At 69.7% G+C, this 111,542-nt stretch carries 104 protein-coding genes and 1 pseudogene (2 of these 105 running past the window's edge); 62 read left to right on the forward strand and 43 right to left on the reverse strand.

Going from position 1 to position 111,542, the window contains the following annotated elements; genetic code table 11:
• The 4 genes from ACIO3S_RS08405 to ACIO3S_RS08420 all read left to right on the forward strand — a co-directional run.
• Nucleotides 1–113, forward strand: the end of a protein-coding gene (locus ACIO3S_RS08405; RefSeq protein ID WP_400461638.1) for an MFS transporter. 1,111 nt of this gene lie to the left of the window's left edge; the window shows 113 of its 1,224 coding nt (coding positions 1,112–1,224); its start codon lies beyond the left edge, outside the window; it ends in the stop codon at nt 111–113.
• Between the two features lie 73 nt (nt 114–186).
• On the forward strand, nt 187–573 hold the full coding sequence (locus tag ACIO3S_RS08410; protein WP_400461641.1) for an excisionase family DNA-binding protein: 387 nt from the start codon (nt 187–189) through the stop codon (nt 571–573).
• A complete protein-coding gene (locus ACIO3S_RS08415) occupies nt 570–809 on the forward strand; it encodes a hypothetical protein (RefSeq protein ID WP_400461644.1) in 240 nt (79 codons plus the stop codon). The genes ACIO3S_RS08410 and ACIO3S_RS08415 overlap by 4 nt, the downstream gene beginning before the upstream one ends.
• 75 nt (nt 810–884) lie before the next feature.
• Entirely contained in the window at nt 885–1,511 is a 627-nt protein-coding gene (locus ACIO3S_RS08420; protein ID WP_400461647.1) for a hypothetical protein, read from the forward strand.
• Nucleotides 1,512–1,514: 3 nt separating this feature from the next.
• Here ACIO3S_RS08420 and ACIO3S_RS08425 read toward each other — a convergent pair whose 3' ends face one another.
• Nucleotides 1,515–2,168 (reverse strand): TetR/AcrR family transcriptional regulator, encoded by a 654-nt coding sequence (locus tag ACIO3S_RS08425; RefSeq protein WP_400461650.1) that lies wholly within the window; start codon nt 2,166–2,168, stop codon nt 1,515–1,517.
• A 99-nt stretch (nt 2,169–2,267) separates the two neighbouring features.
• Between ACIO3S_RS08425 and ACIO3S_RS08430 the strand changes: the two genes are divergently transcribed.
• Genes ACIO3S_RS08430 through ACIO3S_RS08440 form a run of 3 tightly spaced genes read left to right on the forward strand, consistent with a single transcriptional unit; the run spans nt 2,268 to nt 7,344 of the window.
• A complete protein-coding gene (locus ACIO3S_RS08430) occupies nt 2,268–3,752 on the forward strand; it encodes an aldehyde dehydrogenase family protein (RefSeq protein WP_400461653.1) in 1,485 nt (494 codons plus the stop codon).
• Nucleotides 3,753–3,781: 29 nt separating this feature from the next.
• Nucleotides 3,782–5,296, forward strand: coding sequence for an APC family permease (locus ACIO3S_RS08435; RefSeq protein ID WP_400461656.1), 1,515 nt, complete (start codon nt 3,782–3,784; stop codon nt 5,294–5,296).
• Entirely contained in the window at nt 5,293–7,344 is a 2,052-nt protein-coding gene (locus tag ACIO3S_RS08440) for an FAD-dependent oxidoreductase (RefSeq protein WP_400461659.1), read from the forward strand. Before ACIO3S_RS08435 ends, ACIO3S_RS08440 begins: the two co-directional genes overlap by 4 nt.
• Before the next feature lie 266 nt (nt 7,345–7,610).
• On the opposite strand, the gene ACIO3S_RS08445 is transcribed toward ACIO3S_RS08440, so the two are convergent.
• A complete protein-coding gene (locus ACIO3S_RS08445; protein ID WP_400461661.1) occupies nt 7,611–8,870 on the reverse strand; it encodes a flavin-containing monooxygenase in 1,260 nt (419 codons plus the stop codon).
• 180 nt (nt 8,871–9,050) lie between these two features.
• Here ACIO3S_RS08445 and ACIO3S_RS08450 point away from each other — a divergent pair, with 180 nt between their 5' ends.
• From ACIO3S_RS08450 to ACIO3S_RS08470, 5 genes are read left to right on the forward strand one after another with little or no spacing between them, the layout of a single operon-like run.
• Nucleotides 9,051–9,503, forward strand: a complete 453-nt coding sequence (locus tag ACIO3S_RS08450) for a RidA family protein (protein ID WP_201451046.1) — start codon at nt 9,051–9,053, stop codon at nt 9,501–9,503.
• Nucleotides 9,500–10,168: a DUF1028 domain-containing protein gene (locus tag ACIO3S_RS08455; RefSeq protein WP_400461665.1), complete on the forward strand. Its 669-nt coding sequence runs from the start codon at nt 9,500–9,502 to the stop codon at nt 10,166–10,168. The genes ACIO3S_RS08450 and ACIO3S_RS08455 overlap by 4 nt, the downstream gene beginning before the upstream one ends.
• Nucleotides 10,168–11,307 carry a M20 family metallopeptidase gene (locus ACIO3S_RS08460; RefSeq protein ID WP_400461671.1) on the forward strand — a complete coding sequence of 380 codons (1,140 nt, stop codon included), beginning with the start codon at nt 10,168–10,170 and terminating at the stop codon, nt 11,305–11,307. Before ACIO3S_RS08455 ends, ACIO3S_RS08460 begins: the two co-directional genes overlap by 1 nt.
• Nucleotides 11,304–12,752 carry an aspartate ammonia-lyase gene (locus ACIO3S_RS08465; protein ID WP_400461674.1) on the forward strand — a complete coding sequence of 483 codons (1,449 nt, stop codon included), beginning with the start codon at nt 11,304–11,306 and terminating at the stop codon, nt 12,750–12,752. The genes ACIO3S_RS08460 and ACIO3S_RS08465 overlap by 4 nt, the downstream gene beginning before the upstream one ends.
• 20 nt (nt 12,753–12,772) lie before the next feature.
• A complete protein-coding gene (locus ACIO3S_RS08470) occupies nt 12,773–13,690 on the forward strand; it encodes a LysR family transcriptional regulator (RefSeq protein ID WP_160024103.1) in 918 nt (305 codons plus the stop codon).
• A 33-nt stretch (nt 13,691–13,723) separates the two neighbouring features.
• Here ACIO3S_RS08470 and ACIO3S_RS08475 read toward each other — a convergent pair whose 3' ends face one another.
• Nucleotides 13,724–15,115: a cytosine permease gene (locus tag ACIO3S_RS08475; RefSeq protein WP_350721157.1), complete on the reverse strand. Its 1,392-nt coding sequence runs from the start codon at nt 15,113–15,115 to the stop codon at nt 13,724–13,726.
• Between the two features lie 205 nt (nt 15,116–15,320).
• Here ACIO3S_RS08475 and ACIO3S_RS08480 point away from each other — a divergent pair, with 205 nt between their 5' ends.
• From ACIO3S_RS08480 to ACIO3S_RS08550, 15 genes and pseudogenes are all read left to right on the forward strand, one after another.
• Nucleotides 15,321–16,325 carry an iron ABC transporter substrate-binding protein gene (locus ACIO3S_RS08480; RefSeq protein ID WP_400461679.1) on the forward strand — a complete coding sequence of 335 codons (1,005 nt, stop codon included), beginning with the start codon at nt 15,321–15,323 and terminating at the stop codon, nt 16,323–16,325.
• Between the two features lie 50 nt (nt 16,326–16,375).
• Nucleotides 16,376–17,872, forward strand: a complete 1,497-nt coding sequence (locus tag ACIO3S_RS08485; protein ID WP_400461682.1) for an ABC transporter permease — start codon at nt 16,376–16,378, stop codon at nt 17,870–17,872.
• Nucleotides 17,869–18,906, forward strand: coding sequence for an ABC transporter ATP-binding protein (locus ACIO3S_RS08490; protein ID WP_400461685.1), 1,038 nt, complete (start codon nt 17,869–17,871; stop codon nt 18,904–18,906). Before ACIO3S_RS08485 ends, ACIO3S_RS08490 begins: the two co-directional genes overlap by 4 nt.
• Entirely contained in the window at nt 18,903–21,386 is a 2,484-nt protein-coding gene (locus ACIO3S_RS08495; protein ID WP_400461688.1) for a non-ribosomal peptide synthetase, read from the forward strand. The genes ACIO3S_RS08490 and ACIO3S_RS08495 overlap by 4 nt, the downstream gene beginning before the upstream one ends.
• Nucleotides 21,383–21,859: pseudogene (locus tag ACIO3S_RS08500) on the forward strand (O-acetyl-ADP-ribose deacetylase); the annotation flags it as partial. The gene ACIO3S_RS08495 and the pseudogene ACIO3S_RS08500, both read left to right, overlap by 4 nt.
• Nucleotides 21,839–22,315 (forward strand): DUF6508 domain-containing protein, encoded by a 477-nt coding sequence (locus ACIO3S_RS08505; RefSeq protein ID WP_400464582.1) that lies wholly within the window; start codon nt 21,839–21,841, stop codon nt 22,313–22,315. The pseudogene ACIO3S_RS08500 and the gene ACIO3S_RS08505, both read left to right, overlap by 21 nt.
• 38 nt (nt 22,316–22,353) lie before the next feature.
• Complete coding sequence (locus tag ACIO3S_RS08510; protein ID WP_400461694.1) at nt 22,354–23,658, forward strand: hypothetical protein; 1,305 nt, start codon at nt 22,354–22,356, stop codon at nt 23,656–23,658.
• A 371-nt stretch (nt 23,659–24,029) separates the two neighbouring features.
• Nucleotides 24,030–25,304 (forward strand): DUF222 domain-containing protein, encoded by a 1,275-nt coding sequence (locus tag ACIO3S_RS08515; RefSeq protein WP_400461697.1) that lies wholly within the window; start codon nt 24,030–24,032, stop codon nt 25,302–25,304.
• A gap of 55 nt (nt 25,305–25,359) precedes the next feature.
• The gene (locus tag ACIO3S_RS08520) at nt 25,360–25,983 is read left to right on the forward strand and encodes a flavin reductase family protein (RefSeq protein WP_400461699.1); all 624 of its coding nucleotides are present in this window, start codon (nt 25,360–25,362) and stop codon (nt 25,981–25,983) included.
• 129 nt (nt 25,984–26,112) lie between these two features.
• Nucleotides 26,113–27,372 carry an alpha/beta hydrolase family esterase gene (locus tag ACIO3S_RS08525; RefSeq protein WP_400461702.1) on the forward strand — a complete coding sequence of 420 codons (1,260 nt, stop codon included), beginning with the start codon at nt 26,113–26,115 and terminating at the stop codon, nt 27,370–27,372.
• 823 nt (nt 27,373–28,195) lie between these two features.
• Nucleotides 28,196–29,629: a sortase domain-bontaining protein gene (locus tag ACIO3S_RS08530; RefSeq protein WP_400461705.1), complete on the forward strand. Its 1,434-nt coding sequence runs from the start codon at nt 28,196–28,198 to the stop codon at nt 29,627–29,629.
• Nucleotides 29,630–29,770: 141 nt separating this feature from the next.
• Entirely contained in the window at nt 29,771–31,108 is a 1,338-nt protein-coding gene (gene nhaC, locus ACIO3S_RS08535; protein ID WP_400461708.1) for a Na+/H+ antiporter NhaC, read from the forward strand.
• On the forward strand, nt 31,105–32,553 hold the full coding sequence (locus ACIO3S_RS08540) for a basic amino acid/polyamine antiporter (RefSeq protein WP_400461711.1): 1,449 nt from the start codon (nt 31,105–31,107) through the stop codon (nt 32,551–32,553). The genes nhaC and ACIO3S_RS08540 overlap by 4 nt, the downstream gene beginning before the upstream one ends.
• Before the next feature lie 44 nt (nt 32,554–32,597).
• Nucleotides 32,598–33,863, forward strand: a complete 1,266-nt coding sequence (locus tag ACIO3S_RS08545; protein ID WP_400461714.1) for an arginine deiminase — start codon at nt 32,598–32,600, stop codon at nt 33,861–33,863.
• Nucleotides 33,863–34,699, forward strand: coding sequence for an META domain-containing protein (locus ACIO3S_RS08550; protein ID WP_400461717.1), 837 nt, complete (start codon nt 33,863–33,865; stop codon nt 34,697–34,699). Before ACIO3S_RS08545 ends, ACIO3S_RS08550 begins: the two co-directional genes overlap by 1 nt.
• Nucleotides 34,700–34,868: 169 nt before the next feature.
• Here ACIO3S_RS08550 and ACIO3S_RS08555 read toward each other — a convergent pair whose 3' ends face one another.
• Entirely contained in the window at nt 34,869–37,109 is a 2,241-nt protein-coding gene (locus ACIO3S_RS08555; RefSeq protein WP_400461720.1) for an MMPL family transporter, read from the reverse strand.
• Between the two features lie 86 nt (nt 37,110–37,195).
• On the opposite strand from ACIO3S_RS08555, the gene ACIO3S_RS08560 reads away from it, so the two are divergent.
• Together ACIO3S_RS08560 and ACIO3S_RS08565 are read left to right on the forward strand one after the other, a co-directional pair.
• Nucleotides 37,196–37,813, forward strand: coding sequence for a TetR/AcrR family transcriptional regulator (locus tag ACIO3S_RS08560; protein ID WP_400461723.1), 618 nt, complete (start codon nt 37,196–37,198; stop codon nt 37,811–37,813).
• 82 nt (nt 37,814–37,895) lie between these two features.
• Nucleotides 37,896–38,207, forward strand: coding sequence for a hypothetical protein (locus tag ACIO3S_RS08565; RefSeq protein WP_350720590.1), 312 nt, complete (start codon nt 37,896–37,898; stop codon nt 38,205–38,207).
• A 5-nt stretch (nt 38,208–38,212) separates the two neighbouring features.
• Here ACIO3S_RS08565 and ACIO3S_RS08570 read toward each other — a convergent pair whose 3' ends face one another.
• Together ACIO3S_RS08570 and ACIO3S_RS08575 are read right to left on the reverse strand one after the other, a co-directional pair.
• On the reverse strand, nt 38,213–38,599 hold the full coding sequence (locus ACIO3S_RS08570) for a nuclear transport factor 2 family protein (RefSeq protein WP_400461727.1): 387 nt from the start codon (nt 38,597–38,599) through the stop codon (nt 38,213–38,215).
• 45 nt (nt 38,600–38,644) lie between these two features.
• Entirely contained in the window at nt 38,645–39,061 is a 417-nt protein-coding gene (locus ACIO3S_RS08575; RefSeq protein ID WP_400461730.1) for a hypothetical protein, read from the reverse strand.
• Nucleotides 39,062–39,192: 131 nt separating this feature from the next.
• Between ACIO3S_RS08575 and ACIO3S_RS08580 the strand changes: the two genes are divergently transcribed.
• From ACIO3S_RS08580 to ACIO3S_RS08590, 3 genes are all read left to right on the forward strand, one after another.
• Nucleotides 39,193–39,915, forward strand: a complete 723-nt coding sequence (locus tag ACIO3S_RS08580; RefSeq protein ID WP_400461732.1) for a polysaccharide deacetylase family protein — start codon at nt 39,193–39,195, stop codon at nt 39,913–39,915.
• Nucleotides 39,916–40,011: 96 nt separating this feature from the next.
• Complete coding sequence (locus tag ACIO3S_RS08585; RefSeq protein WP_400461735.1) at nt 40,012–41,106, forward strand: FAD-dependent oxidoreductase; 1,095 nt, start codon at nt 40,012–40,014, stop codon at nt 41,104–41,106.
• 35 nt (nt 41,107–41,141) lie between these two features.
• Complete coding sequence (locus tag ACIO3S_RS08590; RefSeq protein ID WP_400461738.1) at nt 41,142–41,894, forward strand: DoxX family protein; 753 nt, start codon at nt 41,142–41,144, stop codon at nt 41,892–41,894.
• A gap of 6 nt (nt 41,895–41,900) precedes the next feature.
• Here the strand turns inward: ACIO3S_RS08590 and ACIO3S_RS08595 are convergent, their stop codons facing one another.
• Genes ACIO3S_RS08595 through ACIO3S_RS08605 form a run of 3 tightly spaced genes read right to left on the reverse strand, consistent with a single transcriptional unit; the run spans nt 41,901 to nt 44,049 of the window.
• Nucleotides 41,901–42,548, reverse strand: a complete 648-nt coding sequence (locus ACIO3S_RS08595; RefSeq protein WP_400461741.1) for a GNAT family N-acetyltransferase — start codon at nt 42,546–42,548, stop codon at nt 41,901–41,903.
• A 43-nt stretch (nt 42,549–42,591) separates the two neighbouring features.
• Complete coding sequence (locus ACIO3S_RS08600) at nt 42,592–42,777, reverse strand: hypothetical protein (RefSeq protein ID WP_400461744.1); 186 nt, start codon at nt 42,775–42,777, stop codon at nt 42,592–42,594.
• An 18-nt stretch (nt 42,778–42,795) separates the two neighbouring features.
• Nucleotides 42,796–44,049, reverse strand: coding sequence for an aspartate aminotransferase family protein (locus tag ACIO3S_RS08605; protein WP_400461747.1), 1,254 nt, complete (start codon nt 44,047–44,049; stop codon nt 42,796–42,798).
• A gap of 107 nt (nt 44,050–44,156) precedes the next feature.
• Between ACIO3S_RS08605 and ACIO3S_RS08610 the strand changes: the two genes are divergently transcribed.
• Nucleotides 44,157–45,623, forward strand: coding sequence for an NAD-dependent succinate-semialdehyde dehydrogenase (locus tag ACIO3S_RS08610; RefSeq protein ID WP_400461750.1), 1,467 nt, complete (start codon nt 44,157–44,159; stop codon nt 45,621–45,623).
• A 57-nt stretch (nt 45,624–45,680) separates the two neighbouring features.
• On the opposite strand, the gene ACIO3S_RS08615 is transcribed toward ACIO3S_RS08610, so the two are convergent.
• Nucleotides 45,681–47,108 carry an aldehyde dehydrogenase family protein gene (locus ACIO3S_RS08615; RefSeq protein ID WP_400461753.1) on the reverse strand — a complete coding sequence of 476 codons (1,428 nt, stop codon included), beginning with the start codon at nt 47,106–47,108 and terminating at the stop codon, nt 45,681–45,683.
• Nucleotides 47,109–47,202: 94 nt separating this feature from the next.
• Between ACIO3S_RS08615 and ACIO3S_RS08620 the strand changes: the two genes are divergently transcribed.
• The gene (locus tag ACIO3S_RS08620; RefSeq protein WP_400461756.1) at nt 47,203–48,018 is read left to right on the forward strand and encodes a helix-turn-helix transcriptional regulator; all 816 of its coding nucleotides are present in this window, start codon (nt 47,203–47,205) and stop codon (nt 48,016–48,018) included.
• On the opposite strand, the gene ACIO3S_RS08625 is transcribed toward ACIO3S_RS08620, so the two are convergent.
• The 4 genes from ACIO3S_RS08625 to ACIO3S_RS08640 form a co-directional block, all read right to left on the reverse strand.
• Nucleotides 48,015–48,692, reverse strand: a complete 678-nt coding sequence (locus ACIO3S_RS08625) for a GntR family transcriptional regulator (RefSeq protein WP_400464585.1) — start codon at nt 48,690–48,692, stop codon at nt 48,015–48,017. The two genes, ACIO3S_RS08620 and ACIO3S_RS08625, sit on opposite strands and share 4 nt — an antisense overlap.
• A gap of 141 nt (nt 48,693–48,833) precedes the next feature.
• The gene (locus ACIO3S_RS08630) at nt 48,834–50,207 is read right to left on the reverse strand and encodes an MFS transporter (RefSeq protein ID WP_400461759.1); all 1,374 of its coding nucleotides are present in this window, start codon (nt 50,205–50,207) and stop codon (nt 48,834–48,836) included.
• A gap of 170 nt (nt 50,208–50,377) precedes the next feature.
• Entirely contained in the window at nt 50,378–51,097 is a 720-nt protein-coding gene (locus ACIO3S_RS08635) for a maleate cis-trans isomerase (protein WP_400461762.1), read from the reverse strand.
• Nucleotides 51,094–51,804: an aspartate/glutamate racemase family protein gene (locus ACIO3S_RS08640; protein ID WP_400461765.1), complete on the reverse strand. Its 711-nt coding sequence runs from the start codon at nt 51,802–51,804 to the stop codon at nt 51,094–51,096. The genes ACIO3S_RS08635 and ACIO3S_RS08640 overlap by 4 nt, the downstream gene beginning before the upstream one ends.
• 94 nt (nt 51,805–51,898) lie before the next feature.
• Between ACIO3S_RS08640 and ACIO3S_RS08645 the strand changes: the two genes are divergently transcribed.
• From ACIO3S_RS08645 to ACIO3S_RS08655, 3 genes are read left to right on the forward strand one after another with little or no spacing between them, the layout of a single operon-like run.
• Nucleotides 51,899–52,894: a D-2-hydroxyacid dehydrogenase gene (locus ACIO3S_RS08645; RefSeq protein WP_400461768.1), complete on the forward strand. Its 996-nt coding sequence runs from the start codon at nt 51,899–51,901 to the stop codon at nt 52,892–52,894.
• Nucleotides 52,891–54,342, forward strand: a complete 1,452-nt coding sequence (locus ACIO3S_RS08650; RefSeq protein WP_400461771.1) for an amidase — start codon at nt 52,891–52,893, stop codon at nt 54,340–54,342. The genes ACIO3S_RS08645 and ACIO3S_RS08650 overlap by 4 nt, the downstream gene beginning before the upstream one ends.
• On the forward strand, nt 54,339–54,851 hold the full coding sequence (locus tag ACIO3S_RS08655; RefSeq protein WP_400461774.1) for a DUF3830 family protein: 513 nt from the start codon (nt 54,339–54,341) through the stop codon (nt 54,849–54,851). The genes ACIO3S_RS08650 and ACIO3S_RS08655 overlap by 4 nt, the downstream gene beginning before the upstream one ends.
• Nucleotides 54,852–54,880: 29 nt before the next feature.
• Here the strand turns inward: ACIO3S_RS08655 and ACIO3S_RS08660 are convergent, their stop codons facing one another.
• A complete protein-coding gene (locus ACIO3S_RS08660) occupies nt 54,881–55,492 on the reverse strand; it encodes a TetR/AcrR family transcriptional regulator (RefSeq protein WP_400461777.1) in 612 nt (203 codons plus the stop codon).
• Nucleotides 55,493–55,558: 66 nt separating this feature from the next.
• Here ACIO3S_RS08660 and ACIO3S_RS08665 point away from each other — a divergent pair, with 66 nt between their 5' ends.
• From ACIO3S_RS08665 to ACIO3S_RS08680, 4 genes are all read left to right on the forward strand, one after another.
• Nucleotides 55,559–56,269, forward strand: coding sequence for an SGNH/GDSL hydrolase family protein (locus ACIO3S_RS08665; protein ID WP_400461779.1), 711 nt, complete (start codon nt 55,559–55,561; stop codon nt 56,267–56,269).
• Between the two features lie 110 nt (nt 56,270–56,379).
• On the forward strand, nt 56,380–57,294 hold the full coding sequence (locus tag ACIO3S_RS08670) for a glucosyl-3-phosphoglycerate synthase (RefSeq protein WP_400461782.1): 915 nt from the start codon (nt 56,380–56,382) through the stop codon (nt 57,292–57,294).
• The gene (gene folP, locus ACIO3S_RS08675) at nt 57,294–58,154 is read left to right on the forward strand and encodes a dihydropteroate synthase (protein ID WP_400461785.1); all 861 of its coding nucleotides are present in this window, start codon (nt 57,294–57,296) and stop codon (nt 58,152–58,154) included. Before ACIO3S_RS08670 ends, folP begins: the two co-directional genes overlap by 1 nt.
• The gene (locus tag ACIO3S_RS08680; protein ID WP_400461788.1) at nt 58,151–58,645 is read left to right on the forward strand and encodes a hypothetical protein; all 495 of its coding nucleotides are present in this window, start codon (nt 58,151–58,153) and stop codon (nt 58,643–58,645) included. The genes folP and ACIO3S_RS08680 overlap by 4 nt, the downstream gene beginning before the upstream one ends.
• Here ACIO3S_RS08680 and ACIO3S_RS08685 read toward each other — a convergent pair.
• The gene (locus tag ACIO3S_RS08685; protein WP_400461791.1) at nt 58,621–59,247 is read right to left on the reverse strand and encodes a TetR/AcrR family transcriptional regulator; all 627 of its coding nucleotides are present in this window, start codon (nt 59,245–59,247) and stop codon (nt 58,621–58,623) included. The genes ACIO3S_RS08680 and ACIO3S_RS08685 overlap by 25 nt on opposite strands.
• Nucleotides 59,248–59,361: 114 nt before the next feature.
• On the opposite strand from ACIO3S_RS08685, the gene ACIO3S_RS08690 reads away from it, so the two are divergent.
• Together ACIO3S_RS08690 and ACIO3S_RS08695 are read left to right on the forward strand one after the other, a co-directional pair.
• A complete protein-coding gene (locus tag ACIO3S_RS08690; protein ID WP_400461794.1) occupies nt 59,362–60,357 on the forward strand; it encodes a hypothetical protein in 996 nt (331 codons plus the stop codon).
• Between the two features lie 10 nt (nt 60,358–60,367).
• Nucleotides 60,368–61,210 carry a CHAD domain-containing protein gene (locus ACIO3S_RS08695; RefSeq protein WP_400461797.1) on the forward strand — a complete coding sequence of 281 codons (843 nt, stop codon included), beginning with the start codon at nt 60,368–60,370 and terminating at the stop codon, nt 61,208–61,210.
• A 31-nt stretch (nt 61,211–61,241) separates the two neighbouring features.
• Here ACIO3S_RS08695 and vanX read toward each other — a convergent pair whose 3' ends face one another.
• From vanX to ACIO3S_RS08710, 3 genes are read right to left on the reverse strand one after another with little or no spacing between them, the layout of a single operon-like run.
• On the reverse strand, nt 61,242–61,856 hold the full coding sequence (gene vanX / locus ACIO3S_RS08700) for a D-Ala-D-Ala dipeptidase VanX (RefSeq protein WP_400461800.1): 615 nt from the start codon (nt 61,854–61,856) through the stop codon (nt 61,242–61,244).
• The gene (vanA, locus tag ACIO3S_RS08705; protein ID WP_400461803.1) at nt 61,853–62,908 is read right to left on the reverse strand and encodes a D-alanine--(R)-lactate ligase; all 1,056 of its coding nucleotides are present in this window, start codon (nt 62,906–62,908) and stop codon (nt 61,853–61,855) included. Before vanA ends, vanX begins: the two co-directional genes overlap by 4 nt.
• Nucleotides 62,901–63,938 carry a D-isomer specific 2-hydroxyacid dehydrogenase family protein gene (locus tag ACIO3S_RS08710; RefSeq protein WP_400461806.1) on the reverse strand — a complete coding sequence of 346 codons (1,038 nt, stop codon included), beginning with the start codon at nt 63,936–63,938 and terminating at the stop codon, nt 62,901–62,903. Before ACIO3S_RS08710 ends, vanA begins: the two co-directional genes overlap by 8 nt.
• Before the next feature lie 154 nt (nt 63,939–64,092).
• Between ACIO3S_RS08710 and murF the strand changes: the two genes are divergently transcribed.
• On the forward strand, nt 64,093–65,421 hold the full coding sequence (gene murF, locus ACIO3S_RS08715; RefSeq protein WP_400461809.1) for a UDP-N-acetylmuramoyl-tripeptide--D-alanyl-D-alanine ligase: 1,329 nt from the start codon (nt 64,093–64,095) through the stop codon (nt 65,419–65,421).
• Here the strand turns inward: murF and ACIO3S_RS08720 are convergent.
• Together ACIO3S_RS08720 and ACIO3S_RS08725 are read right to left on the reverse strand one after the other, a co-directional pair.
• Complete coding sequence (locus tag ACIO3S_RS08720; protein WP_400461812.1) at nt 65,377–65,958, reverse strand: VanZ family protein; 582 nt, start codon at nt 65,956–65,958, stop codon at nt 65,377–65,379. The two genes, murF and ACIO3S_RS08720, sit on opposite strands and share 45 nt — an antisense overlap.
• 37 nt (nt 65,959–65,995) lie before the next feature.
• Nucleotides 65,996–67,126, reverse strand: a complete 1,131-nt coding sequence (locus tag ACIO3S_RS08725) for a lipid II:glycine glycyltransferase FemX (RefSeq protein ID WP_400461814.1) — start codon at nt 67,124–67,126, stop codon at nt 65,996–65,998.
• 85 nt (nt 67,127–67,211) lie between these two features.
• Between ACIO3S_RS08725 and ACIO3S_RS08730 the strand changes: the two genes are divergently transcribed.
• Nucleotides 67,212–67,877 (forward strand): response regulator transcription factor, encoded by a 666-nt coding sequence (locus tag ACIO3S_RS08730; RefSeq protein ID WP_400461817.1) that lies wholly within the window; start codon nt 67,212–67,214, stop codon nt 67,875–67,877.
• A 10-nt stretch (nt 67,878–67,887) separates the two neighbouring features.
• Nucleotides 67,888–68,973, forward strand: coding sequence for a sensor histidine kinase (locus ACIO3S_RS08735; RefSeq protein ID WP_400461820.1), 1,086 nt, complete (start codon nt 67,888–67,890; stop codon nt 68,971–68,973).
• An 8-nt stretch (nt 68,974–68,981) separates the two neighbouring features.
• Here ACIO3S_RS08735 and ACIO3S_RS08740 read toward each other — a convergent pair whose 3' ends face one another.
• Nucleotides 68,982–69,452, reverse strand: a complete 471-nt coding sequence (locus tag ACIO3S_RS08740) for an Lrp/AsnC family transcriptional regulator (RefSeq protein ID WP_400461823.1) — start codon at nt 69,450–69,452, stop codon at nt 68,982–68,984.
• A gap of 119 nt (nt 69,453–69,571) precedes the next feature.
• Between ACIO3S_RS08740 and hppD the strand changes: the two genes are divergently transcribed.
• The gene (hppD, locus tag ACIO3S_RS08745) at nt 69,572–70,777 is read left to right on the forward strand and encodes a 4-hydroxyphenylpyruvate dioxygenase (RefSeq protein ID WP_400461825.1); all 1,206 of its coding nucleotides are present in this window, start codon (nt 69,572–69,574) and stop codon (nt 70,775–70,777) included.
• Nucleotides 70,778–70,916: 139 nt separating this feature from the next.
• Here the strand turns inward: hppD and ACIO3S_RS08750 are convergent, their stop codons facing one another.
• Nucleotides 70,917–72,701, reverse strand: a complete 1,785-nt coding sequence (locus tag ACIO3S_RS08750) for a bifunctional sugar phosphate isomerase/epimerase/4-hydroxyphenylpyruvate dioxygenase family protein (RefSeq protein WP_400461828.1) — start codon at nt 72,699–72,701, stop codon at nt 70,917–70,919.
• An 82-nt stretch (nt 72,702–72,783) separates the two neighbouring features.
• Between ACIO3S_RS08750 and ACIO3S_RS08755 the strand changes: the two genes are divergently transcribed.
• From ACIO3S_RS08755 to ACIO3S_RS08765, 3 genes are all read left to right on the forward strand, one after another.
• A complete protein-coding gene (locus tag ACIO3S_RS08755) occupies nt 72,784–73,407 on the forward strand; it encodes a TetR family transcriptional regulator (protein ID WP_160024052.1) in 624 nt (207 codons plus the stop codon).
• A gap of 133 nt (nt 73,408–73,540) precedes the next feature.
• On the forward strand, nt 73,541–74,401 hold the full coding sequence (locus tag ACIO3S_RS08760) for a shikimate dehydrogenase (protein ID WP_400461831.1): 861 nt from the start codon (nt 73,541–73,543) through the stop codon (nt 74,399–74,401).
• 85 nt (nt 74,402–74,486) lie between these two features.
• Complete coding sequence (locus ACIO3S_RS08765; RefSeq protein ID WP_400461833.1) at nt 74,487–75,818, forward strand: MFS transporter; 1,332 nt, start codon at nt 74,487–74,489, stop codon at nt 75,816–75,818.
• Between the two features lie 96 nt (nt 75,819–75,914).
• On the opposite strand, the gene ACIO3S_RS08770 is transcribed toward ACIO3S_RS08765, so the two are convergent.
• From ACIO3S_RS08770 to ACIO3S_RS08785, 4 genes are all read right to left on the reverse strand, one after another.
• Nucleotides 75,915–76,862, reverse strand: a complete 948-nt coding sequence (locus ACIO3S_RS08770; RefSeq protein ID WP_400461836.1) for an RNA polymerase sigma-70 factor — start codon at nt 76,860–76,862, stop codon at nt 75,915–75,917.
• 81 nt (nt 76,863–76,943) lie between these two features.
• A complete protein-coding gene (locus ACIO3S_RS08775; RefSeq protein WP_400461838.1) occupies nt 76,944–77,801 on the reverse strand; it encodes a phosphatidylinositol-specific phospholipase C/glycerophosphodiester phosphodiesterase family protein in 858 nt (285 codons plus the stop codon).
• 117 nt (nt 77,802–77,918) lie between these two features.
• Nucleotides 77,919–79,103 carry an NAD(P)/FAD-dependent oxidoreductase gene (locus tag ACIO3S_RS08780; RefSeq protein ID WP_400461841.1) on the reverse strand — a complete coding sequence of 395 codons (1,185 nt, stop codon included), beginning with the start codon at nt 79,101–79,103 and terminating at the stop codon, nt 77,919–77,921.
• Between the two features lie 93 nt (nt 79,104–79,196).
• Nucleotides 79,197–79,769: a TetR/AcrR family transcriptional regulator gene (locus ACIO3S_RS08785; RefSeq protein ID WP_400461844.1), complete on the reverse strand. Its 573-nt coding sequence runs from the start codon at nt 79,767–79,769 to the stop codon at nt 79,197–79,199.
• A 167-nt stretch (nt 79,770–79,936) separates the two neighbouring features.
• On the opposite strand from ACIO3S_RS08785, the gene ACIO3S_RS08790 reads away from it, so the two are divergent.
• The 3 genes from ACIO3S_RS08790 to betT all read left to right on the forward strand — a co-directional run bounded on the left by ACIO3S_RS08790 (nt 79,937) and on the right by betT (nt 85,400).
• Nucleotides 79,937–81,439 (forward strand): aldehyde dehydrogenase family protein, encoded by a 1,503-nt coding sequence (locus tag ACIO3S_RS08790; protein ID WP_350836984.1) that lies wholly within the window; start codon nt 79,937–79,939, stop codon nt 81,437–81,439.
• 5 nt (nt 81,440–81,444) lie between these two features.
• Nucleotides 81,445–83,181: a choline dehydrogenase gene (gene betA, locus ACIO3S_RS08795; RefSeq protein WP_400461846.1), complete on the forward strand. Its 1,737-nt coding sequence runs from the start codon at nt 81,445–81,447 to the stop codon at nt 83,179–83,181.
• A 71-nt stretch (nt 83,182–83,252) separates the two neighbouring features.
• On the forward strand, nt 83,253–85,400 hold the full coding sequence (gene betT / locus ACIO3S_RS08800) for a choline BCCT transporter BetT (RefSeq protein ID WP_400461849.1): 2,148 nt from the start codon (nt 83,253–83,255) through the stop codon (nt 85,398–85,400).
• Here the strand turns inward: betT and ACIO3S_RS08805 are convergent.
• From ACIO3S_RS08805 to ACIO3S_RS08815, 3 genes are all read right to left on the reverse strand, one after another.
• A complete protein-coding gene (locus ACIO3S_RS08805; protein ID WP_160024038.1) occupies nt 85,381–85,950 on the reverse strand; it encodes a Uma2 family endonuclease in 570 nt (189 codons plus the stop codon). The two genes, betT and ACIO3S_RS08805, sit on opposite strands and share 20 nt — an antisense overlap.
• A 670-nt stretch (nt 85,951–86,620) precedes the next feature.
• A complete protein-coding gene (locus tag ACIO3S_RS08810) occupies nt 86,621–87,895 on the reverse strand; it encodes an HNH endonuclease (protein ID WP_400461852.1) in 1,275 nt (424 codons plus the stop codon).
• Nucleotides 87,896–88,271: 376 nt separating this feature from the next.
• Entirely contained in the window at nt 88,272–88,667 is a 396-nt protein-coding gene (locus tag ACIO3S_RS08815) for a hypothetical protein (protein WP_160024036.1), read from the reverse strand.
• Between the two features lie 106 nt (nt 88,668–88,773).
• Between ACIO3S_RS08815 and ACIO3S_RS08820 the strand changes: the two genes are divergently transcribed.
• The 4 genes from ACIO3S_RS08820 (at nt 88,774) to ACIO3S_RS08835 (ending at nt 92,191) form a co-directional block, all read left to right on the forward strand.
• Nucleotides 88,774–89,973, forward strand: a complete 1,200-nt coding sequence (locus ACIO3S_RS08820; protein WP_400461856.1) for a homogentisate 1,2-dioxygenase — start codon at nt 88,774–88,776, stop codon at nt 89,971–89,973.
• Between the two features lie 79 nt (nt 89,974–90,052).
• Complete coding sequence (gene fahA, locus ACIO3S_RS08825) at nt 90,053–91,243, forward strand: fumarylacetoacetase (RefSeq protein WP_400461859.1); 1,191 nt, start codon at nt 90,053–90,055, stop codon at nt 91,241–91,243.
• A complete protein-coding gene (locus ACIO3S_RS08830; RefSeq protein ID WP_400461861.1) occupies nt 91,240–91,629 on the forward strand; it encodes an acyl-CoA thioesterase in 390 nt (129 codons plus the stop codon). Before fahA ends, ACIO3S_RS08830 begins: the two co-directional genes overlap by 4 nt.
• 52 nt (nt 91,630–91,681) lie before the next feature.
• On the forward strand, nt 91,682–92,191 hold the full coding sequence (locus tag ACIO3S_RS08835; RefSeq protein ID WP_400461863.1) for a pyridoxamine 5'-phosphate oxidase family protein: 510 nt from the start codon (nt 91,682–91,684) through the stop codon (nt 92,189–92,191).
• Between the two features lie 85 nt (nt 92,192–92,276).
• Here the strand turns inward: ACIO3S_RS08835 and ACIO3S_RS08840 are convergent, their stop codons facing one another.
• The 3 genes from ACIO3S_RS08840 to ACIO3S_RS08850 are packed head-to-tail and all read right to left on the reverse strand — an operon-like array spanning nt 92,277 to nt 95,753.
• A complete protein-coding gene (locus ACIO3S_RS08840) occupies nt 92,277–93,818 on the reverse strand; it encodes an AMP-binding protein (protein WP_400461865.1) in 1,542 nt (513 codons plus the stop codon).
• Between the two features lie 10 nt (nt 93,819–93,828).
• A complete protein-coding gene (locus ACIO3S_RS08845; protein WP_400461868.1) occupies nt 93,829–94,968 on the reverse strand; it encodes a DUF5938 domain-containing protein in 1,140 nt (379 codons plus the stop codon).
• A 2-nt stretch (nt 94,969–94,970) separates the two neighbouring features.
• Nucleotides 94,971–95,753, reverse strand: a complete 783-nt coding sequence (locus ACIO3S_RS08850; protein WP_400461871.1) for an SDR family NAD(P)-dependent oxidoreductase — start codon at nt 95,751–95,753, stop codon at nt 94,971–94,973.
• A gap of 139 nt (nt 95,754–95,892) precedes the next feature.
• Here ACIO3S_RS08850 and ACIO3S_RS08855 point away from each other — a divergent pair, with 139 nt between their 5' ends.
• Both ACIO3S_RS08855 and ACIO3S_RS08860 read left to right on the forward strand, forming a co-directional pair.
• Complete coding sequence (locus ACIO3S_RS08855; protein ID WP_400461874.1) at nt 95,893–96,561, forward strand: TetR/AcrR family transcriptional regulator; 669 nt, start codon at nt 95,893–95,895, stop codon at nt 96,559–96,561.
• Entirely contained in the window at nt 96,558–96,809 is a 252-nt protein-coding gene (locus ACIO3S_RS08860; RefSeq protein ID WP_160024024.1) for a hypothetical protein, read from the forward strand. Before ACIO3S_RS08855 ends, ACIO3S_RS08860 begins: the two co-directional genes overlap by 4 nt.
• Before the next feature lie 3 nt (nt 96,810–96,812).
• Here the strand turns inward: ACIO3S_RS08860 and ACIO3S_RS08865 are convergent, their stop codons facing one another.
• Nucleotides 96,813–97,679, reverse strand: coding sequence for a hypothetical protein (locus ACIO3S_RS08865; protein ID WP_400461878.1), 867 nt, complete (start codon nt 97,677–97,679; stop codon nt 96,813–96,815).
• Between the two features lie 91 nt (nt 97,680–97,770).
• Here ACIO3S_RS08865 and ACIO3S_RS08870 point away from each other — a divergent pair, with 91 nt between their 5' ends.
• Complete coding sequence (locus tag ACIO3S_RS08870) at nt 97,771–98,295, forward strand: DoxX family protein (protein WP_400461881.1); 525 nt, start codon at nt 97,771–97,773, stop codon at nt 98,293–98,295.
• Between the two features lie 144 nt (nt 98,296–98,439).
• Here ACIO3S_RS08870 and nhaA read toward each other — a convergent pair whose 3' ends face one another.
• Nucleotides 98,440–100,323 (reverse strand): Na+/H+ antiporter NhaA, encoded by a 1,884-nt coding sequence (gene nhaA, locus ACIO3S_RS08875; RefSeq protein ID WP_400461884.1) that lies wholly within the window; start codon nt 100,321–100,323, stop codon nt 98,440–98,442.
• 399 nt (nt 100,324–100,722) lie between these two features.
• Between nhaA and ACIO3S_RS08880 the strand changes: the two genes are divergently transcribed.
• Together ACIO3S_RS08880 and ACIO3S_RS08885 are read left to right on the forward strand one after the other, a co-directional pair.
• Nucleotides 100,723–101,436: a TetR/AcrR family transcriptional regulator gene (locus tag ACIO3S_RS08880; RefSeq protein ID WP_400461887.1), complete on the forward strand. Its 714-nt coding sequence runs from the start codon at nt 100,723–100,725 to the stop codon at nt 101,434–101,436.
• A gap of 49 nt (nt 101,437–101,485) precedes the next feature.
• The gene (locus ACIO3S_RS08885; protein WP_160024004.1) at nt 101,486–101,902 is read left to right on the forward strand and encodes a VOC family protein; all 417 of its coding nucleotides are present in this window, start codon (nt 101,486–101,488) and stop codon (nt 101,900–101,902) included.
• On the opposite strand, the gene ACIO3S_RS08890 is transcribed toward ACIO3S_RS08885, so the two are convergent.
• The 8 genes from ACIO3S_RS08890 to ACIO3S_RS08925 all read right to left on the reverse strand — a co-directional run.
• Nucleotides 101,891–102,766, reverse strand: coding sequence for an NAD(P)-dependent oxidoreductase (locus ACIO3S_RS08890; RefSeq protein WP_400461890.1), 876 nt, complete (start codon nt 102,764–102,766; stop codon nt 101,891–101,893). The two genes, ACIO3S_RS08885 and ACIO3S_RS08890, sit on opposite strands and share 12 nt — an antisense overlap.
• Nucleotides 102,767–102,844: 78 nt before the next feature.
• On the reverse strand, nt 102,845–103,663 hold the full coding sequence (locus ACIO3S_RS08895; RefSeq protein ID WP_400461893.1) for a sulfurtransferase: 819 nt from the start codon (nt 103,661–103,663) through the stop codon (nt 102,845–102,847).
• Between the two features lie 12 nt (nt 103,664–103,675).
• Nucleotides 103,676–105,970 carry a molybdopterin-dependent oxidoreductase gene (locus ACIO3S_RS08900; RefSeq protein WP_400461896.1) on the reverse strand — a complete coding sequence of 765 codons (2,295 nt, stop codon included), beginning with the start codon at nt 105,968–105,970 and terminating at the stop codon, nt 103,676–103,678.
• Nucleotides 105,967–107,625, reverse strand: coding sequence for a dipeptide ABC transporter ATP-binding protein (locus ACIO3S_RS08905; protein WP_400461898.1), 1,659 nt, complete (start codon nt 107,623–107,625; stop codon nt 105,967–105,969). The genes ACIO3S_RS08900 and ACIO3S_RS08905 overlap by 4 nt, the downstream gene beginning before the upstream one ends.
• Nucleotides 107,626–107,638: 13 nt before the next feature.
• Nucleotides 107,639–108,484 (reverse strand): ABC transporter permease, encoded by an 846-nt coding sequence (locus ACIO3S_RS08910; RefSeq protein ID WP_400461900.1) that lies wholly within the window; start codon nt 108,482–108,484, stop codon nt 107,639–107,641.
• Between the two features lies 1 nt (nt 108,485).
• Complete coding sequence (locus tag ACIO3S_RS08915; protein ID WP_400461903.1) at nt 108,486–109,514, reverse strand: ABC transporter permease; 1,029 nt, start codon at nt 109,512–109,514, stop codon at nt 108,486–108,488.
• Between the two features lie 5 nt (nt 109,515–109,519).
• On the reverse strand, nt 109,520–111,175 hold the full coding sequence (locus ACIO3S_RS08920; protein WP_400461906.1) for an ABC transporter substrate-binding protein: 1,656 nt from the start codon (nt 111,173–111,175) through the stop codon (nt 109,520–109,522).
• 46 nt (nt 111,176–111,221) lie between these two features.
• Nucleotides 111,222–111,542: the end of an acyl-CoA dehydrogenase family protein gene (locus tag ACIO3S_RS08925; protein WP_400461909.1), read on the reverse strand. 879 nt of this gene lie beyond the right edge of the window; only the last 321 of its 1,200 coding nucleotides appear in the window; the start codon falls outside the window, past its right edge; its stop codon occupies nt 111,222–111,224.

Here is a 111,542-nt window from a genome sequence, read left to right on the forward strand (position 1 = left end):
CCGGGTCGTGGTCGGTCCCGATCGCGCTGCTACTAGGGCTCGCGCTCGTCCAGATCTTCGCCGGGTACGTCGCCGGGCGCCCGGTCGTCATCGGAGACCCTGCCGACGACTGAAGCTCTCGGCGGCACGCGAGATCTGAGTTACACTTACAGCAGTTGGCTTCAGATATGCGGAGGAGATGCTGAGATGTCAGAGATGCTGAATGACGACGTGCGGATGCTCCGCGCAGCACTCGACGACGCGGACGAGACGGTCCGCGTCTCGTTGAGCATGCCGCGAGCCAGCGCTGAGAAGGTGCTCGCCCTCCTGGATGCGGAGCGTACGTCCGGCGCGGTCGTCGTGCCGATCAAGGAGGCGTTCACGACGACTGAAGCAGCCACCTTCCTCGGCGTCTCGCGTCCCACGCTGATGAAGATGATCGCGGCCGGCGACATCGAGCACATCATGGTCGGCTCCCACCATCGGATCCCCGCTGAGCCCTTGGTGGCGTTCGAGCGGGCGAGACGAGCCAGGCGGGCGAAGGCGGCAGAGGCGCTGGCAGATTTCTCGAACGAGATCGGCTTCGTCGATTGACTCTCAGCGTCGTTCTCGCGGACGCCAACATCCTCTTCTCCCGAACCCTGCGGGACTACTTCCTGTACGCCGCAGATGCGGGTGCCATCGAGCTTCACTGGTCACAGGAGATCCTGGATGAGATGTCGCGCAACCTGCGCGCGAACATCGGACTCGACACACCCCGATCGGCTCGGGCAACTGATGAACGCCTACCTGCTGCCGTGGCCGTCCGTCAGGCTCTTGCCGGGGACTAGAGCGGGCTGAGGCGGAGCCCGACACGTGGGTTCTTTACCCGCGCGTACGTCGCTTGACCGGCAATACTGCTGGGCATGGCGGAGATCTCGGAGCGGACGGATCGGGTCGGACTCTCGGTGGTGGCGGTGGTGATCGTCGCGGGGGCGGAGGCCCTGCGGCTGGTGCTGCTGAGCCGGCTCCAGTGGGAGCTCGGCCATCCCGAGATCTACGCGTTCCGGGGTGTGCTGTTCACGCTGGTCTACCTGACGTACGCAGCGGTATTGGTCTGGCGTGGACGAACGTTCGTCCGTCGGATCACTGCGCCGCTCCTCCTGCTCGTGCCGTGGATCTTCGACACTTTCTGGCTGATCGCGAGCTTCCTCATGGCGCGCGGCGCGATCGACTTGCCAGTCGGTGAGTGGTGGCTGTGGATGATCCGGCTCCAGATGGTGATCACCGTGCTGTGCCTGACGGCCGCGTGGGGGATCGCGCGGCGTCGTGGCCTCCTGTGGCTGGTCGGGCTGGTGGTGCCCGGAGTGCTGATGATCGGGTGGATCAGGTGGGCGGACAGGGCCTGGGAGACCCTGGGCGGCCCGCTGGTGGTGTCCGACCTCTTCATGATGGTGTCGACCGTCGCCATCCCGCTCGTCGGCTGCCTGGCCTGCTGGGGTGTCGAGGCGCTGTCGCGTACGGCGCGCCCGGCCCAGGTCGCGGCTGCCTGACCACTACCTCGCAGCCGGCGGATTCTTTGCCTTCTTGGGCAATTCGGGGTCGATCGGAGCGACTCGGACGCCGAGGGCGGAGTGAGCGTAGCTGGCCAGCTGCTGCTCGGCGCGCTCGAGGGTCAATGACGAGTTGTGGGCGAGCAGGTGGAGGCCGAAGGCGTCCTCGAGGGCCACGAAGTTGCGGGCGATGGCCTCGGCCGAGTCGGTCAGTGTGAAGGCGCCGGTGGCGCGCCCGACCTCGAGCACGGCGGTGTAGAGCGAGACCTCGCGGTCGAAGAGCAGCGTCATCAGGGTCGCGTGCATCGGGCTGCGGCTCGCATTGACCGAGATCTCGTCGAGGACCTGGCTCAGGAGAAGGTCCTCACCTCGGGGAAGACCGGAGTACATCAGACGGCCGAGCTTCTCGGCGGGGGAGAGGTCGCCCTCGATCGCCCGCTGCCGGGACCAGTAGTAGCGGTCGGTCGCGGCCTGGTGGGCGGCCTCGATGAGGCCGTCGAGCTCGGGGTAGTAGTAGGCGATCAGGCGCGGTGAGATCCCGGCCTCGGCGGCGATGTTCTTCATCGTGGCGCCGGCCAAGCCGTGGGCCGCGATCACGGTGAGTGTTGCCGCGGTCAGATGTTCGCGCCGAGCGGCCTGGTCCTTGCGTCGAGCCATGCTCAACCGTAACGCGTATGTGAAATCTGCGGGCGAATGATTGACACCTGGTGTGGCGAGGCTCATATTTGCGGTGAAGCGCAAAGAAAGGACTTGCTTGTGCACACCCACCAGGACTGGCGAGAGATCGCCGCCGAGGTCCGGCCCCGGACCCGACCGTTCATCGGCGGCCGTTCCGTCGACACCGCGGAGGGCTCCTTCGAGAACCGCAACCCCGCCACCGGAACGCTGCTGGCCGAGGTCGCCGACGCCGGTGCCGCCGGTGTCGACGCGGCGGTGCGCGCGGCGCGGGCGGCGTACGGCGACGGGGGCTGGTCGCGGGCGGGTGTCGCCTTCCGCCGGGAGCGGATGCTCCGCTTCGCCGACCTCCTCGCCGACCATGCCGCCGAGCTCGCGGTCCTGGACTCGCTCGACATGGGCAAGCGGGTGGTGGATGCGTACGACCTCGATCTGCCGTTCTCGGTGAACCTGTTCCGCTACTACGCCGAGGCCATCGACAAGATCAACGACGAGGTGGCGCCCACCCCGCCGGGCACCACGGCGCTGATCCGCCGCGTGCCGCTCGGCGTCGTCGGCGCGGTCGTCCCGTGGAACTACCCGGTCGACATGCTCGCCTGGAAGGTCGCCCCGGCGATGGCGGCCGGTAACAGCGTCGTGCTCAAGCCCGCCGAGCAGTCGCCGTCCTCGGCGCTGCGGATCGCCGAGCTCGCCGCCGAGGCCGGGATCCCCGACGGTGTCCTCAACGTCGTCCCCGGACTGGGGGAGACCACCGGCAAGGCGCTCGGCCTCCACCGAGACGTCGACGTGCTCGCGTTCACCGGCTCGACCGAGGTCGGCGCGTACTTCCTGCAGTACGCGGGCCAGTCCAACCTCAAGCAGGTCTGGCTCGAGTGCGGCGGCAAGAGCCCGCACGTCGTCTTCGCGGACGCCGAGGACCTCGCCACCACGGCCAAGCAGACCGCCTTCGGCATCTGGTTCAACCAGGGTGCGGTCTGCTCGGCACACTCCCGCGTCCTGGTCCAACGCGAGGTCCACGAGGAGTTCGTCGATCTCGTCGCGAAGGAGGCCGCGGCGTACGCCCCCGGCGACCCGCTCGACCCGGCCGCCGGGATGGGCGCGATCGTCTCGCCCGAGCAGACCGACCGGATCATGCAGTTCGTCGACGGCGCCAAGACCTCGACGGCGCGCCTGGTCACCGGCGGCGAGCGGGTCACCCGCGACGGCAGCGACTGCTACGTCCAGCCCACCGTCCTCGACGACGTCGACCCGGCCGCCGCGCTCGCCCGCGAGGAGGTCTTCGGGCCTGTCTTGGCGGTCACCGCCTTCGACACCGAGGACGAGGCGGTCGCGCTCGCCAACGACACCCCGTACGGCCTGGCCGCCTCGGTCGCGACCAGCAACCTGAGCCGCGCGCACCGGCTCGCCGAGCGGATCCACGCCGGCACCGTGACCGTGAACGGCGTCGACGCCTTCAGCGCCTGGACCCCGTTCGGCGGGTTCAAGGGCTCCGGCTTCGGGCGCGACCTCTCGCTGCACGCCCTCGACAAGTACGTCGGTCTCAAGACCGTCTGGATCAACCACTGACCGCCAGCCCGACCAGCCAGGGACACACCATGACGCAGACCAACCAGCCGACCGCCCTCGCGGCCGAGCAACAGTCACATCTCCGCAAGACCCTGCGACGCTTCGACATCGTCTTCCTGCTCATCGCGGCCGTCGTCGGCCTCGAGACCCTCGGGCAGGTCTCGCTCTACGGCGCCGAGGCGTTCACGTGGGCCCTCGTGCTCGCGGTCTTCTTCCTCGTGCCGTACGGCCTGATCTTCGCCGAGACCGGCGCCGCGTTCAGCGAGGAAGGCGGGGCCTACACCTGGGTCCGGGACGCCTTCGGGCGCCCGGCCGCCGCGGTGGCCGCGATCCTGACCTGGATCACCCAGCCGGTGTGGGTAGGTGGCTCGATGGCGTTCCTCGCCGCCGAGACGGTGAGCGTCTACATCACCCCGCTCGAGCACGGCTCGGTCGGCGACTACCTGTTCAAGATCGTCTTCATCTGGATCACCGTGGTCGCCGCGATCGCCAGCCTCGCCAAGGGCAAGTGGCTGCCGACCAGCGGCGCGATCCTCAAGGTCGGCCTGCTCGCGTTCTTCGTGCTGACCACGGTCATCTACGCCGCCAAGAACGGCGTCGTCGACCTCAGCGGGGGCGACTTCAGCCCGACCCTGCTCGGCCTGTTCGGCTCGGTCCCGATCCTGCTCTTCGCCTACCTCGGCTTCGAGTCCTCCAACAGCGCCGCCGGCGAGATGGAGAACCCGGCCCGCGACGTACCGGTCTCGATCTTCCGCTCCTGCGCCACCGCCGCGGTCTGCTACCTGGTGCCGATCTTCGCGATCCTGCTCGTCGTCCCGAGCGACGACATCACCGGCATCGGCGGCCTCCTCGACGCCGTCGGCACCGTCTACTCCGTCTACGGGGCCGCCGCCGAGCCGCTGCTCACGCTCACCGCCGTCGTCTTCGTCTACATCCTGATGAGCCAGGGCGCGGCGTGGATGATCATCTCCGACCGCATGCAGGCGATGACCGCCGCCGACGGCTCCTTTTTCGGCGGGTTCTTCGGCCGCTTCCACGAGGGCCTCGGTACGCCGGTGCGGGTCAACATGCTCTCCGGCGTCGTGGCGACCGTGTTCCTGCTCGTCGCCATGCAGGTGACCGGCGACGGCGCCTCGATCTTCGGTGTCGTCCTCACGATCTCGATCTCCACCTTCCTGCTCAGCTACCTGCTGGTGATCCCGGCCGCGATCCGGCTGCGCACCCGCTACCCCGACCGCCCGCGCCCGTTCCGGGTCCCGGTCTCCGACCGCGGCTTCGCGCTGCTCGGCTGGCTGGCCTTCGCCTGGGTCCTGCTCGGCTCGTGGGTCGCGGTGTTCCCGGGCACGCTCGAGCGGTTGTTCGGCGAGGCGTACCCGTTCAAGGAGATCTGGGGCGTGAGCCAGCTGACCTTCGAGGTCTTCACGCTCGGCACCCTCGGCTGCCTGCTTCTGCTGTGCGGCATCGGGTACGTCCGTGGTGCCCGCGTCCGCGCCGAGGTCGGCGCTCCCGTCCCGTCCGTTCCCAGCGAGGAGCCCACCCGATGACCGCTTACGACATCCTGTTCGAGCCCGTGCAGATCGGGCCGTTCACCACGAAGAACCGCTTCTACCAGGTGCCGCACTGCAACGGCATGGGCTACCGCGACCCCAGCGCCCAGGCGGCGATGCGCAAGATCAAGGCCGAGGGCGGCTGGTCGGTGGTGTGCACCGAGCAGGTGGAGATCCACGCGACCTCCGACATCGCGCCGTTCATCGAGCTGCGGATCTGGGACGACCAGGACCTGCCCGCGCTCAGGCGGATCGCCGACGCGATCCACGAGGGCGGCGGCCTGGCCGGCATCGAGCTCGCCCACAACGGCATGAACGCGCCGAACCAGCTCAGCCGCGAGACCCCGCTCGGGCCCGCGCACCTCCCGGTCGCCCCCGACACCATCGCGCCGGTCCAGGCCCGGGCGATGTCGCTGCAGGACATCGAGGACCTGCGGCGCTGGCACCGCAATGCCGTACGCCGCTCCCTCGAGGCCGGCTACGACGTCGTCTACGTCTACGGCGCCCACGGCTACGGCGCCCCGCACCACTTCCTCTCCCGGCGCTACAACAACCGCACCGACGCGTACGGCGGCTCGCTCGAGAACCGGATGCGACTGCTCCGCGAGCTCCTCGAGGACACCATCGACGAGGTCGCCGGCCGGGCCGCGGTGGCCTGCCGGATCACGGTCGAGGAGGAGATCGACGGCGGCATCACCCGCGAGGACATCGAGGGCGTGCTGCGCGAGCTCGGCGAGCTGCCGGACCTGTGGGACTTCGCGATGGGCAGCTGGGAGGGCGACTCGGTCACCTCGCGGTTCGCACCCGAGGGTCGCCAGGAGGAGTTCGTCGCCGGGCTGAAGAAGCTCACGTCCAAGCCCGTCGTCGGCGTCGGCCGGTTCACCTCGCCGGACGCGATGGTGCGCCAGGTCAAGGCCGGCATCCTCGACCTGATCGGCGCGGCCCGCCCGTCGATCGCGGACCCGTTCCTGCCGAACAAGATCCGTGACGGCCGGCTCAACCTGATCCGCGAGTGCATCGGCTGCAACATCTGCGTCTCCGGCGACCTCACCATGTCGCCGATCCGCTGCACCCAGAACCCGAGCATGGGGGAGGAGTGGCGCCGCGGCTGGCACCCGGAGCGGATCCGCGCCAAGGAGAGCGACTCGCGCATCCTCGTCGTCGGCGCCGGTCCCTCCGGTTTGGAGGCGGCCCGGGCGCTCGGCGTACGCGGGTACGACGTCGTGCTGGCCGAGGCCGGCCGCGACCTCGGCGGCCGGGTCACGGCGGAGTCGAAGCTGCCCGGGCTCTCGGCGTGGGGCCGGGTCAAGGAGTACCGCGAGGCCGTCCTCGCCGAGCTCCCCAACGTCGAGATCTACCGCGAGAGCCCGATGGCCGCCGAGGACATCGTCGAGTTCGGCTTCGAGCACGTCATCACCGCGACCGGTGCCACCTGGCGTACCGATGGCGTCGCCCGCTTCCACACCACCGCGATGCCGATCGCCGAGGGCGCCCAGGTTCTCGGGCCCGACGACCTCTTCGCGGGCCGGCTGCCCGACGGCAAGAAGGTGGTCGTCTACGACGACGACCACTACTACCTGGGCGGTGTCGTCGCCGAACTGCTCACGCAGAAGGGCTACGACGTCTCGATCGTCACCACCGGCGCGCAGGTGTCGTCGTGGACCAACAACACCTTCGAGATCAACCGGATCCAGCGACGGCTCATCGAGAACGGCATCACCCGGGTGACCGACCACGCGGTCACGTCCGTCGGGACCGGCGGTGTCCGGGTTCAGGACGTCTACGCCGGTATCGAGCGTGACCTCGACTGCGACGCCGTCGTCATGGTGACCGCCCGCCTTCCGCGCGAGGAGCTCTACCTCGACCTGCTCGCCCGTCGCGACGCCGGCGAGATCGCCTCCGTACGCGGCATCGGCGACTCCTGGGGCCCCGGCACCATCGCGGCCGCCGTCTGGTCCGGCCGCCGCGCGGCCGAGGAGTTCGACGCCGTCCTGCCCTCCAACGACGAGGTGCCGTTCCGGCGCGAGGTGACCCAGCTGGCCTGAGGCGCAACCCGCCAGCTGGGCAGAGAACCGCGCCCCGGCCTCCTCGCGAGGCCGGGGCGCGGTGCTTGTCGTCCGCAGACCCGATGCCGAGTCGGCTCATCTTGACCGGATCCGGTGCCGAGTCGGCTCGTTCTGACCGAATCGGACGTCGAGCCGGCGCGTCATGACGAGCCGACTCGGCGGGGGTTGGGTCGGGAAAGAAAGACGATGGCCCGGATCCCTTTCGGGATCCGGGCCATCGGTGTGACGCGGCTGTGCGCCGTTGATCAGCCGCGCGCCTGTCGGTCGTACGCCGCGTAGCTCCGCTGCGTCGCGAGGTGGCCGGCGACGTGCTTGGCGTCGTGCCAGACACCCCAGATGAAGCTCGAGCCACGGCGGGAGAGCCAGGGGAGGCCGACGAAGTAGATGCCGGGCTCGGTGGAGACGCCGCGGCGGTGGGCCGGGCGACCGTTCTCGTCGAGCGCGTCGACCTGGAGCCAGCCGTAGTCGGTCGCGAAGCCGGTCGCCCAGATCACCGTGGTGATGCCGGCCTCGGCCAGGTCGAGGGAGAGCAGAGGGGTGGTCGCGGCCGTCGGGGCGGGGCCGAGGTCGCGGGCCGAGGGCTCCTCGGGCAGGTCGATGCCGTTGCGGGTGACGTACTCGTCGGCGGCGTCGAGAAGGGCGAGGTAGTTGGCGTCGCCCTGGGCGATGTTCTCGGCCAGGTCGTCGCGGAAGGTGAGCGTGCCGGCGTCGAAACGGTCGGTCATGCCGACGAGCCGGATCCCGCTCGCCTCGAGGGCGCGGAAGTCGACGGTGTGGCCGCCACGGGCGCCGCTGACGGCGATCGTGACGTGCTCCGCACCGGCGGCCGGGGTCTCCAGGTCCCACAGACCCAGGACGCCGAGCCACCAGCAGAAGTCGCGGCCGCGGTAGCTGCGCGGGGGACGGTCGTGCGGGCCGACCGAGAGGTGGACCTGGCGGCCGGAGCGCTGCAGCTCGTCGGCGATCTGGACGCCGGACGAGCCGGCGCCGACGACGAGAACGTTGCCCTCGGGAAGCTGGTCGGGGTTGCGGTAGTCGCTCGAGTGCATCTGCACGGCGACCGCGCCGTCCGGCACGATCGGCGGGTAGACCGGCCGCTGGAACGGGCCGGTCGCCGCGACCACGAACCGCGCGTCGATGACGCCGTCGGAGGTCTCGACCCGGAAGCCCGGACGGCCCTGGTTGCGGGTCACCGAGGTGACCTCGACGCCGGTCCTGATCGGAGCGGCGATCTTCTCGGCGTACGCCTCGAAGTAGGCCGCGACCTGGTCCTTGGTCGCGAACGCGTCCGCGTCGACGTCCTGGAACTCCAGGCCCGGGAAGCGGTCGTGCCAGGCCGGGCCGTTGGCGACGAGCGAGTCCCAGCGCATCGTGCGCCAGCGCTCGGCGATCCGGTCACGCTCCAGCACGAGGTGTGGTACGCCGTTGTCGCTCAGGTGCTCGCTCATCGCCACACCGGCCTGACCTGCGCCGACGACGAGGACCTCGATGTCTTCGTTTGCCATACCCAGATCCTGAGCCGCCGCCCTTGGTCATGTCCAACAGATGTTGTTGGCCTTACCCATCGGATCGAGTGATGCAATCCTGATGCAATCGCAGCCGACGTCACTGCATCTGTTTCATTGACGACAGTCCTTGGAAACATCTGTTGGACACATGCTCTCGGACGAGGTGGACTGGTCGTCGTGGAGACCAACAAACCCAGCAGCATCGTCGTCGGCGGGCACACCCGGATCCGCCCGTTCAACACCAGCGTCACCTACCCCGAGCAGAACCTCGACAACGACCTGTGCCAGGCCGTCGTCGCGGGCAACACCGTCTACGTACGCGGTCAGATCGGTCAGGACCTCGACACCAGCGAGTCGGTCGGCATCGGCGACGTCGAGGCGCAGACCGAGCAGGCGATGGCCAACATCAAGATGCTGCTCGAGGAGGCCGGTGCCGAGATGGAGCACCTGGTCAAGCTCACCATCTACATCGTCGACCCGCGCTACCGCGAGACGGTCTACCGGACGATCGGCCGCTGGACGAAGGGCGTGCACCCGATCTCCACCGGCCTGGTGATCTCTGCCCTGGCCCGCCCGGAGTGGCTGGTCGAGGTCGACGCGATCGCCGTGATCCCCGAGGTGGCGAAGTGACCTTCTCCGTCCTCGCGACCGACGGCACGGGCGCCGTCGGCATCGCCGTGACCTCGTCCAGCCCGGCCGTCGCCGCGCGCTGCATCCACCTGCGCCCTGGCGTCGGCGGTGCCTCGTCGCAGAACATCACCGACCCGCGCCTGGGCACCGAGCTGCTCGACGCCCTCGCCTCGGGGCTCGATGCCCGGGCCGCGCTCGCGTCGGTCACCCAGGGCCGCGAGCACATCGACCACCGCCAGCTGACCGTTCTCGGACTCGACGGCGCCGGTGCCGCGTACAGCGGCTCCGGGTCGCTCGGCATCCACCACCACGTCGTCGCGCCGCAGGTGGTCGCCGCCGGCAACCTGCTGGCCGGCACCGAGGTCGTCGACGCCATCGTCACGGGCTTCGAGGCCGCGACCGGGGATCTGGAAGAGCGGCTCCTGGCCGCCCTGGAGGCCGGGCTGGCCGCGGGCGGCGAGGCCGGACCGCTGCACTCGGCGGGCCTCTCCGTCGTACGCGACGTCGCCTGGCGGGTCACCGACCTCCGCGTCGACTGGAGCGAGCGCCCGGTCGAGGACCTCCGCGACCTGCTGAAGGTCTGGATGCCGCAGCGCGACGACTACGTGACCCGCGGGCTCGATCCCACCGCCGCCCCGTCCTACGGGGTCCCCGGGGACGAGTGATGACCACCGCGAAGCAGTACGCAGCAACCACCGTCGGCAGCGACGCCGAGCGCCTCATCCGGCTCTCCGAGCAGCTGCACGCGAACCCCGAGACCGCCTGGGAGGAGCACCGTTCCTCGCACCGGGTCGCGGAGTCGCTCGAGGAGGCGGGGTTCACCGTGACTCCGGCCTATCTCGGGCTGGAGACCGCCTTCCTGGCGACCTTCGGCAGCGGTCCGTTTCGCATCGGTCTGTGCGCCGAGTACGACGCCCTCCCCGGCCTCGGCCACGCCTGCGGCCACAACCTGATCTCCGCGATCACCGTCGGCGCCGCCCGCGCGCTGGCCCCGCTGGCCGACACCGCGGGACTCACCATCGAGGTCTACGGCACCCCCGCCGAGGAGGGCGGCGGCGGCAAGATCGAGCTGCTCGAGCGCGGCGCCTTCGCCGGGCTGGACCTGGCCATGATGGCCCATCCGGCTCCCGTCGACGTCGCCGAGGCCGAGCCGTTCGCGGTCTCCCACTCGCACGTCGAGTACCGCGGCAAGGCGGCCCACGCGGCGGCCTATCCCGAGCAGGGCGTCAACGCCGCCGACGCCTTCACCATCGCCCAGGTCGCGATCGGCCTGCTCCGCCAGCAGCTGCCGCCGACCGTACGCGTGCACGGCGTGATGACCAACGGGGGAGAAGCACCCAACGCCATCCCCGCGCGGACCGAGGGCCGCTGGTACGTCCGCGCCGAGAGCCTCGCCCAGCTCGCCGAGACCGAGGAGAAGGTCTGGCGCTGCTTCGAGGCCGGCGCGCTCGCCACCGGCGCGCAGCTCACCGTCGAACCCGAGAGCAAGCCGTACGCCGAGTTCCGCACGTTCGCGCCCGCGCTGGCGGCGTACCGGCGCAATGCCGAGGAGATCGGCCGGGTCTTCGACCCGGGGACCCCCGCTCGCCGGATGAACCGAGCCTCCACAGACATGGGCAACGTCTCCCAGGTCGTGAACGCCATCCACCCCTACGTCGGCATCAACTCCGGGACCGCCCTCAACCACCAGCCCGAGTTCGCCGCGCACTGCGTCGGTGGGGACGCCGAGAAGGCGCTCCTGGACGCCGCCACCGCGCTGGCCTGGACCGCCCTCGACGTCGCCGAGGAGGCGGCCGCACGATGACCACCGTCGACGCCACGGCCACCCGCACCGAGCACGACTCGCTCGGCCCGTTCGAGGTCCCGGCGAGCGCCTACTGGGGCGTGCACACCGCCCGCGCGCTGCGGAATTTCCCGATCAGCGGCACCACCGTCGGGAGCCACCGCTCCCTCGTCGCCGCCCTCGGCGCGGTCAAGCTCGCCGCCGCGCGGGCCAACCACGAGCTCGGCCTGCTCGACGACCGTCGCCACGACGCCATCGCCGCCGCCGCGCAGGAGGTCCGCGACGGAGCGCTCGACGACCAGTTCGTCGTCGACGTGATCCAGGGCGGCGCCGGCACCTCGACCAACATGAACGCCAACGAGGTCGTCGCCAACCGCGCGCTCGAGATCCTCGGCCTGCCGCTCGGCAGCTACGACGAGATCCACCCGCTGGACCACGTGAACCGCTGTCAGTCGACCAACGACGTATACCCGACCGCCGTCCGGCTCGCCCTGGTCGGCGCGATCGACCGTTTGGTCGAGGCCACCGCGGCCCTCGCCGACTCGTTCGCCCGCAAGGCGGCCGAGTTCCGCGCGGTCCCCAAGATCGGACGTACGCAGCTCCAGGACGCCGTCCCGATGACGGTCGGCCAGGAGCTCGGCGCCTTCGCCATCACGCTGCGCGAGGAGCTGACCCGGCTGGCCGACTCGCGGGTGCTGCTGTGCGAGATCAACCTCGGCGCCACCGCGATCGGCACCGGGATCACCGCCCACCCCGACTACCGGCGGCTCGCCGTACGACACCTCGCCGAGATCACCGGCCTGCCGGTGGTCGGCGCGGGAGACCTCGTCGAGGCGACCAGCGACACCGGCGCGTTCGTGCAGGTCTCCAGCGTGCTGAAGCGGATCGTGGTCAAGGCGTCCAAGATCTGCAACGACCTGCGGCTGCTCAGCTCCGGTCCGCAGGCCGGGCTCGGCGAGCTCCAGCTGCCCGCCCGCCAGGCCGGGTCGAGCATCATGCCCGGCAAGGTCAACCCGGTCATCCCGGAGATGGTCAACCAGGTCGCCTTCTGGGTGATCGGCAACGATCTGACCGTCACCATGGCCGCCGAGGGCGGCCAGCTCCAGCTCAACGCGTTCGAGCCGGTGATGGCGCACGGCCTGCTGCAGGGCTTCACCTGGACCGCCGCCGCCTTCGACTCGCTGCGGGAGATGTGCGTCGACGGGATCACCGTCGACGCCGCCAAGCTCGCCGCCGCTGCCGCCGGTAACGCCGGCCTCGCCACCGCCCTGACCCCGCTGCTCGGCTACGCGCGGTCCGCCGAGATCGCCAAGGCCGCGCTGAGCGGTGCGGGCGACGTACGGGATCTGGCGCTTGCCGCCGGCGGGCTCGACCCGGTCGTGCTCGACGCGCTGCTGCGACCCGAGACGCTCGCGAACCTCGACGCAACCGGCGCCGACCGCGTCAACGGGGCGAAACGAGAGTGACTTCGGGCAGGATGGCCCGCATGGCCGAGCCGTCCTTCACCCTGACCCAGCTGCGCTACTTCGCCGCGGCCGCGGAGCTGGGCAGCATGACCGCCGCGTCGCGGCAGCTCGTGGTCTCGCAGTCGGCCGTCTCGACGGCGGTCGCCCAGCTCGAGAAGGAGCTGGGCGTCCAGCTGCTGCTGCGCCACCATGCGCGCGGCCTGACCCTGACGGCTGCCGGCGAGGAGTTCTACCGCGAGCTGCGCAGCTACCTCGTGCACACCAGCGAGCTGGTCGAGGTGGCGCGCTCCGCGGGCCAGGCGCTCGTCGGCGACCTCGCCATCGGCTGCTTCACCACCCTGGGCCCCTTCGAGCTGCCCCGACTGCTGGCCGCCTGCGAGCAGGATCACCCCGGCATCCACGTCTCCGTCGTCGAGGACGAGCACGCCGCGCTCAAGCACGCGCTGCGCTCGGGCAGCTGCGAGCTGGCGCTCATGTACGGCTACGACCTCGACGACGACATCGACCACGTCCGTGTCGGCCTGGCGGCGCCGTACGTCCTCATCGGCAAGGGCCACCGGCTGGCGCGCCGCAAGAAGGTCGCGCTCGCCGAGCTCGAGGAGGAGCCGATGGTGCTCCTGGACCTGCCGCACAGTGGCCAGTACTTCGAGCGGCTCGTCGAGTCGGCCGGCTTCCGCCCGCAGATCCGGCACCGCAGCGCCGGCTTCGAGACCGTGCGGGCGATGGTCGCCAACGGCCAGGGATGGTCGGTCCTCAACCAGCGCCCGGCGAGCGACACGACGTACGACGGCGCGCAGATCGTGACCCTCGAGATCACCGACCCGGTCGAGCCCCTCGAGGTCGTGCTGGCCTCGATGAAGGGCGTACGCCTCACCGCCCGCGCCCAGGCATTCGTCCGCTCCTCGGGCCGGGCAGCGCGACGGCGGGAAGGCCGCTGACGCGACCTCCCCGCCGTGGGAGTGCTCGGTTCCTCAGGCGTGCGAGGCCAGTGCCATCTCGCTCGGCGCTAGCTTGCGGCCGCGAGCCAGCAGGTAGTAGATCGGGGCGGTCGCGACGAGGCCGATGATCCAGCTCAGGTCGGCGCCGTTGAGCCTGTCCGCGACCGGCCCGGTGTAGAGCGGCGTCGCCATGAACGGGATCTGGACGACGATGCCGATCACGTAGGCGAGGATCGCCTGGCCGTTGAAGCGGCCGTAGATGCCGCCGTCGGCCGCGAAGATCGAGTCGAGGTCGTAGTTGCCGCGGTGGATCAGGTAGAAGTCGATCAGGTTGATCGCGGTCCACGGAACCAGCACGACGAGCAGCGCGAGCACGATGTCGACGAAGTGCGAGATGAAGTTGCCGGAGACGCCGATGGCGAAGTACGTCGAGGCGGCCATCACCACCAGCGAGAGCACCACGCGGCTGCGGGCGGTCGGGATCCAGGACGCGACGAACGTCTGCACGCAGGTGATGACCGAGAGCACGGTGCCGTAGAGGTTGAGCGCGTTGTGGCTGATCACCGAGAGCAGGAACAGGACGAGCAGTGGCGTACCGAACGCGCCGGTGGTGTCGCGCACCCCGGTCATCACCTCGACGCCCGGCTTCATCGCCAGCGCCACGATCGCGCCGAAGACGAACGGCAGGATCGAGCCGAGGGTGCAGCCGAGGTAGGTGGCGGTGAAGGTCGCCTTCACCCCGACGCCGGCCGGCAGGTAGCGCGAGTAGTCCGAGACGTACGGCGCGAAGGCGATCTGCCACAGGGCACCCAGCGAGACCGTCGCGAGGAAGCCGGCGGTGCTGTAGCCGCCCTGGGTCCAGAAGCCCGCGGGCAGGCCGGAGACGAAGATCGCGACCGTGCCGAGCACGATCCCGATGCCGAGGACCCAGGTCGCGACCTTGTTGAGCGAGTGGATCACCTTGTAGCCGATCACGGCGATCAGGCCGGAACCGAGCGCCCCGAGGACGATGCCCGCCTCGACCGGGATCGGGTCGGCGATGCCGTGCAGCGACTGCCCGGCGAGGACGATGTTGGAGGCGAAGAAGGCCAGGTACATGACCGCCGCGATCACCACGACGATCAGTGCCCCGTAGGAGCCGAACTGGCCGCGGCTCTGGATCATCTGCGGGATGCCCATCTGCGGGCCCTGGGCCGAGTGCAGCGCCATGAAGACGCCGCCGACGAGGTGGCCGACCACGATGGCGACGACGCACCAGAACAGATCGAGGCCGAAGACGGTGACGCCGGCGGCACCGGTGACGACGGGCAGGGGAGCGATGTTGGTCCCGAACCACAGGGTGAAGAGGTCGCGCACCTTGCCGTGGCGGTCCTCGGGTGGGACGTAGCCGATGGTGTGCTTCTCGACGACTGGCTGGTCAGACATGGTCATTCTCCAAAGGTGTGAGGCGCCCCACCATGGTCGTGACTGGGTTGTTCCTCTGGCAAACGAATCCTTTTGGCGTAAGGCATCGGCAAAACCGATGCAGGTGCGGATCGAGCTCCAACGCGAACCGAAACCGTCACATTGTCGTGCTCGCCTTCTTAGGTAAACCTTCGTAAGGTCAGGCTTACCAAATGAAAGGAAGGCCGTGAAGCCTCTCTCCGCTGTCGTGGTCTCGGTCTCCGTCGCCTTCCTCGCGACGACCCTCACCTCATGCTCCTCCGGCGACGCGCTCGTCGTCTACAACGCCCAGCACGAGCAGCTCATGGAGGAGCTGGTGCCGGCGTTCGAGAAGGAGACGGGGATCGACGTCGAGCTGCGCAACGGCAAGGACCTCGAGCTCGCCGCACAGCTGGTCGCGGAGGGCGAGAAGTCGCCGGCCGACGTCTTCCTCACCGAGAACTCCCCAGCGATGGCCGCGGTGGAGCGTGAGGGCCTGCTGGCCACGCTGCCGGACGACGTGACCGCGCCGATCCCGCAGCAGTACCGGCCGGAGAGCAACGCCTGGACCGGGTTCGTGGCCCGCTCCACCGTGCTGGTCTACAACACCGACCAGATCACCGAGGCCGAGCTGCCGGCCTCGCTGCTCGACCTGGCCGAGCCGGAGTGGAAGGGCAAGATCTCCTTCTCGCCGACCGGCGCCGACTTCCAGGCGATCGTCGCCGGAGTCCTGGCCACCGAGGGCGAGGCGGCCACCAAGAAGTGGCTCGACGGGATCAAGGCCAACGGCACCGTCTACGACGGCAACAACGTCGTGCTGGAGTCGGTCAACGCGGGCGAGGTGCCGGTCGGCGTCATCTACCACTACTACTGGTACCGCGACCAGGCCGAGTCCGGTGAGGTCAGCGACAGCTCCGAGCTCCACTTCTTCGGCAACCAGGACCCGGGCGCCTTCGTGAGCGTCTCCGGGGCAGGCGTGCTGGCCTCGGCCGAGCACAAGACAGACGCCGAGAAGTTCGTCGGCTATCTCACCGGCAAGACCGGGCAGCAGGGGCTGGCCGACAGCTACGCGCTGGAGTACCCGCTGAACCCCGATGTGCAGCTCGACCCGCCGGTGAAGCCGTTCTCCGAGCTCGACCCGCCCGCCGTCTCGGTCTCCGAGCTCGACAGCGACGCCGTGGTCGAGATGATGACGGAAGCCGGGTTCCTCTGAGCAGCGTGCATCTCGGCACGTTTCCGGCCGCCTCCTCAGGGAGATGGCTGATGCCGGCGGTGGCCGGCGCCATCGCCGCCGTCTGCCTGCTCCCGGTGGCGTACGTCGTGTGGTCGACCGCCTCGCTGGGGCCGGCGGAGGCGTACGACTTCCTGGTGCGGCCGCGCATCGGTGAGCTGCTGTGGAACACCGGCCGGCTGCTGGTCGGCGGGGTCGCGCTCTCGGTGGTGTTCGGGGTCTGCGGCGCCTGGGTGGTCGAGCGGACCTCCCTGCCTCTGGCCGGCTGGTGGCACGGAGCGCTGTGCGCGCCGCTGGCCATCCCCGCCTTCGTCAACGGCTACGCCTGGGTCGCCACGACCCACGCCGTCCAGTCCTACCTCGGGGCCGTGCTGGTCGTCTCGCTCTCCTACTATCCGCTGGTCTACCTGCCCGCGGTGGCGGCGCTGCGACGCCTCGACCCATCGCTGGAGGAGGTCGCGGCGTCGCTCGGGCGGCGGCCACGGGAGGTCTTCCTCCGTGTGGTGCTGCCGACCGTCGCGCCGGCGGTGCTCGGCGGCGCGCTGCTGGTCGGGCTCCACCTGCTGGCCGAGTACGGCGCGCTCCAGCTGCTCAACTACCCGACCCTCACGACCGCGATCCTGCAGCAGTACGGCACCGCCTTCAACGGCCCGGCAGCCACCCTGCTCGCCGGCGTGCTGCTGCTCGCCTGTCTCGGGCTGCTGGCCCTGGAGATGCTGGCCCGCGGCCCGGCTCGGCGTGCCCGCGTCGGGAGCGGCACGGCGCGGCCGGCGCCACGGCAGCGACTGGGGCGGGCTACCGCGCCGGTGCTCGTCGGGCTCGCGGCCTTCGTCGGTCTGGCTGTCGGTCTGCCGGCGGTCAGCCTGGTGCGCTGGCTGGTCCGAGGTGCCTCGGCCGAGCTCGATCTGAGCCGCCTGCTGCCCGCCGCCGGCACCAGCATCGCGCTGGCCGCCGTCGCCGGAGTCGTCGCGACCGCCGCCGCGGTGCCGGTCGTCTGGCAGGCCGTCCGCCGCCGGACGAGCTGGTCGCTGGGCGTCGAGCGGGTCGCGTACGTCACCAGCGCACTGCCTGGTGTGGTGGTCGCGCTCGCTCTGGTCACCGTCGCCATCGGCTGGGTGCCGGCGCTCTACCAGACGCTGCCGCTGCTCGTGGCGGCGTACGTCATCCTGTTCCTGCCGCGCGCGCTCGTCGCCGTGCGCGGGGTGCTGGAGCTGGTGCCGCCGCGGCTGGAGGAGGTCGCGCTCAGCCTCGGGCTGAGCCGGGCCGGGGCGATGCGCCGGGTGACCCTGCCGCTGCTCCTGCCCGGGCTGGCGACGGCGACCGCGATGGTCGCGCTCGCGGTCTCCACGGAGCTGACCGCGACGCTGCTGCTGGCCCCGATCGGGACCACGACGCTGGCCACCGAGTTCTGGAGCGAGGCGTCCTCGGTCGCCTACGGCGCCGCCGCGCCCTACGCGCTGGCGCTGGTGCTTCTGGCGATGCCGGCGACGATCCTGCTGGGTCGCTCGTCGAGAGGGGAGGCGCGATGACTGCGGCACTGGAGATCAGCGGGCTGCGGGCCGGACACGGTAGGCGGCAGGTGCTCGACGGGCTCGACCTGACCGTCGAGGGCGGCGTGACCGCCGTGCTCGGTGCCTCGGGCTGCGGCAAGACCACGCTGCTGCGCTGCGTGGCGGGGTTCATGACGCCGACCGCGGGCGAGATCAGGATCGGCGGACGCTCGGTCGCCGGGCTGGCGCCGCGCCGCCGCGGGATCGGGTACGTCCCGCAGGAGGGCGCGCTCTTCCCGCATCTCGACGTCGGCGGCAACATCGCCTTCGGCCTGCGGCGGAACGTGGCCCGTGCCGAGCGGCAGGACCGCGTCGCCGAGCTGCTCCGGCTGCTCGAGCTGCCGGCCGAGCTGGCCGACCGGCATCCCCACGAGCTCTCCGGCGGCCAGCAGCAGCGGGTCGCCGTGGCTCGCGCACTCGCGCCCCGGCCCCGCCTGGTGCTCCTCGACGAGCCCTTCTCCTCCCTCGACGCGGGGCTGCGAGAGGAGTCCGGGCGAGCGGTCGTGCGGGCGCTGCGTACGGCCGGCGCGGCAGCGCTGCTGGTCACCCACGACCAGGGCGAGGCGCTCTCGCTGGCCGACCAGGTGGCCGTGATGGCTGCCGGGCGCTTCCTGCAGGTCGGCTCCGCGGTGGACGTCTACCTGACCCCCGAGCATCCCGGGGTCGCGGCCTTCCTCGGGTCGGCGACGCTGCTTCCGGGTGAGGTCGGTGGCGACGGGCGGGTCGACTCGCCGCTCGGGGAGGTCGCACTCATCACGCCGCGGCCCGCCGGGGCGGTGACGCTGGTCGTCCGTGCGGAGCAGGTGCAGGTCTCGGTCGACGCCACCTCCGGCACCAAGGGCGTCGTCGAGGAGGTGTCGTTCTTCGGCCACGACGCCACCATCCGGGTGCGGCTGAGCGATGACGTACGCGTCACCGCCCGGGTCGCGGGCACCGGGATCCCCGACATCGGAGCCACGGTCGCGCTCGAGGTCGTCGGGCCGCTGGTCGGCTATCCAGGGAACATGCGATGAGCTCGGCCATCGTGGCCGGTGCCCACCTGCTCCTGAAGGGGCGACCGGGGGACCCGGCGGTCATCACCGACGAGACGACGCTGACCTACGCCGAGCTGGAGCAGGCGGTGATGGACCGCGCGGCGGCGTACGGTCCCGCCCGCGGCGTCGTGCTGCTCGAGGCGGGCAACGACCTGGACTCGGTGATCGGCTACCTGGCCGCGCTCGCCGCTCGCCGGCCGGTGCTGTTGACGCCGCCGGGCGGCGATCACGCCGAGCTGCGGACGCGCTACCGGGCGGCGTTCGAGGGCCGGGCCGATCTCCATCCCGACCTCGCGCTGCTGCTGTCGACCTCGGGCTCGACCGGGTCGCCGAAGCTGGTCCGGCTCTCCCGGGACAACCTGACCGCCAACGCGGCCAGCATCGCTGCCTACCTCGGACTCACCTCCGCCGACCGGGCGATGAGCTCGCTGCCGCTGCACTACTGCTACGGCCTCTCGGTGCTCAACTCCCACCTGAGCGTGGGAGCCGCGGTGATCCTCACGGACCTCTCCGTCGCTGACGAGTGCTTCTGGGACGTCGCGGCGCGTCACGGCGCCACCTCGTTCGCCGGCGTTCCCTACACCTTCGACCTGCTCGACACCTCGGGGTTCGCCGACCGCTCGCTGCCCTCGCTGCGCTACATCACCCAGGCCGGCGGCAAGATGCCGCCCGAGACGGTCCGTCGCTATGCCGCGCTGGGGGAGTCGCGTGGCTGGGACCTGGTCGTGATGTACGGCCAGACCGAGGCCACCGCCCGGATGGCCTACCTCCCACCCGCGCTGGCCGCGAGCCGGCCCGAGGCGATCGGCATCCCGATCCCGGGCGGGCACTTCCACCTCGATCCCGTCGACGGTGCCGGGGACGGCCTGGCCGACGGTGTCGGAGAGCTGGTCTACACCGGGCCGAACGTGATGATGGGGTACGCCGAGAGCGTCGCCGACCTCGCCCGCGGACCCGAGCTCACCGAGCTCCGCACCGGCGACCTCGCCCGGCAGGCCGACGACGGGCTGTGGGAGATCACCGGCCGGCGCAGCCGGTTCGGCAAGATCCTCGGGCTGCGCATCGACCTCGACCGGATCGAGTCCGAGCTCGCGGCCTCGGCCGGCTGTGGGCCGGTGCGAGCCGTCGCTCCCGGCGCCCGGCTGCACCTGTTCACCGACGATCCGGGGTCCGCCGACCGGTTGCCGGGGCTCATGGACGGCATCGTGGCGCTGCCGCGTGCCCTGGTCCAGGTCCACGTGATCGACGCGGTGCCGCGTACGCCGAACGGGAAGGTCGACTACGCCACGCTCGGTGCCTGGGCGAGCGTGGCGGACGCGGCCGGGCCACCAGACGCGGGGCTGGCCGCGGGTGCGGACGCCGAGGCGTTGCGTACGGTCTATGCCACGGTGCTGAGGCGCCCCGATGCGACGGTGGCCGACAGCTTCGTCTCGCTCGGCGGCGACTCGCTCTCCTTCGTCGAGATCGCCACCCAGCTCGGCGAACGGCTCGGCACCCTGCCTTCCGGCTGGCAGCACCGGAGCATCGCCGAGCTCGCCGCGAGCGCGCGGAGCCCGCGGCGGTGGCTGCGGCCCGTCGAGATCCCGGTGCTGCTGCGGGCGGTGACCATCGTCGCGATCGTCGGCAGCCACGCGGACGTGTGGACCCTCCTCGGCGGCGCGCACATCCTGCTCGCGGTGGCCGGCTTCAACCTCGCCCGCTTCGGGCTCACCGCTCCCACCCGGGCCCTGCGCGCGCGTCGCCTGCTCCGCGGCGCTGCCGCGGTCGCGCTGCCGGCGGCCCTCTGGGTCTGTGCCGTGGCCCTGGTCAGCGATCGCTACCACTGGCCGACCGCACTCGGGCTCAACCAGGCGCTCGGCAGCGACGAGTGGACCCGCGACTGGCAGCTGTGGTTCCTGGAGGTCATCACCTGGTCGTTCGCCGGGCTCGCCCTCCTGCTGCTGGTGCCCGTCCTCGACCGGTGGCAGCGGCGCCACCGGTTCGGCGCGGCCGCCGTGGTGGTGGGTGCGACACTCGCTGTGCGGTACCTGTGGGTCGGGCTCGAGGCCGGTCCGACCGAGCGCTACACGATCGGCTGCGTGCTGTGGTGCCTCGCCCTGGGCTGGGCGGCGGCGGAGGCACAGCGGCCGTGGCAGCGGGTGCTCGTCGCGGTCACGGTCGTGGTCGCGACGTACGGCTTCTTCGGTGACCCCGTCCGCGAGGCGACGGTCGCCCTCGGCATCCTCGTCCTGCTGGTCCCGTGGCCGACCCTGCTGCCCTGGCCGCTGGCCCGGCTGGCCGCCGTGCTCGCCGCGTCGTCGCTGTGGATCTACCTCGTCCACTGGCAGATCTATCCCGGCCTCGAGGCCGCCGGACTCGGCTGGCTGGGCGTCCTCGCCTCCCTCGCGGCCGGCGTGGCCGCCGCCCTCGGCCCGGCGGCCTGGGCCGCCCGAGCCCGGGTGGCTAGATTGACGGCGTGAGGATCACGGTCGTACGCGGGGACATCACCGACCAACAGGTCGACGCAGTGGTGAACGCCGCCAATTCCTCGCTGCTGGGCGGGGGAGGGGTGGACGGGGCGATCCACCGGCGCGGCGGCCCGGCGATCCTCGAGGAGTGCCGGGCGCTGCGGGCGGGACATCTCGGTGGCGGTCTGCCGGCCGGGCAGGCGGTCGCGACCACGGGCGGCGATCTTCTGGCGAGGTGGGTGATCCACACGGTCGGGCCGGTCTATACCGACGGCCAGGACAACGTCGCCCTGCTGACCTCGTGCTTCCGTGAGTCGCTCCGGGTGGCCGACGAGCTCGGGGCGCGGACGGTGGCGTTCCCGGCGATCTCGACCGGCGTATACCGCTACCCGCTCGACGAGGCCGCGTACGTCGCCCTGTGGACCCTCGCCCGGACCCCGACCTCTGTCGACGAGGTGCGTGTCGTGCTCTTCGACCAGAAGGCGTACGACACCTTCGACCGCGCCCGCGAGGCCCTCGACCCCTCCGATGCCCAGGTCGAGGCTGAGCTGCGGAGCGTCCCGGACGCGACGTGGCTCGAGGCCTTCTCGGCCGCTGATGCGTTGACGGCTGAGGACCGTGACTTCGCCTGGGGAGGCGGTCAGAAGACCGAGAGCGGCGCGATCCAGGCGCCGTATCCCGCCTACAGCCCTCGGGTCCGGCAGCTCTATCGCACGCTTCCGGGGGCGTCCATCGACTGGATGAAATGGATGCGCGGCAATCCGCTGCTCTCCGACCCCTCGCTGCTCGCTACCGCGCCGGTCGCTGATACTGCTCGGCTCGCCACGGTCTACTTTCGTGGTGAACGCTTCAATGACGGTGTCTTCGGGCGTGCGCTTCAGGACGGGTCCATCGACGCGATCGTCGCTCGGTTGCGTACGTGGTTCGAGAGCGAGCGCTGAGCAGCAATGACCCCTGTCTCGGGACCGAAGGAAGCATTATGAGCACTCGCACTGTCGTCATGGCGCTCGCGATCGCGCTGATCTCGTCGTCGTGTGCGGCCAACCGGGGCGACCAGCTGGCCGACGAGCTGAGCGAGCGGCTCGAGGGCGTCGATGGCATCGAGCGGGTGGAGGTCGGTGGCAACAACGTGCTGCCGTTTGCGGGTGACGCCAGCGGAACCATCGTCCTGGAGGACGGGATCAGCACGGCGCGGGCCGCTGAGATCACCGCGATCCTGGCGCCCTACGTGTCCGGGGAGAGTCCCGACTACGAGCTCACTCTCGAGATGGACCGCGTCGATCTCCAGGTGAGCCCATCCGAGGAGAGCAACGCGAGCGGATTGCGGTTGCTCGACGAAGTGCGGCAGCGCACCGATCTGCACAGCGCGACGATCGCCTACGGTGCCGGATCACAGGCCTGTGTCGTCGAGGCGGAGGCGAGCACGGATCCGGTGGCGGCCTATGACGGCTTGGTCGCGCTCCGCGCCGCGACCCCGGGATGTGAGCGCGCCGGTGTGCTGGTGACCTATGGAGAGGATCAGAGCGTCACCGATGCGGCCGACTACTGGGAGCACGTCGACACGTTGCCTGAAGCGGTTTCGATGACCGAGCCGATCGCCGGCCTCCGCGAGATCCGGGATCGGCTCGAGGTCGTGGGATATGCGATCAGGCCGGGCGCGCTGACGCTGGAGATGAGTCGCGGCGAAGACGTGGTTGCGGCCGCCGAGCTCGCGCGCAAGACGCCCGGTCAACGGGTCAGCGTCAGCGGCGGCAAGATCAGTGCCTGGAGCCAGGACGTCCCCGCCGCTCAGCTCGTCCTCGATCTCGCTGCGCTCTCGTCGGTGGGGTCGGTCAGCAGCGATGATCGCGGCCTCCAGATCGGTGGCGTCGACGTGAACGATGTCGTCGCCGTCTATCAGCAGGTCGCACGGGAGCCCGACGCCGCCGGTCTCAGCCGGATCTCGATCTCCGGCACCGTCGCCGGGGATGAGAGATACCAGGTTGCCGGGCCGCCGGATGTGGTCGCTGAGCGAGTTGCTGCGGCACCGCGGCTCGCTGCGTACGCGCCGTTCGCGTTCACCGATGACGACCTCTCGGTGCACGTGACCATCGACGAGGTTTCGGACATGGTGGAAGTGATCAAGCCTCTCGCTGGGTTCGGGAGGGTGGTCACTGTCCGTGACGACCAGGGGCGGGTCGTCACTTTTCGCAGCGCGGGGGACGAGATCGAGGTGTCCGAATCCGGGCGGCGCGAGGAGGTTCGGCCTTTGCTCGACGCTGTCTGGGGGGCGTGGCGAGGGTGATCGTTCTTCGGGGTTGGGGTGGGCCGCCGACCCTTGCTTTGAGAGTCTTCTCGCCGAACCCCGGAGTCAAGGACGGCCTGCGGCCGCCGGCTTCGCCGGCCGCTTCGCGGTCCTTGACACCGGCGCCCGTCGAGAAAGATTTGGCTGGCTATCGGGGCGGCGGCCCGGGTGTGGCGCGGAGAGAATCTTGCGGGTTGGGTTGGCGTTGATAGGGCGGGAGGGTGGCCCTTCGGGCCACTTATCATCCACAGGAACGAGGTCGTTCGCTCACCGCGAAAACAGTGCTTGACCTGGGAAAATGAGTGGCTCCAGGGCGAGTTAAGGCGTAGAATCGGACACATCACAGCACACCTCTGAAGGAGAGGGCAGCGATGAGTCTCGGCCGCTCGATCGACCACTGGGGCACCAACCCCGGCGACGCGATCGACGCTGCCCTGGCCGCCATCGAGACCGCCCTTCAAGACCTGTTGACCACCGACCCGGCCTACTGGCGCACTGAGCAGAAGAAAGACCTCCTCGAGCGGCTGGAGAAACTCCAAGCCCAACAAGCGGCGTTGAAGCTGCGAGTCCTTGCTGCGGCCGGTGATATTGCTGAGGAGACCGGTGCGAAAGACGCCTCCGGATGGATGCGGACCGAGCTCCTCGTCGACAAAGCCGTGGCACGGTCGCAGGTCAAACTCGCGGCGGCAGTCGCGAAGTACGGCCTCGTGGCTGCCGGCCTGGCCGCAGGTGTCGTGTCCCAGGACAAGGCCCGGGTGATCACCCAGGCCCTCGACAAGATCGAGGCCGACCCGGTCGCCAGTAGTGAGGACCTGGCGTTGGCCGAGAAGCTGCTCGTTGACTACGCCACCCGGTTGACCGCCAACGAGCTCCGCATCGTCGGACGACGGATCCTGCGTGAGATCGACCCGGCCCGGTTCGAAGACGCCGAAGCCAAAGCCCTGCTGGCTGAAGAGGAACGGGCTCAGCAGAAGACCGCGCTACGGGTCTGGGACAACCACGACGGCACCATCGGGTTCGACGGCGTCCTGCCGACCTCGATGGGGATGCGGTTCAAGCGGCTGGTGGAGGCCTGGGCCCAGCCCCGCAAGCAGCAGTTGGTCGGCAAGGGTGCCCCGCTGCCGCCGTGGGAGCGATTGATGGGCCAGGGCTTCGCCCGGCTGCTCGAGACGATCGACCCGGCCGCCCTGCCCCGTCACGGTGGCGATGCCACCGTGGTCAACGTGGTGATCTCCCTCGAGGAGCTCCGCAAGGACCTCGGGATCGCCACCCTGGGTTATGACGAGACCAACGGGGTCACGATCTCGGCGGCGGAGGCCCGTCGGATGGCGTGCAACGCGACCATCATCCCCTGGGTCCTGGGCGGTGACAGCGAGGTCCTCGACGCCGGCCGGGGCAGCAGGTTCTTCCAGCCCATCCAACGCAAGGCACTCCGGTTGCAGCAGAAGTGCTGCCAGGCCGAGGGGTGTGACATGCCACCGGAATGGTGCGATGCCCACCATCTAGACCCCTGGGCCGCCGGCGGCAAGACAGATCTCAAGGACGGTGCGTTGTTGTGTCCCCATCATCACCGCCTGGCCCACAACGCGGCGTACGTTCATGAGCGGCTACCGGACGGCACGATCCGGTTCACCCGTCGTCCGTGACTGCTCCGTCGGATACCCGCCGGAAGTCGACGGTGAGGCGCCCTAGTTTCGAGGCATGGGTACGCATGTCGACATCGATCCGGCCATCCTCTACTTCGGCACGCCGGTGGTATTGCTCTCCACGGTCAACGAGGACGGCACCACGAATCTGATGCCGATGTCGTCGGTCTTCTGGCTGGGACGTACGGCCGTTCTCGGGATCGGTGCTTCGTCACAGACGGCGTGGAATCTGAGGGAGCGGCCCGAGATCGTGCTCAACCTTCCCAGCGTCGACCTCGTGACCCAGGTCGATCGGCTCGCGCTGACCACGGGCAATGCGGCGATGTCGGCGGCGAAGGCCGAGCGCGGGTATGTGCATGTGTCCGACAAGTACGCCCATGCCGGGCTGACGGCGTACGGATCCGACACGGTGCTCCCGACGTCGGTTGCGGAGTGCCCGGTGCACATCGAGGGGACCGTCGAGGCGCTCCACGAGCTCGGTGAGCCGAAGCTGCTGGCCGTCGAGGTCGCGGTGACTGCGGTGCGGGTCGCACCGGAGCTGCGTCTGGATGGTCACGCCCACCGGATCGATCCTGATCGCTGGCGGCCGCTGGTGATGAGCTTCCAGCAGTTCTACGGGCTGGGGGAGCGGGTCCATCCGTCGCGGCTGGCGAGCATCGACGAGGAGCTCTATCGGTGACCGACGCCGGATCGATACATCCGGGCATCGGATTGTGGTCCGCGTCGACATAGACCTGTGGCGGGCGTCACATCTACGGTCGGTCTGCCTGCCGGGAGGCGGCGGGCTGGTCTCTCAGGAGGATCGGTCATGGGTCTCGGGTCTCGAATCTCGTCCAGGTTTCGGCAGCAACGAATCGGTGCCGCGCTCGCGGGCCTCGGCCTGGTGCTCGCCGGCGGAGCGGCGGTCGCGGTGGCACCGACCGAGACCTCCACGGCCGCCGCCGGTACGTGGTCGGCGCGGACGGCGGGCGGGATGACGACCCAGCTCTACGTGCCCAGCACCGCTCCGACGCTCGGCGCCGGGCGTGCTCTCATGGTCAACCTGCACGGTTGCGTCCAGACCTCGGCCGCCCTGCGCGACGGCGGCAACTGGGCCGCGACCGCGGATGCGCGCGGAATGGTCGTGGCGATCCCCGCGGCACCGAACGGCGGCGTACTCCTCGGCTGCTGGGACTACTACGACGGCAACCACTCCCGGACCGCGCCGGGGCGCCACGACGACAACCTTCTCCAGCTGGTCAGCGACCTGCTCGCCGATCCGGCCCTGGACATCGACCCCGACCAGGTCTATCTGTCCGGGTTGTCCTCGGGCGGCGGCGAGACGATGGTGATGGGCTGCCTTGCGCCCGACGTCTTCGCCGGGATCGGGATCAACGCCGGCCCGTCGGTCGGGACGACCTCGGGGCAGATCGGCTCGGTGGCGGTGACCCAGTCGCAGGTCACCAACACATGCCGTACGTTCGCCGGCTCCGCTTCGTCGGGGTTCGGCAGCCAGCTCACATCGGTGATCTACGGCTCCAACGACACCACCGTCGCGCCCGGCTACAACACCCTGAACGCGCAGGTCATGGCGGGGATCTACGGTGCCGGGTCGCAGTCGTCGTTCTCCCTGGCGGGCCTCGCCGGCAACAACACCGCCGGCTCCGGCACGCTGTGGTCGGACAGTGCCGGCCCGCGCGTGTCCCTGATCCAGAACACCGGGATGGGACACAACTGGCCGGCCGGTGGCGGCCCGGGTGGCTCGTACGTCACGACGAACTCGATCGACTACCCGGCGTACGTCACGGACTTCTTCTTCGACAACAACCGCCGGGTCGAGCGGGGCACCGAGCCGACCGACCCGCCGACGGAGGAGCCCACCGACCCGCCGACCGAGCCGGGCCTCTACTGCGGCGCTGCGACCAACGCCCAGCACGAGGCCGCCGGGCGTGCACACTCCTACGGCACCAACCCCTACAACCCGTTCTACGCGAACGTCTCGGAGGACTACCTGGGGCAGGGCGACGCCACCGTGACGACCCTCCAGGAGTCGGTGGGCGGCCGCTTCGACATGGTCACGACATGCTGACGTAGACCTCGTCCCCGGGTATGCATGCCGTCGAGGGATATGAGTTAGAGAGCGAGCGTCGACGCGATAGCTGCACTACCCGCGGCGTCGGAGCGAGCGGTCGGTGATCTCGATGTCGACCCAGTCTCGGACGGGCCCGGCGTCGTGAACGTCGACCTCAGTGATCGGGGTAGGGCTCTCCGAACGAATGGGCGACGGGTCGTGCTCCTTAACTTTCAGGGCGACCGGGTTTATGCTGCCTAGAGAATCAGTGCGGCAAGTCGCGTCCTCGACGCAACCATCCGAGCGCCGGCTGCCGCGGTGCCAGACGACTGTTGTCGTCAGGTCGCTCGAAGGCCGGGACGTGCTCCGCGCGATCCGGCTGCTGCGGTCCCAACTGAAACCAGGTCCCCGATCGGGCGGTAGTACTGGACGTTCGCCAGTTCGGACTCAGAGAGCAGAGCAAGATGCTCCAGCCAACCAACCGGGGTCGTCGCGACGGACGCTAAGGAGGGCGGCACACGTGCGGCGCCAGAACACTCCGGGCGAGGACTCACGGGTCAGGCACACCCCACCGCGGGGAACGCTCACCCCAGGCGGGTGCCAAGTCGATGCTCCCGGTGAGGTTTGCATCCCCACCCAGATCGGACGCTCAGAGAACACGACGTCGGCTGCCGCCGCGCGCGCGGCAGCCATGGCGACCGCGCTGGTGGTCATGGTCGTTGCGACACTCCTGGGAACACTCGGCTGGGGAGGGGGGAGCCCCGCTGCGGCGGCTCCGGACGTGTGCAGCCCGCTGACCTCGGGCAAGGTCGACACGGCCGGTGACCCACAGTCGGTGACCGTGACCGCACCCGCCGGGTACAAGATCCGCCAGTACTGCGTGAAGGCCGGCGCGGCCCCGGCTGGCGGTGGGCCGGTGTATGTCACCGTCGACCCACCCCGGCAGTCTGTGACCATTACGCACCCGACGGGCAAGGCGGTCAGCCACTGGTCGATCGAGTATGCGTCCTGCACGACCACCCCCGTCGAGCCAGATGAAAGCCCCGACCCGGAGCCGACGGAGACCGATCCGACGGAGACCGATCCGACGGAGACCGATCCGACGGAGACCGATCCGACTCCGGACGCATCACCCGACACCCCCGACGAAACCGGCGATACCGGCGGCCCGGAGAGCCCCGGCGAAACCGGCACTGGGGGCATGGAGAGCCCCGGCGGCACCGGCGGCGGTACAGGGGGTTCGGGCGCCAGTGACCGCGAGGCGACGACTCCCGACGCCGAGGGTGCGGAGTCGGCGGGACCCGGCGGGGTACGGGTCCCAGCTCCGGAGGTGTCCCCGCCGAGCGCCGCCACCGATCTGCCGGCGCGGACCCTGTGCCGCGTCAACGCCGGCCTGGTGGAGGCGGCCTCGCTGGGAGGTTCGCGCTCCGATGGCTCAGGGTGGGTCCTCGGAGGCGCCGGCATACTCGCGGGCGTGCTGCTCCTCGGCGCCGTTCTGGTCGGGCTCAGGGCGGGCCGTCCGAGTCGAGTCCGCTCCGCTCCCGAGCCGAGTGAGACGATGCACGCCCCCCGGCTGCCGCGACGATCACCGCGAGGCAAGACAGTCGCATCGCTGGTGACGATGACCATCCTGCTGGCCACCGCTGGTCCGGACTCGCTGGTCTGGAGACTGACCGAAGGGGCCACACCAGGTGGTGGGGCGCGCGCGGGGGGACTGGCGTCAGCCGAGGAGCCCTTCGGTGGAACCGTGCGGACACACGCCGCGGCGAACGCGGGGGGCCTGGCAGGTGTGGGCACCGATTCTCGACCGGGCCGCCAGCAGCAAGGCGCAGTTCCGCTGCAGCTCATGGCACCTTCGATCGGGGTGGACGCCCCGGTGGTTCCGGTGGGTCTGGTCGAGAACACCCTGACCCCGCCGGCCGAGGCGTCGGCGGTCGGCTGGTGGAGCGGCGGGGCCCGCCCGGGCGCAGCGCACGGAGCGATGGTGCTGGTCGGGCACACCGTGCTCGACGGAATGGGTGTCTTCGACGACCTGCCCGAGCTGACAGAGGGCGCGACGCTGATCGTGTCGACGCAGGACCGCGCCGTCCGGTACACGGTGACCACCGTGCGAACCCTCTCCCGCGCAGCATTCGCTCGCTGGGCGCCGGCGCTGTCAGATAGCGGTGGCGCGGCGCGGCTGGTCTTGGTGACATGCACCGATTGGGACGGGTCGCGCTACCTTTCGAACGCCGTGGTCGTCGCTCGCCCGAGCCGGGATCCCTCGGTGGGGTGAGCCCGGTGTCGAATGAACGCGTCGTCGGTGGTCGCCAGCCCTCCTTGATCGATTCTCTCCTGCCCTTGGCGGCCCTGGCGCTCCTGATCGGGGGGGGCCCTTACGCTGTTCGGCCTCGACGCCCTTGACGGGCCGATCCAGGTGGCGCTGCTGCTCTGTTGCGCGCTGGCCGCGTTGATCGCGATGAAGAATGGACACGACTTCGCCGCCGTCCAGGAGACCGGCCGAGGCGCACTGGCCTCGGTGACCAGCGCGATCTTCATCCTGCTGGCAGTGGGCGCCCTGATCGGTGTGTGGAACCTCAGCGGCACCATCCCGACGCTGGTCTACTACGGGATCCAGATCCTCTCCCCGGGCTGGTACTACGTCGCCACCGCCGTCATCTGCGGGGTGGTGGCGCTGAGCATCGGCAGCTCGTGGACCACCGCGGCCACGATCGGCGTCGGACTGGTCGGCATTGCCGGCCTGATCGGGGTGTCTCCGGAGATCACAGCCGGCGCGGTGATCTCCGGCGCCTACCTCGGCGACAAGACCTCACCGCTGTCGGAGACGACGATCCTGACCGCGCAGATCGTCGGTGTCGACGTGTACGAGCACATCCGCCGCCAGGTCTGGACGTCGGTGCCGGCGTTCCTCCTCGCGCTCGTCGTATTCGCGGTTCTCGGTATCACCGGATCAGACACGGTCAGCCAGGCCGAGACCGACTCCGACCTGTCCCGCCTCGACGAGGTCTTCTGGATCACGCCGGTCGCGCTGTTGCCCCTGGTGCTGCTGGGGTATCTGTCGATCCGGAAGGTACCGGCGTCGTTGGCCCTGCTCGTGTCCACCCTGTTCGCCGGAGTGCTCGGCGCCTTCCTCCAGCCCGACGTGTACGCCGACTTCGTTGCCGGCGCCGGGAACGTCGTCGTGGAGTCGGTCAAGGCGGTCTGGCTGGCGATGGCAAACGGCTTTTCGATCGCCACCGGAATTCCCGACGTCGACCGGCTTCTCTCGCGCGGCGGCATGGACAGCATGCTGCTGACGATCTGGCTGATTCTCGGGGCGGTCACGTTCGGGGCGTTGCTGGAGGAGTTCGGACTGATCGACCGACTGGTGCAGCCCATGATCCGGGCCGCGCGGTCGACCGGGCGCCTGTTCCTCACCGTGTTCGCTTGCGCCTTCGGGCTGAACGTGGTCGCCGGTGACCAGTACATCGCGCTGGTGCTGCCCAGCCGGATCTTCCGTGCCGAGTTCGCCCGCCGTGGGCTCGCGCCGACGAACCTGTCCCGGCTCGCCGCGGACAGCGGCACCGTCACCTCTCCACTCGTCCCGTGGAACTCCTGCGGCGCCTTCATGGGCGCAACTCTCGGCGTCTCCACGTTGCTGTACCTCCCTTACGCCGTCTTCTGCTACGCCAGCCCCGCGCTGAGCGTGCTGTACGGCGTTACTGGCTTCCGCGTCGAGAAGACCGAGGCGACACAACTCGAGGAGAAGGAATGAGTGCGCAGACTGAGACGGCGCCGACGGCCGTCGCGAAGATGAGCCTGCCCACGCTGACCGCGATGGTGGTCGGGTCGATGGTCGGCGCCGGGGTGTTCTCGCTGCCGGCCCGGTTCGGAGTCGCCACGGGAATCCTCGGTTCCCTGATCGCCTGGGCGATCGCCGGCGCGGGGATGCTGATGCTGGCGTTCGTCTTCCAGAACCTGGCGATCCGCAAGCCCGAGCTCGACTCGGGTGTGTTCATCTACGCCAAGGCCGGGTTCGGCGACTACGCCGGCTTCAACTCCGCGATCGGGTTCTGGGCCAGCGCGGTGGCAGGCAACACCTTCTATTGGGTCTTCATCACCGCGACCCTGGGCGGGTTCTTCGAGGCCTTCGGCGACGGAGACACCGTCTTGGCGGCCGCAGTGTCGACGGTGGCCATCTGGCTGTTTCACTATCTGATCGCCCGCGGGATCCGTGACGCGGCGATCATCAACCGGATCGTGACGGTCTTCAAGATCCTGCCGATCCTGGTGTTCATCGTGGTGCTGTTCGTCTTCTTCGACGCAGGGGTGTTCGCTGACAACTGGACCGCCTACGGGTACGGCCTGGGCAACATGGACGAGCAGATCCGCAACACGATGCTGATCACGACGTTCGTCTTCCTCGGGATCGAGGGGGCCAGCGTCTACTCGCGCTACGCCAAGAAGCGCTCGGACGTCGGCAAGGCCACCGTGCTCGGGTTCCTGAGCGTGCTGGCGATCTTCTCGCTGGTCACCCTGTCCAGCTACTCGGTCATGCCGCAACCGGAGCTTGCCGACACCCGTCAACCGTCGATGATCGGGGTGTTCGAGTCCGTGGTCGGGGACTGGGGAGAGGTCTTCATCAGCGTGGCCGTGATCGTCTCGGTGCTGGGCGCCTACCTGGCGTGGACCTTGATGGCGGCCGAGGTCATGTACATCCCCGCCCGCAACGACGACTTCCCAGAGTTCCTCGGGCGTGAGAACGCACAGGGGACGCCGATCACCGCGCTGGTCGTGTCCTCGCTCGCCGTCCAGGCACTGCTCGCGCTCACCTTGGTGGTCACCGACGCGCTGAACTTCATGCTCGACCTGTGCACGAGCCTGGCCCTGCTTCCGTACTTCCTCGCGGCGGCGTACGCACTCAAGCTCGGCCTGACCGGGGAGTCCTATGACGACGTTGCGCCGCGAACGCGTCGTATGGAGACGATCGTCGCGGGGATCGCCACGGCGTACACGCTGTTCCTGTTCGACGCCGCGGGACTGAAGTTCATTCTTCTGATGACGGTCATCCTTGCCCCGGCGACCCTCCTCTACGTCAAGGCCCGCAGCGAGCACGGCCGACGACTGTTCAGCCCGACCGAGCTCGGGCTGTTCGTGCTGATCGCGATCGGCGGTGTCAGTGGCGCCGTCGGTCTGTGGACCGGCCGCATCACCCTCTGAGGTCGCGCACCGGACCCGAACCATCCGAAGAGAAAGGAACCGAAATGATCGAGCAAACCACAGGGTCTTCCACCCCGACGTACGGCGTCCACTCCGAGGTCGGGGTGCTCCGGAAGGTGCTCGTTTGTCGGCCGGGGTTGGCGCATCGCCGGCTCACGCCCAGCAACAGTGACGAACTGCTGTTCGACGATGTGATGTGGGTCGAGGCCGCCCAGCGCGACCACGCCGACTTCGTGAACAAGCTGACCCAGCGGGGGGTGGAGGTGGTCGAGCTCCACGACCTGCTGGCGCAGACGATGGACGTGCCCGGGGCGCGGGACTGGCTGCTGGACCGCAAGATCGTCCCGAACCGGGTCGGCCTCGGGCTCGTCGACGTCACCCGCGCCGTCCTCGACTCCCTGCCCGGGCAGCAACTTGCAGAGTTCCTCATCGGCGGGCTCGCCACCCAGGACCTGCCTGACGGGCACGGTATCGGCTATATCGCCCTCGCCCGCGAGTCGACGGGCGCCCGGGAGTACCTCCTGCCGCCACTCCCGAACACCCTCTACACGCGGGACACCACCTGCTGGCTGTACGGCGGACTGACCATGAATCCGCTCTACTGGCCGGCCCGCAAGGAGGAGACGCTCCTCTACAAGGCCATCTACCAGTTCCACCCGGACTTCGTCGGCTCCCCAGTCTGGTGGGGCGACCCCGAGCAGGACTGGGGCCAAGCCACGTTCGAGGGCGGCGACATCATGCCGGTCGGCAACGGCGTGGTCCTGATGGGGATGAGCGAGCGGACCTCGCGGCAGGCGATCACCCAGGTCGCGGCGGCACTGTTCGCGAAGGGTGCGGCCGAAAAGGTCATCGTCGCGGGCATGCCGAAGCTGCGTGCCGCGATGCACCTCGACACCGTGTTCACCTTCGCCGACCGCGACATCGTCACGCTGTACCCGCAGATCGTCGACGGCGTGCACGCGTTCACTCTGCTGCCCTCCGATACCGCGCCTGGCGTCGACGTCATCGACGAAGGCTCGACCCCGTTCGTCGACGTGGTCGCCAAAGCCCTGGGCCTGGACTCGCTGCGGGTGATCGAGACCGGGGGCGACGTGTACCAGTCCGAGCGGCAGCAGTGGGACAGCGGCAACAACGCGGTCGCCCTCGAACCCGGAGTGGTGTTCACCTACGACCGCAACACGCTGACCAATACTCTGCTGCGCAAAGCCGGGGTCGAGGTGATCACCATCGTCGGTGCCGAGCTCGGCCGGGGCCGCGGTGGGGGACACTGCATGACCTGCCCGATCGTCCGCGACCCGGTGACGTTCTGATGGCCGGCCGGCGGAGCATCGATGCCCTGGTGCTCGGGGCCGTCCTCGTCCTCGTCCTCGGCGTGCTCACCGGCTGCGGGGGCTCCGATGACACATCGGTCGACGAGCCGACCACGACCGCGGGCGAGTCGCCGGCGGCCGTGGACGCAGCGGCACTCGAGGGGGCGACATACGAGTCCACTTCGATAGAGGGCCACGACCTGGTCGAAGCGTCGACCATCCACCTGGCGTTCGAGGACGACACGATGTCGGTTTCGGCCGGGTGCAACACCCTGTTCGGCCCGTACGCCGTGACCGACGAGACGCTGGCCTGGACCGAGGCACCGGCCAGCTCGATGATGGCCTGTTCACCGGAGCTTGACGAGCAGGATCGGTGGCTGACCGACCTGTTCACCAACGGTATGCAGGGCACGGGCGACGGGCCCACCCTGACCCTGACCGACGGAACCGTCACGATCCAGCTCGCCAGCACCTCCGCCCCATCTCTCGACACCCTGCTCGGCAGGGTCTGGACGGTCGTCGGCACGATCGCCGACGGTGCCACCGCGCGGCTCCCGGTGAACACGCGCCGCCCGTGGCTGACCGTCGGTCAGGATGGGCTCTCTCGCCTCTTCACCGGCTGCAACAGCGGACGCACGACCGTACGGGTCGTGGACGACCAGATCGCCTTCGGCCCCGCCACCGTGACACGCGGCAGGTGCCAAGGGGCCGCGCGCCTCAACGAGGAGGCTGTCCTCGCGATCGTCGACGACCAGACCACCGACCACGTCGAGTTCATCGGGGAGGTGCTGATCGTGACCGTCGGCGACAAGGGACTCGTCTTCCAGCTCCGCTGACGCGGCGGGCCGGAGCCCATGAACAACCCGACGTACGGAGGCACGACCCCTAACAACCCGTTCTACGCGAACGTCTCGGAGGACTACTGGGACAGGGAGACGCCACCATGACGACCCTCCAGGAGTCGGCGGGCGGCCGCTTCGACGTGGTCACCTCCTGCTGACCGGGTCACGATTCGCGGAGCCTGAGGCGGCCGAAGATGCGGTTCAGCCAGGGCGGCAGGTACCAGTTCGCGCGGCCGCCCAGCCGCATGGCTGCCGGCACGAGGACACCGCGGATGATCGTGGCGTCGAGGAGGATGGCCACGGCCGTACCGATGCCGATCATCTTCAGATACATGACTTCGCCCGAGGCGTAGACGGCGAAGGAGACCGCGAGGGTGACGGCTGCTGCCGTGATCAGCGGGGCGGAGCGTTGCAGGCCGACGAGCACGGCTTGCCGATTGTCGCCGGTTCGGTCGTACTCCTCGCGGATGCGGGAGACCATGAACACCTCGTAGTCCATCGACAGCCCGTAGACGACGCAGAACATGAGTATCGGGAACGCGGGGTCGAGGGTGCCGATGGGGGTGAAGCCGAGGAGGTTGGCGAACATCCCGTTCTGGAAGACGACGGTGAGCACCGCGAACATCACGGCGATGCTCACCATGTTCAGGAGCACTGCCTTCAGTGGGATCAGCAGGCTGCCGCTGAACAGGAAGAGCAGCACGAAGGTGACCATCAGGATCAGGGCGCCGACCAGCGGGAGCCGCTCCATCAGTGCGTCGCGGAAGTCGACCAGCTCCGCCGGGTCACCCCCGACCACCTGTTGGCTGAAGGGGCTGTCCAGGGAACGCACCTGGTGGACGAGCTTGGTCGGGACGCCGGCGTCGAGCGCAGCGCGTGACGGGACCGCCTCGAGGCGTTGCCCGTCGGCTCGGTCGAGGCGGTCGGGTGCCGGGGCGATGCGGGTGCCGCCAGCGAAGACCCCGGCGGGGGAGTTGACCTGCACGATCCCGTCCACGGTGGAGAGGTCGGTCGCGTACTCGGCGATGTCCTGGGGAGCCACGGCGGGGCCGGTGTTGACGACCTGAAGGGCATCGTTGGGCTCGGCCGAGAAGCCTGTGCGCAGCTCGTCGTAGGTGTCGCGCACGGAATGTCCTGGAGGGAGTACGCGGTCGTCGGGGACTCCGATCTGAACGCCGGCCGCGGGCGCGGCGAGTGCGATCAGGCTGATCAGCGTGATCCCGCCCCAGGCGAGCGGACGATCCATCACCCGTCGCCCCAGTCGGTACCAGCGCCCGGTCTCGATCGGCTTCGAGGCCGGGAGAGTGCGACCGCGCCGGGTCATTCGTGCGCCGATGACGGCGAGTGCGGCCGGGAGAACGACGATGGCGCCGATGCCCGCCGCGAGGACGGTGAGGACGCCGGCCCATGCGAAGGAGCGCAGGAAGTCGTACGGCAGGACGAACAGCATCGACATCGCCGCAGCGACCGTCAGACCACTGAAGATCACCGTACGTCCGGCCGTGTCCAGGGTCTCGGCCAGAGCGTCCGGTACCGATCGACCTGCACCGAGGGCCTCGCGGAATCGGGAGATCACGAACAGGCTGTAGTCGACGCCCAGGCCGATGCCCATCACCAGGGTGATGTTCGCGGCGAACGAGGCTATCTCGGTCACACCGGTCAGGGCGCGCAGTCCGGCCAGCGTGCTGACCACCGCGAAGACACCGACGCCGAGGGTCAGCAGCGCGAAGCTGAGCCGGCGGTAGATGATCAGCAGCAGCGCGAACATCAGCGGAAGGATGATCAGCTCGGCGCGCACGAAGTCGAGCGCTGCCTGCTCGCTGATCTGAGTCGAGGCCGCCTCTCCGCCGGCCACGCGTACCTCGATCGCCTCGCCGTGGATCGTGTAAGCAGGAATCAGGCGCGCGATCACCTCACGCGCACTCGTGGCATCGCCGGCGACATGGGCGAGAACGACGGCGGAGCCGGCGTCGTCGCTGCGCATGGAAGGGTCCCGACCGGTCGACCAGTAGGACCAGACCTCCGCCACCCGCGGCTCATCGTCGAGGTCGGCGGAGACTGCCATGGCCTCCCGCTCGACAGAGGGGTCATCGACCGATCCGCCGGTCGCCTCGACGAGCAGGATGACGTTCGGGGTGCCGGTGCCGAAACGCTCGGTGAGCTCGTCCTGTGCTGCCACCGACTCGGTGCCCGGCACCTCCCAGCGAGACAGTACGAACGATGACATCGCCCCGGAGGCGACGAACCCGAGAACGAGCAACGCGCTGATCGCGATGCCGAGGATCCATCCGGGACGACGGGCGACGAGACGGGCCAGCTTCGCCAGCCAGGTCGAGCTGAATGCCGGTGCGGTGGGGGTGGTGGGGGCGGAGGTGGGGGTCAGTTCGCGGATCGGCTCGACCATGGTCGCGCTCTCCCTGCTAGTTTTACGAGTAGATGCTCGCGATAAATATACGAGTATCTACTCGCATATTTCAAGGAAGGGCGACGATGACCGATCCTGCGGCTCCGATCCGGCCGCGCCGCAAGCGGCAGGCGCGTGGGGAAGAGCGAATGCGCGAGATCGTGCGTGCGGCCGCGGTGGTCTTCGCCGAACGCGGACCGGATGCTGCGACGACCAACGCGATCGCGGCCGAGGCCGGCATCTCGCCGGGCTCGCTCTATCAGTTCTTCAGCAGCAAGGCCGACATCGCCCGCGCGCTCAGCGAGCACTACGCAACTGAGCTTTCCGGTGTGCGCCGAACGATCATGGACGTCGGCCAGGAGGCGTCGATCGAGGCCTCGATCGACGCAGTGGTCGGTCCGCTGGTCGAGTTCAACCTCACTCACCCCGGGTTCAAGGCCCTCTTCGCGCGATCTGACCTGCCGGCCGACATGCGCGATGCCGTCGCCCCGGTTCAGCAAGCCATGCACCAGACGGTCGCGACGTTGATCGGACGGTTCATGACCGAGCGCGAGCCGGCAGACGTCGATCGCGTCGCCACCGTCGCCATCCAGATCGTTCGCGGCATGATGCCGTTGATCACCGAGGCTCCCGACCCGGCAACCCGTGATGCACTCACGGCCGAGCTCCGCACTGCGTTGGCCGGCTATCTCACTCGCGCTTGAACCTCGCGTCGCGCTGACTCCGAGGCGAACTGTCCGGTGTGGCTGACGTAGGCTTCGTCTCCCGATCAGAACGAGGTGCAGCATGACAGCGAGCAGGTCCGCTCGTGAGCGGAAGGCAGCCTCGCAGGCCGGGCCCCTGGCCACGGTGAGGATCGACCTCGACGCGCAGGAGCAGTTCGTCTACAAGATCACCTGCACGGAGTGCGTCGTCAGGGACAGGATCAAGTGGGCGACCTACCGTGCCGGTGAGGACAACGGGTTCATGGCGGCGATGGACCGATGGATCTTCCACCTGACGCAGAAGCATCCCGAGTCGGACGCGCCGTGCCTGAAGTTCCTGCCCGAGGCACAGCAGCGGCTCGAGGAGCGCCGGCAGGGGCGACCCGTCGACTGACGGCCTCAGCCGCGCATGGCGGCGGCCTTGATCTCCTCGAACTGCTCGCCCATCCGGACGGCGAGGGCCTCGGCGGCACGCAGCGGGCGGACCATCACCTTGAAGTCGACGATCTTCCCCTGCGCGTCATAGGTCAGGAAGTCGCAGCCGTTGAGATCGAGGCCGTCGACCTTGGCGGTGAACTCGTAGGCGTGGTGGACGCCGTCGTGGATCTCGCGCACGTAGGTGAAGTCCTCGAACACCTTCACCACGGCGCGCAGGATCGCGGCGGTGATCGCTCGGCCGGGGTAGGGCTTGAACGCGACCGGGCTGGTGAACACGACGTCCTCGGCGAGCATCGCCTCCACGGCGTCCATGTCCTTGGCCTCGATCGCCTCGCGGAAGGTGGTCATCTTGGCTCCTCTGGGTCGACTGCTGGGTCGGTTGCTGGGGAGAGCCTAGAGGGACGGCTGGTGCGGCGTGCTCCGCGCGATCCTCCGGCCGCTGTTGAGGGCGTAGCCGATGCCGATCCCGACCGCTGCGGGAGCGAGGACGAGACCGGCGAGGAACGGGGTCAGGTTCCACAGATCGCTCCACAGCACGTCGAAGTCGCGACCCTCCTCGAACCAGATCCGGACCGGGCCGCTGAGTCCGACCACGCCGGCGATCAGCGCCCAGCGTACGAAGACGGGCGGAAGGGCATCCGCATGGTGGCCGTCCCACAGTCCCCAGATCCCCGAGACGGTGAGCAGCAGCGCGAAGTAGATCAGGCCGGCGCCGATGTTCGCGTCCTCGGTCGGGAAGAGGTTGGTCATCACGGTCGAGAACAGGAGGCTGCCGCCGAGGATCACGGCGAGGCGTACGAGAAGCTTCATGTCTCCAGCCTCGCCGATCGGGCTACGGCGCGCATGAGTGTGAGTACTCAGACTTGTGGGAACGACTCGGTCCTTGACACGGATCAGCTGCGCCTCGATCGTGTTCGACAACGATGTCGAAGGAGTCTGCCATGACTGTCTGGAGCACGAGCAGCGACTGGCAGGCCAGCCCGGACCTGGGGTTCGTGCCGGGAGGCGCGGTCAGTCCGACCTCGACGCCGCTCGCCGCCGCCAGGGGCACGGGCAAAGTTGCCGCTCTCACCTTCGACGACGGCCCGAACCCCGGCGAGACGGATCGCTTGCTGGAGATCCTGGCCGCTCACGAGGTCACCGCGGTGTTCTGTGTCATCGGCCAGAACATCACCGCGCCCGGCGGCAGCGAGATCCTGGGACGCATCGTCGCCGCGGGCCACACGCTGTGCAACCACTCCACGTCCTACGCCGACATGGGCAGCTGGTCGCACGCCCAGGTCGAGCGGGATCTCAAGGCCAACCTGGCGACGATCCGCGAGGTGCTGGGAGACCCGGCTCAGCAGGTGCCGTACTTCCGGGCTCCCAACGGCAGCTGGGGCAACACCGCAGAGGTCGCTGCATCCCTCGGCATGCAGCCGCTCGGGCTGGGCAACGTGATCTTCGACTGGGACGGCAACGATCTGTCCGCGGAGACGCTGGCGAGCAACCTCCGGGCGGCGATCCGCCCCGGCGCGGTGGCCCTCGCCCACGACGGCGGTGGCAACCGCGAGAACACCGTCGACGCGGTCGAGACGGTGCTCCCGGAGAAGTTGGCCGAGGGATACACCTTCACCCTGCCGCAGGGCGGCATCCCGGGCGCGGACTGGACGCCCAGGAGGTGACCGCCTCGACCGACGGGGGCGAGAGCAGGGTGCGGTCGTGACGTACGAGCTCGTCTGCCCGGGCCATGGCCGGCGACGTCGGCTAGATTGCGCGTCGTGAGTGGATCGACGAGCAGCCGGAGTGCCCTGGTGGTCGGTGCGGGGATCGGCGGGCTCACGACGGCGCTCGCGCTGTCCCGGGTGGGGTGGCAGGTGACCGTGCTGGAGCGTGCGCCGGAGCTGGGCGAGGTCGGGGCCGGCCTCTCGATCTGGCCGCGAGCGTGGAAGATCCTCGCCGATCTCGGGGTCGCGGATCGGCTCGTGGACGGGACCCGGCCGGCGATCCAGGCGGGGTTGCGGCGGCCCGACGGGCGCTGGCTGGCGAAGGTGGGTGCGGATGCCGCCGAGCGGACCCCGGTGATGGTGCACCGGGCCCGGCTGCACGAGGCGCTGGTGAGCGAGCTGGAGACGCGCGACGGGATCGAGGTACGCACCGGAGTGACCGTCACCAGCCTGGCTGATCTCGACGACGCCGACGTGGTGGTCGCCGCCGACGGGATCCGCAGCACGATCAGGAACGAGCTGCACCAGCGCGAGGACGTACGTTATGCCGGCTACACCGCCTACCGCGGTGTCACCGCGGAGCCGGTGCCCGGTGACGCATCGACCACGGGAGGCGAGACCTGGGGGACCGGGGTGCGCGTCGGCTACGCCCCGCTGGTGGATGGCCGGACGTATTGGTTCGTGACCGCCAACCGGCCGGCGGGGGAGACCGGCGGGGACCACCATGCCGACGTCACCGCGCTGGTCGGCGACTGGCACGAGCCGATCCCGCAGCTGCTGGCGGCGACGCCTCCGAGCGCCGTCCTCCGCGGAGACATCTGTGATCTGCGGCTGCCGCTGAAGCGGTTCGACCATGGGCGGGTCGCGCTCCTCGGCGACGCGGCGCACGCGACGACCCCCAACCTCGGGCAGGGCGCCTGCGCCGCTATCGAGGACGCCGCCGTCCTGGCCGCGCAGCTCGCCGGCCACGCCCGCGTCGAGAGTGCGCTCGTGGCCTACGACCGCACCCGGCGGCCGGCTACATCTCGGCTGATTCGGGCTTCTCGGCTGGTCGGGGTGATCGGCCAGGTCGACAACGCCCCGGTCGTGGCGGTCCGTGACGCCGGCCTCGCGGGGCTCGGCGCGATCGCGGGGCTGCTGAGCAGGTAGGTCCCCGTCACAACCGTGGGGCCGCCGGTGTCTGGATGGCCATGACGGCTACCTATCTCGCGCTGACCCTCATCGCCTCGATCGCCGCGCTCGGCGCGGCGGTGCTCAACCTGACCGGGCACCGGATACCCGTGACCGAGGCCCAACGGCTCTCGGTGCCGCTGGAATGGCTGAGGTTCCCGATCGGGGCGTCCTACGCGCTGGGCTTCCTGGGCCTGCTGGTCGGTCTCGCCGTCCCGGCTGTCGGGATCGTCGCGGCCGCCGGGTTCGTGGTCTTCTTCGTGCTCGCGATCGGGGCGCACCTGCGGGTGGGGGACCGGAGACTGGGCCGTGCCGGGGTCGGCCTCGTGCTGTCGCTGGCCACGCTCGTCGTCACCGGGATGTACGCGGCGGGCCAGGAGGACCTCGGCGGGGTCGTTGCGGCGTACGTCAATGAACGTCCGGACCCGTGGTGGCCGGTCGTGGTGCTCGCGGTGATCCAGATCGGCGATGCGGCGATGTGCTTCAAGCCGGTCGGCTTCATCGCCCAGTGCTTCACCGACGTCGGGTTGCCGCGGGCGCTGTGGCCGGTGATGCCGTGGGTCAAGGTCGCCGCCACCGCCGGCCTCGTCGCCGGGTTGTGGGTGCCGTACGTCGGGGCGCTGACCAGCGTGGCACTGGTGGTCTACTTCGTGCTCGCCGTCTCGGCACACATCCGGTCCCGCGACTTCGGCCGCAATCTCGCCCTCAACGCCACGTTGTCGCTGGTCCTGTGCGTGGCCGTCTTCGTCTTCTGCTTCCTGCGTTGAGCCGGTCTACGCCGCGCCGAACAGGGGCAGGCACGGCTCCAGGCCGCTGACCTCGATCTCGCTGCGGTCGTTGCGCTCCCACCGTTCCCGGCCGAGCCGGAGGCGGTGGGAGACGAGCACCTCTCCTTCGCGTACGTCACGGGAGATGCCGTCGGGCTCGTAGCCGAGCTTCGTCGACACCCCGACGGAGGCGGCGTTGTCGGGGAACGCCTCGGAGGTGGCGTAGGCGCCGCCGAGGTGGTCGAAGACCAGGGTGAGGGCGCCCAGGCGGGCCTCGGTACCCAAACCGCGGCGGTGGTGTCGCAGGCCGAGCCAGGACGCGGTGCTGACCTCGCGTCGGGTGGCGAACTCGCTCGCCGAGACCCACACGACCCCGATGGGGTCGCCGTCGAGGAAGGCGGCCAGCCCCAGGCTCCAGTCCTCGGGCTTCCAGTCACCCCGGCTGGACCAGGCGCCGCGCATCACGTGGCGGGCTCGTTCCAGCGGCGGCCGCTCCGCCCACGGGGTCAGGAACGGCCGCTGGGTCGGTTCGTGCACGCCGTCGGCCGCCACCTGCGCCAAGCGCGCGAGCTCGACGTCGGTCGGGAGCCGCAGCTCCAGGCGCGGGGTCCGGATCACCAGGCCGAACAGCGGCCACACCTCAGTCGGAGTCATCCGGCCATCATTCGAGAACGCCTATGCCGTGGGCAACCGGATATCACCCCGCGGAGTGACTCCGCACGTGGTCGAGCAGGTCGGCCGCCGCCGAGGTGTAGCGGTCGACCTCCTCGCCGCTGTCGCAGGTGCACAGCACGATGGTCACCTCACCGGCGCGCGGCCAGATCGCCTCCCAGGTCGCGCCGGCCTCCTCCCAGCGGAGCAATCGCTCGAGATCGTCCGTCATCGTGCGGGGACCCGGCACTCAGCCGAGGACGGCGTCGACGGACTGGGCCCAGATGCCGGCGGCCTCGTCGATGGCCGCGGAGTCGACGACGAGGGCCGGGATGAACCGCACGACCTGGCCCCATGCGCCGCAGGTGAGCAGCAGCAGGCCGCGCCGGGCAGCCTCCTGTTGGGCCGCGGCGGCGGTGGCGCCGTCGGGCTCGCCGTCAGGGGTGCGGAACTCGTTGCCGAGCATGAGCCCGAGGCCGCGTACGTCGGTGATCGCCTCGTGCTTGCTCGCGACCTGCTCGAGCGCGGAGCGGAGCTCGGCCCCGCGGTGGGCGGCGTTCTTCACCAGGCCCTCCTCCTCGATGACGTCGAGGGTCGCCAGGGCCGCGGCGCAGGCGACGGCGTTGGCGCCGTAGGTGCCGCCCTGCGAGCCGGGCCAGGCCTTCGACATCAGCGCCTCGCTCGCCGCGATCGCAGACAGCGGGAACCCCGAGGCCAGGCCCTTGGCGGTCATGATGATGTCGGGACGGGAGCCGAAGTGGTCGTGTCCCCAGAACTCGCCGGTGCGGCCGAAGCCGGTCTGGACCTCGTCGATGATGAGCAGGATGCCGTGCCGGTCGGCGCGCTCGCGCAGGCCGTCGAGGAAGGCCCGATCGGCAGGCACGTAGCCGCCCTCGCCGAGGACCGGCTCGACGAGGAACGCGGCCGTGTCGGCGGGGGCGCTCTGGGTCTGCAGCGTGTAGTCGAGCTGGCGCAGCGCGAACTCGGTCGCCTGCTCCTGCGGCCAGCCGAAGTGGGGTGCGTCGGGGAACGGGGAGACCACGACGCCGGCCATCAGTGGGCTGAAGCCGGCACGGAACTTGGTGCCCGAGGTGGTCATCGAGGCGGCCGCGACGGTCCGTCCGTGGAAGCCACCGTGGAAGACGACGATGTTGGGGCGGCCGGTGGCCTGGCGAGCCAGCCGGATCGCGGCCTCGGCGGCCTCCGAGCCGGAGTTGGCGAAGAAGAGACTGTCGAGGCCGGCGGGGAGGACGGGGCCGAGGCGGTCGACCAGGTCGAGGAGCGGGCGGTGCCTGACCGTCGTGTACTGCCCGTGGACCAGGTTGGCGATCTGGCGCTGGGTGGCCTCGACGACCTTCGGGTGGCTGTGCCCGGTGCTGGTCACGCCGATGCCAGCGGTGAAGTCGAGATAGCGGCGATCGTCCTCGTCGAAGAGCTGAACGCCTTCGCCGCGAGCCGCCACGACCGGAGTTGCCTGCTTGAGGATGGGGGAGAGCTTGGCCACCGTGAACTCCTGTTGATTGTCGACAATCCGACTGGCTACTACAGTAGGCGAGCGTTCGACGGCTGTCAGTAGGACAGTCGAATGCTGACCTTGGAGGCTGATGCGGGATGGGCGGAGAACCGAACGAGGCGCGGGTCGTGGCAGAGGTGCCGAAGGGGCTTCTGGTCGCAGGTCAGTGGGTGGATGCCGGCGACGGAGCGACCTTCGACGTGCTCGACCCGTCGACGGGGGAGGTGCTCTGTGCGGTCGCCGACGCGACCCCCGAGGACGGCCGCCGTGCGCTCGACGCCGCCGCGGGCGCGCAGAAGGAGTTCGCCGCGACGGCGCCCCGCGCCCGCGCGGACATGCTGATGGCCGCCTTCGACCTCCTGCACGAGCGCATCGACGACCTCGCGCTGCTGATGACGCTCGAGATGGGCAAGCCGCTGGCCGAGGCGCGAGGCGAGATCGCGTACGCCGCGGAGTTCTTCCGTCACTTCGCCGAGGAGGCCGTGCGGATCGAGGGTGGCTACCAGACCGCGCCCGCCGGCGGCTCCCGCTTCCTCATCACGAAGCAGCCGGTCGGGCCGGCGCTGCTGATCACGCCGTGGAACTTCCCGATGGCGATGGGGACCCGCAAGATCGGGCCGGCGATCGCGGCCGGCTGCACCAGCATCATCAAGCCCGCCCAGCAGACGCCGCTCTCGATGCTGGCGCTGGGGGAGATCCTGCGTGAGGCCAGCGTGCCCGAGGGCGTTGTCAACATTCTGCCGACGACCCGGCCCGGTGAGCTGACCGAGCCGCTGCTGCGCTCCGGCGTGATCCGCAAGCTCTCCTTCACCGGTTCCACGGCCGTCGGGCGGGTGCTGCTCGCCCAGAGTGCGGAGCAGGTGCTGCGTACGTCCATGGAGCTCGGCGGCAACGCCGGCTTCGTCGTCTTCGAGGACGCCGACATCGACGAGGCCGTCGCCGGTGCGATGGCCGCGAAGATGCGCAACACGGGGGAGGCGTGCACGGCCGCCAACCGGATCTACGTGCAGCGATCGGTCATCGAGGAGTTCGGCGACCGGCTCGCCAAGGCGATGTCCGAGCTGCCTGTCGGCCGTGGCGTCGAGGAGGGCGTACGCGTCGGGCCGCTCATCGACGAGGCGGCCAGGGAGAAGGTGCAGACCCTCGTCGACGACGCGGTCGCCGGTGGTGCCCGGGTGCTGACCGGCGGCACCGCTCCTGACGGGCCCGGCTACTTCTACCCGCCGACCGTGCTCACCGGCGTCCCCGCCTCCGCGAAGATGGGCAGCGAGGAGATCTTCGGGCCAGTCGCGCCGCTGACGCCGTTCGACACCGAGGACGAGGTGGTCGAGGCGGTCAACGACACCGAGTACGGGCTGGTCAACTACGTCTTCACCAACGACCTGCGCCGTGGCCTGCGAGTCGCCGAGGCGCTCGAGTCGGGGATGGTCGGGCTGAACCAGGGCGTGGTCTCCAACCCCGCCGCGCCCTTTGGCGGCGTCAAGGCCTCGGGACTGGGGCGGGAGGGCGGGCGTACCGGGATCGAGGAGTTCCTCGAGACCAAGTACGTCGGGATCGCGATGTGATCCAACGACCTGCGCCGTGCCTGCGCCCCCGGGACCGGAGGCGCAGGCACGGCCCCGTCAGAGCAGGATCGCCTTCAGCTCGGTGAACTCCTCGATCCCGGCCTTGCCCATCTCTCGGCCGGTCCCGGACTGCTTGCGTCCACCGAAAGGCGCCAGCGGCGTGAACGCCCCACCATTGACATGGACCTGGCCGACCTCGAGCCGCCGCGCGACCGAGAGGGCTCGGCCGGGACTCCCGAACACCGCCGCCGTGAGGCCGTACGGCGTGCTGTTGGCGATCCGCACCGCATCGTCCTCGTCGGTGTAGGCGATGACGCTGAGCACCGGTCCGAAGATCTCCTCCTGGGCGATCGTCGAGTCCGGGTCGACGTTCGCGAAGATCGTCGGGCGGATGAACGCACCGCCTTCCAGGCCGGGCACCCGTCCGGGCCCGCCGACGACCAGCTGGGCTCCCTCCGCGAGTCCCTTCTCGATGTAGCCGTTCACCCGTTGCCACTGGGCCTCGGAGGCGACCGGTCCGAGCCGGGTCGTCTCATCGGCAGGGTCGCCCACCGTGTACTCGGCGGCGGCCTCGCGCAGCTTCGCCACGATCTCGTCGTGTCGTGCGGCGGGGACGAGCAGCCGTGTCCAGGCGCCGCAGGCCTGACCGCTGTTGCTCCAGGCGTACTGCAGGGTCTCCGCGACCACCTCGTCGAGGTCGGCATCGTCGAGCGCGATGCTGGCGCTCTTGCCACCGAGCTCGAGCCCCACTCGCTTGACCGTGTCGGCCGCGACCGCCGCGACACGCCTGCCCGCGGCCGTCGAGCCCGTGAACGACACCATGTCGATGCCCGGGTGCGCCGCGATGGCCTCTCCCACGACGCTTCCGGTGCCGTAGACGATGTTCAACACACCGGCCGGGATCCCGGCGGCCGCTGCTGCCTCGGCCAGGATCGGTCCGGTCAGCGGAGCGGTCTCGGCAGGCTTGAGGATCACCGTGTTGCCGGCCAGCAGCGCCGGGACGACCTTCGTCACGACCTGCTGGAGCGGGAAGTTCCAGGGGGTGATGGCACCGACGACCCCGACGGGTTCACGGACGAGCATCGCGTTGCCGGCCCGCTCCTCCCACGAGATCTCAGCGGCCAGGTCGGCGACCGCGGTGGTCACCAACGGTGGGAACGCCGCCTGCGCGAGCCGGGAGAAGACGATCGGCACGCCGATCTCGGTCGAGATGGTCCGAGCGATCCGCTCGCCGCGAGCCGTCAGCTCGTCCGCGAGGGCTCGCAGCACATCGGCTCGGGCGGCGGGGCCGATGCCGGCCCAACCCGGAAGCGCCGTACGAGCGGCCTCGACCGCCCGGTCGACGTCGGCGGGGGTGCCGAGCGGAGCGGTGGCGACCACTCGCCCGTCAACAGGGCTGACGATCTCCATCGTGGTGGTCGCGGGGACGACGGTGCCGGCCACCCAGTGGCCGGGGACGTCATAGGTCAGGTCGATGCTTGTCATGCCACTACGGTGCTTCGCCCGACGGACCCCATCCATGCCCGGTCATGACAAGGCTGGAGGGGACTAAGCGATCGCCTGCCGTTGTTGGGAAGACGTGAATCGCGTACGACTCGCAGAGTTTCTGCGCACGCGCCGCGAGGCGCTCCAACCGGAGGACGTCGGACTTCCCAGGGGAGGTCACCGCCGGACGCCGGGACTCCGGCGCGACGAGGTCGCAGAGCTCAGTGGCATCTCCACGCACTACTACACCCGCATCGAGCAACCGCGTGGCCCGGTGCCGTCAGCACAGGTGCTCGCGGCCATCGCCCGAGGGCTGCAGCTCAGCTCCGACGAGCTCGATCACCTTCTGCGCCTGGCGGGCCATCCAGCCGTACGTCCGGCGGACCCGCGACACGGGATCAGCCCGGGCCTGCGGCGGATCTTCGACCGGCTCCAGGACGAGACGGCCCTCATCGTCGACGAGGTCGGCGAGACCCTGCTGCAGACCCCCGCGGCGGTCGCTCTGCTCGGGGACGAGACCCGCTACTCCGGGATGATGCGCAGCCGCATCTATCGGTGGTTCATCGACCCGACGTCGCGCCGGCACACGCCCACCGAGGATCATCCCGCGCACAGCCGTGCGCTGGTCGCCCAGCTCGCGCACACGGCCGCGTCCACCAGGAATCCCCACGCCGACGCGATGATCACCGAGCTGCGGCGCTCAAGCCCCGAGTTCGAGGAGCTGTGGAGCCAACACCCGGTGGCCGGGCCCTACTGCGATGCGAAGCGCCTGATCCACGACGAGGTCGGCGAGATCGAGCTGCACGGCCAGACTCTCCACGACCCCGAGCGACCCCAGGCTCTGACAGTGTTCACGGCAGAGCCCGGCAGTGAGAGCGAGCGTCGACTCAGGATGCTGTCACGCGTCTAGACGTAACCCTCGTCGTTGTCCTCGGCGTGGATGAGGCGCCGTAGCGCCTCGTCCATGTGCAGCTCGACGCGCTTGAGGGTCAGTTTCGCGTCGCCCGCCTCGATGGCGTCGACGATCTGGATGTGCTCCTCGACCAGCTCGAGCGGCTGTTGGTAGGTGCCCTCCAGCGCGGTCAGGCACATCCGCGTCTCGACGATCAGGGTCTGGTGCATGCGGGCAAGGCGCCGGCTCCCGGAGCACTGCACGAGCACGTCGTGGAAGCGGAAGTCGGCATCGCTCAGCTTCGCTGGGTCGCCCAGCTCGAGGGACTTGGTCATCGCGTCGCAGGCGGCCCGGAGCTCGCGCAGCGCCGCGGGGACCCGTGCCTTGGCGATCATCGTGGCGGCGGCACCCTCGACGGCTGCCCTGGCCACGTAGATGTCTCGGATGTCGGCCTCGTCGAGCTCGATCACGAAGAGCCCGCGGTTGGGCTCGCTGCGGAGCAGGCCCTCCTGGACCAGGCGCTGCATCGCCTCGCGCAGCGGGCCGCGGCTGACGCCGAACTGGGCCGAGAGCGCGGTCTCGCTCAGCTGTGCACCGGGCTGCAGGGTGCGCTCCATGATCGCCGTACGCAGCTGGCGAGCGATGACCGAGGCCGTCGACTCCTTGTGCACGGGTTCGAAGCTCGATGTCACTGTCAACGTGGTCTCCGATGGACTACCGAGAAGAGTTTGATTGTTGACAATCATTGCATGTGGCCGGTCCGGCAGTGAGCGGATCGACCGAGCGTGCCGGGTACGCGGTTCGCGCCCGGCACGCTCGTTCGCAGACGCTGATCAGACGGTCTTGTCGAGACTGTCGAGCTCGGCGAGCTCCGCCTCGGACTCCGGCGTACCCGGGATCTCGGTCCCTCGGATCGACTTGCCCGCCGTCTCGACGACGAAGAACAGCGCGATCAGGCCGACCACGGATCCGGCGATCATGTAGTACGCCGGCATCAGCACGTCACCGGTGGCGCCGATCAGTGCGTTGTTGACGTACAGCGCCGTCCCACCGAAGGCGGCGGTGGAGATGTTGTAGCCGATCGCCATGCCGCCGTAGCGCACCTGCGAGGGGAACATCGCCGGGAAGGTCGCCGAGATCGTCGCGAGCTGGGCGACGTAGACGATGCCCAGCACGGTGAACCCGAGGACCGCCGGCCAGAAGCCCTGGCCGATCAGGAGGAACATCGGGACCGACAGCACGATCAGCCCGATGAACGAGCCTCCCCACATCGGCTTGCGGCCGACCTTGTCCGAGAGCGATCCGGCGATCGGCAGGAAGACCAGCATCGCGATCTGTCCGAAGATGACCAGCAGGTCGGCGTCGGAGCTGCTGAAGCCGGCCTCCTCCTGCAGGTAGGTCGCCATGTAGGCCAGCAGGGTGTAGTTGGCGATGTTGAGCGCAGCGACCAGGCCGATCAGGGTGAGGATCGGCTTCCAGAACAGCGCGAAGAGATCCTTCAGCGCGGCCCCGGCGCCGCCCTCCACGGCGTCCTGCGTCTCGAGCTCCTGGAAGACCGGCGTCTCCTCGAGCTTGGTCCGGATGTAGAGGCCGATGAGGCCGATCGGGCCACCGATGAGGAACGGGATACGCCAGCCCCACTCGGTCATCGCCGCGTCACCGATGATCGACTCGGTGATGAACACGACGGCGATGGCGGCGGTGAAGCCGACGATGGTGCCGAACTCCAGGAAGCTGCCGTAGAACCCACGCTTCTTGTCGGGTGCGCACTCGGCCATGTACGTCGCGGCGCCGCCATACTCACCGCCGGTCGAGAATCCCTGGATCACCCGGAGCAGCACGAGCAGCACCACGGCCCAGACGCCGACCGAGTCGTACGTCGGCAGGCAGCCGACCAGGAAGGTCGCGCCGGCCATCAGGATGATCGTCATCGCGAGGACGCGCTGGCGCCCGATGCGGTCACCGAGGGGGCCCCAGAAGAGGCCGCCGAGCGGTCGCAGGATGAACGAGATCGCAAAGGTCAGAGCTGTGCCGGCGAAGCCGTACTCCGGGAAGAAGTTGGCAGTGATCTCGGTCGCGACGTAGGCGAAGGCGCCGTAGTCGAACCACTCTGTCGCATTACCGACCGCTGAGCCGGTGATGGCTCTTCGGAGCTTCGATTTGTCGGGTTGTGCCTCGGCGGAGGGGATGGTTGGGGTTCCTGACATTTCTTCTCACCTGCTCGGTGTGATTGATGGCTGGGGACCGCGTTTGACCCGCAGTGTTGACTGTAGGTTTGTCAACAATCTGCGCCACGTTAGCGCTGTCTGTGCGCCTTGGCTAGGGCGCGCTGAAGGTGGCGCGGGGTGGGACGGGAGGTTTATGTAAAGCCGCGACGCTACCTGAAGAGGGTGCCGAGCCGAGGCAGGGGGCGGGGCGTCCCGGCGAGTCGCAGGCCCTCCCAGACGGTCACCTGGTTGGCCGTCAGCACGGGTTTTCCGAGGGCTTTCTCCAACGTATCGATGCAGGTCAGCGTGTGTAGCGCGGTGTCGGGGACGAGTACGGCCTCGGCCTCGGGAACATCCACCGACAGGGTCATCTCGAGGACCGCATCCGGGCCGAGACGGCCGGCGTCGACGGCGGTGAAGATCCCGCTGGCGCCGAAGGAGACCACCTCGACCCCACCCGCCTCGAGGAAGGTGCTGAAGTGTCCGGCCAGCTCCTCGGGGTAGGAGGCGGCGACGGCGACCTTCTCGAGCCCGAGCGCCCGGGCCGCCTCGACGAAGGCGATCGAGGTCGACGAGGCGGGGACGCCCAGGCGCTCGCTGATCGCGGCCGCCTGGGCAGCGGCGCCGTCGCGGCCGTAGACGAAGCTGCCCGACGTGCACGCCCACATCACCGCGTCGGGGGAGTGGGCCGCGATCGCGTCGGCACCCTGCGCGAGCCGGGCCGCGGAGCCGGTGTCGAGGAGGGCCTCGACCGTGTGCTCGTCGCGACCCATGGAGGTGTGGACCAGCGGTAGCCAGATCGCGCCGCCGAGCGCGTTCTCGAGCGCCGGGAAGTCGTCCTCGGCCGCGTAGCCGGGATAGAGCAGTCCGACGACCGGTGGCCGGGTCATGAGGCATGCCCCAACAGATCCTCGGCGGCCGGTGGGGTACGCCCGACCATCCGGAGCGCGGCCTCCATGGTCGCGCGGTTCGCGGAGATCACCGGCTTTCCGAGCTCGGCCTCGAGGCGGCCGATGATGTCGTACGTCGCCAGGTTCGTGCACGAGACGACGACCGCCTCGGCGGCGTCGGTGTCGGCGGTTCGCACCAGGTCGAGCGTGGTCTCGTACGGAACCTCCCAGATGTGGTGGCCCAGCCCGAGGTCGCCGGTGCTCACGACGGTGATCCCGGCCTCTGCCAGGAAGCGGCCGAACCGGCCGGCGAGCGCGACGTCGTAGGGGGTCGCGACCGCGACCCGGGAGACACCGAGAGCGGAGAGCGACTCCAGCACCGCGCCGGAGGTGGTGATCGCGGGTGCGCCGCCGGCCCGGCTCATCGCAGCGGCCAGCCGCCGCTCGCCATGCCGGCCGTGGACGAAGCTGCCGGAGGTGCAGGCGTAGACGTAGAGGTGGGGTTCGGCGGCCGCGAGGTCGCGCACGGCCTGCTCGACGACCGCGGTCTCGCTGATCTCCTCGGCCATCTCGAGGGTGACCTCACGGCCCGTGAAGGGTGTCCGGTTGAAGAGCAGGCTGGTGTCGGGCGGGGCCCACCGCCACAGCTCGTGGTCGAGCACCATGTCATGGGGAACGACCACGGCGATGCGTACCGTCGGGGACATGGCACCTCGCTAGGATTGTTGACAATCTTCAATCTGCCCTCCTAGCGTAGTCTCGGATTGTTGCCGAGGTGTGTCGAGTGCGACGGAGGATTTCTTGGAGACGTCCCGGCGCCCCGCCGTCACGATCCTCTGCCCGCCCGACGGGGGCAGACCCGCCGGGATGGAGCGCCTCGAGGCCGATGCCGAGCTCACCTACACCGATGCCGCGGGCCTGCCCGACGCGCTTCGCGGCGCCGAGGCGCTGCTGCTGTGGGACTACTTCTCCGAGGCCGTCCGCGACGCCTGGCCGAGCGCCGGCTCGCTGCGCTGGCTCCATGTCGCGGCCGCCGGGGTCGACAAGCTGCTGTTCCCGGAGCTGGTCGCCTCCGAGGTCGTCGTCACCAACGCCCGCGGGATCTTCGACCGGGCGATGGCGGAGTTCGTGCTCGGCTCGATCCTGGCCGTGGCCAAGGACATCCACCTCAGCCATGACCTGCAGTCGGCCCGGAAGTGGCTGCGCCGCGAGACTCGGCTGATCAGCGCCGAGACCGCGCTCGTGGTCGGCACCGGCGCGATCGGTCGCGAGACGGCCCGGCTGCTGCGCGCGGCCGGGATGGACGTACGCGGCGCCGGCCGCACCGCTCGCAGTGGCGATCCCGACTTCGGTGAGGTCGTCGCCAGCGCCGACCTCGCCGCACACGTCGGCTGGGCCGACCACGTCGTCGTCACGGCCCCGCTGACCGACGAGACCCGTGGCCTGATCAGCGAAGACGTGCTCGCGGCGATGAAGCCGGGCAGCCATCTGGTCAACGTCGGCCGCGGGCAGATCGTCGACGAGGCCGCGCTCGTCTCCGCGCTCCGCGACGGCCCGGTCGAGGCGGCGTCGCTGGACGTCTTCGAGGTCGAGCCGCTGCCGGCCGAGAGCTCGTTGTGGACCATGCCTGGGGTGGCGGTCTCGGCACACATGTCCGGCGACTACGAGGGGTGGCGAGAGGCGCTGGCAGACCAGTTCGTCGACAACGCCCGGCGCTGGCTGAGCGGCGAGCCGCTGCTGAACGTCGTCGACAAGCAGCGCGGCTTCGTCGTCGCGGAGCAGGGGGAGAGGCCATGACCGACCCGATGACCGACCCGAGGACCGCGGCCGGGTCCGAGCTCAGCGCCCTGACCGCCGCCGAGCTCGTGGCCGGATATCGCTCGGGCGCCTTCACCCCCCTCGACGCGACACGGTCGGTGCTCGACGCGATCGACGAGCATGACCCCGCGGTGAACGCGTTCGTCCGCGTCGACCCCGACGGCGCGCTGGCGCAGGCGACCGCGTCCACCGAGAGATGGCGGGCCGGACATCCGCTCGGCAGCGCCGACGGCGTACCGACCTCGGTCAAGGACATCCTGTGGACCGCAGGATTGCCGACAATCCGCGGCACCTGGCTCATCGACGAGGCCGGGCCGTGGCCCGAGGACGCTCCCGCGGTCGCACGGCTGCGTGAGGCCGGTGCCGTGATCACGGGGAAGACGACCACTCCGGAGTTCGCCTGGAAGGGCGTCACCGACTCGCTCCGCCACGGCTCCACCGGCAACCCCTGGGATCCGGGCTTGACCTCGGGCGGCTCCAGCGGTGGTGCCGCGGCGGCGGTCGGTCTCGGTATGGGCCCGTGGGCGCTCGGCACCGACGGCGGTGGCTCGGTCCGGATCCCGGCCTCCTTCACCGGCACGGTGACGATCAAGCCGACCTACGGACTGATTCCGCTCTATCCCGCCAGCCCCTTCGGTACCCTCTCGCACGCCGGCCCGATGACCAGGACCGTGACCGACGCGGCGGCGCTGCTCGACGTGATCGCCGGCTTCGACTCCCGCGACTGGTCGGCGATGCCGACGCCGGGATCCTCGTTCCTGGCCGGTCTGGACGACGGCGTCGAAGGGCTGAGGATCGGGTTCTCGCCCACGCTCGGGTACGTCGAGAACGACCCGGAGGTCGAGCGGCTGGTCCGCGAGGCGGTCGCCGTGCTCGCGTCCGAGGGCGCCCAGGTCGAGGAGGTCGATCCCGGTTTCACCGACCCGGTCGAGGCGTTCGAGGTGCTCTGGTTCTGCGGAGCGGCGAAGGTGCTCGACGCCTACCCGCCCGGCGCGATCGACAAGATCGACCCGCTGCTGCGCGAGGGCATCGAGACCAAGGGCCGAGGCTCCGCGGCCGACTACCTGGACGCCACCGCGGTCCGGATGGACCTCGGCCGGTTGATGGGGCGGTTCCACGACACGTACGACCTGCTGGTCACCCCGACCATGCCGATCACCGCCTTCGAGCGGGGGCTGCAGGCGCCCAAGGGCTGGCCCTCGCAGTGGTGGCCGAGCTGGACGCCCTACACCTACCCGTTCAACATGACCCAGCAGCCGGCGGCGAGCGTGCCCTGCGGCACCACCGGCGCGGGGCTGCCCGTCGGCCTCCAGATCGTCGGGGCCCGACACGACGACGCCCGGGTGCTGCGCGCGGCGCGGGCCTATGAGCGGGCCAGCGGTGAGCTGTTCGTCCGACCTGTCGACAATCCTCGAGGAGCCCGATGAGCCGCTACATCACCATCACCTTGGAGCGCCGCGGCGTCTCCTGCCTCGCCCGCCTGCTCGACGAGGAGGCGCCACGCACCGCCGGCGCCGTGTGGGACGCACTGCCGCTCAGCGGCCAGGTCTTCCACGGCAAGTACGCCCGCAACGAGATCTACAACCTGGTGCCCGCCTTCGCCGCGAAGGAGCCCGGCAAGGAGAACACGACGGTCACCCCGATCCCCGGCGACCTGTGCTACTTCGCCTTCTCCTCCGACGACCTCGGCAACCCGTCCTACGGCTACCCGGAGGACCGCGGGCCGGGGGAGATGACCGAGATCGTCGACCTCGCCCTCTTCTACGGCCGCAACAACCTGCTGATCAACGGCGACCAGGGCTGGGTGCCGGGCAACGTCTTCGGCACGGTCGTCGACGGCCTCGAGGAGATGGCGCAGGCCTGCCAGGACGTCTGGATGAACGGCGCCACCGACGAGATCCTCACCTTCGCACGCTCGCACGACGACACACCGTAGGTTCCGCGAGCGCTGCTGACGGCATCCGGCTAACCCTGCGGAGGCAGGCCGAGGACGGCGTTCATCGCGGTCAATGCCCAGGTGTGGATCGGTGCGCCCGCCTCCATCTGGTGAGAGGGGGTGATGCCCGAGGCGATGGCCTTGAGCGCGAACGCCGCCTGGTCGGGGTCGAGGTCCTGGGGGAGGTCGCCGGCGTCGATCGCGGTGGAGATCTCGCGGCGCAGTGTCTTGCGCCATCGGGCGGTGCCGCCGGCGAGGAGATCGCGCACGGGGCCGGGGCGGCCGTCGAAGTCGAAGATCATCTGTTCCATCGCGCATCCGCCGGGATAGGGCGGGTTGACGGCGTAGTGGACCCACGAACGGCACAGCGCACGGAGGCGTACGAGCCCGGGTTCGTGGTGGGCAACCGGGGCCCACACGAGCTCCGTGAAGCGCTGCTGGACGTACTCGACCACGGCCAGTTGGAGGTTCTCCTTGCTGCCGAACTGTCCGATCACGCCCGACTTGCTCATCCCCAGAGCGGAGGCAAGACGGCCGATCGAGATCGTGTCCAGGCCCTCGACCGAGGCCAGGTCGGCGGTCTCCTCGAGGATCGACCGCCGTGTATCGAGGGCTGCCTGAGCTGACGCACGTCCTGCCATGGCGGCGACTATACCGTACGCTCGTACTCCATTGACGTACGAACGATCGTACGCTAAAACGGAATCATGACAGACCTGACCTTCGCTCGGCGTTATCCCGCCGAGGCCGCAGATCGCGACTGCCTCGATCCGGCGTTCGCGCAAGCCCTGCTCGACAACGGGCGCTGGCAGAGGCTGGTGATCCTCGGCGACAGTGTCGCCGCCGGCGTACGGGATCCTCTCGATGGCTATCGGGATCTCTCGATGGGGGAGCGGCTCGCGGAGGCGCTGGCCGCGACACGGCCGGAGTTCAGGCAGCGTACGCTCGCGCAGCCGTTCCTGCGGGCCGCCGAGATACGGGAGAAGTTCCTCCCCGATGCGCTGGCCTTCGAGCCGGACCTGGTTCTGGTCAGCGCCGGGGCGAACGACGCCTTCTCGCGTGGCTTCGACGCCGGGCGGCTCACCGCGGAGCTCGACGCGCTGTTGCGGCCGCTGGCCTCCGCGGGCGCCACGGTCGCGACGATCGGGCTCTACGACTGGGCTCGCTCGGGGCTGCTTCCCGCTGAGACGGCGACGCAGACTGCGCTCAACCTCGACGAGGTCGACGTCGTGCAGCGGTATGTCGTCGAGGATGTCGGCGGGATCCATCTGGGGGCCCGGCAGATCGCGGCCGGGCGGGACCCGGCGATGTACTCGGCCGACGGGATCCATGGGAACGCACGCGGGCATGCGATCGCCTTCGCGAACTTCGTACGGCACCTCTCGGCCTATCGGGCCGTGCCCGACTGGCTTCGCTGAGCCGGCGGGCGGGCGGGCGGGCCCGGCCGGCCACCTGCCGCTGAAGCGTCAGGCCGTTGTGGTCGCCACATCGATGGCTGCTGTTCGAAGTCGGCCCGTAGGGTTTGAACATGTCTTGGTCCGAGCGCAACACCTATCACTGGGACGACTGGTCGTTGGCCGACCTCGTGGCGGCCAAGCAGGGACAGCGGGTCAGTCTCGTGGTCCCGGCGCGCAACGAGGCCGCGACCGTCGGCGGCCTGGTCGACAAGCTGCGCACCAGCTTGATGGAGACATCGGATCTGGTCGACGAGCTCGTCGTCATCGACTCCGACTCCTCCGACGACACTGCGCGGATCGCCGCCGACGCCGGGGCCGCCGTCTTCGCCTCGGCCGCGATCCGGCCCGAGCTCGGCTCCTACCCGGGCAAGGGCGAGGCGATGTGGAAGTCACAGTTCGTGACCACGGGCGAGCTGATCGTCTTCATGGACGCCGACCTGACCGACTGGGACACCCATTTCGTACGCGGCCTGGTCGGCCCTCTTGTCAACGATCCGACGATCGAGCTGGTCAAGGGCTTCTACCGGCGCCCGGGGGAGCACGGTCTCGACGGCGGCCGGGTCACCGAGCTCGTCGCCCGCCCGCTGCTCGCCCTCCATCGCGGGCCGCTGCGCGATCTGATCCAGCCGCTGGCGGGGGAGTGGTCGATCCGGCGCTCGCTGTTCGAGCGGCTGCGGGTCCCGACCGGCTACGGCGTGGAGCTCGCGGCGCTCGTCGACACCCTGGACACGCGGGGGATGGATGCGATCGCCCAGGTCGATCTCGGCCAGCGCGACCACAGTCACCAGGATCTCTTCGACCTCGGCCTGATGGCGACCCAGATCGTCGGCATGATGTCGCGCCGCCTCGGCACCGGTCCGGCGGGCGACGACGTCGAGATGCGGCAGTACATCCCGATCGACGGCTCGACCAAGGTCGTCGACCGCTCCGTGAGCCTGCTGGAGCGGCCGCCGGTGCGCGACGGCTCGGGCGGTATGGTCGCCTGATGCTGCGCCTCGGACGACATTCCTTCGGCGACGACGACGCGCTGATGATGGCGATCGTCAACCGCACCCCGGACTCGTTCTTCGACAAGGGAGCGACCTGGGCCGAGGACGCGGCCTTCGAGCGCGTACGCCTGGTGGCCTCGCAGGGCGCGGAGATCGTCGACATCGGCGGGATCAAGGCGGCGCCAGGAGCCGAGATCGGCGCCGCGGAAGAGAAGGCCCGCGTGGTCGACTTCGTCGCCCGGGTGCGCGAGGAGTTCCCGGCGCTGGTGATCTCGGTGGACACCTGGCGCGCCGAGGTGGGTGACGCGGTGTGCGCGGCCGGCGCCGACCTCATCAACGACGCCTGGGGAGGGGCCGATCCGGAGCTCGTCGACGTCGCCGCCGCCCATGGCGCCGCGATCGTGTGCACCCACACCGGCGGCGTGACGCCGCGGACGCGGCCCTACCGGATCGAGTACGACGACGTGGTCCGCGACGCGATCGACTCGACCCTCGGCTACGCCCAGCGAGCTCTGGACGCCGGGGTCGCGAAGGACTCGATCGTGATCGACCCGGCCCACGACTTCGGGAAGAACACCTTCCACTCCCTCGAGATCACCCGCCGGCTCGGCGAGATGGTCGCGACCGGCTGGCCGGTGCTGGTCTCCCTCTCCAACAAGGACTTCGTGGGGGAGACGCTCGACCTGCCGGTCGGCGAGCGCCTCCTCGGCACCCTGGCCGCGACCTCGGTCTGCGCGCTGGCCGGTGCCCGCATCTACCGCGTCCATCAGGTCCCGGAGACCCGGCAGACCGTCGACATGGTCTGGACGATCGCCGGCCGGCGACGTCCGAAGCGAGCGATCAGGGGACTGCAGTGACTCGAGTGGCGCTGGTTCCGGGATGCCTGGCCCTGCTGCCGGAGTACGCCTCGCTCGACGACCCGATCGACGAGCTCCGCTCCGCCTGCCTGGCCGCGGTCGCCTGGCTGGGCGAGGACGTACGCGTGATCGCCGGTGCGCAGGGTGCCCGGGTGGCCTCCTCGCTGCTGGCCGAGGTCGGTGCGGCTCCGGTGGCCAGCGGCGAGGCGGCGTACCTCATCGTCGGCAACGGCTCGGCCCGCCGCAGCGAAAAGGCGCCGGGCCACCTCGACCCGCGGGCCGACGGGTTCGACGAGGCGCTCGGCAAGGCACTGGTCATGCCAGACCCCGAGGCGCTCGGCGCGCTCGATCTCGGGCTGGCCGATGAGCTCTGGGCCGACGTCGCGCCGATCATCGAGGCGGCCGACCTGCTGCGCAGCGTCGCGACGGTGGCGGTCGACTATGACGGCGACCCCTACGGGGTGCGTTACTGGGTCGCTCGCTGGGAGTAGCCGAGCAGGTCGGTGAGCCCGGCGGCGTAGATCTTCGGCGTGACGTCGCCCAGCATGAGCCGCTGCAGGATGAAGCCGGGCAGCAGGCCGGTGAGGACCATCGCGATCCGTTCGGGATCGGCGTCCGGGTGGAACCGGCCGGCTTCGATGGCGCCTTCGGCGTAGGTACGCCAGGCGGCCCGGATGCGGCGGGCCTCGGGTGCCATCAGCTCGCGGACCTCCGGGTCGCGGGCGGCCTCGGCCCATGTCTGCAGCGCGACTCGGGAGAGGTCGACGCCGAGCTCGGCGGAGAGTTCGAGGAGGTGCTGCGTCGCGGCCTCGATCGCGCGCTCGGGCGGGGGAGCGACCTCACCGGAGCTCGGGTCAGGAGTGAAGCGGGTGATGGCCTCGGCGATGGTCGTCAGGCCCGACTCGGCGATCGCGCGGATGATGTCGCTCTTCCCGCGGAAGTAGGTGTAGACCGAGCCGGCGGACAGGCCGGACTCCTTGACCACCGCGGCCATCGTCGTCTTGTGGAAGCCATCGCGCTCCACGCAGCGCAGCGTCGCCGCGATGATCTGCTGGCGCTTCTCGGCGCGATGCTCCTCGCTGATCTTCGGCATGCCGGAAGCATACCTCAAAGAAAAACGAACATTCATTCTTGATAAATCCGACGAGACGGAGGAGAGTGTCGGTCAAAGAGAATGAACATTCGTTTTTTGGGGAAGGAACCCACCATGTCCCAGTCAGTGAAAGCCGTGATCGGGGTCAGCCTCGGTCTGGTCACCTTGCTCACGTTGCTCATCTCCGCGTTCGCCTGGCCCACCAGCGAGCTGGAGCCCAGATCGCTGCCACTGGTCGTCGCCGGCCCCGAGGCAGCGGTCACCCAGATCGAGACCCAGCTCGCCGCCAACGCAGGGGAGGACGCCTTCGAGATCACCGCCGCCGCGGACCGCGAGGAGGCGGTCGAGGCGATCAAGGACCGGGAGGCGTACGGCGCGATCGTCGTCGGCGCCCAGGGCCCGGAGTTCCTGGTCGCCTCCGCGGCCAGCGCCAACGTCGCTCAGCAGCTCACCCAGATGGCCACCGCCATGGGTGCCGAGACGGGCACGCAGCCCCAGGTGACCGACGTCGTCGCGAGTGCGGAGGACGACCCGCGCGGCGTCGTCTTCGGCGCGTCCGCGCTACCGCTGGTGATCGGCGGCATCATGGCCGGCGCCATCACCTCGCTGGTGCTGACCCGCACCCGTGACCGGGTCGCGGCCGCCTTCCTGATCGCGATCGGCGGCGGTCTCGCGATGACCGGCGTCGTACAGGGATGGCTCGGCGCCCTGGAGGGCAGCTACCTGGCCAACGCCGGAGTCGTCGCTCTCGGCATCCTCGCGGTCGCCCTCCCGATCATCGGCCTGCGCCACCTCATCGGCCCGGCAGGCGTCGGCATCGTCGCGCTGCTGATCCTGCTCGTCGGCAACCCGCTCTCCGGAATCACCTCCGCGCCGGAGATGGTGCCGTTCGGATGGCTCGGCCAGCTGATGCCCCCGGGCGCGGCGGGGTCGGCGCTGCGCGGCTTCTCCTTCTTCGACGGCGCCGGGACCACGGTGCCGCTGATCGTCCTCGCCTGCTGGGCCGGGGTCGGCCTGCTCCTCACCGTGCTTCCGCACCGCGAGAAGGGTGGCGCCGAGGAGGCAGGAGCAGGACGAACCGAGCGTGACCTGGACGCCGTGGCACGGTAGAACAGTAGGGATGAGTCATCCACGCGAGCCGGTCGGCGAGTGGTGGCGCGACCAGGTGGTCGTGCTCCACCGCTGGGGCCGGCTCGTGCTGCGTGACGAGGACGACTCGGTCCACCAGATGCGGGTGACCGTACGCAGGCTGCGCAGCGTCCTGGCTACGTACCGCCCACTCCTCGACGCGGAGTGGAGCGAGCCGCTCCGGGTGGAGCTGAAGTGGCTCGCCGCCCTCCTGGGAGAAGTACGCGACGCCGAGGTGCTCCGCAGACGGCTGCGGCGCTGGGCGGCCGAGCACGGTCCGGGACCGACCAGTGTCGACGCACTGCGGGCGGCGCTGGCCGAGCGCCAGGCCCAGGGGCGAGCCCGGCTGCTGCCGGAGTTGGACGGCGACCGCTACCGCGCGCTGATCGCCGGCCTCGCCGATGGTCTGCGCTGGTCAGAGGCGGACCCGCGGAAGAAGGCACTGCGCAAGCGGCTCCGCCGGAGCTGGCGACGGCTGGCGGTCGCGGCCGACGCGGTCGGGGAGACCGACGACACCGAAGAGCGTCGTCGGCGGCTCCATGAGGTGCGTAAGAAGGCCAAGCGGGTCCGCTACGCGGCCGAGTCGCTGGGCGGGGTCTTCGGCAAGGACGCCGAGCGCCTCGCCAAGGCCGCCAAGTCGGTCCAGTCGACCCTCGGCGACCTCAACGACGCCACCGTCATGATCATGACGATCGGACAGGTTCCCGAGCCGGACGACGCCGTCCGCGAGCTGCTCCAGGTCGAGGAGGCCGCCGCCGAAGACGCCGAGGAGCGGTTCGCCTCCGTCTGGAAGAAGTCGAACCGCTCGAAGGTCCACGGCTGGCTGGATCCCTGAACCGGTCGATCGGGCACTATCCGACGGGGCTCTATTCGATAGGAAAGTCGAAGTACGTGTCCGGGTAGGGCTCCTCGATCAGCGAGTAGTGCCACCACTCGTTCTCGTAGCGGCTGAACCCGCACGACTCCATCACCGAGCACAGGTGCGACCGGTTGCGCGCCGCCACCTCGGAGACCCCGGCCGCGCCGTGGTGGGAGATCTCGTCCATCAGGTCGTGATCGCCACCCATGTCCAGCAGGGCCCCCGTGGCCAAGGAGAAGAGGGTCAGGTCGACGGTACTGCCGCGGCTGTGGCCTGACTTCGTGGCGACGTACCCCTTCTCGAACATCTCCGGGCGGGTGATCGAGGGGTAGTGAACGCGTTTGCGCTCGTCATCGTCCGGCGAGGGCTCCTCGGCCCAGCGCAGGAACGCGTCGACGGCGCGCTGGGGGCGGTAGCCGTCCCACAGCAGGATCCCGAACCCGAGGGCGGCGGCCTTGTCCTGCGCCTGGGCGAGTGCTGCACACAGCTCACGGGTCCCGACGATGCGGTTGACCAGGTAGCCGTCGACCGGCTTGCCGGTGAAGTTGTCCCAGGTCGCGTACTTGCTGTCCCAGCGGATGCCCGGCGCCAGCTCGTCGACGAAGCCGAAGCCCTCCCTCATCGCTGCCCCGTCTCGATGGGCGCAGTCTCCAGCGCGAGTGAGACCGCGCGGTCGAGGAACTCGGTCATCGAGATCCCTGCCGCGGCCATCATCCGCGGATAGCGGCTGTACGAGGTGAGCCCGGGCAGGGTGTTGACCTCGTTGAGCACCACGGTGCCGTCCGCCTTGAGGAACATGTCGACCCGCGCCAGACCGCGACAGCCCAGCGCGCGGTAGACCCGCTTCGCCTCGGCCTTGACCAGCTCCTGCGCCTCGGCAGGGATGTCGGCGGGCACGATGAAGGTGGCGTTCTCCGAGCCGGTCTCGGGCGCGTCCTCCTGGTGGATCTTGAAGAAGCCGTGCGAGAGCGCGACGTGGTCGACCTCTCCGGTGATCAGCTCGGCACCGTTGCCGAGGATCGCGCAGCCGATCTCCTCGGCAACGACCCCCTCCTCGACCAGCACCTTCTCGTCGTACTGCCGCGCCGTCGCCACCGCCTCGGCCAGCTCCTCGGCCGAGGTCACCTTGCTGACCCCGAACGAGGACCCGGAGCGGGCCGGCTTCACGAAGACCGGATAGGGGAGTACGCCGGGATCGATCTCGTCGTCGGGGAACAGGGTCCAGAACGTCGGCGTCGGGATACCTGCCTCGCCGACGACCGTGTAGGCCAGCGACTTGTCCATGCACAGCGCCGAGCTCTGCACGTCGCAGCCGACGTACGGGATCCCGGAGAGCTCGAAGAGCCCTTGGATCGCGCCGTCCTCGCCGAGCTTGCCGTGCAGGACCGGGAGCACGACGTCGAGACGGATCGTCTCGTAGCGACCCTCATCGAGGACGAGCAGCCCGTGGACGCTGCGGTCGGGGGCGAGCACGACGGGGCGGTGCGCGCCGTCCTCCCAGCTCGCCTCCGGACCGTCGCACAGGCGCCAGTCACCGCTCTTGGTGATGCCGATCCAGTAGGCCTCGTACCTGTCGGCGTCGAGGTTCTTGGCAACCTCCTGCGCCGACTTCACCGAGACGGGGTGCTCCTCGAAGACGCCACCGAAGATGATGCCGACCTTGAGCTTAGACATGCGGAAACCTGCTTTCGAATTCACGACAGTTCACGATGGAGTTCTCGACCGTGTCCATGAGGGCATGGTCGGTGAAGTAGGCGATATGGGGGCTGACCAGCACATTCGGCATCTCCTGGAGCCGTGCCAGCCAGCCGTTGGGGATGTCCCGCCCCCGGAGATCGGCGTAGAAGATGCCTTCCTCGCCCTCGACGACGTCCAGCGCCGCGCCGCCCAGCCGGCCCCCCTCGAGCGCGGTGATGAGCGCCGGCGTCTCGATGAGCGCCCCGCGACCGGTGTTGATGACGTACGCGCCGGGGCGCATCCGTTCGATGCGGCGGCGGTCGAGGAGGTGGTGCGACTCCGCGCTGAGCGGCGCATGCAGGGTGACGATGTCGCTGCGCTCGACCAGCGTGTCCAGGTCGACGTGCTCCACCCCCTCGGCCGCCGGCCGAGGCCGGATGTCATAGGCGAGTACGTCGCAGCCGAAGCCCCGCAGCCGGTCGATGACCGCCGCGCCGATCCGCCCGGTCCCGACCACGCCGACGGTCAGGTCGCGCAGCTCGCGGCCACGCGTGGCCGCCGGGCGGTAGTCGTGGGCGTCGGTGCGCCGAATCGTCGACTTCGCCTGGCGCACCGACATGAGCATCAGCATCAACGTGTAGTCGGCCACGGAATCGGGTGAATACGAGACGTTTCCGACCGTTATCCCGATGCTCGCCGCGAAGTCGACATCGATGTGGTTGAAACCGACGCTTCGCGTCGAGATATACCGGACGCCGCTCTTGTGCAGAGCGAGAAGCGCATCGTTCGATATCGGCGACTTATGGCTGACGCTGATGCACCGGTCTCCGATCGCGAGGGCGGCATTCTTCTCGGTGACGGGCTCGGTCGTGGTCCTCAGCGAGACCCCGAGCGTGGGCGCCAAGGAGTCGAAAAGGAGGCTCTCATCAGGGGCGCAGCCGTAGACCGTGATCCCGACGGTCGGCGAGATCACGGTCTGCTCCGTCGGCTCGGTCGGCGCCGTCAGGGTCGGCTCGTGGTAGATCATCGACGCCAGCAAACCCCAGGAACGGTTGCGACCCCGTATGGAATTTCCGATATGCCGACGATAGGTCGGCGTGGAGTTATCGTCCGCATATCGATTAGCGCATACGCGGCCACTACGGGTGATATCGAAGACTGATGGGATGATTCCCCTCAGCTTGGACGAAATCGCCTCGTTGGTCGGCGGGAAGGTCGTCGGCGACGGCTCGGTGACCGTGAGCGCGCCGGCAGTGATCGACGGCCGCGAGGCAGACCCGGGCGGCCTCTTCGTCGCGTTCGCGGGTGAGCACACCGACGGCCACGAGTACGCACCACAAGCCGCCGAGGCCGGTGCCGTCGCCGCGCTCGGGTCTCGCCCGACGGCGCTCCCGACGGTCGTCGTCGACGACGCGCAGGCCGCGCTGCAGCGCCTGGCCGCCCACGTCGTCGCGCTGCTGCGCGACGAGATGACCGTCGTCGCGGTCACCGGCTCCCAGGGCAAGACCAGCACCAAGGACATGATCGAGGCGGTGTTGGCGAGCGCAGCTCCGACCGTCGCGACCTCCGGCTCGTTCAACAACGAGCTCGGCGTACCGCTCACCATGCTGCGCGCCGACGTGACCACGAGGTTCCTCGTCCTGGAGATGGGGGCCCGGCACATCGGCGACATCGCCGAGCTGACCGGCCTGGTCGCGCCGGACATCGCCGTCGTGACCAACGTCGGCCAGGCCCACCTGGGCGAGTTCGGGTCGCGCGAAGCCATCGCCGTGGCCAAGAGCGAGCTGGTGCGGGGCCTGGCGACCGGCGGCACGGCGGTGCTCCACGCCGACGACCCACGGGTGCTCGCGATGGGCGAGCTCACCGACGGTCCGGTGCTGGCCTTCGGGGCCGGCGAGCGGGCGAGCGTACGCGTGCGCGACCTCGCCCTGGACCGGCTCGGCCGGCCCACCTTCACGCTTCAGCACGCGGACGCCGAGGCCGTCGTCAGGCTCCCGTTCGTCGGTGCCCACTGGACGCTCAACGCCGCAGCCGCCGCGGCGGCGGGGCTGGCCGCCGGCGTCCCGCTCGAGCAGGCCGCGACCGCGCTGAACACCGCCTCGATCTCGAAGTGGCGCATGGAGCTGCGCGCCCTCGCCAGCGGCGCGACCCTCCTCAACGACTCCTACAACGCCAACCCCGAATCCACCCGCGCCGGTCTGGACGCGCTCGCCTCGATCGACGCCAGGCGCCGCATCGCCGTGCTCGGCGAGATGCTCGAGCTCGGCGAGACGAGCCGCGACGCGCACCACGAGATCGGGGCGTACGCCGCCACCCGGGCCGACCTGGTCCTCACCATCGGCGAGGCGGCCGCCGTCATCGCGGACGGAGCGGGGCAGCGGGCGGTGGCGCTGCCCGACAACGCCGCCGCGATCGACTGGCTCCGCAGCCACCTCGCGCCCGGCGACGTGGTGCTTGTCAAAGCCTCACGCGGAGCCCGCCTCGACCAGGTCGCCGCGGCGCTGGTCTGAGGTCGGCGGAACGGATCGCCGGCGGCGCCACCACGGCCACGACAGGATCGCGGCGGCGGTGGCTCCGCCCGCGTTGAGGATGACGTCGTCGACCGACGAGACCCGGCCGAGCGGCAGTAGGTGCTGCAGGGCCTCGATCGACACCGAGGCCGCGCCCGCCAGGATCAGGACCCGCCACACCGAGCGGAGCACCGGGAAACGGATGGGGCCGAAGAAGCCCAGCGCGGCGAAGATCAGCAGGTTGCCGATGAGCCCGATGGGGCCCATGGTCGACATGTCCTCGAAGGGCACCAGGCTCACGTTGCCCGACAGGATGCCGTTGTTGCCGGGCAACAGGGTCAGCAGCACACCCGGCACCGTGCCGTAGACGATGGCGACCTCCGCCAGCGAGTGACGCCATGCCCGCGGCCAGGCCACCCCGAAGACCCGGCGCAGCACCGCCAGCACCGGCACCGCCAGCACGGCCACGGGAAACGCGAGCATGGTCAGCACCACGACGCCGGTCTCCGTCAGCGAGCCTGATTCGTTCACGATCATCCGAGGTTCCCTTCCTTGATCTTCCTGACCGACACCTTCATCGCCCCCGCCGTCTCATGTAGAGGTCGAAGGCCCGGTAGACGATCGGCCGCAGCGGCAGGTCCCACTCGCCGACGTACCTCACCGCCTGCCCACCGGTGCCGACCTTGAACTGGATCAGGCCGACGTGGGCGTCGTCGGTGGACAGCGTGGGGGTGATCCCGCGCAGGTCGTAGACGTCACAGCCGGCGGCCAGCGAGTCGCGGATCATCGCCCACTGGCAGGCGTTGGAGCCGCGTACGTCCCGCTTCTCCGTGGACGAGGCCCCGTAGACGTACCAGGCGTGGGCGCCGACGCGGACGTAGATCGTCGCGGCCACGAGGTCGCCGTCGTGACGGGCGAGGTAGAGCTTGATGCGCTCCGGGTCCTCGGCGGACAACGCCGCGAACATCTTCTCGAAGTAGGCCAGCGGTCGTGGCGTGAACCCGTCACGCTCGGCGGTGTGGACGTACAGGTCGTGGAACGCCTTCAGGTCCTCGCCGCCGGCGGAGGTGGTGACCTCGACGCCGGCCTTGGCGGCCTTCTTGATGTTGCGTCGCCAGAGCTGGTTCATCCCGGCGAGCACCTCGTTCTCGGACCGGGCGGTTCCGTCGGGGTGGCGCAGCGGGATCTCGTACGTGAACTGCGGCTGCCCCGCCCCGAACCCGTCCTCGGGGTTCTGCGGGATCCAGCCCGAGTCGCGGAGATAGCGGGTCACCTCGGCGCCGACCGGGTCGGACCGGCCGGGGACATCGGTGAGCCGTCCCACCTCGGGGTCGGCGATGCCCTCCTTGACCTGCCCGGCGCTCCAGGTGTCGGTGGGCACCGGGGGAGCGACCCGGATCGCGAACGCGCCCTGCGAGCGTAGGTAGGAGACCAGCGGCGGGAACCAGACGGTCAGCCCGCCGGCCCAGTCGATGTCGGGGCCCCACGGCAGGTACGCCAGCGTGTAGCCCAGCCGCGGCACCGGCCGGTGCAGCACCAGCCCGGTCCCGGCGAGCCGGTCGCCGGCGTACCAACCCAGCGACTCGCTGCGCCACTCGGTCTTCACGTCGGCCCAGGCGGGGGTCTGCAGGAAGCTGACCGACCGCCGCGACCTGACATGGTCGAGGTGCTCGGCGGGGCTGATCGGTCGGACAGTGAAGGTCACCGTGCCAGTCAACCCGCGCGGATGTCGTCAGGGCGTATGGCATTTCGGATACGTCGGCGATATGTCCTCAACCTAGGATCAGAGCATGCGGGTGCTGGTGGTCGAGGACGAGCCGTTGATGGCTGGAGCGATCCGTGACGGGTTGCGGCTGGAGGCGATCGCCGCCGACATCGCCGGTGACGGCGACACGGCGCTGGAGCTGCTGAGCGTCAACGCCTACGACATCGCCGTGCTCGACCGCGACATCCCCGGGCCCTCCGGCGACGAGATCGCCAAGCGCATCGTCGCCTCCGGCACCGGGATGCCGATCCTGATGCTCACCGCGGCCGACCGCCTCGACGACAAGGCCTCCGGCTTCGAGCTCGGCGCCGACGACTACCTGACCAAGCCGTTCGAGCTGCGTGAGCTGGTGCTGCGGCTGCGGGCGCTCGACCGGCGGCGGGCCTACAACCGGCCGCCGGTGCGGGAGATCGCCGGCCTGCGGGTCGACCCGTTCCGCCGCGAGGTCTACCGCGACGGTCGCTACGTGGCGCTGACCCGCAAGCAGTTCGCGGTGCTCGAGGTCCTCGCCGCCGCGGAGGGCGGCGTGGTCAGCGCCGAGGAGCTGCTGGAGCGGGCCTGGGACGAGAACGCCGATCCGTTCACCAATGCCGTACGCATCACCGTCTCCGCGCTGCGCAAGCGGCTCGGTGAGCCAGCAATCATCGCGACCGTGCCGGGTGTCGGATACCGGATCGATGTCGATTCCTAGACGTCCCGGGATGAGTGTCCGGCTCAAGCTGACGCTCAGCTACGCCGGGGTCATCGTGGTCACCGGGGTGCTGCTGCTCGCCGTCGTGTGGGTCTTCCTGCTGCGCTACGTCCCTGACGGCGTGTGGCTGGAGTGGCCGCAGGAGCCGGGGAGGCCGAGTGCGCCCTTCGTCCCGAACCGTTCGGACCTGGAGCGTGCCTTCGCCCCGCGGGCGGCCACGATGATGGGCTTCCTCGTCGTGTTCGGGCTGGTCGGAGGCTGGATCCTGGCGGGGCGGATGCTGGCGCCGCTGCGGAAGATCACCGAGGCCACACGTACAGCCGCGGGCGGCTCGCTCTCGCACCGGATCGAGCTCGAAGGCCCCGGAGACGAGTTCCGTGAGCTCGCCGACGGCTTCGACGACATGCTCGCGAAGCTCGAGTCGCAGGTCGCCGAGCAGCAGCGGTTCGCGGCCAACGCCTCCCACGAGCTGCGCACACCGCTCGCGATCACGCAGACGCTCCTCGACGTGGCGAGCAAGGACCCGAACCGCGATGTCGACGAGCTCCTCGGCCGCCTGCGCCTGATCAACTCCCGCGCGATCGACCTCACCGAGGCACTCCTCGTGCTCAGCCGCGCCGACCAGCGCTCCTTCGTCCGCGAGCCGGTCGACCTCTCGCTGGTCGCCGAGGAGGCGGTGGAGACGCTCCTGCCGCTGGCCGAGCAGCGGGGTGTGCGGATCGAGACCTCCGGGGACCAGGCGTCGGTCACCGGCTCGCCGGCGCTGTTGCTGCAGGTCGCGACCAACCTGATCCACAACGCGATCGTCCACAACCTGCCCGAGGACGGGTCGGTGTCGGTCACCATCGCCGCCAACGAGCGGAGCGTGGTCCTCACCGTCGCCAACACCGGCGAGGAGCTCTCCCGCGAGCTCGTCGCCACGCTCACCGAGCCGTTCCAGCGAGGCACCCAGCGCATCCACGGCGACCACGCCGGCGTCGGCCTGGGCCTGGCGATCGTCAAGAGCATCACCCGGGCCCACGACGGCAACCTCGCCGTCCTCGCCCGTTCCGGCGGTGGGCTCCGGGTCTCGGTCGAACTGCCCAGGGCTTCCTGAGCCACCGGTCAGCGCGGGGTGGCTCCCGTGCGCAGCAGGTCGAGGGTGCGGGGCTCGATCAGGGTGGACAGGGTGACCACACTGGTCGAGCGGACGACGGCGTGGGACTGGTCGATGCGTACGAGCACCTCCTGGAGCTTCGCGTGCGACCCGGTCGCCACCTTGCAGAAGACGTCGAAGGAGCCCGTGGTGACGTACGCCTCCAGCACCTCGGGGATGTCGGCGAGATCGCGACGTACGTCCTCGAGGGCTCCCTGGGAGATCTCCAGGGTGACGAACGCCTGCACCGTGTGGCCGGCGGCGGCCGGGTCGACCGTCGGTGCCCAGTCGCGGATCACGCCGGCCTCGGTCATCTTGCGCAGCCGGCTCTGCACAGTGGCGCGGGCGACGCCGGCGACCCGGGAGAGCTCGAGGTCGCCGACTCGCGGATGGGCGTGCAGGGTTTCCAGGAGGGTGATGTCGAGGGCATCGAGGTTCATGGCTCGATGGTAGTCAGATTGCCTAGCAAGGCGTGGTGAACTCTGGTCGAATCTGACAGATTGTCCAGTGCCGAGTGGTCAACTTGTTTGGTGTGACTCGGCCCACTTGACTTGCCCGCATGACGCTTGCAGACACCCTGACCAACCAAGAGAAGCTCGCCGGACTCGGGCTGGCCGAGCTGGAGCAGCTCGTCGGCCTGGTGGCGTACGACGACACCTCCGACCCCTTCCCGGTCACCGGCTGGGACGCGGTCGTGTGGGCTGTCGGCAACGCCACCCAGACCGCCCACTTCTTCCAGAGCGCCTTCGGCATGGAGCTGGTCGCCTACTCCGGTCCCGAGACCGGCAACCGCGACCACCACTCCTACGTGCTGCGCAGCGGGGGAGTGCGGTTCGTGATCAAGGGCGGCGTCGCGCCCGGGAGCGAGATCATCGCCCACCACGCCCGCCACGGTGACGGCGTCATCGACATCGCCCTCGAGGTGCCCGACGTAGACCGCTGCATCGAGCACGCCCGCAAGCAGGGCGCCCGCGTCCTGGAGGAGCCCCACGACGTGAGCGACGAGCACGGCACCGTACGCGTCGCCGCCATCGCCACCTACGGCGAGACCCGCCACACGCTGGTCGACCGGTCCGGCTACGACGGCCCCTACCTGCCCGGCTACGTCCCCCGCACCTCGACGCTGAAGAAGCCCGAGGGCGCCCCCAAGCGCCTCTTCCAGGCCCTCGACCACGTCGTCGGCAACGTCGAGCTCGGCAAGATGGACGAGTGGGTCGACTTCTACGGTCGCGTCATGGGCTTCACCAACATGGCCGAGTTCATCGGCGACGACATCGCCACCGACTACTCCGCGCTGATGTCGAAGGTCGTCGCCAACGGCAACCACCGGGTGAAGTTCCCGCTCAACGAGCCGGCGATCGCCAAGAAGAAGTCGCAGATCGACGAGTACCTGGAGTTCTACCAGGGCCCCGGCGCCCAGCACCTCGCGCTGGCCACCGGTGACATCCTCGCCACCGTCGACGCGCTGCGCGACGCCGGGATCGAGTTCCTCAACACCCCCGACTCCTACTACGAGGACCCCGAGCTGCGCGCCCGGATCGGTGAGGTGCGCGTGCCGATCGAGGAGCTGCAGAAGCGCGGCATCCTGGTCGACCGCGACGAGGACGGCTACCTGCTGCAGATCTTCACCAAGCCGATCGGCGACCGCCCCACGGTCTTCTTCGAGCTGATCGAGCGCCACGGCTCCCTCGGCTTCGGCAAGGGCAACTTCAAGGCCCTCTTCGAGGCCATCGAGCGCGAGCAGGAGCGCCGCGGCAACTTCTGATCCATCGCCGAATCTTCACTTGTGGCGTGCCGAGTCCTCGCCTGTGGACGCCGAAACCTCAGTTGTGGGCGACGAAACGCTGGTTTCGTCGCCCACAACTGCAGATTCGGCACGCCATTTCTGCAGATTCGGCCTTGGGTCAGCCGGCCTGGCTGACGAGGCGGACCGGGGCGTTGCCGGCGCCGTAGCCGTCGTAGCGATCCCGCCGCTCGACGAGCTCGAAGAAGACCTCGCCGACGGTCTCGGTGTAGCAGTGCAGGTACTCACCGTCGGCGTCGCGGTCGTAGAGGAGATCGAGGTCGCGCAGGGTGGCCACGAGGTCGTCGGACAGGCCGAAGCGGGCGACGAGGTCGTCGTAGTAGTTGCCCGGCACCTTCAGCGGCCGCAGTCCACGCTCGCGGGCGGCCGCGACGACGCCGATGATGTCGGGACAGGCGAGCGCGATGTGCTGTGCCTGGCCCTGCTGCCCGGTCGGGAGCAGGTTGAGCGGAAGGCGTACGCCCCCGGCCGGTGAGCTCATCACCTGGCTGCGGACGAGACCGGACGGACCGGCGACCTCCTGGGTCGGCTGAGGCGTCAGTGACAGGACGCTCGTGTAGAAGAGGACCGCCTCGTCGAAGCTGTGCCAGGGCTGGACCAGGTTCACGTGGTCGATCCGGGCGCCGCGTCCGGAGCTCGAGACCCCGCCGTCGAACTCGCCGATCCAGTCCTCCGCGTGCGAGAGGAAGACCTCGGTGCCGTCGGGGGAGGTGAACGCGCGCAGGGCCTGCTCGCCGGCGTACGTCCGGCGGTGGACCGGCGGCGCCATCAGCCGGGCGGCGCGCTCGGCGGCCGGGTCCGAGTCGGCGACGTCGAAGCCGACGGCCGCGATGCGCGGCTCGGGGGAGGCGCTGGGCACGTCGTTGCACACGACGCGCGCCGCGCCCCAGGTCCACAGGCGCACTTGCTTGCTGCGGTGGCGGCCACCGAAGTCGAAGCCGAGCTGCTCGAGCAGCACCTCGACGCCGGAGGTGTCCGGTGCCTTGATCTCGACGAAGTCGAAGGCCTCGGGCGCGGCCACCTGGGGCAGGCGGGGGAGCGGGCGCACGTCGCGGCCGGCCTCGTCGCCGAGCAGGTCGGCGGTGCGGTCGGCGAGCCAGCGCAGCGACCGCTGCGCCTGGCGGGCGGTGCGTACCGGATCGGTCTGGCGGAAGGTGTCGTTGAAGACCTCCAGGGACAGCGGGCCGTCGTAGCCCGCGCGCAGCACGTGACCGAGGAAGGCCGGCAGGTCGAAGCTGCCCTCGCCGGGGAAGAGCCGGTGGTGACGGCTCCAGGAGAGCACGTCCATGCTGAGCGCCGGAGCGTCGGCGAGCTGCAGGAAGAAGATCTTCTCGGCCGGGATCTCCTCGATCTGCTTGGGGTCGTGGCCGCGCGAGAGGATGTGGAAGCTGTCCAGGCAGACCCCGACGTTGGGGTGGTCGGCGAGCTCGACGATGCGCCACGATCGCCGGTAGTCGTCGACGAACCGTCCCCAGGCGAGCGCCTCGTAGGCGAGCCGGATGTCGTACGTCGCAGCCAGATCACCCAGCCGCCGCAGCTGTCCCGCGGAGACCGCGTCGTCGTCGACGGTCGCGGTGCCGACGTTGCTGCAGACCAGCATCAGGTCGATGCCGAGCCGGTTCATCAGCCGGAACTTCGCCTCGGCGCGGTGCAGCACGTCGCCGAAGGCGTTCTCGTCGACACCCTCGGCGTCGCGGAAGGGCTGGTAGAGGTCGAGGGTGAGCCCGAGCCGGTCGGCGAGCGCCCGGATCTCCTCGGGGGACTGGGGTGCGGCGATGAGGTCGGGCTCGAAGATCTCGATCGCGTCGAAGCCGGCTTCGGCCGCGGCGTACATCTTCTGGACGAGTCCGCCGCTGAGGCAGACCGTGGCGATCGAGGTGCGCATGGTTCTCCGTTCGTCGCTAATGTACGAAACGGTACATACATTGGTCCGCGTTGGGAAGCCGGTCGTGCTCTAGGCTCGGGGCATGGTTCAGTCGCGTGATGCCGAACGCACCCGGTCCGAGCTGCTCGACGTCGCGACCGAGATCTTCTCGGAGCAGGGCTACTCGGGGGCCCGGGTGGACGAGATCGCCGAGCGCACCCGCACCACGAAGCGGATGATCTACTACTACTTCGGCGGTAAGGAGGGGCTCTTCCTGGCTGTGCTCGAGGCTGCCTATCGCCGGATCCGAGAGCTCGAGCAGAGCCTGCACGCCGGTGATCTCGAGCCGGTCGACGCGATCCGTCGTATCGCCGAGCTCACCTTCGACCACCACGTCAACCATCCCGACTTCATCCGCCTCGTGTCCGTCGAGAACATCCACCGTGGCCGGCACCTGGAGAAGGTCGAGTCGCTGCGCGAGCTCGGCGCCCCGGCCGCCACCGTCCTCGACGAGGTCCTCGCCCGCGGTCGCGCCTCCGGTGAGCTGCGCGCCGACGTCGACGCCATCGACGTGCACATGATGATCAGCTCCTACTGCGTCTTCCAGGTCGCCAACAGCGCCACCTTCGGCTACCTCTTCGGCCGCGACATGCTCGCGCCCGACGTACGCGAGCGCCACCGCCGCATCCTCGGCGACATCGTCGTCGGCTGGCTCACCGCTCGCTGACGCACACCCCTGAAGAGCCCGTCCCCGCGCCGCGGGGACGGGCTCTTTGCCGTGCGGGGGTTGACGACGCGGGGCCGGATGTGATCCCCTTCACTCTCGTAACGTACTAGTTCGTACATTAAGGATCGCCTAGATGAAGTCTTCGTTTCTTGTCGGCCTGATCGGCGCGGGCGTCGGACCCTCGCTGAGTCCGGCGCTGCACATGCGCGAGGGGTTCGAGCACGGGTTGTCCTACGTCTACAAGACGCTCGACATCACCGAGCTGGGGATCCCGGCCGAGGGCGTGGGCGACCTGGTGAGGGAGGCGCGGCGACTCGGCTTCGACGCGCTCAACATCACCCACCCGTGCAAGGAGCTCGTGATCGAGCACCTCGACCGGCTCGACGAGACCGCGGCCCGCCTCGGTGCGGTCAACACCGTCGTCTTCACCGACGAGGGGGCGGTCGGCTACAACACCGACACGACCGGCTTCGGCCACGCGCTGCGTACCGGGATGCCGGGTGCCCCGCTCGGCACCGTCGTGCAGCTCGGCGCGGGAGGGGCGGGCTCGGCCGTCGCTCACGCACTCGTGAGCCAGGGCGTCGACAACCTGGTCATCGCCGACATGGACCTCGACCGTGCCCAGGCGCGGGTCGAGGAGATCCGGCGTCACCACCCGGAGAGCACCGTCGAGGCGAGCCATGTCGACAAGCTGCCGGCGCTCCTGCCCGACGCCGACGGACTGGTCAACTGCACCCCGGTCGGCATGGCCGACCACCCCGGTACGCCCCTGGAGACGAGCCTCCTGCGCCCCGACCTGTGGGTGGCGGACATCGTCTACCGGCCTCTGGACACCGCGCTGCTGCAGGCGGCGCGTGAGGCCGGCTGCCGGACGCTGCACGGAGGCCACATGGCGGTCTACCAGGCCGTCGACGCCTTCCGGCTGATCACCGGCATCGAACCCGATGCCGAGCGGATGCTCGCCCACCTGCGCGAGCTGGCCGCGGCCGGCTGACCCCCCCAGAAATTCGAAGAGCCAGAAAACACCACCCCCCACCCGTCCGCGGTCAGGAACCGCGGGCCTACCCGAGGAGGACCCGATGGCGGGACCTGACACCGAGAACCAAGAAGGCAAGACCCCGGTACGGGCCGCGCTGGCCAGCTTCATGGGCAGCGCCGTCGAGTACTACGACTTCTTCGTCTTCGGCTCTGCCGCGGCGCTGATCTTTCCGCACGTCTTCTTCCCCAGCACCGGCGACGCCGCGCTGGTGATGTCGTTCGCGACGTTCGCCTTCGCGTACGTCGCACGCCCGGTCGGCGCGGTCTTCGTCGGTCACTTCGGTGACCGGATCGGCCGCCGGAAGGTGCTGCTGTTCACCCTCCTGCTGATGGGTGGCGGCACGTTCCTGATCGGCTGTCTGCCGACGTACGACCAGGCCGGCTGGATCGCGCCCGCACTGCTGGTCTTCTGCCGGCTGCTGCAGGGGCTCTCGGCCGCGGGCGAGCAGGCCGGCGCCAGCTCGCTCACGCTCGAGCACGCCCCCGACGACAAGCGCTCCTTCTACACGTCCTGGACGCTCACCGGCACCCAGGGCGGCCAGATCCTGGCCGCGCTCGTCTTCATCCCGGTCGTGGCGCTGCCCGACGACATCAAGTACGGCATCGGCTGGCGGATCCCGTTCTGGCTCTCCGCGATCGTGGTCGTGGTGGCCTTCTTCATCCGCAGCCGCCTCAACGAGACCCCGGAGTTCGAGGAGGCCAAGGCCAACAACGAGGTCGCGAAGCTGCCCCTCGCGGTGCTGCTGCGTGACCACTGGGTCGACGTGCTGCGCGTCATCTGCTGCGCCTTCATCGCGGCCGTCTCCACGGTCTTCGGCAACCTGGCCATCGCCTATGGTGTCGAGGTCGGCATGGTCGACTCGATCACGCTGTGGCTGGTCGTCGCGGCCAACGTCGTCGCGCTGTTCACCCAGCCGATGTTCGGCCGGCTCGCGGACCGGATCGGGCGCAAGCCCGTCTTCATCTACGGCGCAGTGGCCAGTGCGGTGATGATGCCCTTCTACCTGCTCTCGATGAGCCAGGGCAACGAGCTGCTCGTCTTCGCGCTCGCGATCGTCACCTTCTCCTTCGGCTACGCGGCCGCGAACGCGACCTGGCCGTCGTTCTACGGCGAGATGTTCTCGACCCCGGTGCGCTTCTCCGGCGTCGCGATCGGCACCCAGATCGGCTTCATGCTGGCCGGGTTCACCCCGTCGATCGTCACCGCTCTGGGTGGTGTGCAGGAGGGTGGCTGGGTCGTCACCGCGGGCTACACGGCGGTCGTCTGCCTCATCGCGTCGGTCGCGGCCCTGACCGCCCGCGAGACCAAGGACGTACGCACCGCCGACCTCGGCCTGCGGCCGACTCGGTCACCGCAGGGCGCGGCGGCCTGACCCCGATCCCGCCGAGTCGGCGCGTCATGACGCGCCGACTCGGCGGATTTTCTGGTCAGGACGAGCCGACTCGGCGCGGTTGAGTCGGCGGGCGGGTCACCGCCCGCGGCGGTGGCGGTTGCGGCGGCGTACGACGTCCTTCAGGTCGGCGACCGGGCCCAGGTGACCCAGCTTCTCGGGGTTGGTGACCGACCGGATCCGCTGGATCTGGCCGTCGAGGATGTCGAGGGTCCAGGTGCCGAGGATGGCGCCGTCGGCGTCGTGCAGGATGGCGCCCGGCTCGCCGTTGAGCTCGCGCTGCTCCAGGCGGGCACCGATGGCGAGCAGCGGCGGCACGGCCGCGATCAGAATGCGCGCGGCCTTCTCCGCACCGAACCGGCCGCCGACGCCACCGGCGACACCACCACCGTCGTTGACGGTCTCCACATCGGCCGCCAGCAGAGCCTGGAGCCGGTCCAGGTCGCCGTCGCGCAGCGCCTCGAAGAACCGGCTGGACAGCTCGACACGCTTGCGCCGGTCGGCCTCGAACCGCGGCTTGCCCTCGTCCATGTGCCGCCGGGCTCGGGAGGCGAGCTGACGGCACGCGGCCTCGGAACGGTCGACTGCCGCGGCGATGTCGGCGAAGCCGAAGTGGAAGACCTCGCGCAGCACGAAGACCGCCCGCTCCAACGGACTGAGCCGCTCGAGCAGCAGCAGCGCCGCCATCGACACCGAGTCGGCCAGCTCCGTCGCGCGTTCCGGGCTGGCGTAGAGGCCCGCATGCTCGTCGACGTGGGTGTCGGTCGGCAAGGGCTCGGGGAACCACGGCCCGACGTACGTCTCCCGCCGCACGCGCGCGGAGCGCAGCACGTCGAGGGAGATCCGGGTGACCACGGTCGAGAGGTACGCCTTGAGCGAGTCGGGCTCGGTCGAGGTCGCCTCCAGCCGGAGCCAGGTCTCCTGCACCGCGTCCTCCGCCTCGCTCACGCTGCCGAGGATCCGGTAGGCGATCGAGAACAGCAGCGGGCGCAGCTCCTCGAACTCGATCTCTGTCTCAGGTGTCACGGTGGTCCTCCCTCAGGTCAACATCTTCCACCCACGGGACGAGACGGCGCCCCGGACTGTGACATCGACCGTGGGACCGGCCTAGCCGTTGGCGGTCAGGAAGGCGTCCAGATCCTCGAGGTCGTCGGTGTTGATGTGATCGACGCCGGCTGCGAGCAGCTCTGTCCAGACCGCCTCACGTGCGGGGCCGTCGGTGTCCGGCGTCGCCCAGAAGCGCACCCGGTAGCCCTGGGCATGAGCGTGGTCGACGATCTCCTGGAGCCTGCGGCGCTCGGTCTCCGGCATCGGGCCGATGCCCTGCCAGGCGAAGACCTTGGTCCAGTTGTCGCTGACCAGCGGCATCAGCGAGGCCGGTATGCCGGAGTGGAGGTCGGTCATCCGGCCGTCGTAGAAGCTGAGTCGCTCAGTCGCCCTCCGCATCGTCTCCAGCGGCCGGTCACCGCTGATGACCGCCTCGACCGGACCGTCCTTGACGACGCCGTTCTCATAGCGGGTGAAGAGCTCCTCGTAGTCTCCGAGCTCCTTCTCGATCGCCGCGTAGGTCGCCTCGCCGGTGTTCTTGATGTCGATCAGGAGCTGGAACGTGCCGTCGTAGCCGGGGTAGACGTCGCGTCCCCTGCCGCTGACGAGCTTCTTGAGCGGGGCGAGGTAGAGGCCCTCCAGCGTGCGCGCCGGGTCGAGGTCCTCCGCGTCGTGCGCCACCAGGAGCTCGCCGTCGACCAGCCACACGTCGGCCTCGACGCTCGTGAAGCCGTGCTCCAGTGCGTCGAGCAGCGGACGCTCGTGCTCGTAGTCGTTGTGGGCATGCGCCTGCGCGTGCGGCGTACCGAGGTCGGCGGAGGATCGCGCGGAGTCGGTCGAGCTCGCCGTGGCGGCGGTGGGGGAGAGGAACGCGGCCGCGGCGAGCACCGCGGTCAGCGACCGGACGAAGGTACGCATCAGGATCTCTTTCGGTGAGGGTGCCCCTCAACCTGGCCGAGTCGCGTGATCCTGTGGCGACCGCCGTACGTCCCCTGCCTGAACTCCTCCCGAAGTGAGCCACCCCGACGGCGAGACTCACAGGCTGTGCTCCCGGACCAGCGGGGTGACCGCTGCTGCCTGGACGCGCGTGGCGCGCGACCGGTCCTTGAAGCCGATCGCGGAGCCGGGGTGACGCGCCTCCATCCCCAGGGCCCAGATCGTGCTGCGGCAGACGAGCTCCTTCACCTTCGCCGCGGGCACGCCACGGAGGCGGGCGCCCACTGCGGAGTCGTCGCGGCGGGCGAAGTTCACCAGGCCGAGACCGCGGCCGATGCTGATGCACTGTCCCACGAAGCCGATGCTCACCGGCTTCGGTGTCGCGCCCGAGAGGCGCGTGAGCACCGTCTCCGCGGCCAGCGGCCCGAGCTGGTTGGCGGCCTGGCAGCTCATCCGGTACGCCAGTCCCGACGGCGCCGCAGCGTCCCCGGTCGCGACGATCCGGTCGTCGTCGACGCTGGTCAGGGTCTCGTCGGTGACCAGCCGGCCGGCTTCGTCGGTGGACAGCCCGCTGCGGCGCGCCAGGTCCGGCGTGGTGAACCCGGCGGTCCAGATCGTCACCGAGCTGGTCAGCTCGCGGCCGTTGTCGAGGCGTACCCGGCCATCCAACACCTCCGCCACCCGGGCGCCCTCGACGATGCCGACGCCGAGCCGCCGCAGAGCGCGCTCGGCGTCAGTGCGGCCCTTCTCGTGCAGCCACGGACCCAGCCGGTCTCCGCAGATCAGAGCCACGTTCCGGCCCGCCTCGGCGAGCTCGGAGGAGACCTCGATGCCGGTCGGCCCGCCGCCGACGACGACCACCGGCGCGTCGGCCGGCGTCGTGCCCAGCACCGCCTTCAGCCGGGTCGCCTCCTCGTAGGTCGAGACGCCGAAGGCATGTTCCTGCGCTCCCGCCACCTGTGTCTCGCCGGTGCTGCCGACGGCGTAGACCAGATAGTCGTAAGCCAGCTCCTCCCCGTCCTCGAGTGCGACCGTCCGCGCGGCGGCGTCGATGGCGCTCACCGTGCCGACGTGCAGACGGACCCGCGGACTCAGGACGTCGGCGTAGGCCACCACCGCCTCGGACGAGCCGGCGACCAGCTGGTGCAGCCGGATCCGCTCGACGAAGTGGTCGCGCGAGTTGACCAGGGTGATGGCGATGTCCTCGCGCTTGGTGAGCCGGTTCGCGGCCATCACGCCGGCGTACCCGCCACCGACGACCACGACGTGGGTCTGCTTGCTCATGGATTCCTCCTGCTTGTCGGGGTTCATGCCCCTAGGACACCGGCGATCGCCGATCCGTGACAGGTTGGAGGAGAGGAACGAGCTCCGCGCGGATCAGGCCAGCCCGGCGACGGCGTCCGCCAGGTCATCGACGGACCGGGCACGCTCAGGGAGGTGGCCGTCGGGACCCTGGCTGAGCTGGAACCCCATGAAGGCGGCGTCGATGACGTGGGCTGCCCGTTCGGCGACGGCGGGATCCACACCGGACTTGTCCAGGTGCGCGATGAGACCGGCCATCCACAGTGCGTTGGCCTCGCGGACCGCCGAGACGTACGGCTCCCTGCCGAAGAGACCGAGCGCGGCCGCCTCCACATAGATCCAGCTGCACCGGTCGCCCTCCATCACCGACCAGAGGTCATAGACAGCCGAACGCAGGTCCTGGGAGGGCTCGAGCGCGGCGACCCCGGCGACCGACCGCTCGTTGGATGTGCGGAGGACGTCGGCGACCACCTGGTCCTTGGTGCCGAAGTGGTAGAGCAGGACCCGGTTGCTGGTGCCCAGCTCGGCCGCCAGCGGGCGCAGGCTCAGGCCGATCAGTCCGTGCTCGTGGACGTAGTCGGTCGCCAGCTCGGCCCAGGCAGCGCGGCGTTGTGGGTCTTTCGCAGGCGCGGTCCCAGCGGTCGTCATGCGGCGACTGTAACAACTGCCGCAGCCGTTTGTATCAGCTGCAACAAATTTGTACCACCTGCAACAATTTTGTCCTTCCAGCCCTTGACCTGGCCCTTCGCGTCGGCGCAGGATCATTTGCAATTCACCTGCGGTTGCCTGTTCGGCAACCCGACGCTGGAGGTTGCATGAGCCAGATCTACATCGACGGGCGCTGGTTGCCTGCGCAGTCGGGCGAGCAGCGGGAGATCCGCTGTCCGGCAGACGGCGCGGTCGTCGGAACCGTTGCGGAGGCTGGAGCGGAGGACACCCGGGCCGCGATCGCCGCGGCGCGGAACGCCTTCGACAGTGGCGGGTGGCCGGCGACGCCTGCGCGGGAGCGGGGTGACCTGCTGTTGAAGGTCGCCGACCTGCTCGAGCGCGACACCGCGATCATCGCCCGGGCGGAGTCGCTCGACACCGGGAAGCGACTGGTGGAGAGCGAGTACGACGTCGCCGACGTGGTCTCCGTGTTCCGTCACTTCGGGCACGTCGCCGCCGAGGACGCCGGCCGCGTCATCGACACCGGGAACGCCGCCGTGAAGAGCCGGATCGTGCATGAGCCGGTAGGAGTCTGCGGCCTGATCACCCCGTGGAACTACCCGCTGCTTCAGGTGGCGTGGAAGGTCGCGCCGTGCCTGGCCGCGGGCAACACGTTCGTGCTGAAGCCCAGCGAGATCACGCCGCACAGTGCGATCCACCTGATGAAGGTGCTCGAGGAGGCTGGTCTCCCGGCGGGTGTCGGCAATCTGGTGCTCGGTGAGGGTCCGACTGCGGGCGCACCGCTGTCCGAGGACCCCCGCATCGACCTGGTCTCCTTCACCGGTGGCCTCGCCACGGGCAAGCGGCTGATGGCCAACGCCGCCGCGACGGTCAAGAAGGTCGCCCTCGAGCTCGGCGGCAAGAACCCCAACATCGTCTTCGCCGACTCCGACCGCGAGACCGCGCTCGACTTCGCGCTGACCGCCGTCTTCCTGCACTCCGGCCAGGTCTGCTCCGCCGGCGCGCGGCTGATCATCGAGGAGTCGATCAAGGACAGCTTCGTCGACGAGCTCGTCGCCCGGGCCGAGCAGATCCGTCTCGGCGGCCCCTTCGACGAGGGGGCCGAGACCGGCCCGCTGACCAGCAGCGCCCACCGCGACAAGGTGGAGGCGTACGTCGCGAAGGGTCTCGCCGAGGGTGCCACCCTCCGCACCGGTGGCAAGCGCCCCGACGACCCTGCGCTCGCCGACGGCTTCTACTACCTGCCGACGATCCTCGACGACTGCACCACCGACATGTCCGTCACCCAGGACGAGTCCTTCGGGCCGGTCCTCACCGTGGAGACCTTCACCGACGAGGACGACGCCGTCCGCATCGCCAACGACTCCATCTACGGCCTCGCCGGCGCGGTGTGGACCTCTGACGCCGGCCGTGCCGAGCGGGTCGCCGCGAAGCTCCGGATGGGCACGGTCTGGATCAACGACTACCACCCGTACGTCGCCCAGGCCGAGTGGGGCGGCTACAAGCAGTCCGGGATCGGGCGCGAGCTCGGCCAGGCAGGGCTCGAGGAGTACCGCGAGACCAAGCACATCTGGCACAACATCGATCCCAGCCCGCAGCACTGGTTCGCCCCGACCTCCCCGAACACCGGCACCGCCGAGGAGAAGTGAAGACGATGACCCAGACCTATGACTACGTGATCGTCGGCGGCGGCTCGGCCGGATCCGCTCTCGCCAACCGGCTCAGCGCCGACCCGTCCACGAAGGTGCTGGTCCTCGAGGCCGGTCACAGCGACTTCAAGATCGACCCGTTCATCCACATGCCGGCCGCGCTGCCGTTCCCGATCGGCTCGAAGCTCTACGACTGGGGCTACGAGACCGATCCCGAGCCTCACCTGGGCGGCCGCAAGGTCTACCATGCCCGCGGCAAGGTGCTCGGCGGGTCGAGCTCGATCAACGGGATGATCTTCCAGCGCGGCAACCCGATGGACTACGAGCGCTGGGCGGCCGACCCCGGCATGGAGACCTGGGACTACCGCCACTGCCTGCCCTACTTCAAGCGCATGGAGAGCCGCTTCCTCGAGGACGGCACCTCCGGCGCCGACCAGTGGCGCGGTGGCTCCGGGCCGCTCCACCTCGAGCGCGGTCCCGCCTCCAATCCGCTCTTCTCGGCCTTCTTCGAGGCCGCCCAGGAGGCCGGCTACCCGCTCACCGACGACGTCAACGGCTACCGCCAGGAGGGGTTCGCCCCCTTCGACCGCAACGTGAAGGACGGCCGCCGCTGGTCGGCCGCCCGGGCCTACCTGCACCCGGTGATGAGCCGCCCCAACCTCGACGTCGAGACCTTCGCGTACGCCACCAAGATCCGTTTCGACACCTCCGGTGACGTCCCGCGGGCGACCGGCGTGGACTACGTACGCGGGGTCGGCCGGGCGCGCCGGGAGCACACCGTCAACGCCGGCGAGGTGATCTGCTGCGGCGGCGCGATCAACACGCCCCAGCTGCTCCAGCTCTCCGGTGTGGGGGAGGAGTCGCTGCTGCGGCAGCACGGGATCGACGTCGTGCACAACCTTCCCGGCGTGGGGGAGAACCTCCAGGACCACCTCGAGGTCTACATCCAGTACGCCTCCAAGCAGCCTGTCTCGATCGCGCCCGGTCTGGTGTGGCACCAGCGGCCCAAGATCGCCTGGCAGTGGCTCTTCCAGAAGAAGGGCCTGGGTGCGACCAACCACTTCGAGGGCGGCGGGTTCGCGCGGTCCAACGAGGACGTGGACTGGCCCAACCTGATGTTCCACTTCCTGCCGATCGCGATCCGCTACGACGGGTCCATGGCGCCCGGCCAGGAGAAGGGCCAGCACGGCTACCAGGTGCACATCGGCCCGATGTACGCCGACACCCGTGGCCATGTGCGGATCAAGAGCGCCGACCCGATGCAGAAGCCGTCGATGCTCTTCAACTACCTCTCCACCCCGACGGACCGCAAGGAGTGGGTGGAGGCGGTCCGGGTGGCGCGCAACATCCTCAACCAGCCCGCCTTCGCGCCGTTCAACGCCGGCGAGATGTCCCCGGGACCGAGCGTGGAGACCGACGAGGAGATCCTCGAGTGGGTCCGCAAGGACGCCGAGACCGCGCTGCACCCTTCCTGCACCGCTGCGATGGGGACCGGCGAGATGGCCGTCACCGACCCCACCTCGATGAAGGTGCACGGCACCGAAGGACTACGGGTCGTGGACGCGAGCGTCTTCCCGTACGTCACCAACGGCAACATCTACGCGCCCGTGATGATGGTCGCGGAGAAGGCAGCCGACCTGATCGCCGGCAACACCCCGCTGGCGCCCTCCGATGTGCCCTACTACCGCCACCGCGACGACTCGCCGCTGTGGCCGGCCGGGGACCCGCGCAACAAGTCCTGAAACCCGATCGTGACCCAAGCCGGCGCCGGGCGGACTAGCCTGCCGGGCACCCCAACCGGAGGAGACAGCTCATGCCGGAGACAATCGACCCGTCGCGTACGCCCTTGGGTGAACCCGCCGCAGACCCAGACGAGATCCCGACGACGAAGCCGGAGCTGAACAAGACCGTCTTCTTCGGCTCCGCCGGAGTGGTGGTCGCGTTCACGCTCTTCACACTGCTCGCGCCGGACACCGCGGGCGCCGCGATCGGGCACGTCGTGGGGTGGATCTCGACGTACTTCGGCTGGTGGTACTTCGCGCTCGCCGCTGCGCTGATCGCGTTCGTGCTGTTCATCTGTCTGTCCCGCTACGGGCGGGTCCGGCTCGGCCCGGAGGAGTCGCGGCCGGAGTATTCGATGTTCACCTGGACGGCGATGCTCTTCGCGGCCGGGATCGGCGCCGACCTGATGTTCTACTCGGTCGCCGAGCCCGTCTCGCAGTACCTCACCCCGCCGACCGGCGAGGGCGGCACCATCGCCGCCGCCGAGCAAGCGGTGGGCTGGACGCTGTTCCACTACGGCCTGTCCGGCTGGGCGATGTACGCCGTCATGGGCATGGCGCTGGGCTACTTCTCCTTCCGCCACGGGCTGCCGCTCTCGATCCGTTCCGCGCTCTACCCGATCTTCGGCAAGCGGGTCCACGGGCGGCTCGGCGACGGCATCGACATGGCCGCGGTGCTCGGCACCATCTTCGGCATCGCCACCTCGCTCGGCATCTCGATCGCCCTGCTCAACGCGGGTCTCAACGTCCTCTTCGACATCCCCGAGGGCCGTGCCGCCCAGGTCGGTCTGGTGGTGGTCGCGGTGCTGCTCGGCACCATCTCGGCCGTCTCCGGGGTCGACAAGGGCATCCGCCGGCTCTCCGAGCTGAACGTGCTGCTGTCCCTGGCGCTGATGCTCTACGTGCTCTTCTCCGACAACACCGCGTTCCTGCTCAACTCGCTGGTGATGAACCTCGGCGACTATCTCGTGCACCTGCCCGGGATGAGCTTCGACACGATGCCGTACGACACCGTCGAGAACCCCGACGTCGGCGTCTGGAAGAACCTGTGGACGCTCTTCTTCTGGGCCTGGTGGGTGGCCTGGTCGCCGTTCGTCGGGCTGTTCCTGGCGCGGATCTCGCGCGGGCGGACGATCCGGCAGTTCCTGGTCGGCGTGATGATGATCCCGTTCGGATTCATCCTGCTGTGGGTCTCGATCTTCGGCAACAGCGCGCTCGGCCGTATCCGCGGCGGCGACGCCGAGTTCGGTGAGCTGACCAGCGCCAACTACGCGCAGGGCTTCTACGCCTTCCTCGACAACTACCCGGGGGCGATCGCGCTGGTCGCGCTCGCCACCATGACCGGGTTCCTCTACTACGTCACCTCGGCCGACTCGGGCGCGCTCGTGATGGGCAACTTCACCTCGCGGCTGCCGCACCCGATGGCCGACTGCTCGATCCCGGTGCGGATCTTCTGGTCGGTGGCGATCGGGGCGCTGACCCTTGCTCTGATGTTCGCCGGCGGTGATGCGTGGCTGACGACCTTGACCAACGCGACGATCATCATGGGCCTACCGTTCTCGGTCGTGCTCGCCCTGGTCGCCGTGGGACTCCACCGCTCGCTACGGCTGGAGTCGTTCAAGTCCGCGAGCGCACGCTACTCGTTCCCGGGCGCGATCTCCTCGGCCCGCCTCGCCGGGGCGGGCGAGGGCGGCGTACGTCCGTCGCTCGCGCAGCGGTTGCGCCGCTCGGTCACCTATCCGACCGCCAGGGACACCGAGCGGTTCATCGGCACGGTCGCGAAGCCGGTCCTCGACGAGGTCGCCGCCGAGCTCTGCTCGCATGGCCTGACGTCGGTGGTGACCGAGACCAAGGCCGTACGCGGCGTCGCCGGCGTCCAGATCCACACCGATCTGGAGGACGCGCCTGCGTTCGTCTACAAGGTCACCCCGCTGCCGTGCCCCGCTCCGACCTTCGCCGTCGGCCGGGTCACCGGCGACGTCTACTTCCGCGCCGAGGTCCACCTCGCCGAGGGCACCCAGGGCTACGACGTCAACGGCTACTCACACGAGCAGCTGATGGGTGACGTCCTCGACCAGTACGAGCGCCACCTCTCCTACCTCCACCTCGTCCAGCAGGAGCAGCTGCCCGCCGAGGTGCCCGAGGTGCCGACGACTGACGTCAGCGGAGCAGGTCGGTGAGGTCGATCTTGATCGGGAACGGCACCGGGACGTCGAGCCGGTCGCGGAAGATCCCGATCGGGACGTAGGCGTTGGTGAGGTCGTCGCGCTCGTAGACATGGATCGCGGGCGCGCCGTCCTCGTTCTCGATGCGCCAGTAGTGGGTGATCCCCGCCTCAGCGTACTTCTGCGGCTTCACCGCCCGGTCGCGGTGCTCGGACTCCGGCGAGACCACCTCGACCACCAGGACGACAGAATCGGCATCGTAGAACGAGGCCTGGTCCGAGATCCGTGCCGTGCTCACCAGCACGTCCGGCTCCGGCCGGTTGCGCCTGTCGAGCACCACCGTCAGCTCCCGATCCACCTCGAACCCGTCGGGCGCCTGCGCCGTCAGCGCGTTGGTCAGGGCCGTGACGAGCCGACTGTGCCAGCGGCGCTGCGGTGACATATTGAAGACCAGGGCTCCGTCGATGAGTTCGGTATGACGCGGCGCCTCGACGAGCATGTCGAGGTCTTCGGAGTACCAACCCTCCTCACGGGGAGGGTGCATCCAGTCGGGCAACGCGGTCATGCTTCGAGGATACCGCCTGTTTCTGGTGTCGGTGGTCGGGCTTTGTCGGTCTTGGTTTGGTCTCGGTTCGCCGCCGCGGAGGTGGCCGTGGTTTCGTTTCTGGGTTCGCCGCCGACCCTTGGTTCGATTGTTTCTCGATCGCGCACCGCGTCAAGGACGGGCTTCGCCCCCCGGCTTCGCCGGTCGCCTTCGGCGATCCTTGACCCGGTGCGCGATCGAGAAAGACTTGGCCTGTATCGGGTCGGCGGCGAGAGTTTGGCGCAGCGGATTCAGTTGGGCACGGGCTTGGGGCCCTGGCTGGTCGTGCGGGGGAGTCCTGGTGCCTCGGGGTGCCTACGGCAGTGGGCGCGAACTTGTGAATGGTTCACAAGCGGGCCGTTGTTCTTGACCGGGGTGGGTTCGGTGCCGGCCGGGTCGCGAGTTCCCACCGATCGGGAGAGTTCCCCACGGGCGTGGAGGTTCCCCATGCTCCGGAAAGTGGGGAACCTCCACTGGAGTGGGGAAGTGTCCTCGCCGGTGGGGAGCGACGGGCGTGGAGTCGAGAAAGCTGACCGGAACGCTCATTTGGGCACCAGGACGGGCCGCTTCAGCGAGAGCCGAGACCGCTCGACGGTTGGAGCCCTCAGGCCCGACGGGCAGGACCCGGTGAAGTGGTTCCTCGCCCAGTCGGTTAGGGGCGACGGGTGAACCTGATGGTCCCGTCGGGTAGCCGCTCATGGGTATAGCCGGGTGCGTGGGCGAGGCGGTGATGATGGGGACACAACAACGCCCCGTCGTTGAGGTCGGTCTTTCCGCCGGCGGCCCAGGGGTCGAGGTGGTGGGCGTCGCACCATTCCGGTGGCATGTCACAGCCCTCGGCTTGGCAGCACTTGTGCTGCAACCGGAGCGCCTTGCGCTGGATGGGTTGGAAGAACCGGCTGCCCCGGCCGGCGTCGAGGACCTCGCTGTCGCCACCGAGGACCCAGGGGATGATGGTGGCGTTGCACGCCATCCGCCTTGCCTCCGCTGCGGAGATGGTGGCGCCGTTGGTCTCGTCATAGCCCAGGGTGGCGATGCCGAGGTCCTTGCGGAGCTCCTCCAGGCTGATCACCACGTTGACCACGGTGGCGTCGCCACCGTGGCGTGGCAGCCCGGCCGGGTCGACGGTCTCGAGCAGCCGCGAGAAGCCCTGGCCCATGAGTCGTTCCCACGGCGGCAGCGGGGCGCCCTTGGCGACGAGTTGTTGTTTGCGGGGTTGGGCCCAGGACTCGACCAGCCGCTTGAACCTGTGCCCGATCGAGGTCGGCAGGACGCCGTCGAAGCCGATGGTGCCGTCGTGGTTGTCCCACACCCGCAGCGCGGTCTTCTGCTGGGCGCGTTCCTCTTCGGCGAGGAGGGCTTTGGCTTCGGCGTCGTCGAACCGGGCCGGGTCGATCTCGGCCAGGATCCGTCGTCCGACGATGCGGAGCTCGTTCGCGGTCAACCGAGAGGCGTAGTCAACGAGCAGCTTCTCCGCGAGGACCAGATCCTCGGCGCTGGCGACGGGGTCGGTCTGGATCTTGTCGAGCGCCTGGGTGATCACCCGTGCTTTGTCCTGGGACACCACGCCCTCGGCGAGGCCGTCAGCCACGAGGTCGTACTTGGTGACCGCTGCCGCGAGCTTGATCTGGGAGCGAGCCACGGCTTTGTCGACCAGCAGCTCGGTCCGCATCCAGGCGGAGGCGTCTTTGGCACCGGTCTCTTCGGCGATATCACCGGCCGTGGCGAGCACCCGCAGCTTCAATGCGGCTTGCTGGGCCTGGAGCTTCTCCAGCCGCTCGAGGAGGTCCTTCTTCTGCCCGGTCCGCCAATAGGCGGGATCGGTCGAGAGGAGATCTTGAAGGGCGGACTCGATGGCGGCCAAGGCAGCGTCGATCGCATCGCCGGGGTTGGCTCCCCAGTGGTCGATCGAGCGGCCGAGACTCATCGCTGTCCTCTCCTCGGAGGTGTGCTGTGATGGGTCCGATTCTACGCTTCGCACGCCGTTCTGGCTATCTATTTTCCCAGGTCAAACCCTGTTTTCGCGGTGAGTGAACGACCTAGCGCCTGTGGATGGTAAGTGGCCCGAAGGGCCACCCTCACGCCCCATCAACCTCACCCGCCCCAAGGAAGATTCCGCTGCGCCACACCCGGGCCGCCGCCCCGATAGCCAGCCAAGTCTTTTCTCGATCTGGTCCGGAGTCCAGGACCGCCGAAGGCGGCCGGCGAAGCCGGCGCCCGAAGGGCGTCCTTGACGCCGGTCCAGATCGAGAAGACCCTCAACGAACGGGTCGGCGGCCCACGCCAACCACGAAAAGACGGGCTTACCCGAAGTCGATGAGCCGCCCATCCTCATGCATGACACAACCCCGCCCAATCCATGCGACCGCATGTTCCTTGTCCCCGACAGCGATGTGCGAATAGCTAGGCGGAACCCAGACGAGCTCATAGTCGACGTCACCCAGCGCCGCCTCGGTAGCCCGAACAGCATCGTCAGACGGGTCGAGAGTGCGTACGGCCTGTTCGACAGAGTCGAAGTATTTTCGGCCGGCCTCGGAGAGCTCCTTGGCGCACCAAGCGCACGTGCCCAGCGTCTCGATCTGCGCGGCGGTGGCCCTGATCGGGGCGTCGAGGCCGAGGAGCTGGGGGCAGGCCCGGACATGCAGGAGACGACCCGTCGCGTGTGCGACGAAGAGGGTCTCGGGGGTGTCGGAGGGCATCTCCGGATCCTAGGGGAGGGAGGTATGCCCCGGGAGGTACCTGGGATGAATTCAGGACGTTCGGCCCCCGTGATCGCTGTGGTCCAGGTCACGTACGATCCGGGGTATGGCGCATTACCAACAGCGCGGGCACATCCCGCCCAAGCGGCACACCCAACACCGCGACGGAGAAGGGAATCTCTACTACGAAGAGCTCATGGGCGAGGAAGGGTTCTCCTCGGACTCCTCCCTGCTCTACCACCGCCACATCCCCTCGGCGGTGAAGGACGTACGCATCTGGGAGCTGCCCGACCACGGCACCACCCCCAACCATCCGCTGCGCCCGATGCACCTCGGGCTTCACGACCTCTTCCCAGGTGAAGAATGGAAGCGTCACGACCCGGTGACCGGGCGCCGGCTGGTGCTCGGCAACGGCGACGTACGTCTTCACTATGCGGTGGCGGGGGAGGCCTCGCCGCTCTACCGCAACGCGATCGGCGACGAGTGTGTCTACGTCGAGTCGGGGACCGGGGTCGTCGAGACCGTCTTCGGCAACCTGGAGGTCGGTGAGGGCGACTACGTGGTGATCCCGCGTGCCACCACCCACCGGTGGGTACCCAGCGGCGACGCTCCGCTGCGGGTCTACGCGATCGAGGCGAACTCCCACATCGCCCCGCCGAAGCGCTACCTCTCCCGGTTCGGCCAGTTCCTCGAGCACGCTCCCTACTGCGAGCGGGACCTCCGACTCCCGACCGATCCGCAGACGGTCGACGCGAGTGAGGCCGAGGTCTACGTCAAGCATCGCGGCCCGGGTGCCGGCGGCATCGCCGGCTCGGTCCACGTCCTCCCGCACCACCCGTTCGATGTCGTCGGCTGGGATGGCTGCCTCTACCCGTACGTCTTCAACATCGCCGACTACATGCCGATCACCGGCAAGGTCCACCAGCCGCCGCCGGCCCACCAGGTCTTCGAGGGCAACAACTTCGTGATCTGCAACTTCGTGCCCCGCAAGGTGGACTACCACGAGCTCGCGGTGCCGGTGCCCTACTACCACTCCAACGTCGACTCCGACGAGGTCATGTTCTACGTCGGTGGCGACTACGAGGCCCGCAAGGGCTCCGGGATCGGCATCGGCTCGATCACCCTCCACCCCGGCGGCCACGCCCACGGGCCGCAGCCCGGTGCGATGGAGCGCAGCCTGGGCGCGGAGTTCTTCGACGAGCTCGCGGTCATGGTTGACACCTTCCGGCCCCTGGAGGTCGGCGAGGCCGGCGCCACGGTCGACGACGGCAAGTACGCCTGGACCTGGGCGGGAGGCCGCCAGTGAGCGAGCGTCAGCGAGCGAACCATTCAATCAACACGCGGCTGCGTCCGTATCCTGGCGCTTGCGCTACGGAGGTGGCCGCGTGACATCGTGGCTGGACATCAAGGACAGTCAGTTCGGCCTCGAGGCGCTTCCGTACGCCACCTTCCGCACCGCCGCGGACCCCGCGCCGCGGCTCGGGGCGCGGATCGGTGACCTGGTGCTCGACGTCGCCGCGGTCACGGGCGTCGGCGCCGGAGGCCTCGACGCGCTGCTCGCCGCCGGACCGGCCGTCTGGAAGGACGTACGTGCCGAGGTGACCCGGCTGCTCAGCGACCCGGCGAGCGAGGACCAGGTGCGACCGAACCTGATCGCGATCGAGGACGCCGATCTGCTGCTGCCGTTCACGGTGGCCGACTACGTCGACTTCTACGCCTCCGAGCACCACGCGTCCAACGTCGGGAAGATGTTCCGCCCCGACTCCGAGCCGCTGACGCCCAACTGGAAGCACCTGCCGATCGGCTACCACGGCCGCTCCGGCACGGTGGTCGTCTCCGGCACCGACGTCGTCCGGCCGACCGGGCTGCGGAAGACGCCCGACGGCGTTGTCGACGGCCCCTCCGTGCGGCTCGACATCGAGGCCGAGCTCGGCTTCGTGGTCGGCAAGGGCTCCCGGATGGGTGACCCCGTCCCGCTCGCCGAGGCCGCCGACCACATCTTCGGGATCACGCTCCTCAACGACTGGTCCGCGCGCGACATCCAGGCCTGGGAGTACGTCCCGCTGGGCCCGTTCCTCGGCAAGTCGTTCGCCACCTCGATCTCGCCGTGGGTTCTCCCGCTCGCAGCACTCGAGGCAGCCCGGGTCCGGCCCCCGGAGCGAGACGTTCCGCTGGCCGGCTACCTGGACGACTCGGCGCTGGAGCCCTGGGCCCTCGACCTCGCCCTCGAGGTCCGGCTCAACGGTTCGCTGGTCGCCGAGCCGCCGTACGCCACCATGTACTGGACCGCCCCGCAGATGCTCGCGCACATGACCGCCAACGGCGCCTCGCTGCGCGTCGGCGACCTGTTCGCCAGCGGCACGATCAGCGGCCCGGAGCCGGGCCAGCGCGGCTCGTTCCTCGAGCTCAGCTGGTCGGGGGCCGAGCCGTTCAAGCTCGACGACGGGTCGGTGCGTACGTTCCTGGAGGACGGCGACGAGGTCACCATCACCGCCACCGCGCCCGCGCCGGGCGGCGGCCGGATCGCGCTCGGCGAGGTCAGCGGGCGGATCCTGCCCGCGAAGGAGCGGCCGTGACGACGGTCTACGAGTTCACGCCTCGCTACCTCGAGGTCGACATGCAGGGGGTGATGTTCAACGGCTGGTACCTCACCTACGTCGATGAGGCGATGACCCACTTCATCGACACCCGCGGGGTGCCGTACAGCCGCTGGCAGGAGCTGGGCGTCGACGTCCAGCTCGCCCACGCCGACCTGGACTGGAAGGCCGGCATCGGCTTCGGCGACCGCGTCCAGGTGCCGGTGCGCACCACCCGGATCGGCACCAAGAGCTTCACGCTCGAGTTCGAGTTCCGCCGGGGCGAGGACGTCACCTGCGCGGTGTCGGTCGTCTACGTGGTCGTCGCTGCCGACGGCTCGGGGTCGACCGCCATCCCGCCGGAGATCGCTGCCGCGATCGAATAGCCGCGCAAGAACGGTCAAGCGGCCCCGGGACCGTCGGTGTGAGACTCGTCGTGTGCACGAGACAGACGAAGAGATCGCCGACCTGCAACACCTCCTGGACGCCTCGATCGGCCGCGCGAGCGGCCATCTGACCGGCATCGTCAACGACGAGCAACGCCTGAACGCCCGTCAGCTCGTCACCGAGCTGGCGGGCATGAAGGTGCTCGTGCTGGCCACCGTGACCGCCCGCGGTGAGCCGCGGACGAGCTGCGTCGACGGCCACTTCGTACACGGGCGCTGGTTGTTCGGGACTTCTCCCACCGCCATCAAGGCCAAGCACATGCTCGCCCGCCCCGCCGTCAGCGCGACCCACGTCGACGGGGAGCGCATCGGCGTCTTCACCCACGGCACCGCGCACGTCGTCTCCGAGGGGCCGGCGTTCGACGAGCACAACGCCTACTTCACCGAGTTCTACGGCTCGGACCCGCAGACCTGGGAGGGGCCGGGCGTCGTCTACGCCACCATCGAGCCGAGCTGGATGGTGGGATACGCCGCGGATCCAGCCGCTTTTCCGGAGGCCTGAGCTTTACGGCCGAGTCGGCGCATCCGCCCCCTCTCGCTCGCTTCGCTTCGCGAGACACGGGGGCAGATCCGCCGACGCGGCGCCACTAGTTGCTCGTCAGCTGCTTCTTGATCTCCGTCTTGAGCACCTTCCCGACCTTCGAACGCGGCAGGTCCGGCCAGACCTCGATCTGCTTGGGGGTCTTGACCGCGCCGATCCGCTCCTTGACGTACGCCTTCAGGTCGCTGACATCGATCGAGGCGCCCGGCCGGGGCAGGATGACGGCGGTGACGCGCTCGCCCCACTTCTCGTCGGGGAGTCCGATCACGGCGCAGTCGGCGACGGCGGGGTGGGTCATCAGCGCCTGCTCGACCTCGGTGGAGTAGACGTTGAAACCTCCGGTGATCACCATGTCCTTGGCGCGGTCGACGATGTGCAGGAAGCCGTCCTCGTCGAGGAACCCGATGTCGCCGGTGTGGTGCCAGCCGTGCGCGCTCGCTTCGGCGGTCGCCTCGGGGTTGTCGAGGTAGCCACGCATGACCAGCGAGCTGCGTACGACGATCTCGCCACGCTCACCGGAACCGAGCAGCGCGCCGCGCTCGCCCATGATCGAGACCGTCACCAGAGGCGAAGGCCGACCGGCAGAGGAGAGCCGCTCGGTGGCGACCGTCCCGTCCGCGTGGAAGTGGTCGGCGGGCGCCATGGTCGCGATCATCATCGGCGCCTCGGTCTGCCCGAACAGCTGCGCCATCACCGGGCCGATCCGGGTGAGCGCCTCCTCCAGACGCGTCGCCGACATCGGTGCTGCGCCGTACCAGAAGCAGCGCAGCGAGTCGAGGTCGGTCGACTTCAGCGCCGGGTGGTCCAGCACCAGGTAGATCAGCGTCGGCGGCAGGAACGTGTGGGTGACGTGGTGGTGCTCGATGTGCTCGAGGAACGCACCCACGTCCGGCGTACGCATCACCACGATCTTGCCGCCCAGGCACATCACCGGGAAGCAGAGCACCCCGGCGGCATGGGTGAGCGGGGCGAGCGCGAGATAGGTGGGACGTTCAGGCGCACCCGGCCACGGGTAGGCCATCAGCGTGATCGCCGACATCGTCTCCAGGTTGGTGCCGGTGAGCATGACGCCCTTGGGTCGCCCGGTCGTCCCGCCGGTGCCGACGACCATGGCCAGGTCATCCACGAGGTCGACGGGATCGAACACCTCGTCGGCAGAGCCGAGGAAGTCGTCCCAGCCGATCGCCCAGTCGTAGGTCGCGTCGATGCAGACCAGGGTGGTCAGCTCCGGCAGGTCGCCGCGGATCTGGTCGACCAGGCCGGCGAAGGCCGACTGGAAGATCAGCGCCGAGCAGCCGAAGAGGTCGAGGAGCTCCCGATTCTCCGCCGCCTCGCTGCGCGGGTTGATCGGGCACCAGACGCCCCCCGCGCGACTGATCCCGAAGACGGAGGCGAAGGCGACCGGGTCGTTGGCCGAGAGGATGGCGACCTTCGCGCCCGGGGCGACGCCGCGGGCCCGGAGGCCCGCGGCGACGCGCACCGAGAGATCGACGACCTCGGCGTACGACCAGGTGTCCTCGCCGCAGACGAGACAGGGCGCGTCGCCTCCGAGCGAGGCACCCTTGTCCAGATAGTCGACGAGCCGCATCCGGCCGCCCTCAGCCGCGCTGCCGGGTCACGACCGGCTCCGAGACCAGCCCGAAGGCCTGCAGCTGGCCGAGGAGCTCGCGGTGGCCGAACGCCTGGCAACCCGAGGCGAAGCCCACCCGGCGAGGCGGCTGCTGCAGCAGCGAATAGGCGACGTACGCCTGCAGCAGCCCGGTCTGCTTGTAGTTCTGGTTGCCGTGGATGACGCAGTGCGCGCGCCCCAGCGGACCGGAGGCGTGGACCGAGTCGAGCGACTTGTTCAGCCGCGGGTTCTCGCGCGGCGGCATCTGGTTCATCACCTGGGCCGCCGTGGCGGTCAGCGCCTCGTCGCGCTGCTCGGCGTCCATGTCCTTGGTCGCCTCCAGCGCAGCCGCCACGATCTGCGGCACACCGTTCATCAGCGCGGCGTTGAAGACGCCGCCCTGGGCCTTGCAGCTGGCCACCTTCGGGTCGCGGCGGTACCAGACCGGGTGCGAGGTGCCGCCCCATGGCAGCGAGAGCGCCAGCTCGTGCTGGCCGGGCACCACCAGCGGGACCAGCCCGGCGGTGGGGTCGAACTCGACGTACGCGTTCTGCTCAAGGTAGTGAGCCTTCGAGGTTGCCGCGTTCACCAGGATCGTGCGGGTCGAGGCGATCGTGGGGGAGCCACCCCAGAAGACCGCGATGTCGAGGGTGTCGAGGCCGGGCTGCTCGAGGCAGATCTCGGCCGCGATCTCGCCCGTCGTGTACATCTGCGCGATGCCCGGCGCGAGCAGCAGGCCCCTCTCGGCGAAGCCCTCGCTGTAGGTCTCGTCGCAGGTGATCAGCCAGTCCTGCTCGCCCGTGGTGTCGGTGTAGTGGACGCCGGCGGCCAGCGCGGCCTCCACGACCTGGGGACCGTAGGAGGAGAACGGGCCGACGGTGTTGAGCACGACCCGCGCCCCGGTGAGCAGCTCGGTGAGCGCCTCGACGGAGTGCTCGACCTCGGCGATCTCGTAGTCGGCGGTCTCGATGCCGGGCACGTTGGCGGCCATCGAGGCGACCAGCTTGTCCTTGGAGCGGCCGGCGGCCACGAACGGCACACCGAGCTCGCGCAGGTATTCGCACACCAGTCGGCCGGTGTAGCCGGAGGCGCCGTAGACGACGACAGGCTTGTTCTTGTTCTCGCTCATGGTCACATCCCCATTCCGCCGTCGACCGCGAGGCCGACTCCGTTGACGAAGGCCGCCTGGTCGGAGGCCAGGAAGACGACCGCGTTGGCCATGTCCTCGACGGTGCCGAGGCGTCCCGACGGGGTCAGCTCGACGACGCCGCCGACGGCCGCCTCCGGAGACTCGAAGAGACCGAGCTGGGCAACGTCGTTGGCCAGCCCGGCACCCATCTCGGTCGGGACCAGTCCGGGGTAGATGCAGTTGACGCGTACGCCGTAGCCGAGCTTGCCGCTCTCCATCGCCGCCACGCGGGTCAGCCGGTCGACGGCGCTCTTGGTGGCCGAGTAGACCGAGATGCCGGGGAAGGCGATGGTGGCGGCGACCGAGGCGACGTTGACGATCACGCCTCCGTTGCCGGCGGTGCCGTCGGGCCGCATCGTGCGCAGGCCGTGCTTGAGGCCGAGGGCGGTGCCGAGCACGTTGACCTCGAGCATCTTCTTGACGTCGTTCGGGTCGAGCTCGGTGACCAGGCTGGTGATCTCGACACCGGCGTTGTTGACCAGGATGTCGAGCCCGCCGAGTGCGTCGACCGCGGCGGCCGCGGCCGCCTCCCAGGAGGCGTCGTCGGTGACGTCGAGGTGCACGAAGGTGCCGCCGATGGACTCGGCCACCTTGGCGCCCTGGTCGTCCTTCACATCAGCGACGGCCACCTTGGCGCCGGCCGCTGCTAGCGCTCGGGCCATTCCCTCGCCCAAGCCTTGGGCACCGCCGGTGACGAGTGCTGTGCGTCCACTCAGATCGGTCATCTGTGACTCCTTCGTCGCTGTGATCGGGCTCACAGACAATCGCGAATCTTGACGACTGTCAAGATTTCTCTTGACGATTGACCAGAAAATGGTCCGGATGGCATCGAACGACGCACGGGAGGGGGTATCGTTTCCGCCCATGACCCAGGTCGCCGCACCCAAGTCGCCTCGCCGCACGCCTGCCGACAAGCACGACGAACGCCGCAAGGCGCTCGCCGAGTCGGCGCTGCGTACGTTGGGGGAGCTGGGCTACGCCCGCGCCAGCCTGCGGGAGATCGCCAACAACTCCGAGTTCAGCCACGGCGTCGTGCACTACTACTTCAACGACAAGCTCGAGCTGATCGTCTACTGCGTGCGCTACTACAAGCAGACCTGCGTCCACCGCTACGACGGTGTCGTCGCCGAGGCGACCTCTCCCGATGACCTCGTCGTCCGGTTCGGCGACAAGCTGGTCGAGACGATCGTCGAGGAAGCGCCGATGCACCGGCTCTGGTACGACCTGCGCTCGCAGTCCATGTTCGAGGAGAGTCTGCGCGAGGCGGTCACCCAGATCGACCAGAGCCTGGAGGACATGATCGCGCGCGTCGTGAACCGCTACGCCGAGCTCGCCGGCACCGAGCCCGCGATCGCGGCGCCGGTCGCCTACGGCATGTTCGACGGCATCTTCCAGCAGGCGCTGCTGGGCCACCTCAACGGCCGTGACGGCGCCTTGGACGATCTGCGCAACCAGGTCGTCGGGCTGATGCCGATGCTGCTCGCGCGGCCCTCCGAGATCGCCACCAACCATATGCCGGGAGAACTGCGATGACACCGATGATCGGCCTGCCCACCGGAGCCGAGTGGGCCTACCTGATCGGCGGCACGGTGCTGCTGCTGGTCGGGTTGGCGGTCACCGTGTGGTGGCTGTTGATGCTGGTGCAGGCCCTGCGAACACCCGACAGCGTGTGGGCCGCGGCCGGTCAGAGCAAGATCCTCTACGTCCTGCTGATGATCTTCCTCGGCTGGCTCGGGGCGCTCCTCTACGTCTTCATCGCCCGGCCCGGGCTTCGCGCCTGAGCCTCACACGACCATCGCGACCACGGCGGCCGCGGCGAGGACGGTCGCGGCGACGCGTACCCTCCCGATCGGCTCGCGCAGCACCAGAGCAGCCGCGAGCGCGACCCAGATCAGGCTCGAGCTGCGCACCGCGGCCACCAGCGAGACCGGGGCGTGCAGGGTGGCGTAGAGGCTGAGGACGTACGAGGTGGGGATCAGCACCGCGAGCACGGCCACGGTCCGGGCGTGGGTCCTGGCCTGGCGCAGTCCCTCGGCGTACCTCCCGTGCACGATCACGCTCCACAGCACCACCTGGATGACCGTGCCGACGGCGTAGTAGGCGATCGGGTCGAGGCCGCGCTCGACGACCACCCAGCCGTCGTAGGTCGTGTAGCCGGCGATCGAGACGGCGATGCAGGCCGACCACAGCAGCGGCTTCGCCTGCAGCGATCCCCGCGTGCGGACGGTCTCGAACAGCAGCGCCCCGACCGCTGCCGCCATCAGGAGTACGCCACCCCACTGCGCCCAGCTCAGCCACTGCCCGAGCACCACCATGCCGGTGAGCGCCACCACGACCGGGGCCAGACCGCGGGAGAGCGGGTAGATCTGGCTGACGTCGAAGTCCTGGTAGGCGACCTGGACCAGGCCCATGGTGAGTGCATGCATCGCGGTGCTGCCGAGCGAGAGCAGGAGGAGCTCCCACGACACTGCGATGCCGTGCCCGCGCACGATCATCACCACCGAGGTGACCGTGACGACCAGACAGCTCTCCACGATCGCCACCGCCCACAGCGCCGGCCTCCCCGCGGGCGCGATGGTCTTCGAGGCCGTGTTCCAGGCAGCGTGGGCGATCGCCGAGCCCAGGGCGAGAACGACTCCGAGCAGCAGCATTCGGGTGAGCCTACGGCGTCGCTGCACGCATCGTGCCCGGACTCCTCCTAGGGTGGGCCACTACTCCAACCCCACAACACCGAGGACTGTGATGGACCCCGTCGACCTGGCTCTGATGCTTCTCCGGCTCGCGGTGGGCGGCACGATGATCGCCCACGGCGTCAACCACTGGCGCGGAGGCGGCAAGATCGCCGGCACCGCGGGCTGGTTCGAGAGCCTCGGCCTTCGCCACGGCACGCTGCAGGCGTGGGCCAGCGTGGTGACCGAGATCGGTGCCGGCGTGCTGCTGATCCTGGGACTGATCACGCCGCTGGCCGCTGCCGGCGTCGTGGGCGTGATGCTCGTGGCCGCGCTGCTCGCCCACCGGCCCAACGGCTTCTTCGTCTTCAAGGAGGGCTGGGAGTACGTCATGATCCTGGCCGTCGTCGCGGTCGTCCTCGGCGTCACCGGCCCCGGCACGATCTCGCTCGATTCGGCCCTCGACATCGTCTACGACGGCTGGATCGGCGGTGCGGTTGCGCTCGGCGCCGGTGTCCTCGGCACCGCCCTCCTCTTGGCAGCGTTCTGGCGCCCCCAGCGCGAGGACACCCCCGTCGAGGCCACCGAGGACGCGTGACCCCTCGCCGAGTCGGCGCAACCTGACGAGATTCTTCGCCGAGTCGGCGCGAACTGACGAGATCTGTTGCCGAGTCGGCGCGTCATGACGCGCCGACTCGGCAACGGAGTCGGTCAGGATGAGCCGACTCGGCGAAGGAATGGGTCAGCGGCGCGAGCGGACCCCGAGCCGTGCGGTCTCTCCGGTCGCGGAGCGCTCCAGCTCGGCGATGAGGGTGCGGGCGTCGTAACGGCCCTCGTGGCGGTGTGACCCGACGAAGAACGTCGGGGTGCCGCGGGCGCCGCTGGCGTTGGCCGAGGCCATGTCCTCGCGGACGTGCTCGGCCAGCGCCGGATCCTCCAGGTCGCGAAGGAACTGCTCGACGTCCAGCCCGAGGACACCGGCGTAGCCGGCCAGGTCATGGTGCTCGAGCTCGTTCTGGTGCTCGAAGAGGTGCTTGTGCATCTCCCAGAACTTGCCCTGCCGGGCGGCGGCCTCGGCGGCGACGGCGGCCAGCTCGGCATGCGGGTGCTGGGTGAGGGGCAGGTGGCGTACGACGTAGCGGATCCGAGGGCCGAAGTAGTCCCGGACCTCGTTGGCGGTGCCGGTGGCACGGGCGCAGAAGGGGCACTCGTAGTCGAGGTACTCGACCAAGGTGACCTCGGCGTCCTCGGCGCCGTAGATGTGGTCGCGCTCCGGGTCGACCGGGGGAGAGAGCAGCTTCGGCAGGGCCGCGTCCCGTTGCCCGAGGAAGCGTGCGGCGAGCTGGAAGATCACCCATCCGAGGGCGGAGGCGATCACGACGGCGAGCAGTACGCCGACGACCGCGTCGCGCTGCAGCGTCTCGGAGTCGAAGGCGAGGGTGGTGATCAGCAGCGCGACGGTGAAGCCGATCCCGGACAGCGCCGCGCCGCCGAGAACATGGCCACCACCGACGCCCTGGGGGAGCCTGCCGAGCCGCAGCCGCGTGGCCACGAGCGCGCCGCCGCCGATCCCGAGCGTCTTGCCCAGGACCAGACCGGCCACGACGCCCCAGGTCACCGGCGAGCTCAGCGCCTCGCCGAGCACCCCGTTGCGCAGGTCGACGCCCGCGTTGGCGAGCGCGAAGACCGGCACGATGAGGTAGCTCGTCGGTACGTGCAGCGTCTCCTGGAGGCGCTCGTTGACCGAGATGGTGCGGGTGAGCTCGTCGCGGGTCTCGCGCTGCAGCGTCGGCAGCGGCGACTGCCGGAAAGCACGGAACCGCGAGGTCGCGACCTCCATCTGGGCTCGGGTCGGCTCCGCCGCCGGCACCAGGAGGCCGGCCAGCATCCCTGCGATCGAGGCGTGCAGCCCGGCACCGAGCGTGGCCACCCAGGCGATCAGGACGAGAAGTACGTAGGGCCCGGCCCGCCACACCTTGACCCGGTCGAGCACGAAGATCCCGACCAGGGCCAGCCCGGCCACGACCAGCGGACCGACCTCGAGGTTCTCGGTGTAGGCGACCCCGATCACGCTGACCGCGACGATGTCGTCGATGACGGTCAGCGTGAGCAGGAAGATGCGCAGCTGGGTCGAGACCGCCGGCCCGACCAGCGCCAGCATGCCGAGCAGGAACGCGGTGTCGGTGCCGATCACGATGCCCCACCCGCGCGCCGCCTCACCGGAGGGGTTCAGCAGCAGGTAGATCAGTGCCGGCAGCAGCAGGCCGCCCGCGCCGGCGATCAGTGGCACCACCATGCGGCGGCGGTCGGTGAGCTCGCCGACGGCGAGCTCGCGGCGTACCTCCAGGCCGACGACGAAGAAGAAGACCACCATCAGGCCGTCGTTGACCCAGTGGTGCAGGTTCATCGACAGGCCGACGTCGCCGAACCGGACCGAGAACACCGTCTCCCACAGCTGCTCGTAGCTGTGCGACCACGGCGAGTTGGCCCAGGCCAGCGCCAGCAGCGACGCGATCACCAGCAGCGCGGCGCTCGTCGACTCCAGATGCATGAAATGCCGCAGCCTGGTGCCGAGCTGCCCGGTCAGGTCCTCGTCACGCCGGCACCTCGTCTGCTGTTTTCCCACGGAACGATCCTAAGCCGGGCCAGCGCCGTGACCCGGGGCTGTCCGCGTGAGAGTCGCCTCAGTGCCGGCCGGTCGTGTCGGTCGGAGATCATGTGGCGGTCGCCACAGGCGTTACACGAATATCCAACAGATGCGTGACCTGTCATCCACATCGTCGTTAGCCCCTCTGACGGCGGGTAACAGCCGGATGACAGCGCCGAACCAAGTGGCGCGACCCGGGGCTCAGCCGTACATGGGGGCTTCCGGTGCATGCGTCCGGGTGCTGACAGGCGCAAACACGCACATCGTAGACATAGCCCGATCGAACTATGTCCAATAGGTCCTACGACTCATATTTTGTAGAGGATAAAGTCCTTTCAAGTCTTCCTTGAAAGTCTGGATGGGAGTTAGATGGGCAACATGACAACTAGGCGTTCTCGGCCCGGCCGCCCTAGGCATGTTCCCGATTCAGGTACGACCTCACCGCGCGACCAGATCCTGGATGCCGCATCGCGGCTGTTCGTCTCCCAGGGTTTCGCGGCGACGTCTACCCGCGAGATCGCCGACATGGTCGGCATCCGCCAAGCTTCCCTCTACTACCACTTCGCGGGGAAGGACGAGATCCTCGGCGAGCTGCTCCGCCGGTCGGTGCGACCGACCACGGACAAGGTCGAGAAGATCCTCGACCAGGTGCCACCGCTCGACTACGAGACCGCGCTCTACCTGCTGGTCCTCGTCGACGTACGCACCCTCGCCGACGTGCCGCACAACGTCGGCATGCTCTACCAGCTCCCTGACGTGGCCAAGTGCGAGGTCTACGACGAGTTCCGCAACGAGCACGCGGAGCTGGCCGGCCACTACGCACACCTGGCCGGCGAGATCGCCTCGAAGACGGTGCGCTCGACGGTCAGCCGCAAGCAGCTGGGTGACCTGCTCATCCAGCAGGTCGAGGGCGTGATCAACATGCGCACCGAGGACCCGAACCGTCGGATCCCGTGCCGCGAGGCTTGGGCGATCGCCGCCACCTGCCTGCGGATCTGCGACGTGCCGCAGGAGAAGATCGACGCCGCGGCGCCCATCGCCATCGAGCTCCTCCCGCAGTTCATCGACGAGAAGGTCGCCGAGCCCGCCTGAGGCGGATAACCCGGTGGACTCGGGTGCGCGCTTAGGTTTCGATGTGGGCATGACCCTCTTCGTCTCGCACACCACCATCGACTGCCACGACGCGTACGCGCTCTCGGAGTGGTGGAAGGCTCTGCTCGGCTACGTCGACGTGGAGGGTGACCCGAACCTCCCCGGTCACGAGGAGTGCATGATCCTCGACCCGGAGACCGGCCACCGGCTGCTGTTCATCGAGGTGCCCGACGAGGAGCTGCCCGCCAAGCGGATCCATCTCGATCTGCGCCCGCGCACCGGCACCCGCGACGAGGAGGTCGAGCGGCTCCTCGAGCTCGGCGCGACCCAGATCGCCGACCACCGCGGGAAGTACGGCCCCGGGACCGGCTGGGTCATCTTCGCCGATCCCGAGGGCAACCAGCTCTGCGTGCTGCGCTCCGAGGCGGAGGTCGCCGCGCAGGAGGCGCAGGCCTCAGGGGCGTAGCAGCTCATACATGCTGGAGAACCCCTGGTCGCCGTGGCCCTGGGCGATCCGGCGGTCCATCAGCGACTTCACCTCGCGCATCCGTACGGCCTCGACGCCGGTCGACTCCCGGTGCCCGATCAGGTCGTCCATGAGGGCCGCCTGGACGTCGAGCGAGCCGAGGTCGGGGCCGTACGTCCCGCTCTTGATCGCTCCGGCCATCATCGTCAGCAGGCCGGCGTAGCCGTTCAGCGACCCGGCGAGCCGCTCGGTGAACGCCTCCAGGTCCATGCCCTCCCTCTCCACCAGGTCGAGCGTGTGCAGGAAGCCGATCAGGAACTCGTAGCCCATCGCGACCTGGGCGTTGAACTCCACGGCCGCGTACCCGGCGTCGGGTCCGTGGTAAGTGAGGGAGCCGAGCTCCTGGAGTACCGGCTCGACGGCATCGAACGTCCCGCGATCCCCGCTGAAGGCGAGCGACACCGTGGGCGTGCCGACATCGGGCGGGTCTCCCATGACCTTTCCGTCCACATAGGCCGCCCCGTGCTCGATGGCCCAGGTCTCGTTGGCCCGGGCCTGGGCGGGGGAGCCGCTGGTCAGGCTGACCAGGGTGTGGCCGGCGGCCGCGTCGCCGACGGACTCCAGGACGTCCTCGACCGCGGTGTTGTCCAGCAGGCTGAGGATCGTCACCGGGCTGGTCGCCACCGCCTTCGCCGCGGTGGAGGCGACGTCGGCTCCCGCGTCGGCGAGCGCTTCGGCCTTGTCGGCGGTCCTGTTCCAGACCGTGGTCCGGTAGCCGCGCTCGAGGTAGGCGCGGGCGACCGCCGATCCCATGTTGCCCATCCCGATCACGGTCACCGCGGGTCGGTCGTTGCGTTCCGTCATGGTCCAGCTCCATCTCTCGTGGTGGATCACCATCGTCAAAGATGAAGTTGACTTGAGGTCAAGGCGATTGCCGTCGGGCTAGCCGTTCTCCACCGGGAGGTCGTGGTTGCTCCACTGGCTCCACGAGCCGGGGTAGAGCGCGGCGTCGTAGCCGGCGATCGCCAGCGCGGCGACCTCGTGGGCGGCGGTGACCCCGGAGCCGCAGTAGGCGCTCACCGGGGAGCCGGCCTCGACCCCGAGCGCGGCGAACCGGGCCCGGAGCTCCTCGACCGGCAGGAACCGGCCGTCAGGTCCGAGGTTCTCGGCGGTCGGCGCGGAGACCGCGCCGGGGATGTGTCCGGCCTTCGGGTCGACGGGCTCGACCTCGCCGCGGTAGCGCTCGGCGGCGCGGGCGTCGAGCAGAAGCCCTTGGTACGCCTCGACTCGCTCGAACGGCAGCACCGGCAGGTGGCCCGGGGTGAGAGTTACCGTGCCGGGCGCGGGCACGACGTCGTCGGTGGCCAGCGGATGCCCGGCGGAGGTCCAGGCGCCGAGGGCGCCGTCGAGGAGGCGTACGTCGGCGACGCCCGCCCAGCGCAGCAGCCACCAGGCGCGAGCGGCGGAGGTGTTGCCGACGGCGTCGTAGGCGACCACGGTGTCACCCTCGGAGATGCCCCACCGGCGGGCGGCGGCCTGCAGGTCCGCGAGCTCGGGGAGCGGGTGGCGGCCGTCGGTGGGCTCGCCGTGGCGGGCCAGCTCGGTGTCGAGGTCGACGTAGACGGCGCCGGGGATGTGGCCCTCGAGGTAGGACTGGTGTCCGGGCGGGCCGCCGAGCTGCCAGCGTACGTCGAGGAGGACCGGGGGCTGGTCCGAGGCGAGCGCGGTCGCGAGCTCGTCGGCGTCGATGAGTACGTTCACGGGTGAAGTCTTTCAGGAGAAGGTGGGTGGCTCATAGGCACGCACGGGCGGTGTCGGGCCGTTGTAGGGGGTCACCGAGACCAGGACGTGGGCGCCGGTGTTGGACTGGGTCAGCGACGAGGTCGGCAGGTCGCGGGTGAGCACGTTGACGTTGCCGTTGACGCAGTCAGCGACGTCCGGGGCGCTGGGGTCGAACCAGGCACCGGTGTGCATCTGCACGACGCCGGGGAGCAGGGCGTCGGTGGTGCGTACGCCGGCGAGCAGGCTGCCCTGGGCGCTGCGTACGAGTGCCAGGTCACCGTCGGCGAGACCCCGCGCGGCAGCGTCGACGGGATGCAGGCGGACCGGCTCGCGGCCAGCGACCTTGGTGGCCTGGCTGGCCTCGCCCATGTCGAGCTGGCTGTGCAGCCTGTGGGAGGGCTGGTTGGCGAGCAGATGCAGGTCGTACATCGACGCCGACGGCGAGCCCCACCACTGGGTCGGCTCGCGCCACTGCGCGTGCCCGGCGAGGTCCTCGAGGGCGAAGCCGTCGATGGTCGCCGACCACAGCTCGATCCGGCCGCTGGGGGTCTGGAGCGGGTGTGTCACGGGGTCGCGGCGGAACGCCGAGAAGGCCGCGTCCTGGTAGATCTCCTGCGGCAGGTCGATTCCACCGGCGGCCCAGAACTCGTCGAAGGTTGGTGCTCCGGCCGGTGTCGTCGGCAACAGCCGCCACTCCTCGTAGAGTCGGCGCAACCACTGCCCGGAAGTGAGGCCCTCGTCGACGTCGACGCCCAGTCGTCGGCCGAGCTCGCCGTAGATCCACAGCTCCTCGCGCGCCTCGCCGGGAGGCTCGGTCGCCTTCGGCATCGTCCGCAGCCTGCGGTCGCCGGCGCCGGCGGCGAGATCGTCGCGCTCGAGCGTCGAGGCGACCGGGAGGACGATGTCGGCGTGCCGCGCGGTCGCGGTCCAGTGGGTCTCGTGGACGACGAAGCTGTCGAGCCGGCCGAACGCGGTGCGCAGCCGGCCGAGGTCTTGATGATGGTGGAACGGGTTGCCGCCGGCCCAGTAGGCGAGCCGGATCTCGGGATAGGTCAGGACGCGGCCGTCGAAGTCGAACGGCTCACCGGGATGGAGCAGCAGATCGGCGATGCGGGCGCAGGGGATCAGGTCGGCGACCGGGTTGGTGCCCTGCGGGAAGGTCGGCAGCGGCACCGGTGCGACGCCGACACCGTAGTCGCCCATCGAACCGTAGCCGTGCGTGAAGCCGCCGCCCGGCAGTCCGATCTGGCCGAGGAAGGCCGCCAAGGTCAGCGCCGCCCAGACCGGCTGCTCTCCGCGCTCGCCCCGCTGCAGGGCGTAGGCGACGTTGACCAGGGTGCGTCCGGCCGCCATCTCGTGGGCCAGGCGCCGGATCCGTTGCGCCGGGGTGCGGGAGATGGCCGCGGCCCACTCGGGGGTCTTGGCAACGCCGTCGGACTCGCCGAGGACATAGGCGCGCACCTGGTCGGCGCCGACCGTATGGGTGGCCAGGAACGCATCGTCGGCGAGACCGTCGACGACGAGGACGTGGATCAGCGCGAGTATCACCGCGGTGTCGGTGCCGGGCATCACCCCGATCCACTCGGCGTCGAGCCCGTCGAAGGCGTCGTCGCGCTGCGCGCTCAACGAGACGACCCGGGTGGTCGCGCCGGCCCGGGTCGCCGCCCCGGTGCCGATGTGGCGGTCGTGCCCGCCGGGGACCACCCAGGTGTTGGAGCGCCGCAGCCCGCCGAAGGTCACCAGCAGGTCGGTGTGCTCGGCGATCTGCGGCCAGGAGACCGGCCGCGAGCGGAGCTCGGTCATCGCCGCCCACCCGATCAGGTGGGGGAGGAGCACCAGGCTTGCGCCCCGGCTGTAGTCGCTCACCGAGCGGGTGTAGCCGCCGATCCTGTTGAGAAACCGGTGGAGCTGGCTCTGTGCGTGGTGGAGACGGCCAGCGCTGCTCCAGCCGTAGGAGCCACCGAAGATCGCACTGTTGCCATGGGTCTCGACGATCCGGCCGAGCTCGCCCGCGAGCAGGTCGAGCGCGGTGTCCCAGCCGACCTCGACGTACGTCTCCTCGGGTGAGCCGCGACCATCGCTGGGTCCGGGGCCGTCCTCCAGCCAGCCTCGCCGGAGGGCCGGGCGGAGCACCCGGCTGCGGTGGCGCTGACCGGTCACCACGTTGCCGATGGCGGGGGAGGCGTCGGGGTCGTCGGGGTGTGGCTTGGCCGCGAGGAGCTCGCCGTCCGGACCGACGTCGACCTCGAACGTGCCCCAGTGGGCGCTGGAGGAGACCGCGCTCATGCTGTCTGCGGGATCGGCCGCTCGGCGAGCTCCTGGCCGGGGATGGCCGCGACCAGCTCGCGGGTGTAGTCGGTGAACGGCCGAGACAGCACCCTGCCGACCGGTCCCTGCTCGACGATCCGGCCGCGGTTCATCACCGTGACCGTGTGCGCGATCTGCCGGACGATCGCGAGGTCGTGGGAGACGAAGACGTAGGTCAGCCCGAGCTCGACCTGCAGACCGAGAAGGACGTCGAGGATGTCGGCCTGCACGCTGACGTCGAGCGCCGAGGTCGGCTCGTCGAGGACGATCACGTCCGGGCGCAGCACCAATGAGCGGGCGATCGCGACGCGCTGGCGCTGCCCACCGGAAAGATTCGTCGGGCGCCGGTCGAGCAGGCTCTCGTCCAGTCCGACCGCGGCGAGGGCCTCGCGGACCCGCTCGTCCCGCTCCCGCCGGGTGCCGACCCGGTAGCGGTCCAGCGGCTCCCGGATGATGTGCCGGATCCGCCAGGTGGCGTCCAGCGAGGTGAACGGGTTCTGGTAGACGAGCTGGAGATGACGACGTACGCCACGCAGGTCGGCGTGGGTCCGGTGGCTGACCGTCTCTCCGTCGACCAGCACCTCGCCGGTGGTCGGCTGTTCGAGGCCGAGCAGGAGACGTACGGCGGTGGTCTTGCCGGATCCGGACTCGCCCACGAGCGCGTGGGTGGTGCCGGGAGCGACGCTGAAGGAGGCGTCCGAGACGGCGTGCAGGTCCTGGCCCTCGACGGTGAACGTCTTGCCGACCTCGCGGAACTCGATCCTCGGCACGGACTCGGTCGCGGCCGCCGTCACCTCGCTGTCGCGGAGGGCGGCGTAGCGGTCGGGGTTGAGGGCGGGTACGTCGCCGTGCAGCTTGCGAGCGTAGCCGGAGGCCGGGGCTGCGAACACCTGCTGGGTCGGGCCGGCCTCCTGGACGGTGCCGTCCTTGAGCACCACGATCTCGTCGGTGCGGTCGGCGGCGATGGCCAGGTCGTGGGTGATCAGCAGCAGGCTGATGCCGCGTTCCTCGCGAAGCTCGGAGAGGAGATCGAGGATCCGCTTCTGGATGGTCACGTCGAGGGCCGAGGTCGGCTCGTCGGCGATGATCAGCCCCGGTTCGGGGATGATCGTCAGCCCGATCAGCACCCGCTGCAGCATCCCGCCGGAGAGCTGGTGCGGGTAGGAGTCGAAGACCCGCCGCGGGTCGTCGAGACCAACCCGCGCGAACGTGTCGAGCACCAGCTCGCGCCGCTCTGCGCCGCTGTGCTCGCCGTCGAGGAGCCTGGTCGCCTCCAGCGCCTGCGACCCGACGGTGCGCACCTGGTTGAGCGAGCTGGTCGGGTCCTGCGGGATGAAGCCGAGCTCACGGCCGCGCAGCGGCCGGAACCGCCGCTCGGGCAGGTCCAGGATCTCCCTGCCGGACAGGCGCACCGAGCCGGTGGCACGGCCGAGGTCACTGGGGAGCAGCCGCAGGATCGAGCGGGCGATCGTGGACTTGCCGGACCCGGACTCGCCGATCAGGGCGAGGCCGGAGCCCGCGGTGAGCGCGAAGCTGACATTGGTCACGACCTGCGTACGCCCGTAGGAGACCGAGATTGACTCGGCGGCCAGCAGCGGGTCGGACGGTGTCGACGGGGGAGGGGTGTTCGTCATGGATGCTCCGAGGTCAGGCGGGCCGGCGCAGCCAGCGGCTGACCCGGTTGAGGGAGAGGACGGTGGCGACGATGACCGCGGCGGGGGCATAGATCATCCACGGGGCGAAGGGAAACTTCTCGCCGTCGGCGACGAGGCGGCCCCAGTCGGAGGCCGGTGGCGGGTCGCCGTAGCCGAGGAAGGCGAGCCCGGCGATCACCAGGATCGCGACGCCGAACTGCAGCACCGCCAGCGGCACGATCGAGCGCGAGGCGTTGGGCAGGATGTGGGTGAGCAGGATCTGCCACCGCGAGCCGCCCTGCAGGTAGGACGCCTCGACGAAGGTCGCCTGGCGCACCTTGATCACCTCTGCGCGCATCACCCGGGCGAAGACCGCCACCGCGACCACGCCGGTCGCGATCGCGGCGTTGACCGTCTTGAATCCGAGCGCCGAGACGATGACGACGGCGAAGAGGAAGCCGGGGATCGCCAGGAGAACGTCCACGAACCGGGCCAGCACGGTGTCGACCCAGCCCTCGAGGAACCCGGCCAGGAGCCCGATCAGGCTCCCGGCGACGACCCCGATGGCCACCGAGATGAGCGCTGAGGTCACCGAGGAGGCCGAGCCGTGCACGACCCGGGCGAAGAGGTCGCGCCCCAGGTCGTCGGTGCCGAACCAGTGGGCCGGGCCGGGGCCGAGGAGCTTCTCGGTGGGTACGCCGCCGGCCGGGTCGTGACTCGTGAACAGGCCGGGGACGAGCGACCAAGCGATGATCACGATCAGCCACAGCAACGAGACGACGACGGTCGGTGGGACCCGCCTGAGCGCTGCCGCGCGAGGTGCGTCGAGGCCCGGCCTCGGGAGCGATGCGACGGTCATCTCAGCCCACCTTCCCGGCGGTCAGGCCCGAGGGCGCGAACGGCCCGGGCCGGCGTCCGGGTGCGGGAACGGTCGCTCGAGAGGACTTCTCGGCGAGGCGTACGCGGGGGTCGAGCAACGGGTAGACGAGGTCGGCGACGAGGTTGACCACCACGAAGACCACCGCGGAGAGCGAGACCACCGCCTGGAGCACCGGGGTGTCCTGGGTGGTCACGGACTGCTGGACGAGGCTGCCGAGGCCGTTGCGTCCGAAGATCTGCTCGGTCAGCACCGCCCCGCCGAGCAGCTCGCCGACGATGAGCGCGATGACCGTGACCACCGGCAGCGAGGCTGGCTTGAGCAGGTGGCGCACGAAGAGGCCGGCCTGGGTCAGGCCGCGCGAGCGGGCCACGGTGGCGTACTCCTGGCTGGACTCGTGGTCGAGGTTGGCGATGATCACCTCGGCCAACTGTGCCGAGACCGGGATCGCGAGCGTGAGGGCCGCGAAGAAGGTGCCGACCGGGGTCTCGGAGTCGATCACCGAGAACAGGTGCAGCTGGAAGGAGAAGAAGATCAGCACCAGCAGGCCGACCACGTAGTTGGGCACCGAGAGGAACAGCGACGGGAACGCCCGCAGCAGGTCGCGACCGGCCCAGCGGGGTAGCGCGTGGGCGCCGTAGCCGACCGCGAAGGCAAGCACCAGCGCGATCGCGAGCGCTGTCCCGGCCAGCGAGAACGTCGAGGCCGCGACCTGCCCGATCATCGGGGCGACGGGCAGGTTGGTGCGCAGCGAGACGCCGAGGTCGCCGGTGAGGAAGCGGGCCAGGGACTCCCACAGCTGCACCAGCACGGGCTGGTCCAGCTTGTAGTAGGAGACGATCTGGTCGACCTGCTCGGGCGTGAACCCGTTCTCCGGGTTGTTGAGCATGCCGGATACCGGGTCGCCGGGGAGCACGCTGATCACCAGGAAGGTGGCGATGTAGGCGAGCAGGATCACCACGACCGCCTGCCCGATGCGCCGGAGCACGAACACGGGATAGGAGTTGCTCATGACGCTCACTCGATCGTGGCGGCGGCGAACTTCGCGAACGCCGTGCTGTCGGTCTCGACGCCCTTCAGGTCGGGGCTGGTCAGCAGCGGCCGCTGCACGATCTGGGTGATCGGCACGTAGTAGGCCTGCTCGAGCACGTGGCGCTGCAGCTCGGCCAGGTCGGCGTCACGCGCGACGGGGTCGGTCGCGACCCGGATCGAGTCGCGGAGCTTGTTGATGGTGGCGTCCGACTCGCCGATGCCGAACCAGTTCTCGCCGCTGTCGGCGTCGGTGAACACGTTGGCGGCGGTCGAGGCGTCACCGATGGAGCGGGTGACCTCGTAGGCGGCCACGTTCGGTGCCCCGACCGTGATCTTCTCGCCATAGGTGATCACGTCGTATGTCTGCACGCTCACCTTGAAGCCGAGCTTGCCCAGCTGGGTGGCGATGAGCTGGTCGACCTGCTTGGAGGTCGGCAGGTAGGGGTTGGAGTAGAGGGTGAACTCCAGCCGCTTGCCGTCCTTGGCCAGGACGCCGTCGGACCCCTTCGCGTAGCCGGCCTCGGCTAGCAGCTTGGCGGCGGAGTCGGGGTCGTAGCCGAACTCCGCGGACTGGTCGGAGACGCCGGGGACGGTGTCGTTGAAGAACGAGGTCGCCGGCTTCCAGTCGGAGGTGTAGACGGTGTCGATGATCTCGTCGCGGTCGATGCCGTGCTGGACCGCCTGGCGGACCTTCACGTCCTTGAAGATCGCGGTCTTCGTGTTGAGCGCCCAGCCGAAGGCGAACCCGAGGTAGACCGGCGTGTGCACGCTGAAGCCCTGGCCCTTCAGGTCGGAGATCTGTTGCGGTGTCGGGTTGTAGGCGACCTGGGCCTGGCCCGACTGCACCGCGGCGGTGCGTACGGCGGCGTCGGGGCTGACCTTGTAGGTGATCTGCTCGATCTTCGCCGCGCCGGTGTTTCCGAGCGCCTCGGGACCCCAGTCGTAGTCGTCGCGCTTCTCGAGCACGACGTTGTCGTCGGCCTTCCAGGACTTCACGACGTACGGCCCGGAGCCGAAGTTGGTGGAGAGCTCGGCCTGCTCGTCCGCGGTGCCGGAGATCGCCTTGGGTGCGTACAGGGCGCTGGCGGCATAGCCGAGGGTCGGGATGAAGCCGAGGGTCGGCGCCGAGAAGCTCACCTGGACGGTCGTCTCGTCAACGGCCTTGGCCCCTGCGTACGTCTTGGGGAACAGGCTGATCGGGGCGATGCCCTGATCGGGCTGGCCCTTGGCCCAGTAGTCGAGATTGGCGACCACGGCGGCGGCGTCGAGCGGGTCGCCGTTGGAGAAGGTGACGCCCTTCCTCAGGTGCAGGGTGAAGGAGGTGTAGTCCCTGTTGTTCTCCCACTTCTCGGCGATCCAGGGCGAGATCTTGCCCTCGTCGTCGACGTAGACGAGCTTGTCGTAGATCTGGCTGAAGACGTTGCCCTGGAAGCTGGAGATCGACGCGCCGTTGGGCACCCAGGAGTTACCGAGCGAATCGAGCAGGAAGGTCACCTGGCCGTCGGCGGAGGCCCCGGAGGAAGTGCTGCCGCAGGCGGTCAGCGAGGCCGCGGCGGTGGCCGCGACCACTGCCAGGGCGACCTTGCGGCGCCAGGAGCCGAGGCGGGCGTGGCCCGCGGCGATGCGTCGATCGATGTTCATCTGGGTTCCTTCGGTGGTGTGCGTGACGTGTGCGAGGTGGGGTGACTCACGCGCCGAGAACGCGTCGGCCGGCCTGGACGAGGGCGAAGTCCTCCTGCGGCGGGTGCACTCGGATGCAGAGGGCGTCGCGCAGGTGGCGCTCGAGACGGTTGTTGCGGGTCAGGCCCGGGTTTCCGAGGGCCGCGACCGCGGTCTGGGTCGCCGATACGACGGCCCGGGCGATGGCGACCTTGATCACCGAGAGCTGGGGAAGGACGGAGTCGTCGCCGGCCTCGATCCGGCGCAGCGTCCCATAGGCGAGGCTCTCGGCCGTCGCGATCTGCAGTTCGATCTCGCCGGCGACCGCCTGGATCCGCTCGGTCTCGGC

Source organism: Nocardioides sp. NPDC087217, assembly GCF_044744805.1.
Classification (GTDB): Bacteria; Actinomycetota; Actinomycetes; order Propionibacteriales; family Nocardioidaceae; genus Nocardioides.

Excerpts from the sequence above, each read along its gene's own strand:
- ACIO3S_RS08615 (WP_400461753.1), bottom strand. The coding sequence starts at position 47,108 with ATGACAAGCATCGACCTGACCTATGACGTCCCCGGCCACTGGGTGGCC.
- ACIO3S_RS08885 (WP_160024004.1), top strand. The coding sequence starts at position 101,486 with ATGACCCTCTTCGTCTCGCACACCACCATCGACTGCCACGACGCGTAC.
- ACIO3S_RS08845 (WP_400461868.1), bottom strand. The coding sequence starts at position 94,968 with ATGAGCGAGAACAAGAACAAGCCTGTCGTCGTCTACGGCGCCTCCGGC.
- ACIO3S_RS08435 (WP_400461656.1), top strand. The coding sequence starts at position 3,782 with ATGACGCAGACCAACCAGCCGACCGCCCTCGCGGCCGAGCAACAGTCA.
- ACIO3S_RS08465 (WP_400461674.1), top strand. The coding sequence starts at position 11,304 with ATGACCACCGTCGACGCCACGGCCACCCGCACCGAGCACGACTCGCTC.
- ACIO3S_RS08470 (WP_160024103.1), top strand. The coding sequence starts at position 12,773 with ATGGCCGAGCCGTCCTTCACCCTGACCCAGCTGCGCTACTTCGCCGCG.
- ACIO3S_RS08635 (WP_400461762.1), bottom strand. The coding sequence starts at position 51,097 with ATGACCCGGCCACCGGTCGTCGGACTGCTCTATCCCGGCTACGCGGCC.
- ACIO3S_RS08495 (WP_400461688.1), top strand. The coding sequence starts at position 18,903 with ATGAGCTCGGCCATCGTGGCCGGTGCCCACCTGCTCCTGAAGGGGCGA.
- ACIO3S_RS08520 (WP_400461699.1), top strand. The coding sequence starts at position 25,360 with ATGGGTACGCATGTCGACATCGATCCGGCCATCCTCTACTTCGGCACG.
- ACIO3S_RS08880 (WP_400461887.1), top strand. The coding sequence starts at position 100,723 with ATGACAACTAGGCGTTCTCGGCCCGGCCGCCCTAGGCATGTTCCCGAT.
- ACIO3S_RS08640 (WP_400461765.1), bottom strand. The coding sequence starts at position 51,804 with ATGTCCCCGACGGTACGCATCGCCGTGGTCGTTCCCCATGACATGGTG.
- ACIO3S_RS08440 (WP_400461659.1), top strand. The coding sequence starts at position 5,293 with ATGACCGCTTACGACATCCTGTTCGAGCCCGTGCAGATCGGGCCGTTC.
- ACIO3S_RS08710 (WP_400461806.1), bottom strand. The coding sequence starts at position 63,938 with ATGATCTACCACGAGCCGACCCTGACGGCGCCGACCGAGCCGACGGAG.
- ACIO3S_RS08485 (WP_400461682.1), top strand. The coding sequence starts at position 16,376 with ATGCCGGCGGTGGCCGGCGCCATCGCCGCCGTCTGCCTGCTCCCGGTG.
- ACIO3S_RS08660 (WP_400461777.1), bottom strand. The coding sequence starts at position 55,492 with ATGGCAGGACGTGCGTCAGCTCAGGCAGCCCTCGATACACGGCGGTCG.
- ACIO3S_RS08670 (WP_400461782.1), top strand. The coding sequence starts at position 56,380 with ATGTCTTGGTCCGAGCGCAACACCTATCACTGGGACGACTGGTCGTTG.
- ACIO3S_RS08775 (WP_400461838.1), bottom strand. The coding sequence starts at position 77,801 with ATGCGTACCTTCGTCCGGTCGCTGACCGCGGTGCTCGCCGCGGCCGCG.
- ACIO3S_RS08525 (WP_400461702.1), top strand. The coding sequence starts at position 26,113 with ATGGGTCTCGGGTCTCGAATCTCGTCCAGGTTTCGGCAGCAACGAATC.
- ACIO3S_RS08600 (WP_400461744.1), bottom strand. The coding sequence starts at position 42,777 with ATGACGGACGATCTCGAGCGATTGCTCCGCTGGGAGGAGGCCGGCGCG.
- hppD (WP_400461825.1), top strand. The coding sequence starts at position 69,572 with ATGACGCTTGCAGACACCCTGACCAACCAAGAGAAGCTCGCCGGACTC.
- ACIO3S_RS08820 (WP_400461856.1), top strand. The coding sequence starts at position 88,774 with ATGGCGCATTACCAACAGCGCGGGCACATCCCGCCCAAGCGGCACACC.
- ACIO3S_RS08510 (WP_400461694.1), top strand. The coding sequence starts at position 22,354 with ATGAGCACTCGCACTGTCGTCATGGCGCTCGCGATCGCGCTGATCTCG.
- ACIO3S_RS08475 (WP_350721157.1), bottom strand. The coding sequence starts at position 15,115 with ATGTCTGACCAGCCAGTCGTCGAGAAGCACACCATCGGCTACGTCCCA.
- ACIO3S_RS08855 (WP_400461874.1), top strand. The coding sequence starts at position 95,893 with ATGACCCAGGTCGCCGCACCCAAGTCGCCTCGCCGCACGCCTGCCGAC.
- ACIO3S_RS08785 (WP_400461844.1), bottom strand. The coding sequence starts at position 79,769 with ATGACGACCGCTGGGACCGCGCCTGCGAAAGACCCACAACGCCGCGCT.
- ACIO3S_RS08425 (WP_400461650.1), bottom strand. The coding sequence starts at position 2,168 with ATGGCTCGACGCAAGGACCAGGCCGCTCGGCGCGAACATCTGACCGCG.
- ACIO3S_RS08630 (WP_400461759.1), bottom strand. The coding sequence starts at position 50,207 with ATGTCAGGAACCCCAACCATCCCCTCCGCCGAGGCACAACCCGACAAA.
- ACIO3S_RS08445 (WP_400461661.1), bottom strand. The coding sequence starts at position 8,870 with ATGGCAAACGAAGACATCGAGGTCCTCGTCGTCGGCGCAGGTCAGGCC.
- ACIO3S_RS08920 (WP_400461906.1), bottom strand. The coding sequence starts at position 111,175 with ATGAACATCGATCGACGCATCGCCGCGGGCCACGCCCGCCTCGGCTCC.
- vanA (WP_400461803.1), bottom strand. The coding sequence starts at position 62,908 with ATGTCTAAGCTCAAGGTCGGCATCATCTTCGGTGGCGTCTTCGAGGAG.
- ACIO3S_RS08580 (WP_400461732.1), top strand. The coding sequence starts at position 39,193 with ATGACTGTCTGGAGCACGAGCAGCGACTGGCAGGCCAGCCCGGACCTG.
- ACIO3S_RS08515 (WP_400461697.1), top strand. The coding sequence starts at position 24,030 with ATGAGTCTCGGCCGCTCGATCGACCACTGGGGCACCAACCCCGGCGAC.
- ACIO3S_RS08720 (WP_400461812.1), bottom strand. The coding sequence starts at position 65,958 with ATGATCGTGAACGAATCAGGCTCGCTGACGGAGACCGGCGTCGTGGTG.
- ACIO3S_RS08695 (WP_400461797.1), top strand. The coding sequence starts at position 60,368 with ATGAGTCATCCACGCGAGCCGGTCGGCGAGTGGTGGCGCGACCAGGTG.
- ACIO3S_RS08840 (WP_400461865.1), bottom strand. The coding sequence starts at position 93,818 with ATGCGGCTCGTCGACTATCTGGACAAGGGTGCCTCGCTCGGAGGCGAC.
- betT (WP_400461849.1), top strand. The coding sequence starts at position 83,253 with ATGCCGGAGACAATCGACCCGTCGCGTACGCCCTTGGGTGAACCCGCC.
- ACIO3S_RS08760 (WP_400461831.1), top strand. The coding sequence starts at position 73,541 with ATGAAGTCTTCGTTTCTTGTCGGCCTGATCGGCGCGGGCGTCGGACCC.
- ACIO3S_RS08570 (WP_400461727.1), bottom strand. The coding sequence starts at position 38,599 with ATGACCACCTTCCGCGAGGCGATCGAGGCCAAGGACATGGACGCCGTG.
- ACIO3S_RS08690 (WP_400461794.1), top strand. The coding sequence starts at position 59,362 with ATGTCCCAGTCAGTGAAAGCCGTGATCGGGGTCAGCCTCGGTCTGGTC.
- ACIO3S_RS08765 (WP_400461833.1), top strand. The coding sequence starts at position 74,487 with ATGGCGGGACCTGACACCGAGAACCAAGAAGGCAAGACCCCGGTACGG.
- ACIO3S_RS08740 (WP_400461823.1), bottom strand. The coding sequence starts at position 69,452 with ATGAACCTCGATGCCCTCGACATCACCCTCCTGGAAACCCTGCACGCC.
- ACIO3S_RS08590 (WP_400461738.1), top strand. The coding sequence starts at position 41,142 with ATGGCCATGACGGCTACCTATCTCGCGCTGACCCTCATCGCCTCGATC.
- ACIO3S_RS08890 (WP_400461890.1), bottom strand. The coding sequence starts at position 102,766 with ATGACGGAACGCAACGACCGACCCGCGGTGACCGTGATCGGGATGGGC.
- ACIO3S_RS08805 (WP_160024038.1), bottom strand. The coding sequence starts at position 85,950 with ATGACCGCGTTGCCCGACTGGATGCACCCTCCCCGTGAGGAGGGTTGG.
- ACIO3S_RS08490 (WP_400461685.1), top strand. The coding sequence starts at position 17,869 with ATGACTGCGGCACTGGAGATCAGCGGGCTGCGGGCCGGACACGGTAGG.
- ACIO3S_RS08595 (WP_400461741.1), bottom strand. The coding sequence starts at position 42,548 with ATGACTCCGACTGAGGTGTGGCCGCTGTTCGGCCTGGTGATCCGGACC.
- ACIO3S_RS08865 (WP_400461878.1), bottom strand. The coding sequence starts at position 97,679 with ATGCTGCTGCTCGGAGTCGTTCTCGCCCTGGGCTCGGCGATCGCCCAC.
- ACIO3S_RS08420 (WP_400461647.1), top strand. The coding sequence starts at position 885 with ATGGCGGAGATCTCGGAGCGGACGGATCGGGTCGGACTCTCGGTGGTG.
- ACIO3S_RS08575 (WP_400461730.1), bottom strand. The coding sequence starts at position 39,061 with ATGAAGCTTCTCGTACGCCTCGCCGTGATCCTCGGCGGCAGCCTCCTG.
- ACIO3S_RS08550 (WP_400461717.1), top strand. The coding sequence starts at position 33,863 with ATGGCCGGCCGGCGGAGCATCGATGCCCTGGTGCTCGGGGCCGTCCTC.
- ACIO3S_RS08810 (WP_400461852.1), bottom strand. The coding sequence starts at position 87,895 with ATGAGTCTCGGCCGCTCGATCGACCACTGGGGAGCCAACCCCGGCGAT.
- ACIO3S_RS08860 (WP_160024024.1), top strand. The coding sequence starts at position 96,558 with ATGACACCGATGATCGGCCTGCCCACCGGAGCCGAGTGGGCCTACCTG.
- ACIO3S_RS08685 (WP_400461791.1), bottom strand. The coding sequence starts at position 59,247 with ATGCCGAAGATCAGCGAGGAGCATCGCGCCGAGAAGCGCCAGCAGATC.
- ACIO3S_RS08540 (WP_400461711.1), top strand. The coding sequence starts at position 31,105 with ATGAGTGCGCAGACTGAGACGGCGCCGACGGCCGTCGCGAAGATGAGC.
- betA (WP_400461846.1), top strand. The coding sequence starts at position 81,445 with ATGACCCAGACCTATGACTACGTGATCGTCGGCGGCGGCTCGGCCGGA.
- ACIO3S_RS08555 (WP_400461720.1), bottom strand. The coding sequence starts at position 37,109 with ATGGTCGAGCCGATCCGCGAACTGACCCCCACCTCCGCCCCCACCACC.
- ACIO3S_RS08650 (WP_400461771.1), top strand. The coding sequence starts at position 52,891 with ATGACCGACCCGATGACCGACCCGAGGACCGCGGCCGGGTCCGAGCTC.
- ACIO3S_RS08750 (WP_400461828.1), bottom strand. The coding sequence starts at position 72,701 with ATGCGCACCTCGATCGCCACGGTCTGCCTCAGCGGCGGACTCGTCCAG.
- folP (WP_400461785.1), top strand. The coding sequence starts at position 57,294 with ATGCTGCGCCTCGGACGACATTCCTTCGGCGACGACGACGCGCTGATG.
- ACIO3S_RS08815 (WP_160024036.1), bottom strand. The coding sequence starts at position 88,667 with ATGCCCTCCGACACCCCCGAGACCCTCTTCGTCGCACACGCGACGGGT.
- ACIO3S_RS08560 (WP_400461723.1), top strand. The coding sequence starts at position 37,196 with ATGACCGATCCTGCGGCTCCGATCCGGCCGCGCCGCAAGCGGCAGGCG.
- ACIO3S_RS08655 (WP_400461774.1), top strand. The coding sequence starts at position 54,339 with ATGAGCCGCTACATCACCATCACCTTGGAGCGCCGCGGCGTCTCCTGC.
- ACIO3S_RS08730 (WP_400461817.1), top strand. The coding sequence starts at position 67,212 with ATGCGGGTGCTGGTGGTCGAGGACGAGCCGTTGATGGCTGGAGCGATC.
- ACIO3S_RS08900 (WP_400461896.1), bottom strand. The coding sequence starts at position 105,970 with ATGAGCGCGGTCTCCTCCAGCGCCCACTGGGGCACGTTCGAGGTCGAC.
- ACIO3S_RS08665 (WP_400461779.1), top strand. The coding sequence starts at position 55,559 with ATGACAGACCTGACCTTCGCTCGGCGTTATCCCGCCGAGGCCGCAGAT.
- vanX (WP_400461800.1), bottom strand. The coding sequence starts at position 61,856 with ATGAGGGAGGGCTTCGGCTTCGTCGACGAGCTGGCGCCGGGCATCCGC.
- ACIO3S_RS08850 (WP_400461871.1), bottom strand. The coding sequence starts at position 95,753 with ATGACCGATCTGAGTGGACGCACAGCACTCGTCACCGGCGGTGCCCAA.
- ACIO3S_RS08870 (WP_400461881.1), top strand. The coding sequence starts at position 97,771 with ATGGACCCCGTCGACCTGGCTCTGATGCTTCTCCGGCTCGCGGTGGGC.
- ACIO3S_RS08460 (WP_400461671.1), top strand. The coding sequence starts at position 10,168 with ATGACCACCGCGAAGCAGTACGCAGCAACCACCGTCGGCAGCGACGCC.
- ACIO3S_RS08410 (WP_400461641.1), top strand. The coding sequence starts at position 187 with ATGTCAGAGATGCTGAATGACGACGTGCGGATGCTCCGCGCAGCACTC.
- ACIO3S_RS08915 (WP_400461903.1), bottom strand. The coding sequence starts at position 109,514 with ATGAGCAACTCCTATCCCGTGTTCGTGCTCCGGCGCATCGGGCAGGCG.
- ACIO3S_RS08905 (WP_400461898.1), bottom strand. The coding sequence starts at position 107,625 with ATGACGAACACCCCTCCCCCGTCGACACCGTCCGACCCGCTGCTGGCC.
- ACIO3S_RS08545 (WP_400461714.1), top strand. The coding sequence starts at position 32,598 with ATGATCGAGCAAACCACAGGGTCTTCCACCCCGACGTACGGCGTCCAC.
- ACIO3S_RS08910 (WP_400461900.1), bottom strand. The coding sequence starts at position 108,484 with ATGACCGTCGCATCGCTCCCGAGGCCGGGCCTCGACGCACCTCGCGCG.
- ACIO3S_RS08610 (WP_400461750.1), top strand. The coding sequence starts at position 44,157 with ATGGGCGGAGAACCGAACGAGGCGCGGGTCGTGGCAGAGGTGCCGAAG.
- ACIO3S_RS08735 (WP_400461820.1), top strand. The coding sequence starts at position 67,888 with ATGAGTGTCCGGCTCAAGCTGACGCTCAGCTACGCCGGGGTCATCGTG.
- ACIO3S_RS08790 (WP_350836984.1), top strand. The coding sequence starts at position 79,937 with ATGAGCCAGATCTACATCGACGGGCGCTGGTTGCCTGCGCAGTCGGGC.
- ACIO3S_RS08780 (WP_400461841.1), bottom strand. The coding sequence starts at position 79,103 with ATGAGCAAGCAGACCCACGTCGTGGTCGTCGGTGGCGGGTACGCCGGC.
- ACIO3S_RS08565 (WP_350720590.1), top strand. The coding sequence starts at position 37,896 with ATGACAGCGAGCAGGTCCGCTCGTGAGCGGAAGGCAGCCTCGCAGGCC.
- ACIO3S_RS08755 (WP_160024052.1), top strand. The coding sequence starts at position 72,784 with ATGGTTCAGTCGCGTGATGCCGAACGCACCCGGTCCGAGCTGCTCGAC.